The sequence below is a fragment of the Paenibacillus elgii NBRC 100335 genome (assembly GCF_004000865.1).
GTDB lineage: Bacteria > Bacillota > Bacilli > Paenibacillales > NBRC-103111 > Paenibacillus_G > Paenibacillus_G elgii.
In genome coordinates, this window is sequence record NZ_BIMB01000026.1 from 1 (window position 1) to 96056 (window position 96056).

At 54.4% G+C, this 96056-nt stretch carries 96 protein-coding genes and 1 other annotated feature; of the genes, 57 read left to right on the forward strand and 39 right to left on the reverse strand.

Features of this window, described 5'->3' with window-relative positions:
* Positions 1-411: 411 nt before the first annotated feature.
* The 3 genes from PEL01S_RS19140 to PEL01S_RS19150 all read right to left on the reverse strand — a co-directional run bounded on the left by PEL01S_RS19140 (position 412) and on the right by PEL01S_RS19150 (position 3037).
* Positions 412-651: a glutaredoxin family protein gene (locus PEL01S_RS19140; RefSeq protein ID WP_036693043.1), complete on the reverse strand. Its 240-nt coding sequence runs from the start codon at positions 649-651 to the stop codon at positions 412-414.
* Positions 652-777: 126 nt separating this feature from the next.
* Positions 778-1398, reverse strand: a complete 621-nt coding sequence (locus PEL01S_RS19145; RefSeq protein ID WP_127461437.1) for an NAD(P)/FAD-dependent oxidoreductase — start codon at positions 1396-1398, stop codon at positions 778-780.
* 100 nt (positions 1399-1498) lie between these two features.
* The gene (locus PEL01S_RS19150) at positions 1499-3037 is read right to left on the reverse strand and encodes a multicopper oxidase family protein (RefSeq protein WP_127461438.1); all 1539 of its coding nucleotides are present in this window, start codon (positions 3035-3037) and stop codon (positions 1499-1501) included.
* 131 nt (positions 3038-3168) lie between these two features.
* Between PEL01S_RS19150 and PEL01S_RS19155 the strand changes: the two genes are divergently transcribed.
* The gene (locus PEL01S_RS19155; protein ID WP_108532102.1) at positions 3169-3306 is read left to right on the forward strand and encodes an ATP-binding protein; all 138 of its coding nucleotides are present in this window, start codon (positions 3169-3171) and stop codon (positions 3304-3306) included.
* A 293-nt stretch (positions 3307-3599) separates the two neighbouring features.
* Positions 3600-3899 (forward strand): LysR family transcriptional regulator substrate-binding protein, encoded by a 300-nt coding sequence (locus PEL01S_RS19160; protein WP_127461439.1) that lies wholly within the window; start codon positions 3600-3602, stop codon positions 3897-3899.
* A 252-nt stretch (positions 3900-4151) separates the two neighbouring features.
* Here the strand turns inward: PEL01S_RS19160 and PEL01S_RS19165 are convergent, their stop codons facing one another.
* Positions 4152-4595 carry a DedA family protein gene (locus tag PEL01S_RS19165; protein ID WP_239551503.1) on the reverse strand — a complete coding sequence of 148 codons (444 nt, stop codon included), beginning with the start codon at positions 4593-4595 and terminating at the stop codon, positions 4152-4154.
* Between the two features lie 163 nt (positions 4596-4758).
* Here PEL01S_RS19165 and PEL01S_RS19170 point away from each other — a divergent pair, with 163 nt between their 5' ends.
* From PEL01S_RS19170 to PEL01S_RS19250, 17 genes are all read left to right on the forward strand, one after another.
* Entirely contained in the window at positions 4759-5613 is an 855-nt protein-coding gene (locus PEL01S_RS19170) for an ABC transporter ATP-binding protein (RefSeq protein ID WP_127461440.1), read from the forward strand.
* Positions 5606-6262, forward strand: a complete 657-nt coding sequence (locus tag PEL01S_RS19175) for an ABC-2 transporter permease (RefSeq protein WP_127461441.1) — start codon at positions 5606-5608, stop codon at positions 6260-6262. The genes PEL01S_RS19170 and PEL01S_RS19175 overlap by 8 nt, the downstream gene beginning before the upstream one ends.
* Positions 6259-6624: a GntR family transcriptional regulator gene (locus PEL01S_RS19180; protein ID WP_127461442.1), complete on the forward strand. Its 366-nt coding sequence runs from the start codon at positions 6259-6261 to the stop codon at positions 6622-6624. The genes PEL01S_RS19175 and PEL01S_RS19180 overlap by 4 nt, the downstream gene beginning before the upstream one ends.
* Before the next feature lie 18 nt (positions 6625-6642).
* Positions 6643-7011: a hypothetical protein gene (locus tag PEL01S_RS19185; protein ID WP_127461443.1), complete on the forward strand. Its 369-nt coding sequence runs from the start codon at positions 6643-6645 to the stop codon at positions 7009-7011.
* Positions 7012-7300: 289 nt separating this feature from the next.
* On the forward strand, positions 7301-8122 hold the full coding sequence (locus tag PEL01S_RS19190) for an alpha/beta fold hydrolase (RefSeq protein ID WP_127461444.1): 822 nt from the start codon (positions 7301-7303) through the stop codon (positions 8120-8122).
* A 207-nt stretch (positions 8123-8329) separates the two neighbouring features.
* On the forward strand, positions 8330-9229 hold the full coding sequence (locus tag PEL01S_RS19195; RefSeq protein ID WP_127461445.1) for a DMT family transporter: 900 nt from the start codon (positions 8330-8332) through the stop codon (positions 9227-9229).
* Positions 9230-9419: 190 nt separating this feature from the next.
* Entirely contained in the window at positions 9420-9722 is a 303-nt protein-coding gene (locus PEL01S_RS19200; protein ID WP_063184084.1) for a hypothetical protein, read from the forward strand.
* Positions 9723-10132: 410 nt separating this feature from the next.
* Positions 10133-11020 carry a Vgb family protein gene (locus PEL01S_RS19205; RefSeq protein ID WP_127461446.1) on the forward strand — a complete coding sequence of 296 codons (888 nt, stop codon included), beginning with the start codon at positions 10133-10135 and terminating at the stop codon, positions 11018-11020.
* Between the two features lie 307 nt (positions 11021-11327).
* Positions 11328-12152 (forward strand): ABC transporter permease, encoded by an 825-nt coding sequence (locus tag PEL01S_RS19210; protein ID WP_063184020.1) that lies wholly within the window; start codon positions 11328-11330, stop codon positions 12150-12152.
* Between the two features lie 15 nt (positions 12153-12167).
* The gene (locus PEL01S_RS19215; protein WP_127461447.1) at positions 12168-13208 is read left to right on the forward strand and encodes an ABC transporter ATP-binding protein; all 1041 of its coding nucleotides are present in this window, start codon (positions 12168-12170) and stop codon (positions 13206-13208) included.
* Between the two features lie 32 nt (positions 13209-13240).
* Entirely contained in the window at positions 13241-14437 is a 1197-nt protein-coding gene (locus PEL01S_RS19220; RefSeq protein ID WP_127461448.1) for an extracellular solute-binding protein, read from the forward strand.
* The gene (locus PEL01S_RS19225) at positions 14434-15315 is read left to right on the forward strand and encodes an ABC transporter permease (protein ID WP_174806974.1); all 882 of its coding nucleotides are present in this window, start codon (positions 14434-14436) and stop codon (positions 15313-15315) included. The genes PEL01S_RS19220 and PEL01S_RS19225 overlap by 4 nt, the downstream gene beginning before the upstream one ends.
* Positions 15316-15326: 11 nt before the next feature.
* Positions 15327-15809 (forward strand): hypothetical protein, encoded by a 483-nt coding sequence (locus tag PEL01S_RS19230; RefSeq protein ID WP_127461449.1) that lies wholly within the window; start codon positions 15327-15329, stop codon positions 15807-15809.
* Complete coding sequence (locus PEL01S_RS19235; RefSeq protein ID WP_127461450.1) at positions 15790-16785, forward strand: CehA/McbA family metallohydrolase; 996 nt, start codon at positions 15790-15792, stop codon at positions 16783-16785. The genes PEL01S_RS19230 and PEL01S_RS19235 overlap by 20 nt, the downstream gene beginning before the upstream one ends.
* 46 nt (positions 16786-16831) lie before the next feature.
* Positions 16832-17545, forward strand: a complete 714-nt coding sequence (locus tag PEL01S_RS19240; protein ID WP_163768426.1) for a glycerophosphodiester phosphodiesterase — start codon at positions 16832-16834, stop codon at positions 17543-17545.
* A 30-nt stretch (positions 17546-17575) separates the two neighbouring features.
* Positions 17576-18598 (forward strand): LacI family DNA-binding transcriptional regulator, encoded by a 1023-nt coding sequence (locus PEL01S_RS19245; protein ID WP_127461452.1) that lies wholly within the window; start codon positions 17576-17578, stop codon positions 18596-18598.
* Between the two features lie 33 nt (positions 18599-18631).
* Entirely contained in the window at positions 18632-19993 is a 1362-nt protein-coding gene (locus PEL01S_RS19250) for an MATE family efflux transporter (protein ID WP_127461453.1), read from the forward strand.
* Positions 19994-20068: 75 nt separating this feature from the next.
* Here the strand turns inward: PEL01S_RS19250 and PEL01S_RS19255 are convergent, their stop codons facing one another.
* Positions 20069-20440: a helix-turn-helix domain-containing protein gene (locus tag PEL01S_RS19255; RefSeq protein ID WP_127461454.1), complete on the reverse strand. Its 372-nt coding sequence runs from the start codon at positions 20438-20440 to the stop codon at positions 20069-20071.
* 183 nt (positions 20441-20623) lie between these two features.
* On the opposite strand from PEL01S_RS19255, the gene PEL01S_RS19260 reads away from it, so the two are divergent.
* A complete protein-coding gene (locus tag PEL01S_RS19260; RefSeq protein WP_063184029.1) occupies positions 20624-21610 on the forward strand; it encodes an asparaginase in 987 nt (328 codons plus the stop codon).
* 245 nt (positions 21611-21855) lie between these two features.
* Here PEL01S_RS19260 and mmuM read toward each other — a convergent pair whose 3' ends face one another.
* Together mmuM and PEL01S_RS19270 are read right to left on the reverse strand one after the other, a co-directional pair.
* Positions 21856-22797 carry a homocysteine S-methyltransferase gene (gene mmuM, locus PEL01S_RS19265; protein ID WP_127461455.1) on the reverse strand — a complete coding sequence of 314 codons (942 nt, stop codon included), beginning with the start codon at positions 22795-22797 and terminating at the stop codon, positions 21856-21858.
* 53 nt (positions 22798-22850) lie between these two features.
* Positions 22851-23474, reverse strand: a complete 624-nt coding sequence (locus PEL01S_RS19270; RefSeq protein ID WP_010496392.1) for a GntR family transcriptional regulator — start codon at positions 23472-23474, stop codon at positions 22851-22853.
* 275 nt (positions 23475-23749) lie between these two features.
* Between PEL01S_RS19270 and PEL01S_RS19275 the strand changes: the two genes are divergently transcribed.
* The 5 genes from PEL01S_RS19275 to PEL01S_RS19295 all read left to right on the forward strand — a co-directional run bounded on the left by PEL01S_RS19275 (position 23750) and on the right by PEL01S_RS19295 (position 29981).
* Positions 23750-24955 (forward strand): cystathionine gamma-synthase family protein, encoded by a 1206-nt coding sequence (locus tag PEL01S_RS19275; protein ID WP_127461456.1) that lies wholly within the window; start codon positions 23750-23752, stop codon positions 24953-24955.
* 13 nt (positions 24956-24968) lie between these two features.
* Positions 24969-26009, forward strand: coding sequence for a homoserine dehydrogenase (locus tag PEL01S_RS19280; protein ID WP_010496396.1), 1041 nt, complete (start codon positions 24969-24971; stop codon positions 26007-26009).
* Between the two features lie 51 nt (positions 26010-26060).
* The gene (locus tag PEL01S_RS19285; protein ID WP_082867035.1) at positions 26061-27506 is read left to right on the forward strand and encodes an aldehyde dehydrogenase family protein; all 1446 of its coding nucleotides are present in this window, start codon (positions 26061-26063) and stop codon (positions 27504-27506) included.
* Between the two features lie 217 nt (positions 27507-27723).
* Positions 27724-29142 carry an amino acid permease gene (locus PEL01S_RS19290; RefSeq protein WP_127461457.1) on the forward strand — a complete coding sequence of 473 codons (1419 nt, stop codon included), beginning with the start codon at positions 27724-27726 and terminating at the stop codon, positions 29140-29142.
* The gene (locus tag PEL01S_RS19295) at positions 29139-29981 is read left to right on the forward strand and encodes a YitT family protein (protein ID WP_127461458.1); all 843 of its coding nucleotides are present in this window, start codon (positions 29139-29141) and stop codon (positions 29979-29981) included. Before PEL01S_RS19290 ends, PEL01S_RS19295 begins: the two co-directional genes overlap by 4 nt.
* A 58-nt stretch (positions 29982-30039) precedes the next feature.
* Here PEL01S_RS19295 and PEL01S_RS19300 read toward each other — a convergent pair whose 3' ends face one another.
* A complete protein-coding gene (locus PEL01S_RS19300; protein ID WP_127461459.1) occupies positions 30040-31215 on the reverse strand; it encodes an MFS transporter in 1176 nt (391 codons plus the stop codon).
* 198 nt (positions 31216-31413) lie between these two features.
* Between PEL01S_RS19300 and PEL01S_RS19305 the strand changes: the two genes are divergently transcribed.
* Entirely contained in the window at positions 31414-31878 is a 465-nt protein-coding gene (locus PEL01S_RS19305; protein WP_127461460.1) for an Lrp/AsnC family transcriptional regulator, read from the forward strand.
* Positions 31879-31987: 109 nt separating this feature from the next.
* Here the strand turns inward: PEL01S_RS19305 and PEL01S_RS19310 are convergent, their stop codons facing one another.
* Positions 31988-32788 (reverse strand): ABC transporter ATP-binding protein, encoded by an 801-nt coding sequence (locus PEL01S_RS19310; RefSeq protein WP_010496402.1) that lies wholly within the window; start codon positions 32786-32788, stop codon positions 31988-31990.
* Between the two features lie 225 nt (positions 32789-33013).
* On the opposite strand from PEL01S_RS19310, the gene PEL01S_RS19315 reads away from it, so the two are divergent.
* The 3 genes from PEL01S_RS19315 (at position 33014) to PEL01S_RS19320 (ending at position 35753) form a co-directional block, all read left to right on the forward strand.
* Positions 33014-34237 carry a tetratricopeptide repeat protein gene (locus tag PEL01S_RS19315; protein ID WP_108531282.1) on the forward strand — a complete coding sequence of 408 codons (1224 nt, stop codon included), beginning with the start codon at positions 33014-33016 and terminating at the stop codon, positions 34235-34237.
* Positions 34237-34365: a hypothetical protein gene (locus PEL01S_RS35315; protein WP_255320131.1), complete on the forward strand. Its 129-nt coding sequence runs from the start codon at positions 34237-34239 to the stop codon at positions 34363-34365. Before PEL01S_RS19315 ends, PEL01S_RS35315 begins: the two co-directional genes overlap by 1 nt.
* Before the next feature lie 152 nt (positions 34366-34517).
* The gene (locus tag PEL01S_RS19320) at positions 34518-35753 is read left to right on the forward strand and encodes an aminopeptidase (protein WP_127461461.1); all 1236 of its coding nucleotides are present in this window, start codon (positions 34518-34520) and stop codon (positions 35751-35753) included.
* 70 nt (positions 35754-35823) lie between these two features.
* On the opposite strand, the gene PEL01S_RS19325 is transcribed toward PEL01S_RS19320, so the two are convergent.
* Positions 35824-36717 carry a LysR family transcriptional regulator gene (locus PEL01S_RS19325; protein ID WP_127461462.1) on the reverse strand — a complete coding sequence of 298 codons (894 nt, stop codon included), beginning with the start codon at positions 36715-36717 and terminating at the stop codon, positions 35824-35826.
* A gap of 124 nt (positions 36718-36841) precedes the next feature.
* On the opposite strand from PEL01S_RS19325, the gene dat reads away from it, so the two are divergent.
* The 4 genes from dat to PEL01S_RS19345 are packed head-to-tail and all read left to right on the forward strand — an operon-like array spanning position 36842 to position 41098.
* Positions 36842-37684 (forward strand): D-amino-acid transaminase, encoded by an 843-nt coding sequence (gene dat, locus PEL01S_RS19330; protein ID WP_127461463.1) that lies wholly within the window; start codon positions 36842-36844, stop codon positions 37682-37684.
* Positions 37685-37702: 18 nt separating this feature from the next.
* Positions 37703-38641, forward strand: a complete 939-nt coding sequence (locus PEL01S_RS19335) for a dipeptidase (RefSeq protein ID WP_503826321.1) — start codon at positions 37703-37705, stop codon at positions 38639-38641.
* A 30-nt stretch (positions 38642-38671) separates the two neighbouring features.
* Positions 38672-40000 (forward strand): serine hydrolase domain-containing protein, encoded by a 1329-nt coding sequence (locus PEL01S_RS19340; protein ID WP_127461465.1) that lies wholly within the window; start codon positions 38672-38674, stop codon positions 39998-40000.
* A gap of 15 nt (positions 40001-40015) precedes the next feature.
* Positions 40016-41098, forward strand: coding sequence for a DmpA family aminopeptidase (locus PEL01S_RS19345; RefSeq protein WP_127461466.1), 1083 nt, complete (start codon positions 40016-40018; stop codon positions 41096-41098).
* Positions 41099-41104: 6 nt separating this feature from the next.
* On the opposite strand, the gene PEL01S_RS19350 is transcribed toward PEL01S_RS19345, so the two are convergent.
* Positions 41105-42295 (reverse strand): FAD-dependent monooxygenase, encoded by a 1191-nt coding sequence (locus PEL01S_RS19350; RefSeq protein ID WP_127461467.1) that lies wholly within the window; start codon positions 42293-42295, stop codon positions 41105-41107.
* A gap of 171 nt (positions 42296-42466) precedes the next feature.
* A complete protein-coding gene (locus tag PEL01S_RS19355; RefSeq protein ID WP_063184045.1) occupies positions 42467-44134 on the reverse strand; it encodes a peptide ABC transporter substrate-binding protein in 1668 nt (555 codons plus the stop codon).
* Between the two features lie 651 nt (positions 44135-44785).
* Between PEL01S_RS19355 and PEL01S_RS19360 the strand changes: the two genes are divergently transcribed.
* The 3 genes from PEL01S_RS19360 to PEL01S_RS19365 all read left to right on the forward strand — a co-directional run bounded on the left by PEL01S_RS19360 (position 44786) and on the right by PEL01S_RS19365 (position 47775).
* Positions 44786-46852, forward strand: a complete 2067-nt coding sequence (locus PEL01S_RS19360) for a sigma-70 family RNA polymerase sigma factor (protein WP_127461468.1) — start codon at positions 44786-44788, stop codon at positions 46850-46852.
* Positions 46853-46869: 17 nt separating this feature from the next.
* Positions 46870-47007 (forward strand): hypothetical protein, encoded by a 138-nt coding sequence (locus PEL01S_RS34575; RefSeq protein ID WP_163768424.1) that lies wholly within the window; start codon positions 46870-46872, stop codon positions 47005-47007.
* Between the two features lie 72 nt (positions 47008-47079).
* Entirely contained in the window at positions 47080-47775 is a 696-nt protein-coding gene (locus PEL01S_RS19365; RefSeq protein ID WP_127461469.1) for a DUF421 domain-containing protein, read from the forward strand.
* On the opposite strand, the gene PEL01S_RS19370 is transcribed toward PEL01S_RS19365, so the two are convergent.
* The 6 genes from PEL01S_RS19370 to PEL01S_RS19395 form a co-directional block, all read right to left on the reverse strand.
* Positions 47769-49397: a catalase gene (locus tag PEL01S_RS19370; protein ID WP_127461470.1), complete on the reverse strand. Its 1629-nt coding sequence runs from the start codon at positions 49395-49397 to the stop codon at positions 47769-47771. The genes PEL01S_RS19365 and PEL01S_RS19370 overlap by 7 nt on opposite strands.
* Before the next feature lie 157 nt (positions 49398-49554).
* A complete protein-coding gene (locus PEL01S_RS19375; RefSeq protein ID WP_127461471.1) occupies positions 49555-50127 on the reverse strand; it encodes an HXXEE domain-containing protein in 573 nt (190 codons plus the stop codon).
* A 92-nt stretch (positions 50128-50219) separates the two neighbouring features.
* Positions 50220-50834, reverse strand: coding sequence for a TetR/AcrR family transcriptional regulator (locus PEL01S_RS19380; RefSeq protein WP_127461472.1), 615 nt, complete (start codon positions 50832-50834; stop codon positions 50220-50222).
* A 192-nt stretch (positions 50835-51026) separates the two neighbouring features.
* Entirely contained in the window at positions 51027-52142 is a 1116-nt protein-coding gene (locus tag PEL01S_RS19385) for a DUF1648 domain-containing protein (protein ID WP_127461473.1), read from the reverse strand.
* A gap of 12 nt (positions 52143-52154) precedes the next feature.
* Entirely contained in the window at positions 52155-52538 is a 384-nt protein-coding gene (locus PEL01S_RS19390) for a GntR family transcriptional regulator (protein WP_108531272.1), read from the reverse strand.
* Positions 52539-52593: 55 nt separating this feature from the next.
* On the reverse strand, positions 52594-54312 hold the full coding sequence (locus PEL01S_RS19395; RefSeq protein WP_163768421.1) for an alpha/beta fold hydrolase: 1719 nt from the start codon (positions 54310-54312) through the stop codon (positions 52594-52596).
* 205 nt (positions 54313-54517) lie between these two features.
* Here PEL01S_RS19395 and PEL01S_RS19400 point away from each other — a divergent pair, with 205 nt between their 5' ends.
* The 3 genes from PEL01S_RS19400 (at position 54518) to yunB (ending at position 58483) form a co-directional block, all read left to right on the forward strand.
* Complete coding sequence (locus PEL01S_RS19400; RefSeq protein ID WP_010496431.1) at positions 54518-54880, forward strand: ArsR/SmtB family transcription factor; 363 nt, start codon at positions 54518-54520, stop codon at positions 54878-54880.
* Between the two features lie 173 nt (positions 54881-55053).
* Positions 55054-57537: a heavy metal translocating P-type ATPase gene (locus PEL01S_RS19405; RefSeq protein WP_255320135.1), complete on the forward strand. Its 2484-nt coding sequence runs from the start codon at positions 55054-55056 to the stop codon at positions 57535-57537.
* Between the two features lie 163 nt (positions 57538-57700).
* The gene (gene yunB, locus PEL01S_RS19410; protein WP_108531270.1) at positions 57701-58483 is read left to right on the forward strand and encodes a sporulation protein YunB; all 783 of its coding nucleotides are present in this window, start codon (positions 57701-57703) and stop codon (positions 58481-58483) included.
* A gap of 87 nt (positions 58484-58570) precedes the next feature.
* On the opposite strand, the gene PEL01S_RS19415 is transcribed toward yunB, so the two are convergent.
* Positions 58571-59647 carry a M23 family metallopeptidase gene (locus tag PEL01S_RS19415; RefSeq protein WP_127461475.1) on the reverse strand — a complete coding sequence of 359 codons (1077 nt, stop codon included), beginning with the start codon at positions 59645-59647 and terminating at the stop codon, positions 58571-58573.
* Between the two features lie 125 nt (positions 59648-59772).
* Between PEL01S_RS19415 and larC2 the strand changes: the two genes are divergently transcribed.
* The gene (larC2, locus tag PEL01S_RS19420) at positions 59773-60249 is read left to right on the forward strand and encodes a nickel pincer cofactor biosynthesis protein LarC2 (protein WP_127461476.1); all 477 of its coding nucleotides are present in this window, start codon (positions 59773-59775) and stop codon (positions 60247-60249) included.
* 135 nt (positions 60250-60384) lie between these two features.
* On the opposite strand, the gene larC is transcribed toward larC2, so the two are convergent.
* Both larC and larB read right to left on the reverse strand, forming a co-directional pair.
* Positions 60385-61461 carry a nickel pincer cofactor biosynthesis protein LarC gene (gene larC / locus PEL01S_RS19425; protein WP_127461477.1) on the reverse strand — a complete coding sequence of 359 codons (1077 nt, stop codon included), beginning with the start codon at positions 61459-61461 and terminating at the stop codon, positions 60385-60387.
* Complete coding sequence (gene larB / locus PEL01S_RS19430) at positions 61458-62384, reverse strand: nickel pincer cofactor biosynthesis protein LarB (protein ID WP_063184059.1); 927 nt, start codon at positions 62382-62384, stop codon at positions 61458-61460. The genes larC and larB overlap by 4 nt, the downstream gene beginning before the upstream one ends.
* Before the next feature lie 157 nt (positions 62385-62541).
* On the opposite strand from larB, the gene lipA reads away from it, so the two are divergent.
* Both lipA and PEL01S_RS35320 read left to right on the forward strand, forming a co-directional pair.
* Positions 62542-63417, forward strand: coding sequence for a lipoyl synthase (gene lipA, locus PEL01S_RS19435; RefSeq protein WP_054974066.1), 876 nt, complete (start codon positions 62542-62544; stop codon positions 63415-63417).
* Positions 63418-63435: 18 nt separating this feature from the next.
* Positions 63436-64122, forward strand: a complete 687-nt coding sequence (locus tag PEL01S_RS35320; protein WP_063184060.1) for a YutD family protein — start codon at positions 63436-63438, stop codon at positions 64120-64122.
* Between the two features lie 91 nt (positions 64123-64213).
* Here the strand turns inward: PEL01S_RS35320 and PEL01S_RS19445 are convergent, their stop codons facing one another.
* Complete coding sequence (locus PEL01S_RS19445) at positions 64214-65026, reverse strand: NAD kinase (RefSeq protein ID WP_010496445.1); 813 nt, start codon at positions 65024-65026, stop codon at positions 64214-64216.
* A 31-nt stretch (positions 65027-65057) separates the two neighbouring features.
* A complete protein-coding gene (locus PEL01S_RS19450; protein WP_063184061.1) occupies positions 65058-65741 on the reverse strand; it encodes a flagellar brake protein in 684 nt (227 codons plus the stop codon).
* Positions 65742-65967: 226 nt separating this feature from the next.
* Here PEL01S_RS19450 and PEL01S_RS19455 point away from each other — a divergent pair, with 226 nt between their 5' ends.
* Genes PEL01S_RS19455 through PEL01S_RS19470 form a run of 4 tightly spaced genes read left to right on the forward strand, consistent with a single transcriptional unit; the run spans position 65968 to position 69383 of the window.
* On the forward strand, positions 65968-66864 hold the full coding sequence (locus PEL01S_RS19455; RefSeq protein ID WP_127461478.1) for an ABC transporter ATP-binding protein: 897 nt from the start codon (positions 65968-65970) through the stop codon (positions 66862-66864).
* Positions 66865-66894: 30 nt separating this feature from the next.
* Entirely contained in the window at positions 66895-67635 is a 741-nt protein-coding gene (locus tag PEL01S_RS19460) for an ABC transporter permease (protein ID WP_127461479.1), read from the forward strand.
* Complete coding sequence (locus tag PEL01S_RS19465; protein ID WP_127461480.1) at positions 67636-68778, forward strand: sensor histidine kinase; 1143 nt, start codon at positions 67636-67638, stop codon at positions 68776-68778.
* Entirely contained in the window at positions 68775-69383 is a 609-nt protein-coding gene (locus PEL01S_RS19470) for a response regulator transcription factor (RefSeq protein WP_127461481.1), read from the forward strand. The genes PEL01S_RS19465 and PEL01S_RS19470 overlap by 4 nt, the downstream gene beginning before the upstream one ends.
* Positions 69384-69395: 12 nt before the next feature.
* Here the strand turns inward: PEL01S_RS19470 and glgP are convergent, their stop codons facing one another.
* Together glgP and spoVV are read right to left on the reverse strand one after the other, a co-directional pair.
* Complete coding sequence (gene glgP / locus PEL01S_RS19475; protein WP_127461482.1) at positions 69396-71966, reverse strand: alpha-glucan family phosphorylase; 2571 nt, start codon at positions 71964-71966, stop codon at positions 69396-69398.
* A gap of 84 nt (positions 71967-72050) precedes the next feature.
* Complete coding sequence (gene spoVV, locus PEL01S_RS19480) at positions 72051-73307, reverse strand: dipicolinic acid transporter SpoVV (protein WP_127461483.1); 1257 nt, start codon at positions 73305-73307, stop codon at positions 72051-72053.
* Positions 73308-73648: 341 nt separating this feature from the next.
* Here spoVV and PEL01S_RS19485 point away from each other — a divergent pair, with 341 nt between their 5' ends.
* Together PEL01S_RS19485 and PEL01S_RS19490 are read left to right on the forward strand one after the other, a co-directional pair.
* A complete protein-coding gene (locus PEL01S_RS19485) occupies positions 73649-74044 on the forward strand; it encodes a globin domain-containing protein (RefSeq protein WP_063184068.1) in 396 nt (131 codons plus the stop codon).
* Between the two features lie 50 nt (positions 74045-74094).
* Positions 74095-74796, forward strand: a complete 702-nt coding sequence (locus PEL01S_RS19490; RefSeq protein WP_010496458.1) for a DUF2225 domain-containing protein — start codon at positions 74095-74097, stop codon at positions 74794-74796.
* A 51-nt stretch (positions 74797-74847) separates the two neighbouring features.
* Here the strand turns inward: PEL01S_RS19490 and PEL01S_RS19495 are convergent, their stop codons facing one another.
* From PEL01S_RS19495 to PEL01S_RS19505, 3 genes are read right to left on the reverse strand one after another with little or no spacing between them, the layout of a single operon-like run.
* On the reverse strand, positions 74848-75936 hold the full coding sequence (locus PEL01S_RS19495) for a GGDEF domain-containing protein (RefSeq protein ID WP_108531259.1): 1089 nt from the start codon (positions 75934-75936) through the stop codon (positions 74848-74850).
* A gap of 29 nt (positions 75937-75965) precedes the next feature.
* On the reverse strand, positions 75966-76211 hold the full coding sequence (locus PEL01S_RS19500; RefSeq protein ID WP_063184070.1) for a hypothetical protein: 246 nt from the start codon (positions 76209-76211) through the stop codon (positions 75966-75968).
* Positions 76212-76215: 4 nt separating this feature from the next.
* Entirely contained in the window at positions 76216-76407 is a 192-nt protein-coding gene (locus PEL01S_RS19505; protein WP_010496464.1) for a YycC family protein, read from the reverse strand.
* Positions 76408-76565: 158 nt separating this feature from the next.
* Here PEL01S_RS19505 and PEL01S_RS19510 point away from each other — a divergent pair, with 158 nt between their 5' ends.
* The gene (locus tag PEL01S_RS19510; RefSeq protein ID WP_127461484.1) at positions 76566-78356 is read left to right on the forward strand and encodes a M3 family oligoendopeptidase; all 1791 of its coding nucleotides are present in this window, start codon (positions 76566-76568) and stop codon (positions 78354-78356) included.
* A gap of 459 nt (positions 78357-78815) precedes the next feature.
* On the opposite strand, the gene PEL01S_RS19515 is transcribed toward PEL01S_RS19510, so the two are convergent.
* Positions 78816-80075, reverse strand: coding sequence for a methyl-accepting chemotaxis protein (locus PEL01S_RS19515; protein ID WP_108531257.1), 1260 nt, complete (start codon positions 80073-80075; stop codon positions 78816-78818).
* 297 nt (positions 80076-80372) lie between these two features.
* Here PEL01S_RS19515 and PEL01S_RS19520 point away from each other — a divergent pair, with 297 nt between their 5' ends.
* Positions 80373-80756, forward strand: coding sequence for a hypothetical protein (locus PEL01S_RS19520; protein ID WP_063184073.1), 384 nt, complete (start codon positions 80373-80375; stop codon positions 80754-80756).
* Positions 80757-81312: 556 nt separating this feature from the next.
* Positions 81313-81822, forward strand: a complete 510-nt coding sequence (locus PEL01S_RS19525) for a GNAT family N-acetyltransferase (protein WP_127461485.1) — start codon at positions 81313-81315, stop codon at positions 81820-81822.
* A gap of 70 nt (positions 81823-81892) precedes the next feature.
* Here the strand turns inward: PEL01S_RS19525 and PEL01S_RS35750 are convergent, their stop codons facing one another.
* From PEL01S_RS35750 to PEL01S_RS19540, 3 genes are all read right to left on the reverse strand, one after another.
* Positions 81893-82102: an aspartyl-phosphate phosphatase Spo0E family protein gene (locus PEL01S_RS35750; RefSeq protein ID WP_371860717.1), complete on the reverse strand. Its 210-nt coding sequence runs from the start codon at positions 82100-82102 to the stop codon at positions 81893-81895.
* A 65-nt stretch (positions 82103-82167) separates the two neighbouring features.
* Positions 82168-82365 (reverse strand): helix-turn-helix transcriptional regulator, encoded by a 198-nt coding sequence (locus PEL01S_RS19535; protein ID WP_157999732.1) that lies wholly within the window; start codon positions 82363-82365, stop codon positions 82168-82170.
* Between the two features lie 181 nt (positions 82366-82546).
* Complete coding sequence (locus PEL01S_RS19540; protein WP_036693306.1) at positions 82547-82774, reverse strand: alpha/beta-type small acid-soluble spore protein; 228 nt, start codon at positions 82772-82774, stop codon at positions 82547-82549.
* A 100-nt stretch (positions 82775-82874) separates the two neighbouring features.
* On the opposite strand from PEL01S_RS19540, the gene PEL01S_RS19545 reads away from it, so the two are divergent.
* Complete coding sequence (locus tag PEL01S_RS19545) at positions 82875-83354, forward strand: hypothetical protein (protein WP_127461486.1); 480 nt, start codon at positions 82875-82877, stop codon at positions 83352-83354.
* Here PEL01S_RS19545 and PEL01S_RS34580 read toward each other — a convergent pair.
* From PEL01S_RS34580 to PEL01S_RS19565, 5 genes are all read right to left on the reverse strand, one after another.
* Positions 83351-83512: a hypothetical protein gene (locus tag PEL01S_RS34580; RefSeq protein WP_157244139.1), complete on the reverse strand. Its 162-nt coding sequence runs from the start codon at positions 83510-83512 to the stop codon at positions 83351-83353. The genes PEL01S_RS19545 and PEL01S_RS34580 overlap by 4 nt on opposite strands.
* 129 nt (positions 83513-83641) lie before the next feature.
* Positions 83642-84853, reverse strand: coding sequence for a CapA family protein (locus PEL01S_RS19550; protein ID WP_127461487.1), 1212 nt, complete (start codon positions 84851-84853; stop codon positions 83642-83644).
* 195 nt (positions 84854-85048) lie between these two features.
* Entirely contained in the window at positions 85049-86002 is a 954-nt protein-coding gene (locus PEL01S_RS19555) for an aldose 1-epimerase (RefSeq protein WP_174806976.1), read from the reverse strand.
* Positions 86003-86100: 98 nt separating this feature from the next.
* A complete protein-coding gene (locus tag PEL01S_RS19560) occupies positions 86101-87069 on the reverse strand; it encodes a TIGR03943 family putative permease subunit (RefSeq protein ID WP_127461488.1) in 969 nt (322 codons plus the stop codon).
* 35 nt (positions 87070-87104) lie between these two features.
* Positions 87105-88262 (reverse strand): permease, encoded by a 1158-nt coding sequence (locus tag PEL01S_RS19565; RefSeq protein WP_127461489.1) that lies wholly within the window; start codon positions 88260-88262, stop codon positions 87105-87107.
* A 176-nt stretch (positions 88263-88438) separates the two neighbouring features.
* Positions 88439-88716 (forward strand) — a binding site (T-box leader).
* A 69-nt stretch (positions 88717-88785) separates the two neighbouring features.
* Between PEL01S_RS19565 and trpS the strand changes: the two genes are divergently transcribed.
* Positions 88786-89775, forward strand: a complete 990-nt coding sequence (gene trpS, locus PEL01S_RS19575) for a tryptophan--tRNA ligase (protein ID WP_127461490.1) — start codon at positions 88786-88788, stop codon at positions 89773-89775.
* 53 nt (positions 89776-89828) lie between these two features.
* Here the strand turns inward: trpS and PEL01S_RS34585 are convergent, their stop codons facing one another.
* On the reverse strand, positions 89829-90005 hold the full coding sequence (locus tag PEL01S_RS34585; RefSeq protein WP_157999733.1) for a DUF5325 family protein: 177 nt from the start codon (positions 90003-90005) through the stop codon (positions 89829-89831).
* Positions 90006-90153: 148 nt separating this feature from the next.
* Here PEL01S_RS34585 and PEL01S_RS19580 point away from each other — a divergent pair, with 148 nt between their 5' ends.
* Entirely contained in the window at positions 90154-90381 is a 228-nt protein-coding gene (locus tag PEL01S_RS19580; protein WP_010496482.1) for an alpha/beta-type small acid-soluble spore protein, read from the forward strand.
* 98 nt (positions 90382-90479) lie between these two features.
* Here the strand turns inward: PEL01S_RS19580 and PEL01S_RS19585 are convergent, their stop codons facing one another.
* Positions 90480-91463 (reverse strand): metal-dependent hydrolase, encoded by a 984-nt coding sequence (locus tag PEL01S_RS19585; protein WP_127461491.1) that lies wholly within the window; start codon positions 91461-91463, stop codon positions 90480-90482.
* A 102-nt stretch (positions 91464-91565) separates the two neighbouring features.
* On the opposite strand from PEL01S_RS19585, the gene PEL01S_RS19590 reads away from it, so the two are divergent.
* From PEL01S_RS19590 to PEL01S_RS19600, 3 genes are all read left to right on the forward strand, one after another.
* A complete protein-coding gene (locus PEL01S_RS19590) occupies positions 91566-91889 on the forward strand; it encodes a hypothetical protein (protein ID WP_127461492.1) in 324 nt (107 codons plus the stop codon).
* 89 nt (positions 91890-91978) lie between these two features.
* Complete coding sequence (locus PEL01S_RS19595) at positions 91979-93787, forward strand: ABC transporter ATP-binding protein (protein WP_127461493.1); 1809 nt, start codon at positions 91979-91981, stop codon at positions 93785-93787.
* Positions 93784-95901: an ABC transporter ATP-binding protein gene (locus tag PEL01S_RS19600; protein WP_127461494.1), complete on the forward strand. Its 2118-nt coding sequence runs from the start codon at positions 93784-93786 to the stop codon at positions 95899-95901. Before PEL01S_RS19595 ends, PEL01S_RS19600 begins: the two co-directional genes overlap by 4 nt.
* Positions 95902-96056 lie beyond the last annotated feature (155 nt).

A 96056-nucleotide genomic window follows, 5' to 3' on the forward strand; every position in this document is an offset into this window, starting at 1 on the left:
AGCAACCCCATTCGGGGTTATTTTTTTTATAAACTTCAGAATTTATCCGATGTCTCATATTCTCCCCCAAAAATCTGATGAGCAGCTTGCCTAAGGCAACTGCTCCTTTTTTTTACTGAATTCTTGTGGGATTAAGAAATCCTTATTATAGCGGGGAGAGCTGAACAGACTATTATTCCGGGCCATCGTTTATCTTGCTGTCACAACCTCCATCGATGAGGAACAATGATCTAAAGATCGGAGCTGATTCACCGCCTAAAAAAGCTTCGAATCACGAAACATTGAAAAAAGAAAGCAGCTTCGGACATGTTGCCCGGAGCTGCTTAACCTATGCTTTCGGAGCATAGCCGAATGCGCGAAACACTGTCTATATATTCGTTACAGTTTAATTGCTCTAGGCGTACGCATATGTTAACTTAACAATTCTCTTATCTCACTTAAATTTTCTGCAAATCCAACAAACACCTTATCGCCAATTACGATCGTCGGAACAATTTGTTTTCCCGTCAAGTTCCAGACTTCCTCTGCATACTTGACGTTTTCTTCGCAGTTATAATCTGTATAGGCAATCTCGTGCTCTTTGAAGTAACGCTTGGCATAATTGCAGTCACTGCAAGTGGGGATCGAATAAATTTTTACGGGTTCCTTCATTCCAGAATCACTCCTTGCTACTATCGAATAACAAGTGCCCCTTCAATCGCTCGGACAAGAGCGGCAAGACATGCCTTGTACTTTAACAGTTGCTTCTTACATGGTTCACCTCCTCTCAGAAATCCATTAACCAGCAATTTGCTGGAGCTGTTCGAGTGAGATCCGGTCCACAAATTTGTTGAATTTTTCTTTACCCTTCGCGTGTGCCTTATAGAAATGGATAATGGCCGTTACGACTGGAACGAGGCGGTCTTCGGTTAATCCTGATACAAGCAGTTTGGCAAAGGAGGTTTTAAGCCCCTTCGGTTCACCGCCAACGTAGATGTCAAATCTATCTCGCATTTTAACAACGCCGATATCTTTAAGTAACGGCTCGCTTGTACCTAAAGCACAACCTGCATACCCGATCTTAAGGGGTGTGGGCGTTTCAATACCTGCTATTGCTTTATTTAAGGTTCGGGCCGTATCCAAACCAGTCTCTTCAGCCCCTTTACAGAAATTACAGGCGATCAGACTTTTGGTCGCAAACCCTGCCGGATACACTTCAAGGCCATAACGCTCAAGATCTTCTTTTATGGCATCACGCCGTTCGAGGGGTACTTCTGCATAAAGCTGTTTGAATGTTGTCATCTCAATTTTTGCATCCGCCCCTACGGCGGCACTGATTTTGGCAAGCTGCTCCGGTGTAAACAGGCTGCCTCCAGCTTGAATCGCTGCGCTAATTGCGATTTTGGTTGTTTCTCCCATGACCATCCCACCTATCTTCGAAATTTATCGAATCATTTCACATCATTGGGCTTTCGGGCCGGTTTATTGGCTTCAGCACTGGCGAGCGCTCATTTTTGTATTACTCCGGTTTATTTCCTGCATTCGGGTCTGCAACAAAATCAGTCTTATAGTCTGTATATTTTAATTCCGTTACCATGCCGGCTGAAGCATGATGAAGATCGTGACAATGGAACATCCAGTTCCCTTCATTAGCTGCTTCGAATGCAACAACATATTCATCGCCCGGCTTCAAATTCAACGTATCCTTCATCATTGGTGATCCTTCAAGCGGTTTCCCGTTCTTGCTTAGTACTTGAAAGAAGTGACCGTGTAGGTGCATCGGATGATCGTCGGTTTTCGAATTATTGACGAGGCGAACCTTGACGGTATCTCTTTTTTTGACGTTTATCGGTTCGGTGTCCGGAAACGTTTTTCCGTTTATGGTGTAGACCATTTCCCCGTTTTTCATTTCGGTGTTCAAATTCATCGTGTATTCCAACGTGTACTTCTGATCTAACGTAAAGTTAGCTTTGCCCGCTTCGCCGTATCGACTCATATCGACAGCCGCCAGCTTCTCCGATTCATTCGCTTTGTCGGAACCCGCGGCAGCTCCTTCATAAGCGATCGTCGCTTTCATCCCTTTAATAGCAGCGTTGTTGCCATGGTCCTCGATCAACCATTTGCCTGGATTGTTCGCGACAAATTCAATATCGTAACGTTCTCCTGGAGCAATACTTATCACATTATCTTTCAAGATATCCGGATTGTTTATCGGCTGCCCATCGGTAGCAATAACTTTGAATTCATGTCCGTGCAAATGAATTTGATGAGACAAATAGCCTGCATTGATCAAACGGATTCGGACTCTATCTCCCTGCTTGACAGGGAGCTGATCCACCAGCGAGCCGGATTTTCCATTTATGGTGTACAGATCGTACATGCTCATATCATGTCCCATATTCATCGTACTGTGATTCATGCCGGACATATTGCCGCCAGACATGTTCATGCCGGACATTTCCCCGGAGATCATCCATTCATCCAGCATCAGTGTGTAATCGCGCTCCACTTTTTCCTCGTTTTTACCTTCTACAACGAAAGAACCGTATAATCCACGATCTAACTGATTTACACTATCCTGATGTGAATGGTACCAGTAGGTGCCGGGGACATCCGCTTTAAACTCGTACGTAAACGATTGGCCCGGTTGAACCGCATTTTGCGTTACGCCTGGTATGCCGTCCATCGCGTTTGGTACGGGAACGCCGTGCCAATGAATGGTGACTGGCTCAGGCAACTGGTTCTTCAAGTTAATCTTAACCGTATCTCCTTGCTTAACCCGTATTTGCGGACCGGGAACCGAATTATTAAACGTCCAGACAGGCAAAGTTTTGCCGGGGGCTATTTCCTGATTGCTTACGGAAGCCGTCAAATTAATTTCTTTGCCCGTTAGAACAGTTGGCTTCACCGTCTGCCCATTTGTCGTCTTTGAGGATGCTTGTGTCTCCTCCATATTCATTTTAGAATGATCCATTCCGCTCATTGAACCGGAACACCCTGCTAATACAACGGATAAGGCCCCGATTGCAATTATGCTTTTAAACTTCCAACTAGCCATGAGTTATCAATCCTTTCTGTATCAAAAAATCCGATAGATCCATCATAGCCGGTTCATATGTAGAACTTTTGAAGAAAAGGAAAATGGAAGTCTTGCACACAATTTGTTAAATGGGGATAAGCTGATAAAAAATATATGATCGGCGGACCGGCGGCAGCGGCCTTGGTCTGACCATTGTAAAGGAATTGGTTTCAGCTCACGGCGGGGAAATATCGGCAGAAAGTGGGCAAGGCACTACGTTTACAATACGGCTTCCCAAGGGAAAGTAGACGATCTCACACAGGATCTTCAAAATCAGTGCAAAGATAATGAATCCAGAGATTAGTACCGGTCGACGACCAATGCGGTCAGACAACATGCCTAAAGGCATCGAGAAGATACTGCTGATCATAATAAACGTGAAAAAAGCGAGCGGGATTAAGGCTGGGAGCATCCCAGCGTCTTGCAAACGCAAAACCAGAAACGTATCAGAGAAATTGGCGACCGAAAATAGTGTCGAAATTATGGAAAGCCATATAAAGCGCCGATTTAAGTTTCTAAACCCGATTTTGGGAAGTTTCACTTGGTTTCCGCTAAAAAGCCGATGGGGTGGGCGGAGTTAAGTTCCTATCCTGTTATCATGTTGGAAAGAGGAAGCAGTTCCCGTGCCTTCGTAGATTATTTTGTAGAGAGCCAAGGAATCGTTCTTCGTCCTGAAATTGAATTGGGCAGCCTTGATTTATTGCTTCAATTCGCGCAAGCGGGGCTCGGTGTGGCATGCATCATTCGCGATTTTGCCAGGAATGAGCTGGGGCAAGGGCAAGTTGTGGAGCTTTTGCAGAAAAGTCCAATTCCTCCTCGCAAGGTAGGTTTGATTCATTAAATGCTGTTCCCGTTTCCGCAGCAGCCCGTCGTCTTCTAGATATGCTGCCGTAACGCTTATACGACTCCATTAAATCAACTCTTTGGCTTATTTCGCTTTTATTTGTTCACTCTTCGCTCTTCTTACGAACCAAATTATTAAAGCGGATGCAATTAGAAGAGCTAGCCCAATCACTAAATATCGATGTATCGTTTCGGTAACGGCACGCCAATGCTCTCCTAAATACGTACCTGAAGTGATAAATGTAAAAGCCTAGATCATGGCTCCAGGCGCTGCATACAGACTAAAGACTCGATAAGACCATTTGCTTATTCCGGCGCTGTAAGCTGTTAAATGACGGACTCCCGGAATGAAGTATCCAATCGTGAGCGCAAACTTACCAAACCTATTAAACCAATGCTGTGTGCTGTCCAACTTCTCTTTTGTGATATGAATTTTTAGCCCATATTTTTCTAAAAGCGGATACCCGAATTTATGTCCAATAAAATAGCTGGCGGACATACCGATAAAGCTTCCTAATACCGAAACAATCAATGTGGGAAAATAATGAAGTTCGCCTTTTGAAATTAAGTACCCTGAGAAAGTCATCAAAATCTCGTCTGGAACCGGCAAGCCTATAATACCAAGGACTAAGGCACCGAAAATGCCTATATAGCCATAGTGAGCAATGAACCAAAAAAGCTTATGCTGAACCATGGGAAGTTGCATCTCCTTCTAGGTTGTGGTTTTTCTCTTTAGTTTTTCCAAAACCCGCAATGTCATGACCCCAGTAGAAAATACCATTATTCCATTGACTTAACAAACCACCCGTGTTATATTGTGCATACACGACATACACAATTTAAAGAGGAGGTACTTTATGCTGGCATTAGACATTAAAAATTTAAATAAGAAATATCAAAATTTCCAGTTAAAAGATGTATCGTTTCAATTGGAAAAGGGTTATATTATGGGATTTATCGGTGCCAATGGCGCAGGAAAAACAACCACAATAAAATCGATCCTGAATATGATTCATATTGATAGCGGCGAGGTACGTATTTTGGGCAAAAACATTGCCGAACACGAAATCGAATTGAAACAAGAAATCGGATACGCATTCGGCGGCATCGATTTTTATACTCGAAGCAAGATGAAAACGTTGACCGATGTAATTAAGAAGTTCTATACGAATTGGGATGATGAAATTTATTATCACTATCTGAGAAAATTTAAATTGGATGAAAATAAAAAAATCGTCGAATTGTCGACGGGAATGAAAGTAAAGTACAGCTTGGCTCTTGCCTTGTCTCACGGTGCGAAGCTTCTCATCCTTGATGAACCAACAAGCGGACTCGATCCGGTCGCAAGAGATGAACTGTTGGAAATTTTTCAAGAGCTCGTCGTAGATGGCGAAATCAGCATTCTTTTCTCTACTCATATTACATCTGACTTGGAGAAATGCGCCGATTTTATTACTTTTATCGATAACGGACAAATTATCAACAGTTCTGAGAAAGATGAATTTATTGCGTCATATCGCCTGCTGAATGGTAACGAAAGGCAGCTAAACCAGGTGAAAGAAAAGTTGATTTCCTACAAAATAAATTCATTCGGCTTTACAGGACTGATCCACTCCAGAGACTTGGATCCCTCTTCCGACATTAAAGCAGCCACACCGAGTCTTGAGGAAATCATGATTTATTTCGCGAAAAAGGAGGATATGTATGTATAACTTAGTAATGAAGGATTTGAAATTAGGCGTAAGTCCAATGTTGTTTATAATGCCTCTTCTTATGGGCGCCTTAATGCTCGTGCCTGGCTGGATCTATTTTATTGTCATTTTGTATTTTTGCTGGATCACGATACCGAATATGTTTGCCGGATATAGAACTCAGAACGATTTGATATTTACCACGATGATGCCTGTAACCAGAAAAGACATGGTGAAAGCAAGGGTGTTCGTTATTGTCATTCTGGAATTATTGCATATTGTTAATGCAATGATCTTTGGTATGATAAATATTCGCTTATACCCGAATCTGACCAATCATTTCTTCGCGCCTCACATGGGTTTTTGGGGATTATGTTTTGTCATGCTTGCGATTTTCAACATTATCTTTATTCCCATGTATTACAAGACAGCGTATAAATATGGCGGGGCAATGTTCGCATCCGTTTCAGCTGCTATGCTTTTTGCCGGAGTTGCACAGTGGATCGGAATCCAAAATTCTTTTGTGTCCGACATTTTCAATGGTACCGGCGCCCACAATACGGCGCTTCAAACCTCCATCCTGATCGCGGGAATCGTGATATTTGTTGTATTCACCATGATTGCTTATCAGATTGGGTTTAAACGATTCCTAAAAGTGGAAATCCAATGAATATAGCTATTTCGAACACATCCGAAAAACCGATTTATCAGCAACTTTTCGAACAAATCAGCGCCCAAATTCTAAAAGGCGAGTTAGAAAGCGGCTATTGTTTGCCGCCAATTCGACAAGCCGCCCTAGAGCTTCGTGTTAGTGTCATCACCGTAAAGAAAGCTTGGGAAGAACTCGAACGATGTGGTTTGATCAATACAGTAACAGGTAAAGGGTGTTTTGTAGCCGAATTCTCGTCCGATGAAATGCTTCAAATACGCAATGAAATGATTTTGAAGCAAATGGTTAACGACACTTCATACTACAAATCCTTCGGCCTCACCCTAGATGAAGTTATTAAATTATTGAAGAAGATTTATTAACAAAGGAGTTAAGTAGTTATGAAAGTGTTAGATAGAACATTTTCCATCGGAGCGATGCTGCTTGTTATCGGAGTCGTATGGGCGTTTACGATGGATGGCATTGGAACGAAAGAGTGGATTTTGCTACTGTTAGTAACTGTATTGGGCATTATAGCGGGGGTGGTTCAAGGACGGCTACTATTTCTAAATAAACGAGGGCAAATCGGATCGGGCAAGATGAAACTCTGGATAGTTGGAATACTCATCGTGTTTGTTGCTCTGAAAGTCGCAATGAATATTTTGATTCCTTCGTATTTAGCTACGAGTGGGAATGGAATCTGGCTGTCGATTGTTTTTGTCATTGGAGGCCTTCTACTCGGGCGCTCATTTTACTTCCGACTCTGGTGAATGGAACGGAAAGTTCTCTTGAAGGAAGCCAGGATTATCGGGAGCTTAATCTTCTCGTCATAATAGGTATGGCAACTGTTTATAACTAAAATGATACAACCAAATGGCTGTGAATCCTTGGATTACAAGGGTTTGCAGCCATTTGGTTGTATTAGCTGAAACTTGGCTCTCTCATAACTGTACCGATACAGATGTGCTTTTTATTGATTGTAGTGCTTGGTACTCACCATTAAAATGAAATGGGCAAGGGTATTATATATGTAATCGATACGAGGAGGTAGATGAAAACATGGCTTACTATATCAACGGCGACCGCCGGAATTATTTCATCGAATTTGGATCTGGACGTCCGGTCGTCCTGCTGCACGGCATCAGCAATTCCGGTCGCGCCTGGGCGCCTCAGATAGCGCCGCTGGTCGAGGCGGGATTTCGGGTGATTGTGCCGGACCATGCCGGGCACGGTGCCTCGGCAAGGCTCGACCGACCGTTCAGCGTGTCCGACATCGCCGCGGACGTGCTCGCGCTCCTCGATCATCTTTCCATCGAAGCCGCCGACATCATCGGCCTATCGTTGGGCGGGATGGTGGCGCTCGAGATTGCGCTCACACAGCCTCGGCGCGTCGGGAAACTCATCGTCGCCAACAGCTTCGATACGACGGCAACGGAGGAGTTCCGGATCATGGCTGAAGGATGGGCTAGAACATTCCGCGGGGAAGATGGTCCGGTCAAGCGCTTTGAAGGCATCTGGCCAATGAATGTCAACGAAGCCTTCCGGGCCAGCGAGGAAGGGATGAAGACCTATCAGGTGTGGCACGGCCTGGCGGCGACGGCCGACGGACAATCGCTCGCTCATGTCGCGGAGGGGATTGTCGGCTTCGATGCGACCGCGCGCCTGGATTCCCTTTCCATGCCCGTCCTGTTCATCGCAGGCGAGCAGGACCGCATGTCACCGCCAGCTGTTTCTCGGCGTATGGCCGATCGCGTTCCAGATGCCGGCTATGTCGAGATTCAGGGCGCCGCACATATTTCCAATGCGGATTCGGCTGAAGTATTCAACGAGGCCGTCATTAGCTTTCTGGGGGCAGCGCGGACGAGCACCATGTCAGTTTAAGATCAATGACGAGTTGGGAAGGCACCAAGACTAGGGAATTAAAACCGGTGAGCGAGGCGGTCACGGTCGAGGTGCCGCCGCTCCTCAAGTCTGAGACATTAAGGCAGTACAGACCGAATCCAAATCTCTAAAATGGTTATGGCAAGCGTGCGGGGTACGAATAAGGAAACCATTTCAGCTCAAGACGTTGCAGAGGGGATATATGATGTGAAAATAAAAAGCATCTTATTTTTAACAGGAATCAGCTTAATATGGGGTTCGCAATTTTTCTTTGTTGATCTTATTATCTCTAAAGTGCCTCCAGTTACACTTGCAGCAGTAAAGGCGCTTGTTGGAGCTATTACATTAGCCTTGATTCATTTTTTCTTATTTACCAAGAAAGAGCAAAGTCAGCCTTCTTCCACTTATCAAATTAAGAAGGTGAGAGTACTTTATGCTGCCATTGCTTTATTTGAAGCGATTATTCCTTTTTTCTTAATCGGGTGGGGGCAGCAACGGGTATCCAGCAGCATTGCTTCCATTATTATGGGGACGGTTCCCATTTTTACGCTGCTTATTTTGTTTATCTTTAGAATTAGCCGATTGCGTTTGTTGCATTTCTTAAGTATTGGCGTTGGCTTCATTGGTATTCTTCTAATGATCTTGCCATCCCTAACCGTTGACTTTACGAATCAGAGTTTATGGGGAATGCCTGCTCTGATCATTGCTTCACTAAGCTTTGCGGTATCTTTGGTCCTCATTGAAAAGTTGCCGCCAATGTCCTCCGTACTGGCGATGAGAAATGTTCTAATTATTGCATCTATTGTTCTGATTCCAGCAAGCTTTCTGTTGGAAAATCCGCTAAGCATGAGTCTGACTTTCATTGAAATGCTTTCTCTACTTATTCTCGGAGTTTTCCATGCAGGAATCGTCTACATGATGTTTAATCAGCTCATTAAGCAATCCGGATCTGCTTTTGCATCGCTAACTAATTATTTTGTTCCAGTGATTGGAGTTATTCTCGGTACAATTTTATTAGGAGATCAGATCGATGCAAAGACGTGGTTTGCTTTAATGATTATATTGATTTCCTTGCTTATGGGGAGTGCAGCGTCTAAAAGTAAATAACGTTGACCGACAGGGCGCATCAGGACCTGGCCCCATAACTGAAAAAATCTTCGAGCCGTTAATGGATCGGGGATTTTTTGATTTTCCAAAGGTTTACGAATAAATATACCCCTTTATAGGTATGGAAACAAGGAGGCAATGATTTTATGATGATGCAGGAATGAGACATTATGAAAAGGTGTGTTGCGGCATGAAGATTAATTTACGCAATCAGGTTGGTATTGTGAAAGAACGTAAAGTCGGATTTTCTTGGACTACTTTATTTTTTGGGTTCTTTCCGGCACTTTTTAGAGGAGACTGGAAATGGGCTATTATTCAATTCATTGCAGCAGGTTGCACTTTCGGAATATCGGTTTTGGTCTTTTGCTTTATTTATAACAAATTGCATATAAACGATTTGTTGAAAAACGGTTATGAGCCTTCTGATGAGAATTCAAGGACGGTGCTTGTAGCGAAAGGGTTTATTACAGGTAACCATACTTTCACGGCATAAGCCACTTTAACGAATAAAGAATTTATATTCGTAATGGTCGGTTTTCACGACTTTTTATTTGTGGTAAAGTTACTGTAAGCCATAACGAAAGGATGACCTAAAAGCCAATGATCTACTAATCCTATCTTTCTAAGAAAATATCGTTGTATACGATGCTTTCAGGATAGGAGTAGCATGGGCTTTTTTGCATATATAAAGAAGAACGACTCTTCGTGTAAAGGATGAGTTCGTCTTTTTTGGACCGTATGCCTGCCTCCTATCCGAACATCGGAATAGGAGGTTTTTTGCGTTTTCCTTCTTATTTTTAGCACCAAAGAGATAGCCGGTATATTGACGCCATCGTAAGCGGAGATATGGACACACTGAAAAAATGAAACAGCATCCTTGATGCTTGATGGGGGGGCAATTGTATGAGGATCATGATACATGAGTATGCGGTCAACGGGTATGATTCGGGGCCCTACGGAATAACCGCCGGAAAAGACGGGACGATGTGGTTTACGGAACAGAAGGGGAATCGGATCGGACGAATCCATGCCGATGGCGGAATACGTTCATTTCCTGTTCCGACAGCGAATGCAGGAGTGATGTCCATCGTTTCGGACCGGACCGGCGACTTATGGTTTACAGAATATCGGGCAAACAAGATCGGGAGAATGTCGATGGACGGTCATTTTACCGAATATGACCTTCCTGTCGCGGACTCCGCACCTTTTGGCATAACGGAAGGTCCCGACGGCGCCATGTGGTTTACCGAAATGAATACCGGCAGAATCGGCAGCATAACAAAATCAGGGGAAATCACGGAATTCGAATTGCCTCATCCCAAAGCATCCCCTTCTTTTATTACTCCGGGACCGGACGGGGCATTATGGTTTACACAGAATCAGAACAATACCATCGGGAGAATCACCGCCGGAGGCGAGGTGAAGGAATATTCGATTCCAACGCCTAATTCCGGGCCTGTGGGCATTACGGCCGGACCTGACGGAGCATTATGGTTTGTGCAAATCATGGGGAATAAAATCGGTAGAATGACGTCCTTGGGCGAGGTGAGCGAATTTGTTATACCGACGCCGAACGCTCGTCCTCATGCGATCATTTGCGGGAAAAACGGGGATCTATGGTTTACGGAATGGGGCGGTAACCAAATCGGCCGAATTACAACGGAAGGGGTTATTACGGAATACGCGATACCTGCAAAGAATGCAGAGCCCCATGGTATCGCAATGAGTCCCAACGGCGACATTTGGTTTGCTGAAGAGTGTAACCAGATCGGACGTCTGACACTGAACTAAAACTTTTACAGCCAATCGCGGTAGTCTGGGCTTTTCAAAAGCTCTTGGCTGCCGTTTTTTTTGACCAATTGCCCCTTTACAAATCATTTAAAAGATCATGAACTCCCGTTAACAATTTTATCGATCGAATTTTACAATCGTCTTCTATTCTTAAAATAGAAATTGCGAAGCAGGGAGGCTGAAAAGTTAAGCATATGTTGTTCCGGTTAAAATTGGTATCGATACCAGAGTGCAGCTGTAAAGGTAGGCGCTTTTTATTTTTCGAAAATTGGTATCGATACCAATTTCGTGAGGAGGTGAAAATTCCATGAGTTGGTACTTCAAAAGCTTGGGAAAAAGAAAGATCGTCGAGTTTGTCATTTTCGCTTTGTTCGTCTTCTTTTTTCTGGGACCGCTAATCAATTTGGCGCTGCTTGCCTTTTCGGGGAAGTGGCAGTATCCGGCGGCGCTGCCGCAAAGCTGGTCTTTGACCTGGTGGAAATTCGTATTGTCCCAGCCTGAAATTTTAAAGTCGATTGGCTTGTCTTTTCTCATTGCTTCCGTCGTCACGGCGCTGTCGATTGTCATCTGCGTTCCCGCGGCCTATGCTTTCGCGCGCATTCAATTTCCGTTCAGCCGTTGGTTTCTGTTCTCGTTCCTGCTGACCAATGCGTTTCCGAAAATGGGCTTATATGTCGCCATCGCGGTGCTGTTTTTCAAGGTCGGCTTGATGAATACCTTTGTGGGCGTTGTTCTCATTCATGTGATTAACACTTTGATGTATATGACATGGATTCCGGCCGCTTCGTTCAAAAGCGTGCATCAGGCCCAGGAAGAAGCCGCAAGAGACGCCGGAGCGGGCCCGTTTCGCGTGTTCTGGAATATTACGCTTCCGATGGCGCTGCCGGGCATTATTGTAGCTTCGATCTTTACGTTCCTGTCCTCTTTGGACGAAGCGCAAGGAACGTTTATGGTAGGGATGCCCGACTTCAAAACGATGCCGCTGATCATGTACGGAGCGGTACAAGACTATCCGGCAACGGCCGGCGCCGTATTTTCCATTATCTTGACGCTGCCTACCATTATTTTGCTGATGGTATCACGGCGCTTCGTCAGCGCGGATGTGATGTCCAGCGGCTTCACCATGAAATAGCAAGGAGGCAGGACGATGACTGCTCCAGTTCAATTATCGATTCGAAATTTATCCAAACGTTACAAAACAGGCGAAGGCGTGACCGGGATATCGTTCGATATCCATCATGGGGAGCTCGTGACTTTGCTGGGCCCGTCGGGCTGCGGCAAAACGACGGTGCTCCGCTCGGTCGGCGGGTTTCTGGAACCGGACTCCGGCGATATTCTGATTGCGGGCAAGAGCGTGCTGCATCTGCCCCCGGAGAAGCGTCCGACCGCGATGGTTTTTCAAAGCTATAATTTATGGCCACATATGAATGTGTTCGAGAATCTGGCCTTTGGTCTGAAAATCCGCAAATTGAAGAAGGATCAAATTCAAGAAGCGGTGGACCGGGCACTCAAGCTCGTCCGGCTGCCCGGCGCGGAGAAGAAACGGCCGACCGAGCTGTCGGGCGGACAGCAGCAGCGCGTGGCCGTGGCGAGAGCTTTGCTGCTGGAACCGGAGGTTCTGCTGCTGGACGAGCCTTTCTCGGCGCTGGACGCGAAGCTGCGGGCAGAGCTCCGGGAGGAGCTTCGGGAAATCCAATCGTCGACGAAGCTGACGATGATGTTCGTCACGCACGATCAGGAAGAAGCGCTGTCGCTGTCCGACCGGATCATCGTCATGAACCGCGGTCATATTGAACAGTCCGATTCGCCGCAAGCCATCTATGACGCTCCGCAGACGCTATTTGTCGCGAATTTTATCGGACGCATGAACATGCTGGAGGGGGTGGCGCATAACGGAAGCATCACGCTGCAAAACCTGGAGCTTCCCGATTCCCGGCATCTGCACGGAGATGTCGTGGTTGCGATTCGGCCGGAGGATGTCCGATGGAAGGATGCGTCTTTCCCCGGTCTGGCGGCCACCGTGAAACAAGTGATGGTGCTCGGGCATTACGCTGAAATTACGCTGCTAACCGAAGCAGGCGTCCTGCGCATGTTCCTGCCCCGGGAAGAAGCCGTTGAACTGTCCGGCGGACAATCGGTCTCGCTTACGTTTTCCAAGCACGCTGCTTATCTTAAAATTTCGGCATAGCTGCCGGCCCAACTTCGAGGAGGATGTCAACCATGAGTATCCATTTCGGCGGTTTCAAGCACAAGGGTAAAAGTTTCGTTCTTGCTTCTCTCTCGGCATTTACGCTTCTGGCGGGTTGTTCGGCGGGAGCGGGAGGCGGGGCTAACTCCGCGGCTCCTGCCAAGAATGAAACGGCTGCTGCGCCAAGCGGCGGTACGACGGAAATTTCGTTTTATTTCAGCGGATCGCAAAACGTGCAGGAATTATGGAAACATCTGAAAGAGTTGTATGAGAAAAAACAGGATAAAGTGAAGGTCAAGCTCGTCTACATTCCGTCCGGACAAGGCGAACAGGCGACCATGAACCGGATTGTTGCCGCCAAGAAAGCGGGGAACAACACGATCGACGTGGATCTGTACGAAGCCAACGGAGGGTCTGATTTGGCCGCCGACAAAAAGGACAACGTCTTCGAGCAGCTGGACGAGAAAAAAATCCCGAATCTCAACTTGATGAACCCGGCGAATATGAAGGATGCGGGCTACAAAGTGGTGCCTTACCGGTCTTCCTCGGTCCTTCTTGCTTATAACAGCGCGAAAGTGCCGACGCCGCCGAAAACGCTCGATGAGCTGTACGACTGGATTCACAAGCATCCGGGCCGATTCGCCTACAATGATCCGGCTACCGGCGGTTCCGGCGCTTCGTTCGTAATTACCGCCTTGTACAAGTCTCTGCCGGAAGAGGCGATCCATAATGAAGATAAAGGCATTGAACAGGAATGGGGCCCGGGCTTCGAGCTGCTCAAATCGTTGTCCAAAGACATGTACCAGCAGGGCGTATATCCGAAGAAAAACCAAGGGACGCTCGACTTGCTCGCCAACGGAGAGGTGGACATGATTCCGGCTTGGTCCGATATGGCGCTGGAGCAGATCAACAAAAAGCTGCTGCCCGAAACGACGAAGCTTGCGCAAATCGAGCCGGCATTTACCGGCGGACCGGGAAGACTGGCCGTACCGAGCATGTCCCAGCATAAAGAAGCGGCCTACGACTTCATCAATTTTGTGCTGAGTCCGGAAGCGCAGGCCGAGGTTGTCAATAAAATTTACGGCTTCCCCGGTATCGAATGGTCGCATATGCCCGCCGATCTGAAGAAAAAGTTCGAAGGCGTGTCCGTCAACTACCGCTCCTTTAATCTCGGGGATCTGGAAGCCGATGCGATGAAACGCTGGCAGAAGGAAGTCGCCGGTCAATGAGCACCCAGTCGCTGGTCACCGGCAAAACATTAAGACCAGCCTTGTTCGGACGCGGAGCGGGACGTTCCGCGCTCGGACTGGTCATGGTGCTGCCTTCCTTTTTGCTGCTGCTCTTGATGATTGTGGTGCCGATCTTCACGTCTGTTCAGGAAAGCTTGAGCGGACGTGACGGCCGGTTTACGTTGGAGCATTACCGCTTTCTGTTTACCGATCCTGCCATGCTGGCGAATATCAAATATACGCTTTATTTAACGCTGGTCTCGTCGGTGCTGGTGCTGCTTATTGCTTATGTGCTTGCCGTGTTTTTACGGTTTAGTACAGGCATTCTCGCGAAGTGTATTGAACGTCTCTATTATATTCCGATGTTCATTCCGTCGGTCATCGCCACATACGGAATTATGAATATGTACGGCAATCACGGCTGGCTGGCCCGCATCCTGCTGCTGTTTACCAATGAGCCGATGATGAAAGTGCTCTTCGATTTCAAAGGACTGCTGCTCGCTAACTTATGGTTTCATATTCCGTTCGCCACCATGCTGCTCAGCTCCGCGTTGTCGGGTATTCCGAACGCCGTCATTGAAAGCGCGAAGGACGTAGGAGCGGGGAAAATCCAAGTGTTCACCCGCATTATCGTTCCTTTATCGTTCAAATCGCTGCTGGTGGCTGCCACGTTCGTCGTGATGGGCATCGTCGGAAGCTTTACGGCTCCGTTTCTGATCGGCCCGAATGCGCCGCAAGTGCTCGGGGTGGCGATGCAGCAGCAGTTTTCTGTCTATTTTGAAACCGGCATTTCGAGCGCGTGCGCCGTATTTATGTTTGTTCTCTGCTCCCTCGTCGGCTATTTCTATATTCGCAGCATGATGAATGAAGAAAAGTAAGGGGATGTTGTATGAAAGATCTGCTGATCGTCGAAGGGAAGCTGACTCCGCTCAGTTCGAAAACGCATATTACCTATCAGTTTTATATGCCTGAGCCTGCGGAATGTCTGGTTATCGATTTTAGCTATAGCCCTAAAACATTGGACGACCCAAGCGCCTCCCGCGAGCTGATTGAAGACGCGATCGATCGGTATGTGAACCCGTCTTTGCGACCCGTCTACAAGGAGCAATGGGAAAAGTTCGCTCCGCTGCAAAATCTGCTCACGCTATCGATCGACGACCCGGATGGATTCCGGGGATCGGCGCATCGCCATCCGAACGAGCAGCATCATGTCTTGTCGCCGAAGGAAAGCTCTCCGGGCTTTAGTGCGGGTCCGATTCAAGAGGGGATCTGGCGGGTCACCCTAAGCGTTCATTGCGTCGTGACCGAAGCGTGCCATTATACATTAAGCATCCGGGGAGGAGCGTCGGCGCATGAACTGGCTTCCGTTTGAACTGCATACCCATACGCCTCACAGCGACGGCATTCATACGCTGCACGACATGTGCAGGAAAGCGGCAGAACTTGGTCTCCGCGGCATCGCCTTGACGGATCACAACACCACATCGGGGCTGGCCGATGCGGCCCGGGTGACGGACGAGACCGGAATATGCATCGTCCCGGGGATGGAGTGGACGACCTTCTACGGGCACATGCTGACGCTTGGCGTCCCTTATTGCGAATGGCGCGATCTGGGCCCGAAGGATATTTTGAAGGGCATTGACCGGGTTCACCGACAAGGGGGCGTGGTCGGCATCGCGCATCCGTTCAGTATGGGCAGCCCGATTTGTACGGGGTGCCATTGGGAGTATGACATCCGGGACTGGCATCAAATCGACTATATGGAAGTATGGCACGAAACGCTGCCTCCGCTGCGCAACCATAACGCCCCGGCTTTCGAGCAATGGACGAATTTGTTAAATCAGGGAGTGCGCATCGCTGCCACAGCCGGCCGGGACTGGCACCATTCCTCCGAGAATAGCGATCCTCCGGCTTTTACGTATCTGGGCATCGCCGGAGATGATCGCGCTGTCACGACGGAAGCCGTAGTGGAGGCGATTCGTTCAGGGCGCATTTGCGTGAGCATAGGGCCGCTCGTAACGCTGGAACTGAGGGCAGGCGGACAGACGTATGGCATTGGCGATGTCGTTCCACAAGCAGCGGGAGAATCCGCCGAGCTTTCGATTCAAGTGCATACCCCATTTCGGACAAGCGGACATCAGTTGCTGCAAGGACCAAGCTATACGTTGATTGTCGAATCGAATCTGGGAGAGCTGTGCCGTGGCACCGTAACGGAGCGTGAATCGGCGTTCTTCCAGACCATTTCCAGCGAAGGGCTGACTTGGCTGCGGGTTCGCCTGCATGGCTTGCTAGGCATGGCTTTAGCGGATGTCGCTTTTACGAATCCGCTTTATTTTGAAGCGCGGTAACGGCAGCGAAGCGATCACACAAAACAACGCAGGAGGCGTGCATTCTATGAATATGCCCCTAATTATCGCGCATACCGGCTGTGAAGGCACGCCGGACAATACTCTGGAGTCGGCTACCGTCGGACGGAGGGCAGGCGCGGAAGTGCTGGAAGTCGATGTCAGAGCGACCAAGGATGGCGTATGCGTGCTTTATCATGACGATAATCCTTGGATCTCCGAGCTTACTTATGCCGAATTGCAGGAAAGGAATCCCTTCATGCTTCCGGCAGGACAGGAGCTGGAACGGCTGGAGACGGTGCTGCTGGCTTTTAAGGGGCAGCCGGTCTTGTTTAATCTTGATATCAAGACCGATGCTGCAGCGTTTCCGACCATCGGGCTACTAAACACGCTGAAGATGTGGGAGCAGATTTATTTTACAGGCGAAACAAAAACGATTACAAATCTTCCCTATCGTGATAGAGTAATGTGGAATACGCCGGAAGCGCTAAAAGAGATGAACGGTGCCGTCTATGAAGCCGCCGTACGGGATTTGTGCAGCATGGCCAAGCAAAAAGGATTCGCCGGAATCAACGTGGACTATCCTTCGTGCCGCGAAGCTCTGGTGCAGTGCGCCCACGAACACGGACTGCTTGTCTGGGTATATACTTTGCCCGAAAGCGGGATGTTTCCGGCTTATGCCGAGATGAAGCTGGACGCGGTCTCCACGCTGGACGTCGGCGCCACTGCGGCTTTGCGGGAGCGGATGCGAGCGGCGCTCTGAATTATTGTTTTGAAATGAGGACAGCAACGTATGGGTGTGAAAATCAAGGATGTGGCACGTGTGGCAGGCGTTTCGGTCACGAGCGTGTCCAGAGTTTTGAACAAAGGCGAGCACGTAAGCGAAAAGCTTGAAAAAAAAGTGCGTCAAGCGATCGAGCAGCTTAATTATTCGCCCAGTTTGATTGCCAAGAGTCTGAAACGAAATAAAACCAATCTGATCGGGGTCATTATCCCCGATATTACGTCCAACTTCCAGGCGACGATTCTGAGCAACATCGAGGAGACCTTGGGGCGCAGAGGCTATAACCTGCTCGTTTCCAACATTGTCGAAGATACGGATAAGGTCGTCAAATATTTGAATGTGTTTCAGGAGATGCGTGTGGACGGCATAGTGCTCATGCATGAAAAGCTGAACGATCATATCCGGCTTTTTTTGCAAAAAAATCAAATTCCGCTGGTGGTCCATGCTGAATTGGGCATGAATCTGCCGACGGTGATGATAGACGATTTCAAGGCCGCTTACGACGCCACAGCGTATCTCATCCGCAAGGGTCATCGGCGGATCGCGATGATTGCGGGGGACATGCGGGACTTATGTGCGGGAAGAAAGCGCTACGAAGGGTATCTCGCCGCTTGCAAGGACTACGGCATTACAGTAGACGAATCGATTATCCGCTTCGGCGATTACAAGCTGGCCAGCGGCTATCGGTTAATGGGCGAGCTTCTGGCCGAAGCCGGCGGTTCGTTTACATCCGTATTTGCGGCGAGCGACGATATGGCGGTTGGCGCCATCAACTGTATGGCGGATCATCAATTGCGCGTGCCGGATGATATATCCGTGATAGGCTTCGACGGCAACCAAATGTCCGACGTGATCCGGCCAAGGCTCACGACCATCCAACAGCCGATGGACAAAATAGGACAAGCGACTGTCGAGCTGCTCATGGAGCTTATCGAGCAAAACGATCATGCACAGCGGTCGCACCCGGCAAGAACGATCGTGCTGGAGCACGAACTGGTGGAGAAAGCCAGCTGCCGTGACATTCATGAATGAGGTGGCTTCCTGAAGAGCTAGAAGGCGGATGGTATGGAAAAACAGCAAGATAAACGGTTTACCTTATTTCGGTTAATGGGTCCCATTTTCGTGGAACAACTGCTTCAAACCATTATATTGAATATAGACACGCTGATGCTCAGCAACTATTCGGATCGTTCGGTGGCCGCCGTGGGCGTGGCCGCTCAAGTGTTAACCGTGGCCCAATTGATGTTCGGATTTGTTACCGTAGGGCTCAGCGTGCTGATTTCGCAATTGCTTGGCGCGGGAAAAGAACGGGAAGCCGCCAGAATGGCTTCGATTGCGCTGGGGATGAACCTTGTGCTAGGGCTCGTCGTCAGTCTGGCTTTATTTATTTTTGCCAGGCCGTTATTGGGCTTGATGAAGCTGCCGCCGGAGCTGATGGGGGACGGATATACGTTTTTGTCAACGGTGGGGATGCTTTCTTTCACCGTAGCGATCATTAGTACGGCAGATGCGGTGCTGCGGATGCACGGTTTTCTGAAGCCGATGCTTCTGCTGTCTTTCTCTGTTATTTTGATCAATATTGCCGGGAACTTTTTGTTCTTATACGGCCCTTTTGGTATTCCGGTTCTAGGTGTGGAGGGGGTTGCTCTGGCGACCAACGCCAGCCGGGTATTCGGGGTAGGCCTTGCGCTATTTCTGCTGATCCGCTATTTGCCGTATCCCCTTTCCTGGAAGGACATGTTTCGGCTGCCGGTCAACGAAGTGAAGGAAATGACCAGAATTGGCATTCCATCGGCGGGGGAAAACATTTCTTATAACGCTTCGCAAGTTTTTATTACGTATTTTGTTACGATGCTGGGCACTTCGGCGCTGACGACCAAAATTTATACCCAGAACATAACTACATTCGTCTTTTTGGTTTCGGTCTCGATCGGACAGGCGACGTCGATGATGATCGGCCGTTTGATTGGAGCAGGTCAGCATGATACGGCTTATCGTGTGTGCTATCGGAATTTGCGCATCGGATGGGCGATTAATTTTGGCATAGGCTGCTTGCTCGTCATGTGTTCCCGCCCGCTGCTCGGCCTGTTTACGAACGACCCAGAAGTGATCCGTCTCGGGCAAACCCTGATGCTGCTGTCGCTGCTGCTTGAAGCGGGGCGCGCATGCAATGTGATTGTCATCGGAGCGCTGAATGCTGCCGGCGATGTTAGATTTCCAGTAGTCATGGGCCTTATTTCCATGTGGGGGCTTAGCATTCCGTTGGCTTATCTTTTTGGGATCGTATGTAAGCTTGGCATCCCCGGAATATGGCTTGCTTTTATCGTCGACGAATTTCTGCGCGGCGCGAGCATGCTGCTGCGCTGGCGTTCCCGAAAATGGCAGCATATCCGGTTCGCGTTGGTTAGCGGATCGGCGAAGATGTAATGGAGCTGCGGGCTTAAACTCATCAAGCTTAGCCGTATTCCCTAGAGGGGGCGGCTAAGCTTTTTGTCGTTCGCGTTAAGCGTTCGTGTCCAGCTTGCGCTTCGTGCGGACAAACGCAATGCACTGCTTGATTTCTTCCTCGTTGAGCGGCGCTCCGTCCAGAATGAGCTCCACATCGAACCGCGTGCGCGCCTCGGTCAATTTCAGTTTATCGTGCAGCTCGACCTTCCACGCTTTCGGATAAAACGCCGGGTTATCGATCCGGCCGAGCAAGTAGTCCACAGACGTTTCCAGCAGATCGGCAAGCTTCTTTAACGTTTCCAGCGGCGGTTCCCGATACCCCGATTCGTAGCCTGCGTAGGTGCTTTTTGCAATGCCGAGCCGGTCGGCTGTATATTGTAACGACCATTTTTTGCTTTTTCTTAGTCGGGATAATCGTGTCAGCATGGAAAATACCTCCTCATACCCATCCATTATAACACGTACTGTTCGCGTAACGCATAAGAATATTGTTGTTTTTCGCAAGTCTATTCACTATAATAAAAATATGGTCGCGTTACGCGTACTTTTTCGGATGGATTATACTTAGGTCAGTATAGTCCGATCAGATGAAAGGGTGCTTGGATAGATATGAAAAAAATACTGCTGCTATCGACCGGCGGAACCATTGCTTCCGTCCCGGGCGAAAACGGGCTGGCTCCCAAAATGAGTGCGGACGAGCTTCTGCATTATTTGCCGGAACAGAACCGGTCCTATCAGGTGGAAACCAAGATTATCATGACGATCGACAGCACGAACATGCAGCCCGAATATTGGGTCACGATCGCTAAAGCCGTCTACGAGCATTACGATCAGTACGACGGTTTTGTCATTACCCACGGGACTGATACGATGGCGTATACCTCCGCTGCGCTTTCGTACATGCTGCAGAATCTGGGGAAGCCCGTCGTCATCACCGGCTCCCAAGTGCCAATCATGTACAAAAGAACCGATGCGAAAAAAAATATTATCGATGCGATCCGTTTTGCCTGCGAGCCTGTGGGCGGGGTCTACGTTGTGTTTGACGGGCGCGTTATCATCGGTACAAGAGCGGTGAAGATGAGGACCAAAAGCTACGACGCGTTTGAAAGCATTAATCATCCTTATATCGCTTATATCGAGGAAAGCATTACGTATCATCATCCGGTCCGGACGGTGCGGAGCAAGGAGCCGCGTCTGGATTGCTCGCTTTGCCCCGACGTCTTTTTGTTAAAGCTGCTTCCGGGGACGAAGCCGGAGCTCTTCGATTACCTGAAGGGGCTGTACAAAGGCATTGTGATCGAAACGTTCGGGAGCGGAGGATTGCCGTTTCAGGAAAGAAATCTGATTCCGAAAATCAACGAGCTGATCGATGCGGGGATCGCGGTAGCTCTCACGACGCAATGTCTGGAAGAAGGGGGAGACCTGGGCCTGTATGAAGTCGGGCGGAAGGTGAATCAGGACCTGATTATTAATTCCAGAGATATGAACACGGAGGCAATTGTTCCTAAATTCATGTGGGCGCTGGGGAAAACAACCGATCTCACAGAGGTTAAGAAAATCATGGAAACGGTGATTGCCGGCGATACGACGCCCTGACACGGGATGGAGTTCAACGTTTCACAGGTTAATCGCTGCCGTTGGCGAGTGGGGAAAATAGGGCCGCGGCCATATGGTTAGTATCTTCTGTAGGCAGGAGTTCGGTATTTGTACTGAGCTCATGCCTTTTTTTTGTCTTTTATTCGAAGCGCGCTGCGGCCTTTGATCATAAAAAATGCACCTCCAATTGTTAGGGGGGCTAACAATCGGGGTGCAATCTGGCTGATCCGGCTCCCGGCGTAACGTCAGCCGGTATTTCTTGCCCAGGAGAAGATGGAGCGGATATCGTCGGGAGTGGTGCGGCAGCAACCGCCTATTAATCGGGCTCCTTGACCGTACCAGGCTTTGGCACTGCAGCCAAGGCTTTCTTCGGACGCCGCTCCATGCCAGGTGCGCGTGCCGGCTGCATACTGCTCGCCGGAATTCGGGTAAACCAGAATAGGTTTCTGTGTTTTCTTTCCGATTTCATGGATGAGCGAAGGGATATACTTAGGCGGGGTGCAGTTAACGCCCAGGGCCGCAATCTGGCGCTGCTTGTCCAGCCACTCTGCGCATTCGTCCATACGCTCCCCGCTGCTTATACGCTCTCCGTCTTTGGCGCTGAAGCTCATCCACGCACACACTTGCGGAAACTCTTGCAATAACGCAACGATCGCTTTCGCCTCCAGAAGGCTGGGGATCGTCTCGCAAGCGAGCAAATCGGCTCCGGCTTCGACCAGCGCTTTAACCCGCGGCCGATGAAATTCAATGAGCTCCCGTTCCGTCAGCCTATAATCGCCCCGATATTCTGACCCGTCCGCCAGATAGGCTCCGTAAGGGCCGACGGAAGCGGCAACGAGGGGCCTGGGCCTAGCCGATTTGTCCTTCCATGTATCCCAGAAAGCATCCCGCGCCCGTACCGCAATACGTACGGAATTTTGAATCAAATCGGTCGCCTGGGCTTCGCTGAGGCCCTGTTTGACAAAGCCGTCAATGCTGGCCTGGTAGCTTGAAGTGATGGCGCAATCCGCTCCGGCCTCAAAATAATCGGTGTGTACTTTTCCTATTAATCCAGGATTCTCCATCAAGATTTTGGCCGACCACAAAGGATCGTCGATATTGCAGCCATGGCGTTCAAGCTCGGTTGATAAGGCCCCATCCAGGATGATGACAGGAAAGTCCTTGAGGATGCGCTCTATTGGGTTCAATTTCTTGCACCTCGCCCGGGGGATTTGTTGTACAGGTCTGCTGTGTTTAGCAGCTAGATCATATCCGTATAATTGATTTTCCAATGAACATTCTTGATGAACGCTTCGACCCCTTGGGCATCCTTGGCTTTAAAGTATTGGATAATTTGCCGGTGCTCCTCATTCATTTGAGCCAAGACGGCAAACAATTTTTCCTTGTCGTCGCTTAAATAAATTTGCCTGACGAAGCTGTGCTGTAAAGAATTCAGCAGGTCGATCAACGAACTGTTGTTGCATTTCAATAAATATACTTGATGAAACTCGTTTTGATGCGTCTGGTAATCCGAAAAATTGTGCTGCTGTATGGCGATGTCGATCTGATCGGCCAATCGAGTCATTCTGGCGATATCTTCATCCGTGAGATAGTCGACCGACAAGGAAGCGGCCAACGCATCAAGCACGCCGACGATCTGGAACACATCCAATTTTTTTTTCGTATCGATTTCTTTGACAATAAAGCCTCTGCGTGGAATATTCTCCAGAAGATTGTCCGATGCCAGCTGAATAAGCGCTTCCCGTACCGGGGTCCGGCTTACGCCCAGCTTTTCGCAAATGGAGGCTTCATTCACTTTCTGATTGGGCAGCAGAGAACCGTTCTGGATTTCCTCGGCTATATAATTGTAAACGTGATCTTTCAACGATTGATATCTGTGAACCGTGATACCCGAACACCCCTTCCGCCGTAAGTTTTTATACAATATACAATATTTTTTCAATTCGTAATCATAGTAGCATTGTAAGAAATTTTAATCAAGAAGCAGGCGTCCAAGGTGAAAGCGCTTTATTTTTTTGTTGATTTTTAAAAAAAGCCGTGTTATGATCTGAATCATAATGTATAAAGTATATTGTATACAAAAACTATTGTAAAAATAGTAATTAGGCCGGAATGAATCGGATGCAGGAGGGGATCAAGATGAACGCGCATATAGGTACCAAATCAGTATGGGCAGGGGAAAAAGAATTCAGGGTTTTCGGAGGGACGCAAGTTCCTGTCGTTATGAGCGTGGCTTACGATTATCAGGATGTGGATGAATGGTACGATGTGGCGCTGGGTCTCAAACCGGGTTACACGTACAACCGCATGTCCAATCCAACCGTGAAAGCATTTGAAGAGAAGATAAGAATGCTGGAAGGGGCCGAAGCGGCCATTGCTTTTTCCTCGGGAATGGCGGCCATCAGCGCCTCTTTGCATACCTTTCTCAAGCCTGGAGACCGGGTTGTATCCGTGAAGGACACGTACGGCGGCACTAATAAAATATTTACGGAGTTTCTGCCCCGCATGCATGTTCAGTCTGTGCTCTGCAATACGGAGGACTATGCGGAGCTTGAAGCCGAAATCGCCAAGGGCTGTCAGGTAGTTTACCTGGAATCCCCGACGAACCCGACGTTGAAAATTACGGACATTGAGCGGCTGGCGAAGGCCGCCAAGGCGGTGGGGGCTCTGGTTATGGTGGATAATACGTTCGCCACGCCGATTAACCAGAATCCGCTGAAGCTTGGGGCCGATCTCGTCATTCATAGCGCAACCAAATATTTAAGCGGCCATGCCGATGCGATGGGCGGCGTGGTGTGCGGTGCGGCCGGGCTAATGGAGAAGGTCTACCACTACCGGGAAATCAATGGAGCGGCATTGGACCCATGGGCGGCTTACCTGATTATCCGAGGGATCAAAACACTACATCTGCGCGTACGGCAGCAGACGCAAAGCGCGATGGCGATCGCCCGGTATTTGCAGCAGCAGCCGCTGATCGGGGCCGTGAACTACCCGGGGCTCGAGACGCATCCCCATCATGACGTAGCCAAGCGGCAAATGAACGGCTACGGGGGCATTTTAAGCGTTGTATTAAAGGGAGGCATGGAAGCCATCAAGCTTCTGCTGCACAAATTGCAATATGCGAATCGGGCAGGCAATCTGGGCGCTGTTGAAACGATCTACGGGCCAGCGAGAACGACAAGCCATGTAGAATGCACCCTGGAAGAACGCCAAGCGCTTGGCATTTCGGAAGGCCTGCTTCGCATCTCGGTCGGCATTGAGGATACCGAGGATTTGATCGCCGATTTGGCTCAAGCGCTCGCACATGTGGAAGCCAATTTGCCGGTAAGCACTCATAACAAGTAAGGAGGAACGAGAAATGACACTGAATATCGCACTGCTTGGCTTCGGCGTGGTAGGACAAGGCTTGGCGGAAATTTTGGAGGATAGGCGGAAAGAGCTGGCTGACCATCTGGGATTCGAGGCAAACGTCGTGGCGATTTCCGATAAGATGAAGGGCTCAATCTACCATCCCGGCGGTTTGAAAGCAGCGGAAGCTCTTCGGGCGGTCAAAGAAACGGGGAGTCTGGACGCCTACCCGGAGGAGCCGGGCCTGATCAGGGGCTGGGACAGCTTCAGGACGATCCGGGAAACGAATGCGGACGTCATTGTTGAGCTTACATTTACGGATGTGAAGACCGGCCAGCCCGCGATTGACCACTGCCGCGCCGCCTTCGAATGCAAGAAGCACGTCGTTATGAGCAATAAGGGGCCCGTCGCGCTCGCCTACAAGGAATTGTCGGAGCTCGCCCGCCGGCATGGAGTGCGCTGGGGCTACGAGGGAACGGTGATGAGCGGCACGCCTGCGCTTCGCATGCCTGTCGTTGCATTGGCGGGCAACCGCATCGATGAAATCAAGGGTATTCTCAACGGAACAACCAATTATATGCTAACCCGGATGGAAGCGGGAATGAGTTATGCGGAGGCATTGGTCGAAGCCCAGACATTGGGCTACGCGGAGGCCGATCCGACGAACGATGTGGAGGGCTACGACGCCCAATATAAAATTACCATTCTGGGCAATATCGTCATGAAGGCCCCGCTGAGACGGGAGGACGTGGCCGTTCAAGGCATCAGCAAGCTGACCCCGGCCGATATTCAGCGGGCCAAAGACGAAGGAAAGCGTTGGAAGCTGATTGCCAGATGCTCCCGGGACGGCGATCGGATTACGGCCAAGGTAGGCCCGGAAATGCTGCCGCTTGAAGACCCGCTGGCCGGCGTCGGGGGCGCGGTTAACGCCGTCACGTACGATTGCGATTTGGCCGGCCCCATCACGCTGATGGGAGCGGGAGCCGGACGCAAGGAGACTGGCTTTTCCATCCTGATCGATTTAATTAATATTCACCGTAACCAATTGTAAGCAGCCGATCCGGCAGTCCTCGAAAACCAAACAAAGGATGAGGTGCAGAGCATGATCATGGAAACGATGACGAAGAAGAACAAGATGTATTTGGCCGGCGAGTGGGTTCATCGGGAGAAGACGCTGCCTGTAAACGATCCGCAGGACAACCGCTTGATTGCGACCGTGCCCGCGGCTTCCGCAGCGGATATGATATATGCCATCGAACAGGCGAAGGAAGGATTCCGCATATGTTCGGAGATGCCGGTTCATGAACGGATCGCCGTTCTGCACCGGGCTGCCGATTGGATCAATGAAAAACGCGAAGCCTACGCGATTACCATCGCCTCCGAAGGCAGCAAGACCATCAAGGAGGCGCGCAAGGAAGTAAGAAGATGCGTGGAAACGCTGCGAATCAGCGCCGAGGAAGCAAGACGCTTGAATGGGGAAACGATTTCGTTTGATCAAATGCCCGGCAGCGAAAACCGGCTGGGCTATTATTACCGTTTTCCTATCGGCATCATCGGCGCCATCACTCCGTTTAACGATCCGCTGAATCTCGTTGCTCATAAAGTTGGTCCCGCTATAGCGGCAGGCAACGCCATCATCGTGAAACCGGCGACGGTTACGCCGTTAAGCGCCCTTATGTTGGCCGAAGCGTTCGACCATGCCGGACTGCCGGCAAAAATATTGTCTGTGATTACGGGAAATGCGGGTGAAATAGGGGATGTGTTGGTAACGCACCCGGATGTTAGAATGATTTCCTTCACAGGTGGTTTGGCCACTGGGAAGGCGATCATGCAAAAGGCTGGGTTGAAAAAAATGAGCATGGAGCTGGGGTCCAATTCGCCGGTTATCGTACTGAATGACGCGAATTTCGACGATGCCGTGGAATCCAACGTCTCCGGAGCTTTCTGGGCGGCGGGACAAAATTGCCTGGGCGTGCAGCGGATATATGTCCAAGACGGCGTATACGACGCCTTTGTTTCGAAGTTTGTGGAAAGAACCAAGAAGTACAAGACCGGTGCCAAGCAGTCCGAGCAGACGGATATGGGGCCCATGATCAGCGAAAAAGAGGCGAAGCGTGTGGAGCAGTGGGTACGGGAGGCGGTCGAACGCGGAGCCAGACTGCTCTGCGGGGGGAATCGAAACGGTGCTTTTTACGAGCCGACTGTGATGACGGACGTTCCGGAAGATTGCAGGATCGTGAAGGAAGAGGTATTCGGTCCGGTTGTCTCCATCTTCAAGGTGACCGGTCTGGAAGAGGCGATTGAAAAATCGAACCGTGTGGATTACGGACTGCAGGCCGGGATTTTCAGCCGGGATATCGATAAGGTGTTCCGCGCCGTACGCAAGCTGGATGTCGGCGGGGTGATGGTCAACGACAGCTCGGATTACAGAATCGATGCGATGCCGTTCGGCGGAGTAAAGGGATCCGGCATCGGAAGAGAAGGCGTCAAATTCGCCCTGCAGGAAATGACCGAGCCTAAGGTTGTTTGCTTCCGGTTGACACCTTAAGAAAGCATTCTTACGGTGCACCTCTTTATCGATAAATGCCATGTCAGAATGAAAGCGATTTCTTTATTCTGGTATGCTAGTAAAATGCTTTAATTTCTGTTATCTATAAGATGGAATCAAGATCATGCCCAAAGGTGAAAATACGGTATTACTTGCGAGGAAGAGGATAAGCTACGATCCCGGAAACAGCCTAACTTGGACAAGGGAGAGAAGAAGGATGAGCGGCATGGACGATAGCAGACAAAATCGTTTGAAACGAACGATGAAAAGCAGACACTTATTTATGATTTCTCTTGGCGGGGTTATAGGAACGGGGCTATTCTTAAGCACGGGTTACACGCTGAATCAAGCGGGCCCCGGAGGAGCCATTCTTGCTTATTTGGTCGGCGGACTTATTATGTACCTGGTTATGCTTTGTCTTGGCGAGTTAAGTGTAGCGATGCCCGTCACAGGCTCCTTCCCCGCTTATGCCGCCAAATTTATCGGCCCTGCTACCGGGTTTGCCGTAGGCTGGCTTTATTGGCTGACTTGGGTGGTAACGGTGGGGTCCGAATTCACGGCAGCCGGGCTTCTGATGCAGCGATGGTTTCCCGGGGTATCCGTTTGGATATGGAGCGCTCTGTTTGCCGTATTACTGTTTGCGTTAAACGCTTTTTCAGTCAAATTTTTTGCAGAGTCCGAATTTTGGGTGGCCGGATTTAAAGTTGTCGTTATTGTTTTGTTTATTCTGCTGGGCGGCGCGGCTATGTTTGGGATTATCCCTATGAAAGATCAGGCAGCCCCGATGGTGGGCAATCTTTTTGACCAAGGCGGTTTGTTCCCGAATGGGTTTCTTCCAGTGCTGTTCACCATGATTTCCGTGAATTTTGCCTTTTCCGGGACGGAGCTGATCGGAGTTACGGCTGGGGAGACGGAAAATCCGGACAAGGTGATCCCGAGATCCATTCGTACCGTCGTGTGGCGGACTATGTTCTTCTTTATCCTTGCCATCTTCGTATTGGCCGGGCTTGTCCCCTGGCAGGAAGCAGGCGTTGTTGAAAGCCCTTTTGTTCTCGTGTTCGACAAAATTGGTATTCCTTATGCCGCTGATTTTATGAATTTTGTTATTTTGACGGCGCTTTTATCGGTCGGTAATTCGGGGTTGTATGCTTCGACGCGTATGCTCTGGGCCTTGGCGGAAGAAAACATGATCAGCCCATGGCTCGGAAAAACGACAAAAAGCGGCGTACCGCTGAACGCGCTGATCATCAGCATGCTGGTGGCCTGCCTGTCGCTTGTCTCCAGCGTCATCGCTGCGGATACCGTCTATGTTGTGCTTATCGCCATTTCAGGCTTTGCCGTCGTCGCCGTTTGGATGGGCATCGTTGCTTCACAGTTTATGTTCCGCAGGCAATTCCTGAGGAACGGGGGGGATATCCGTAACCTCAAGTACCGTACTCCCTTGTACCCGTTCGTTCCGATTTTGGCTTTTGTCTTGTGCTCTGCTTCCTGCATCGGATTGTACTTCGACCCGGAGCAGCGAGTCGCCTTGTATTACGGTATTCCTTTTGTGGTGCTGTGCTATTTGATCTACTATTTGAAAAACAGAAAGAAAAAAGGTGCTGCGCTGCGGTCATCTGGCGGTGGGCCAGAATGAAGGAGCATTTCAAGAACGGTGCTGCGATATGCATCGGCTCGGCAGTCATGGGCTTCGGCATCAATTATTTTAATACGGCAAACGGGCTGGCCGAGGGCGGCATTACCGGAGCCAGCCTCTTGCTGAAATACATGTTCGGCTGGGAGACGGGTTTTACGAATTTTGCGATGAACCTGCCTTTGTTTCTTGTCGGCTGGAAAGTACTGGGGCGAAAATCATTTGTATACACGGTCTTTGCCACGCTTATGTTTTCACTGTTTGTCTACATCTTCCGATGGTTCCGGTTTCCGATGAACGACTTGCTCCTAGCTTCCTTATATGCCGGCGCTACGGTGGGAGTGGGGTTAGGTATTGTTTTCCGTTATGGAGGAACGAGCGGAGGAACTGATATTCTTGCCCAGATGTTCAAAAAGTTTTGGGGATGGCCTATAGGAAGAAGCGTGTTTCTATTCGACAGCCTGACGATCCTTCTTTCCCTGATCTATTTGGACCGGGAAAGGGCTATGTATACGATTGTTGCCGTATTCATAGGCTCCCGTGTGATCGATTATGTAGTTGAAGGGACGGCGAAAGGGAAAGCGGCGTTTGTTGTGAGCCGGTATCCGGAGCTGATATCGGAGCGGATCCATCAGGAACTGGAAAGAGGAACCACCTTTTTTTACGGCAAAGGCGGCTATAGCGATTCGGATAAGAAAATTGTTTACTGCGTCGTCAGCCGCTCCGAAGTTAGCCGTTTAAAGAAGCTTGTTTTGGAAACAGATCGGCAAGCCTTTGTCATCGTGAACGAGGTGTTCGAAGTGATCGGGGAAGGCTTCACCCCCGTGCAGGAGAAGCTGTAAGCGGCGAAGGCAGTCCTCCATGTTGGAGAACTGCCACAAAAGTGCCGGTTCGTTTGCTTTACTTCGACAGCACGGCCTTCGACGAGGTGGTTCTGTCCAACGAGAACGACAGCCATGCGAAGAAAAGACCAAGCAGCACGGTCGCTCCACCGACCCAGCCGAGAGGAGCGGCCGTATAGCGGTCCACGATCAGTCCGCCTACGCCTGCTCCGACAGCCAGCCCGAGCTGAAAGACGGAAGTATTGACGCTCAGGGCAATTTCGGACGAGTGCGGGGACAAGGTGATCAGGTAATACTGCTGGGCAGGCACCGTCGTCTGCACGGCGCCGATCCACACCATGGTCGCCAGCATCGCACCGACAACAAGCTGGGCCGCGAAGGGAAAAGCGATCAGAATCGCGGCATGCAGAAGCAGGCTCACATACAGCGTGGGCCGAATCCCCCATTTATCGGTAGCAAATCCCCCTATGCGCGAGCCCGCGGCACTGGCGAGCCCTGCGAGCAACAGCGTCGTGCTGACAAGTGCCGTGGACATCCCGGCTGCGGATTGCAGGAGAGGCGTAATGTACGTATAGACGGTCGAGTATCCCGTCACGAACAGGAACGAAATCAGCAAAGCCGTGACGACCCGGCTGTTCTTAAGAGCGGCCAATTGGGTACGCAGCGGGACGGTTTCTTGCTTCGGCAGCTTGGGAAGGTACGCCATAATCGCCCATGCGGCAATGATGCTAAACACGGCAATGATCAGAAATACCGAACGCCATCCCCACAAGCCCCCGGCCATGGTGCCTGCGGGGACCCCCAGAACGAGCGAGACGCTAAAGCCCATAAGAATCGTACCGATCGCGCTTCCCTTTTTCTCGGGCGGAGCCAGATTGGCCGCAGCGGCGAGCGCCAGCACCGTATAGACGCCTCCGCTTAACCCGAGCAGAATTCGGGAGGCCATTAGAACCGCAAAGCCCGTGCTGAAAAAAGCAAGCAGATTGCCGACAATAAAGAACAGAAGAGCTGCCGCGAGCAGCTTCTTTCGTTCCATCCGGGCGGTGAAGGCGATCAACAGCGGCGAGCCGAAGGCAAATGCAAGAGAGAAGCCCGTGACCAACTGTCCGGCGAGGGAGAGGGGGACCTGCGTATCCTTGGCAATCATGCCGATAATGCCGGTGACAATCGACTCCGCCGTGCCCACCATGAATTCCCCTAGAGCAAGCAAATAAATTCCGATATAGCGAGTCAAACGCTTCACTCCTTTCATGAAAATACTGGTTTGTTCGTTTGCCGATTCCCGCGCGGATGCGACAAGCGATGTGCTAATGACATTTTACAAAAATGATTTTATAATTTACATACATGAACCAAGGTATTTGATCCCCATCAATTTAAGGATTGAAGTTAATTTGCGATTTTTACTTATACATTTGAAAGGGTGACTTGGATGGATCAAGTGGACTACAAAATATTAAGCCTGCTGCATGAAAATTCCCGCATTCCGATGGCGGAGCTGGGGAGGATCATCGGGATGACGCAGCCGGCCGTGAAGGAGAGAGTGCGGAAGCTGGAGGAGCAAGGCGTGATTACGGGATACCGCGCGGCGATCTCCATGCCGAAGCTGGGTAAGAACACGACGGCCTTTGTCATGTTCCGGACGAAGAAATGCGCTGCTTTTGTTGAATTTTGCAGGCAATCACCCGAGGTGACGGACATGTACCGGATTAGCGGGGAGTACAACTACATGCTGAAAGTCGTTACCGCAACGACCGAGGAACTGGTGGATTTTTCGGAAAGATGTGGAGATTTCGGCTACTCCTATACCTTGATGATGCTCACGGCTCCGTTCGAGCAAAAGATGATGATCGGGGAACCGCCAATCGCCGAAATGGCGGAGCCTTATTCAAACTAACGAGGCGCGGCAGGAACGCTTCTTCAGCCGAACAAAAAAGCTTAGCCGTTTCCCTTTGCAGGCAAACCGGCTAAGCTTTTTGGGTGTACCTCCTAAGCCACTACGCAATTTACGCAAGCGGGTTCTCGCCGTGGGCCGCCCGCACGTACACGCGCTGACGGTGCTTTTCGACCTCAACGGGAGCCTCGAAAAACTCGGTCAAGATGTCCGCTTCCAGGATGCTTTCGGTTGCTCCGCTGCGGACTACTTCGCCTCTGCGCAGCAGCAGCGTATGGCTGAAGGCGGGAACGATTTCTTCCGTATGGTGGGTGACGTAAATGAGCGTCGGCGACTGCTCCTGACAGCTCAGCTCCTGGATGCTGTCCAGCAGCTTTTCGCGCGAGAACAGATCCAGCCCGTTGCAGGGCTCGTCCAGAATCAACAGGTGCGGGTCGGCCATCAGCGCCCGGGCGATCAACACCTTCTGCTTCTCTCCTTGGGAGCAGGTCCGGAATTCCCGGTCCCACAGATGCGTGCAGCCCAGCGTGCGCATCAGCGCCTGCGCCCGGTCCAGATCTTCATCGGACAGCCGCTCGTACAAGCCGATGGTCGCGTATTTGCCGCTGATGACCACATACTGGGCTTTGTCGGTGGCGTACAGCTTCTCCTGCAGCGAGGAGCTTACCCAGCCGATGGAACGGCGCAGCTCGCGCAAATCGACTTCCCCGAACCGGTGGCCGAGCACGGACACCGACCCTGTCGTCGGCCAGAGATAGCCGTTAATCATGTTCAGCAGCGTTGTTTTTCCCGATCCGTTTAGGCCCAGCAGCGCCCAATGCTCTTTGGGACGCACGGTCCAGCTGACATTGTGCAGCAAATAGTTGTGTCCGTTTTTCCAAGTTACATCCTGAATGTCAATGACGTGTTCCATAAGCTGACCTCTTTCCTTTGTTCACGATTGTCTATTTCCTCATCATAAAACATGGACGAAGCCGTGTCGATGCGAAAAGTGCTCATCCCGAAGAGCAATTTTTGCTACATTTCATTTTTTATGTGATAGCGGTTACAAACCAGTAATATACATATGAAGTAGGTTATTTACACTTCCCTTTGACCGATGTACTATTATGGATATAGGCAGGGAGGAGAATTTTATATGGTAACGACCATTCAAAGTATGAGAACGGTAGTTGAGAATGAGTTGCAGCACCACGGGTACACTCCTTCGCAATTCAGCGAACTTGCAGGAATCCGTATTGAGCAGCTGGATTACCCCCGGTCCGTCACCATAGACCAGCTCGACAAGATAGCATCCGTACTGGGCCACGGCCCCGGTTGGCTTTACGAATTGTACTTAGGCCAATGTTTCTTGAACGATAAGCTAACCTGTTCGCAGCAATTTTCCTTAGCGGAGAGCTTGTTTGAGCAAGGAAAGAAAAAAGAAGCTATTCCGCTTTACCGCCAAATTGTCGATAAAGGAAATACAGAGGATCCGCAGTATGTCATGAGTCAATTCCGGTTGTTTCAATCGCTCATCGGAACCGGGGTGGAAGAAAACAGAGAAGCCGTGTTTCGTTTTGAAACCCATTACAAACATCTGCCGGAGGATGTCCGCCTGGATGCACTTTTGCAGATGGCCAACGTTTATTACACCTTCGAAAGATGGGACAAAGTCGGACAGTATGCCGACGAACTCAGAGAGCTGGCAACTGCGATCTACGAAAAGCTGATACATAATGAGCTATATAGGCCGCTGCAGACGGAACGGCATTTAGTCGTGTACTACGGTCAAGGCTGTCTGATGAAAGGGGTGGCTCTAACCAAACTGGAACAATACGAAGAGGCCAAGCGCTGCGTACAGGAGTATTCCGATCTTTCATGGTTCCACGGTCTTGACGAGGTCGGTAAAAAGGAGGTTGAGAAATTCCGGATATGGGGGAAAGGAAACAGGCTCATTCTCGAATTGAATACGGGAAATCTCAAAGTGCTGCCCGAATTATCCGCCTATCTGGACGAATACCCGAATCAAATCCTTCCCAGTTTATCGGTCGTCATGAAAGCCGCAAACCGGTACCATTTTTCCGTTGACGCGGTCCTTGCCAAATTCGAAAAGAGAATCCCGACCGTCGGGACGATCTGCGATCACATCAATGGCACGCAGCTTTTCCACTTTTGGTATGAGAAGGTCATTTACAGCTTCAAAAGGGGAGGGAAGCACCAAGCGTTAAATGAATTGATTCACGCCTTGGGTCTGGCCCAAAAATTGCGTTATTATTCGGGGTTCGAGAAATGCGTTTCTTTGTTCTGGAAGTACGTTGACCATGCGACAGAACAGCAGAAGAAGGAATATGAGAAAATTTTGGAGGGAGTGTCCGCTTGATGAAAAAAATGATGGTGCTTCTGACTTTGGGCTTCATTTTCTTGAACGGCCTGTCCGTATCGTATCAACCGCCGGCTAACGATCCGGTAAAAATGGAGTACTTTCACGATAACGGTGTAGGAGGTTAACATCGGATCTCAAGGAGTCCCGGCCGGTTCATGGAACCGGTCAGGGGCTCTTTTGGTTTGACCGGATCTGAGCCTGGGAGTACGCTTGGTTCGCCTCCCGACTTCTAGTATAATGGTACGGGTAACCAATCGATAGGACAGGAGACAGGGACATGGAAGCTTTTGACCGAAGTCTGGAAAAATACGCGGAGCTTGTCGTCCGGGTCGGAGCGAACGTTCAGCCCGGACAAGTGCTTCACATCGAATCGCCGCTGGAAGCTGCGCCGTTCACCCGTAAAGTCGTGCAAAAGGCATACGAAGCGGGAGCGAAATACGTGCAGGTTCAATGGGATGACGAGGAAGTGACGAGAAACCGGTTCTTATATGCGCCTGACGAGTCGTTCGACTACTACCCGCAGTGGATGCCGGCGATGATGGAGCAGCTGGCGGAGAACGGCGGGGCGTTGATCAACATCAAAGTGCCTGACCCGGAGTTGTACAAGGGCATCGATTCGGACAAAGTAACGCGGGCAACCAAAGCGGCAGCCGTGGCGAGAGAGACATTCCAAAGCTACGTGCGCAACAAAAAGTTCAGCTGGTGTCTCGTGAAAGCGCCGACGCGCGCCTGGGCGGCCAAGGTGTTCCCCGAGCTTCCGGAGGAAGAGCGCGTCCGGGTGATGTGGGATACGATCTTCAAAATGAACCGGGTCGACGCGGATGATCCCGTGGCGGCTTGGAAAGAGCACATCGGCCAGTTGAAGCAGGTCAAGGAGAGGCTCAACGAGAAAAAGTACAAGAAGCTGCATTACCGGGCTCCCGGTACCGACTTGTCGGTCGAACTGCCCGAAGGGCATATTTGGCACGGCGGCGGGACGACGGATGATCAAGGCGTTTATTTCGTAGCCAACATGCCGACGGAGGAAGTGTACACGATGCCGCTGCGGACGGGCGTGAACGGAACGGTGACGAGCACGAAGCCGTTAAACTTGAACGGCCGGCTGGTCGACAAGTTCTCGCTCACGTTCGAAGGCGGCAAAGTGGTCAGCTATACGGCCGAGGTTGGGCTGGAATATTTGGACGCCCTGCTGAAGACGGACGAAGGGGCGAAATATTTGGGGGAAGTGGCGCTCGTGCCGCACCATTCTCCGATTTCGAACCTGAACCGCGTGTTTTACAATACCGGTATTGACGAGAACGCATCCTGCCATTTCGCGGTCGGCAGCGCCTACCCGTTTACGATCGAAAATGGAACGAAGATGTCCAAGGAGGAGCTGCTGGCCAAGGGCGCGAACGTCAGCCTGACGCACGTCGACTTTATGGTCGGCTCGGCGGAGCTGGATATCGACGGCGAGCTGCCGGACGGTACCCGCGAGCCGGTGTTCCGCCAAGGCAACTGGGCGATCGGGTAATACCGCTCACCCCTTGCTCGTTTGAACAAAGGACCGCCCGACTTGCCCGAGTCGGGCGGTTTTTTATTCGTTACTCCGGTTGCGCATGGTGCTGGCATAAAAATCCGATAAACTGCTCCATGATCTGGTTCAGCGACATATCCTTCAAATAAATCAGCTCGAAATTGCGATTCAATTGCGGCAGTCCGGCGACTTCCACCTCACGGAACTCGTCCCGCTCCAGATCGTGGAGGATCGAGAAGCGCGGCAGAAACGCGATGCCCAGCCTTTGCTTGACCATCCGCTTGACCACCTCGATGTTATCCGCCTCCATGACCACGTGCCGGTCCAGCCGGTAGTGGCTGAACGCTCCATTAATCAGCGTCCAATCGAGCGAGCCGCGATTGAACAAAATGAGCCGCTCCTTGGCGACATCCTCGATCGTCACCTGCTTGCGGTCGTGAAACGGATGACCCGGGTAAACCGCCAGCAGCATATCGTCCTTCAGGATCGGAATACGCCGGATCTGTGGATGATTGACGGCGCGGGCGATCCCGAAGGATACTTCATGATTCAACACCATATCGAGCACCTGATGCGAATGCCCGGTCAAAAGCGTCAGCTTCACCTTCGGGTAAAGCGTCTGGAATTGCTCCACGAGCTGAGGCAGCAGATAAAAGGCCGCTCCGAATACGGAAGCGACGGACAGCTCGCCTTCCAACTTCCCATGAATCCGCTGGATCGCCTGCTGCCCGTCCTGAAGCGATTGCAGCATGTTTTTCGCGTAGGGAAGGAAGCTTTCGCCTTCCTCCGTCAAGGCGATGGCATGGCCGGTCCGTTGAAACAGCCTGCAGTTCAAGTCGGCTTCGAGCGCTTTGATCCTCTGGCTGACTGTAGGCTGGGACAAATACAGCAGGTTGGCCGCTTTGCTGAAGCTTCCACTCAGAGCCACCATGACAAAACATTCAACATGATCCGTATTCATAAAATGCCTCCCATCCTCGTATTATATTTTCTTATACCCGTTATGTCATTATCCTATTGGACCGGCCTGCGGAAATCGATTAGTTTGTTAATAACATGGGAAATGAACAGGGAGGGGCTGCATCATGGCTTTGGCTTATTTTAACGGGAGCTTTATCCAGTCGGACGAACCGGCCGTTCCGATCGACGAACGGGGACATCAATTCGGGGACGGCGTATATGAGGTGATCCGGATTTATAAGGGGCGGCCTTTTATGCTCGACGAGCATTTGGACCGGTTGTTCAAGAGCGCCGCAGCGATCCGTTTGGAGATTGGGCACGACAGCGAGTCGCTGAAGCGGGTGATCGGCGAATTGACGCAAAAAAGCGGGCTGTCGGATCTCGATCTGTATGTGCAGGCGACCCGCGGCATCGCTCCCCGCAATCATTTGTTTCCGGCCTGCCCGGCGTCCGTATCGATGACGGCGAAGCCGTTTCGGGAAATACCGGCCGAGGCAAGGGCAATCGGTGTCAGCGTTATGCTGCATCCGGACGAGCGCTGGCTGAACTGCTGGATCAAGTCGCTCAACCTGTTGCCTAACATTTTAGCCAAGCAAGCCGCGTCCGAACGCGGATGTCTGGAAGCGATTCTCGTACGGGACGGGGTTGTGACGGAAGGAACAAGCTCCAACGTATACCTGGTCAAAGATGGAGCGATCCGGACGGCGCCGCTGTCCAATCAGATTTTGGCGGGCATTACGAGAATGGCGGTGCAGCGGATCGCGCACGAGCTGCGCATCCCGTTCGTCGAACAATCGTTTACGCCGGAGGAGCTGCGGCAGGCGGATGAAGCGTTCATCACCAGTACGACGACGGAAGTGATGCCGGTCGTCCGTTTCGAGGACGGAAGCCTGATCCGGGACAGTAAGCCCGGACCGGTCGCGCGGGCGCTGTACGAACGGTTCCGTACGATAACGGGACAGGACTAGGAAAGGTTGGAGCAAAAAATGGGGAAAAACATGGAAATCATCGACTTTCATTGCGATGTGCTGTATAAGTTCTGGAAAAGCGGCGGGGAGCTGTCGTACGGCAGCTCGGAGGAGCTGGCGACGAATAAAACAAGGCTTCAGCAAGGCGGCGTGAAGGCCCAGTGCTTTGCCGTCTTCGTTCCGCCTCACCTCAAGGCGGAACAGAAGTTTCAAGCGGCGCTGGATCAGATTCATTATTTTTACGACGAGGTGCTCGGGAAGCATCCGGAAATGAAGCAGATTCGAGACTGGGCCGATTTCGACGCGCTCGAACCGGGGCAGATTGGAGCCATGCTGACGCTGGAAGGCGTCGATCCTATCGGCAACGACCTGCGCCAGCTGAACATTTTATACCAGCTTGGCGTGCGTGCGGTCGGCTTGACCTGGAACTACGCGAACCTCGCGGCCGATGGCGTGCTGGAGCCACGCGGCGCGGGGTTGACCTCGTTCGGCCGGGACATTGTGCGCTTCAATAACGAGCACCGGCTGCTTACCGATGTCGCTCATCTATGCGAGCGGGCGTTCTGGGATGTGGTTGAGCTGGCAGATTATCCGATGGCGAGCCACGCCAACGCGCGGGCGGTTTGCGATCACCCGCGCAATTTAACGGACGAACAGGCCAAGGCGCTGTTTGCCAAGGGCGGGACGCTTCACGTCATTTATTGCCCTGCCTTTGTGAAGCGGGTAAGGCATGTAACGATCGCCGATTTATTAAAGCATATCGATCATTTGTGCGCGCTCGGCGGCGTGCGGCATATCGGGCTCGGTTCGGATTTTGACGGCATTTCCGAGTTTGTCGCAGACTTGGAGCACGCGGGCAAAAGCCAGAACTTGATCAACGAGCTGCTAAAATATTATAAGGAAGAAGAAGTGCGCGGATTTGCCGCCGAGAACTTTTTGCGCAACCGTCCGAAGTAAGCGGACCGTGCAGTCTATGGAGGTGCTATCATGACCGGCAACTGGTCCGAATTCGAAGCCTATGTGAAGGCGATGATGGAGAAAGAAGCGATCCCCGGGGCGGCCGTGGCCGTCTCGCTGCGCGGGAAGACCGTCTATCAGCAGGGGTTCGGCGTAAGAAATATGGAAACGGGTGAGCCGGTTACCCCGGATACGGTGTTCGGCATCGCGTCGGTTACCAAATCGTTCACGGCCTTAGCCATCATGCAGCTTACGGAGGAAGGAAAGCTTGCGTTGGATGATCCCGTTACGAAGCACCTTCCCGAGTTCAAGCTGCGCACTTCCGGCGGAGTGCGGAGCGACGGTATCAAAGTGCGGCACTTGCTTTCCCACACGGCGGGCGTCCCGCCCATGCGCCGCCGGGAGGAGCTTCGGCGGTTCGCCGAACACCTCGACTATTTGGCGTGCGAAGAGATTGAGCTTTTGGGAGCGCCGGGGGACTATTTCAGCTACTGCAACGACACGTTTCTGCTGCTCGGGGCAATCATCGAACGGCTGACGGGCCGCCCGTTCCGAACGGCGATCACGGAGCGGATTTTGGAGCCGCTGCAGATGCGGCGGTCGACGTTCAGCTTGGATGAGCTGGCTGCTTGGGATAATGTCTCCGTGCCGTATGTGAAGCGGGGCGGTACACAGACGCTGGACGTGGTACCGTGGCCTAAGCTGGGGAACTACGAAGCGGGCGGCGGCATCCGGTCGACGGTGCGCGATCTGCTGAAGTACGGGCAAATGTATGTGGGTGATGCCCCGACTTCGAACGGCGGCCCCGTGGTGCGAAGCGAGAGCTTGAGGCAGATGTGGGAACCGATTCACCGGATCGGAAGAAATGTGTTCTACGGCTGCGCGCTGCGGGTGATCCCCGATTACTCTGGCGTTACGCTTGTCGAGCACGGAGGTGGTCAGCCCGGGGTGTCGTCGTATTTTGGCTTCGTGCCCGAACGCGGGCTTGTAGCCGCCGTCTTGACGAACGTGGCGAACGTGCCCGCAAACGAGCTGTGGTTGGCGGCGGTCAATACGGCGCTCGGCTTCCCCTTGGAGCAAAAGAGCAATGTGGAGCCGACGTACGAGGCCTCCCCGGAGGAACTGCGGCGTCTGACCGGCGCTTACCGGTCCGCCGAGGGTGGCAGCGTCGACATCGTCCTCGACGGGAACTTGCCCGTCGCTGAAATTGACGGCAAAGCCTTCGCGCTGCGGGCTAGCGACGACCGTACGCTTGTCATCGCAGACAGCGGGTATCCGATCCGGTTCTTCTTCAAGGATGAGCCGCAGGCTTGGGCGGCCTTCTACGGCTCCCGCATGCTGCGTCGCGTAAACGAATAGAGGGAGAATAGTTTAATGAGCAGAAAACGATTGCGCGATTACGGATTTACCGTCGGAAAGCTTCCGACTGGACGGTTTAACAGCATCACGGATGTCCCCGGAGTATTCGTAGGGCATGTGACGTTACACGAGGACGGCCCCGATGCTTGCGTCCGGACGGGGGTTACGGCGATTTTGCCGCACCCGGGCGATTGGTTTCGCGAGAAAACGGTTGCCGCGGCGCATGTGATCAACGGCTTCGGCAAAACGGCCGGTCTGGTTCAAGTTGACGAGCTGGGCGTCATCGAATCGCCGATTATGCTGACGAATACGTTCGGCGTACCGGCGGTGACCGAAGGGACGCTTCGTTACATGCTGGCGCAGGATGACGGGATCGGAGACCGCGACGGCTCGCTGAACGTCGTCACCGGGGAGTGCAACGACTCGTTGCTCAACGACATGAGAGGACTTCACGTCCGTCCGGAGCACGCGATGGAAGCGATCCGGCAGGGATGGGCAGCCACGGACCGCCGCGTCTTGGAAGGGGCGGTCGGAGCCGGAACCGGGATGGTCTGCTTTGGCTACAAGGGAGGAATCGGGACATCGTCCAGACAGGTGGAAGTGGACGGGCAAATTTACCATTTCGGGGTGTTGGTGCTGACGAACTTCGGCCTTGGGGAAGACTTGACCATACTTGGGAAGCCTGTGGGCGAATCCCTTCGGGCGAAACCAGAGGAAACGCGGGACAACGACGGCTCGATCATCATCGTGATTGGCACCGACTTGCCGATGGACGCCCGTCAACTGAAGCGGATTGCCAAGCGGGCGGGCTTCGGCTTGGCGCGTACCGGCTCGATCGCCCATCACGGAAGCGGCGATATCGCGATCGCCTTCAGCAACGGCAACCGCATTCCGCATACGCCGGCTTCCGGTGTGCTGGAGCTCCGCGTCGTTCGCGAAGACGGCCGCTTGATGTCCGACTGCTTCCGCGCCGTCGTGGAGGCGACCGAGGAAGCGATCTATAACTCCTTGTTTATGGCGGAGACGACCACGGGGCGCCAAGGTAGAACGATTGCTGCTCTACCGATTGAGGAAGTGCTGGCCGTACTAGAAGGCTGATCGGGATCAAGGCTCATACCCGATCAGCCAATCCAGGCGGCGGATTTGCATCCGGGCGGGGAGCAGGCGAAGCAGCCGGTTCCGGACGGCAATGGCGGCGGGGTTCGCGAGCTGCACCATCCGGCCCATCGCGCGTGACCTGCGGACGACCAGCGCGGTCCGTCCGAACCGCTCCCGCTCATATTGCTGCAGAGCGGCGGCGACATCGGACGTGCCCGGCATGCCACATGCCTGCCGCAAGCAGCGGGCTAACGCAAGGGCGTCCTCCATCGCCTGCGCCCCGCCTTGCCCAAGGTTGGGCAGCATCGGATGCGCGGCGTCGCCGAGCAAGGTCACGCGCCCCCGGCTCCAGCCGGCGAGCGGCTGGCGGTCGAAAATATCGTGCGAAAGGATGGAGGTCTCATCGGTCGCGGCGATCAGCGCCTCAATCGGCTCCATCCAGCCGCGAAACCGGCATAGTGCGGCCGCCTTTCTCTCGGAGGGTGGGAGCTCTTGGCCTTGTGGCGCGCTGGCGGTGGTGAACCAGAAGATGCGTCCTTGTCCGATCCCCGACACGCCGAACCGCTTGCCCGGTCCCCAGGCTTCGAAGCCGCCACCCTGATCGAACGGGTACCGTTCGTCGTGCCAATGCGCAATGCCCCGCAGCGCGGTATATCCCGCATAACGAAGCGGGGCGCTCTCGCCGAAGAGCTGCGCCCGAACGGTGGAGTGCAGGCCGTCGGCACCGATCAGCACGTCCCCTTCGGCGGTCGTGCCGTCCTCGAAGACGGCCTTGACGCTTCGCTCGTTTTGCTCCCAGCGGCGCAATTTCTTATCTGTCCGTACCGTTCCGGGCTCCAGACGGCCAAGCAGAACGGAATGCAGATCGGCCCGGTGGATCAGGTAGCTTTGCGCCCCGTAGCGCCGGGCCTGCTCTTCTGTCGGAAGCGATACTAGCAGCCGTCCGTCCGATGTATAAATCTCCGCTTGCCGCAGAGGAGCCCCGAGACGGTTTACCTGCTCGTCCGCTCCAAGCTGCCGCAGCGCTTTCATGGCATTGGCGGCGAGGACGATGCCTGCGCCGATTCCTGACAGGGAGCGGGACCTCTCGTAGACCGAAACTTCCCATCCTGTGGTTTGCAGCGCAATGGCTGCGCACAATCCGCCGATACCGGCGCCGATAATGACCGCTCTTGGGCGGGATGAAGCCGATGCCATGCGGGACTCTCCTTTCGGGCAGCTAACGTTGCCAGTTAAGACGATACCCTGATTATAAGGCCAAGCTCCCGTTCCAACAATGGTATCGTCCATCGGTACCATCATAGAAAAAGCCGTCCTCCGTTGGCAGTTCAACGGAAGGACGGCTTTCGCCTTTTTTAGCTCGGGGGCTTACTTCACATACGCCCACTTAAGCTCATATTCAAGCGCATACGGCGGGAAGACCACACCTTGCAGCTTCGGGTCTTTGAGCCAGCTCAGGGAGCGGAAGTAGTTCGGGATGAGCGGCATTTCCTCCATCAGTATTTTTTCGCCGTCGACCATTAACTGGGAACGTTTCGCTTTGTCCATCTCGACTTGCGCGCCTTTAATTAACTTGTCGTATTCGGCATTGGACCAACCGGCATCGTTGAATTCGTTGCCGGTCACGAACATTTCGAGGAACGTCATCGGATCGTTGTAATCGGCGCTCCAGCCGGAAAGAGACGCTTCGTATTTGTGGTTGTTCTCGTTATCTACGCGCAGCTTGTGCGGAACCGGCTCGCCGATGACATCGACGCCGAGATTTTGCTTCCATTGGGCGAGAATGAACTCGACGGATTTCGGTCCGACCCCGTTGTCGTCCGCTTGAAGCTTGAACTTCGGCAGCTGCGCCACGCCCAGTTCCTTCAAGCCTTCTTGCAGTAATTGCTTCGCTTTGGCCGGGTCGTATTTCGGCCGCAGATCGCCCGCTTTCTTGCGGAACTCTGTGCCGTTGCCGTCGCTCGTTCCGTTCGGTACGAAGCCGGTAGCCGGGACAGGGCCTTTGCCTGTAACCGTTTCAATAAACGCTTTGGAATCGATGGCAAGCGCCAGCGCTTGACGGACTTTTTTGTTTTTGAAGGCCGGGACGTTATCCTGGCTCAGCTTAATATACCAGGAAGACAGCTCGGGCTGGAGGACGAATTCCGGCTTTCCTTCCCATTGGTTGATGCTCTCGCGGGTAATGTTTTGCAACTGGGTCGCTCCGGTTTGGAACAGGTTCAGACCGGTGTTTTCGTCTTTGACGATGTTCAGCGTAATTTTTTCCAGTTTGACTTTATCTTTGTCCCAATATTTATCGTTTTTGACTAAGACGAGCTGCTGCTCATGGTCCCATTGGGCCAGCTTGAACGGACCCGGGCCGATGGCAGATTCTGCGTCTCCGCCGTTTTTGTCGCCGTATTTCTCTACGATGTCTTTGCGTTGCGGGAAAAATTGCAGGAAGGATAACTGCTCGGTGAAGAATGGAATCGGGCGTTCCAAAGTGATTTCAACGGTTTTATCGTCCAGCGCCTTAACGCCGAGCGCCTTCTTCGCCGCTTCGAGCTCTTCTGGGGTTTTCGCCTTTTGCACGTCCGCCCCGCCCTTCACCCAAGCTACCATGAACGCATATAGCGCCTTGGTCGAAGGGTCCAGCGTACGCTGGTACGAGTAGACGAAGTCTTGGGCTTTGACCGGCTGGCCGTCGGAGTAGACCAGGTTGTCTTTGAGCTGGATCGTGTACGTCTTACCGTCCTCCGAAATTTTCGGCATGTCTTTCGCCAGCCCCGGCTCGGCTTTGCCGTCCTTATTCAGACGGTACAGCCCTTCGCTAACGGCGTTCATGACGGTAAACGCTGCCACTTGCGTGGATTTGGAGACGTCCATCGCCCCCGGTTCCGTCCTGAAGTTAAGGGTAATCTCTTGCTTGGGGGCAGCGCTCTTCTCGCCGCCTTCGCTTCCGGGGGTCGTACTGGTGTTGCCGCCAGTACATCCGGCTGCCGTTGCGCCGACAACAGTCAGGATGACCGTTGTAGCCAGCCATTTGCGAATCTTCATAAGCTCGCTCCTTTTTCATTATTTTATATAATCAAGAACGACGATGAATCGTTCTGTGATCCCTTGGCAAAATTACGCAAGACGCATCGACTGCCGCGTTGGTTATGCAGGTTCTTATGAAGTAGGGAGTAGAGCAGCAGGACTAGCGGCTCGGGGACGGCGGGAGCATGGAGGAAGGCCCGGATGGAAGTGAATGCTCGTCCCAAATTCTAGGTGTGGTGAAATATTATTGGGTGATTTGTAATATTAAGATTGTAAAAATATATTACCAAGCTACCACAATATACCAGTGTTTTCAATACAATTTTAATAAAATGTATTCGTTTTCAAAAAGAAAATGACAGGAAGGCTGTTAATGAAATAACCATAGGTTAAAAGGGGGGAGGACGGCTGCAAAAATATCGGACGGCGTGTGCCCGGGGGAATGAAAGCGTAGGTCAAAAGAACGATGTGCCGAGGAGCGTTCGGGAGGAAGGTTGAAGCGCGAAAGGAAAACGATTTTTTTGGGATAAAATGTATAAAAATGACGAAAAAAGCGATATCCGCGGCCGGAGAAGATCAAGGCCAAGCTGAACGAGTATTTTTTTCGAAACCACTGAAACCTAAATGCGCTCTCGCCGGTCTAAAGGGTATACACGGGAGGGGAAGGACATGAACCGAAGCGACCGGGTGAGAGAAGCCCAAGCGGGAAATCACGCGGCCTTTCTGGCTCTGATCGAGGAACAGCAGGACCGCCTCCGCCGGATTGCCTATTATTACGTGCGGCAGGACATGGACGCGGAGGATGTGGTTCACGAGGCGATCTACAAGGCGCTTGTCGGACTGCCGAAGCTGAAGCAGCCGCAGTTTTTCGCCACTTGGCTGACCCGCATCGTCATCAACTGCGCGTTGACGGTATTGGACAAGCGGCAGCGGCTGGTGCCGGACGACAGCCGTTGGGCCGAACGTCAGCCGGCTCTTGCGGCCGATCCCGACGACCGTCTTGACTTGCGTACGGCGGTCCGGCAGCTGGAGCCGAAGCAGAGACAGGTGATCGCGTTCAAATATTGGCACGATATGACGATCGAGGAGATCGCCGTTTTGCTCCGCAAGCCGACAGGCACGGTGAAAACCATTTTGCACAGGGGGTTGAAGGAATTGCGCAAACGATACGATAACCCGGACGAATCGGCAGGCTCAAACCCGTCTCCAGCGGCCGGGGCATCCGAATTATCCGCCGAGGAAGCTTTGCAGCACAGGCTGGCCGAGTTGAAGCTGCGGTCGGAGGAGCTCTTCGACATCCCGGAAGCGTACGTGCTTACGATTGCGGATTACCACGAAGACAAGCGCGAAGGCGGACGGGCGATGTTCGTCTGGACCAAAGCGGGCGAGGACCCCGTATGGAGCAAGCCCGGCAAGGATAGGGGCTTGTCCGTGGAGCTTAACGATCAGGGGGATCTGATCGAGTATACGATCGATGTGGAGGAGGCGGCCGGCGATTTGCCGGAGCTGTCCATAGAACAATTGCGGCTCCGGGCGGAGAAGTTCGCGCTCGACCATTATCCGGGCGTACTGAAGCCGTTTTCCCTGACGCGCACCAAGTCCGCGGATTCCGGGACGCTTTTTTTCTACGAGCAGGAGGTCATGGGGCTGCCGCTGCCGATGTCGGGCTTCCGGGTCAAGATTCACCGCAGCGGCATCGTCAGCGACTTCCGGTATTTTGGCCGGCAGACGAAGCCGAAAGTCCCGGAGTCGATTGTTCCGAAGGAGCAACTGCTGTGCCAGATTGCGGATACCGCCAAGCTGGACCTGCGGCTGGACTTCCTTCACAAGTCCGTCGACGACACGGAAAAGGAGGAGCTGAGACTGGTCTACGAACCGAGCAGCCGCTGGATGCACTTCCGGGCGGACGGGACGGAAGAAGTCCGCGAAGCGGCCGACGAAGACACGGAAACCGAGGAGCCGGCCGTATGGCTGCCCGTGCCCGAGCTGCCTGCGGTCGAGGCTCCGGCTGTCCGGACGGCGCAGGACGTTCAAGAGCTTCTTGGCATCGATCCGGAGCGGTACGAGCTGCTGAGGGAAGTAGAAATGGACGACTGCATGACCGGTATGGTCTGGCGGCGGCGCGATTGGCAGCCGGTTGAGACAGAAGACCGTTCGCTGGACGCCTTTTTCCGGCAGCGGACGGAGGAGACGCTGAAAGCGAAGATCGATCCGGTCAGCGGAAAGCTGGTGTCGTTTATTCGTTTTGAAGAGGAGATTCCGGGGGAGCAGCGGCTGACACGGGACGCGTGCTTGGACATCGCGCTCGGATTTTTGGCCCGCATGCAGCCCGGGCTGGCGCCATTTTTACAGCTGCGGCAGCAGGAGGAAGCGTCCGATTCCGACAGGGAGCATTTCGATTTCCGCATCGGGAAGCAGGGCGTCTGGCTGGAGCTGAAGCACATCCGGTTGTCCGTCAACAAGACGTCGGGACGGATCGGACACGTGATGGCTCAATCCGTCGATCCTGCCCAATTGCAGGCCGTCGAGGTAACACCGCTCATAAACGAGTCGGAAGCGCGCCGGATTTATGCGGAAGCTCTCGACCTGAAGCTGGGGTGGGAGATCGATTACTCGGGCAACGGCAAAAGGCGCCGTTACGCTTTGAAGTACCGTTTGGTGCACAAGGAAAAAGGCCGGGAAATCCGTTGGATCGATGCCCGGACGGGCGAGCTGATTTGTTCGAGGCTGGAGTAAAGGGGAGGGTACGGTGGATGAACAACCAAACAGGGAGCGGGAACAACATGCGCTTACTGAAGCTGTGGATTCGGACGCCCCGGAAGCTTCGTTACCTTGCGATTATCGGGTCTCTGGTCTTTTTGCATTGGTTCTTTAGGTGGCTTAACGGATGATTCTGCGGGTTCAAACGATGCCCTCCCCGGGTAAGGAAGGACACAACTTCCTTTTTCGGAGGAGGGCTTTTGATGACGGACTTCGCCTATATTACCGTCAAGCTCGCGTCGGGACTTGCGGGGCTGTGGATCATCACGAGATTGCTCGGCAAAAAGGAAATTTCCCAGCTGACCGCTTTCGATTTCGTCTCCTCGTTAATGCTCAGCGAAATTGTCGGCAATACGCTGTATGACCGTGACGTCGGGCTGGAGCAGCTGCTTTATGCGCTCGCGCTGTGGACCGTGATGTCGTTGGCGCTGGAGAAGCTCGTGCAGTACGTTCCGTGGCTGTCCAAGCCGCTGAACGGGACGGCCGATCTCATTATTGACAACGGCCGAATCGATTGGCAGGCGATGAAGCGCAACAATCTCGATTTCGACCAATTGCTCACAATGCTCCGGGAGCAAAGCGTATTTTCCATACGGGAGGTCGCTTTCGCCGTGTTCGAGACGAACGGGAGCATCAGTGTGATGAAACGGACGGAAGCGGACAGCGTAACGCGAAAGGACTTGCGTCTGCCCGACGTTCCGATGTCCCTGCCGGTTGTGCTGATCGAGAACGGGCACATTCGGCGGCAAAGGCTCGAAGCTCTCGGCCGGGACGAGGCGTGGCTGTTCGGCGAGCTTCAAGCCGCAGGAATCGGACGGCCGCAGGATGTGCTATACGCGGAATGGACGGACCATGACGGGCTGTACTGCCAGCAGAAGCCGGAGACGGCCGGTCAGTAGCCGTCCGTTCTGCGCCCCATCCGCTCCGCCAAGTCTGCGCCTTGCTGCGCGGAAACGGAGCCGAGATGCGGCGAACCGGCATCGGCCTGGGCCAGACCTTCAGCGACGCGCCGCCCGTACTCGGGATCGGCTTGCGTAAAATAGTCAATCATCCGCTGACGGATCGGAGGCCGGCATACTTGAAGCGCAGCGACTAGGTTACCGATCAATTCGTCACGTTCCCACTTCTCGAATTTCCGGTACGTTTCTCCCGCCTGCTTGAAATCGTTCGTCCGGTAGATCTTGTGGTGCACGAGCTTCGCCTGATAAGCGGGTTCATGGTCTTTGCCCTGTGGCTTCGCTTCGGTCAGCCCGTCCAGCAGCGAGGGCTCATAGTTGACATGCGGACTTTGCCCCTCGGCGCGGTCCACGTAGTAGGTCATTTGCCCGTCGCGCTGATTGGTGGCGACGTGCTTCTTGGGCGCATTGATCGGGAGCTGGAGATAGTTGGTGCCGACCCGGTGCCGCTGCGTATCCGAGTAGGAAAACGTCCGTCCTTGCAGCAGCTTGTCGTCGGAGAAATCGAGGCCGTCTACCAAGACGCCCGTCCCGAAGGCCGCCTGTTCGACCTCTGCGAAATAGTTCTCGGGATTCCGGTCCAGCACCATTTTTCCGACCGGCAAAAAGGGAAAGCGCTCCTGATCCCACAGCTTGGTCGGGTCCAGCGGATCGAAGTCGAGTTCGGGATGCTCGTCGTCGCTTAAGATTTGAACGCAGAGCTCCCATTCCGGAAATTCGCCGCGCTCGATCGCCTCGTACAGGTCCTGGGTCGCATGGCTGTAATTTTTGGCTTGAATCCCCTCGGCTTCGTGTTGGGTTAAATTTTTGATACCCTGCTTCAGCGGCTCCCAGTGGTATTTAACCAAGACCGCCTCGCCGTTGGCGTTGACCCACTTGTACGTATTGACGCCGGACCCCTGCATCTGTCTGTAATTCGCCGGAATTCCCCAAGGAGAGAAGACGAAGGTCACCATATGCGTCGCTTCCGGCGTGCCCGCGAGAAAATCGAACATGCGCTCCGGGTCGTTAAGATTCGTCACAGGGTCCGGACGGAACGAATGGACCATGTCGGGAAACTTGAGAGGATCGCGGATGAAAAAGATTTTCAGATTGTTCCCGACCAAATCCCAGTTCCCATCCTCCGTATAAAACTTGGTCGCGAAGCCGCGGGGATCGCGGAGCGTCTCGGGCGAATGTCCGCCGTGAACGACGGTGGAGAAGCGGGCGAAGACGGGAGTCCGTTTCCCGGCTTCCTGAAACAGCTTCGCCCGCGTGTACCGCGCGACCGGCTCGTCTCCGACTTTGCCGTAGGCCTCGAAGTAGCCGTGAGCCCCCGCTCCGCGGGCATGGACGACCCTCTCGGGAATGCGTTCCCGGTCGAAATGCGAGATTTTCTCGATAAAATGGTAGTTTTCAAGTGTGGACGGCCCCCGATTGCCCACGGTCCGGATGTTCTGGTTGTCCGCAATGGGATGGCCCTGCCGATCCGTCAGCGTCGTATCGGTTTCGCCCGGCGAACGCCGCTCGTCGGGCGATCCTCCGACACCCTCAACCGAAGTTCCGTTTGAATGGTTATCTTTCATTTCACTTTTGCCTCCCAGTAGTGAAAGCTCTTCATGACATATCCATTATTTGACTAGCCTGCCGAAAATATGCGCATGAATCTGCCGGAAGGTGCGGGGGATCGCTGTGGAGCGGTCGCGTCGAATAGAGCGTTCCGCGGGCTTATAGCAGAGGCTCCTACAAACGGCGGCCCGGCCCCGCTACGGGTCTGCGATAGGGGGAGATCCACCGGCCGAGCGTAAACCCGATTCCGATAAGAAGGAACACAAGCGGGAGCACGATGCCCATGCCGAGCCATAAGGCGGCTGACTCTACCAAGTCCGCCTCATAAAAGCGGTAAAGGGCGTACGAGGCATACGGGATTTCCACCAGCGCGGCGGTTACGGCTCCGACGGTATAGCTCCGCTTCCCCAGCGATAAGCCTACATGTTTGATGCCGTCCAGCAGCATGACCGCGACCATGCCGACGAAGACGGGGCCGAGCTTCCCGCCGTCCTCCACTGCTGTTGCGGCAATGTTTGCGCCAAGGCAGATCAGCGATCCGATCAGCGCGACGGCTGTCGCGAACTGAACGGTAATGCTTTTGTCCCAATTCAGCGCCCGCTGCATCAACGGGGGCAAGGTGTGCTTGCGCGGCCGTATCCAGCGTTCCACGACGACGATTTCCTCGCCGTCATGAAGGAAGAAGGCGACCGGCAGGAGCCAGATCAACGTGTGCAGGGAAATCCAATCGTTCAGTAATGTGAGCATGTTCGATTCCTCCTTGGTTTGTTTATTATTGAGTTGAATTTGAGTGTGCACTCAAAAATTCTGCAAAAAAATTGGTCTTTCAGCGGAACGCATTACGCATCACCCCTGTAAAGACCGTGGAGCATCAGGCCGACCAGTTGGCGAATATAAGCTTCTTCGTCGCCCAGCACGGCCATCTCGCTGCTGAAGCGGGAATGCAGCGCGAAATAAAGCAGAATTGACGCGTTAAGCATCGTTGCGGCAACGTGATAGGTTTGCTCGCTTATTTGCCCAACGGGGGCCGACTGCTTCAAAATGCCGCTTCCGGAAGCGCCGATGCTTCCGATAAGCCGGAGCACTTCCTGAGAAACGGCCTCATCCCGCATCATCTCCGGGGACCAGATCAGCAGCAGGTACTCCCGGTTCTCCTTCAAAAATTGCAGATACTGGCATCCGTACTGTACCAGCGCTTCGTCCAGCGGCAGCCGTTTCCACCGGTCCGCGCCGTCCTGCGCCAGCAGCGCGAAGGAGAAGCTGTTAACGATATGCATGAGCAGCTTGCGCTTGCCGCCGAAGTAGTAGAAGATTAAGCCTTCCGTTACGCCGCCTTCCTCGGCAATTTCCTTGGTCGTGGTCGCATGATAGCCTTTCCCGGAAAAAAGGCGGAGGGCCGTGGCGACGATTTTTTGTTTTTTCAGCTCGGGATCGTTCTTTTCGCCTCTCGCCATCATTCGTCCTTCTTTCAAAAGAAATTGAGTATGTACTCAAATTATAGTCGGACCTCTCCAATTGTCAAGCCGTGCACGCACAGGGCTATGAACAGCAAACGGCAGCAAGCCCGCCTTCAGGGGACGGATTGCTGCCGTGCTATCTAATTCGAAGTCCGATTCAACGTCTGACCGGTATCCTGAAGCCCGCGCTCAGCCTTTGATGGCCGCGATGACCAGGATCGCCCCGATCAGCACAAGCGGCGCCAGCATAATGACCCACGCCATCGGCCGGGCTGCGTTGATCGTCCAGCCGATGCCGACCCGCTTCTCGATAAACAGCGAAGGATCGTTGGGATTATAGTAGATCGATCCCAGCTTCCAATACTTGTCGTCATCGGCCACCCCGTGCACCAGCTTCCCGTCCGTTGCGGTCGATCCGCCGAGCCGGCTCCCGCCTTGCCCGGTAATGAACGAGACCACGAGAACCAAGATTAATATCAGAGCGGGAATCGTGATCGCCACGGTGACGAGTACCGAGCCATCAAAGGGAAATAGCAAGAAAAACTGGATGAACGAGAACAGCACGAGCATCAAGAAGCCCATGACCATCAACACGAGGGACCAGATCCGGCGGAATCGGATGTTCTGCTCGCGCGACTGCTCAGGCGCATTCGCGTCGATCTGCTGTTTGCTATTGCGAATCACCGTATTGATGGACGCGAAGATGAAGATCAGGACCAACTGCATCACGTTCGGGAAAAAGACGTTCCAATACGTTTTAGGCTCGGTGGCTGTCGGGTTACCCTGCATATCGTACCGCGATACGAGAATATCTGGAAGCTTGTCGTAATTCAACAAAGCAATGACGGCGCACAGAGCGACGAAGGCCAGATGAACCAGATACCACCAGTCGGAATACGTCGTTTTCCGGTTCCGGAACGAGGTGTCGACGGCAATGAACCGGGCGCTGGCGTCCTGTGTGGGACGCGCGGCCTTCCACAGCTTCATTTTGTTGTAATAGACGAGGAAGCTGACCGTCGCCGCCGCCAAAAGCGCCAAGGTAAAGCCGATGATGAACAGTCCCTGCTGCGTCTCGTTCGTTCGCTGGATGCCAAAAATCAAGACGATGAGGAGCACGGCTCCGATCGCCCCGTTCCACCAGGCATAGCGGCGGCGCATCGATTGCAGCTCGGGATCGTGATAATGCCGCGAATCGATCGATACGCCAAAATGATTTGTCGTTCTCGTAAAATACGGCAAACCGGCCAGCATCACAAGGACCGGCACAAAAATGGCGGCGACCAGCAACGCGATTCCAATATGCATGTAATCCCCTCCTTAGTTCCCTTTGATTTCGCGGAAAATGCCCTGGATAAACCCGAGCAGCTCCTCCTCGCGCATCCCGCGGCAGATGGCCTCGGCTGCGATCGGCGTCAGCTGCTCACGCAATTTATGTTTATACGCCTCGGTTACCTGCGGCATGCCGTCCGGTTGGACGACAACCCCTTTTTGGCGATGAACTTGAATGAAGCCTTCCTGCTTCAGGAGCGTGTAGGCTTTATTCACGGTATGCAGATTGATGCCGATATCCGAAGCGAGACTGCGCACGGAGGGAAGCGCCTCGCCGGGCTTCAAGGCGCCGCTTGCGATGCCTTCGAGAATTTGATTCATCAACTGGGTGTAAATTGGAGTCTCCGACTGTAAATCCAATTTAATAATCATGAAATCCCCTCGTACCTTGGGCTTCCGGGGTTATCCCCGTGGTCCGGCCTCAAAATTAGTTTTTGCCTTTCAGCCACCCGGCGATATCGTCAATCACGTAGGACGGCACGTTGCCGGGAAGGGCGTATTCCTTGCCGGTGGAAGGCTGATCGGACTCGACGAACCCGTGGTTCAGCTTCGGATAAAGCTTGTATACGACGTCCTGGCGCGCAGACAGGGCGGACTTCCAGCCGTCCAGATTGCTTGCGGTCACTTGAAAATCGTTGTCGCCCTGCAGGATGAGGAGCGGCGTCGATTGACGCTTGGCGATTTCCCCGCCCCGATAGTTCCGGAAGTCGAACCACCAGACCGGATTGCCCAGCGCAAAATCTTTCGGTATGTTCGCGGCGGAATATTGCGGGTCCTTCAAAAGAGCGACTTGATGCTCCATCGCTTTCACCTGCTGCTCCAGCCCTTCAGTCGGCTGCCCCGCTTCCTTCGCCCATGCGAGCGCTTGTTTATTTTGCTCCAGAACGAGATCCTCTAACGGTTGGGAAGGGCCGGCCATCACAATCGCTCCGGCAATGCTTTTCTGCTTGTCGGATTCGATGATGGACGGGACCAGCATCCCGCCCTGGCTGTGGCCGAGGACGATGATGCGCTTCGCATCGATGCGGCGGTCCTTTTGCAGCGTATGTACCGCGGCGATCGCATCGTCAACCGTTTCTTCCTTGACGGTAAAGGCCGGATGGAGCGCGCTCTTGAGCGTGTGCACCCGCGTCCGCTTCTCGTAGCGCAGCACGGCGATGTTGTTGGCGGCCAGACCGACGGCCAGATCGCGGAACGTCTTGTAGCTGCCGAGCGTTTCGTCGCGGTCGTTCGGCCCGGAGCCGTGGACGAGCACGATGGCGGGGAACGGCCCTTCGCCCTTCGGCAGCGTCAGCGTGCCGGGGAGCGGCGCTTCGCCTTCGCCGACCGTCACTTCCTCCTCCGAATAGAGCTCCCACTTGTCGTACTCCGGCTCGCGGTAATTGCCAGCGGGAGAAAGAGGCATGAAAATATCGTCGATTTTGCCGTTCGCGTCGAACCGGACGGCGATGCCCAGCGGCGTCGATTTTTCCGTCATATAGCCGAGCAGGGCGTTGCGTTGGACCGCCGAAATTTCCCGCTTGAGCGAGATGAGCCGTTTCGGCGCCCCTAGGATGCCGGTATTGCTGGTCCAGTACCCCGCAAGCTTCGCTTCCGGCAGCCCGGCCCGCAGCTTGTCGCTCAGCATCAGACTTGCCGCTTGAAATTGACCGTTTTGCAGCAGGTAAATGAAGTGGCTCCCCGCTGTGGTCACATCGGAAGGATCGATGGTCAGCCCGTTTGCGTCGTCCCACTCGATGGAGACTTGAAAGGCTTGCCGGATCGTATCCAGCGGAATTATCGTCGTATCGTTAACGATTGCAGCTTCCCGCGTCATGGAGATCGTTGTGGATTCATTGACTTTTGCGCTCCGTTCGCCGATGTTTACGGCGAGTTTGGCCGCGCCCCGGGTGACGGTAACCAGCCTGTTCTCCGTCTCCCATTCGACTCCCGCACCGATGGCTTCGGCGACGGCCCGCAGCGGGACCATCCGTGCGAGTGTGCTGGAAGAGCCGGTATCGGCTTCTTTGGCTGCTGCCGCTTCTTGAGCGCTCATCTGCTCCGCCGGTGTGCTTTCTGCCAGGGCGTGTGCCGGTTGGACGATCGCCGCCGCAAGCAGCGAACCGACGGCCAATTGTTGCATGCTGTGATTCCATCGTTTGCTCATATGCTGTTCCCCCAAGCTTGTAGTTATAACTGTTATACTATAAATATAACAGTTATACATAGAGAGTCAAGGGACGATTGCAAATTGCAGATGCTAAATTATAATTATTACTAATAAGCTGAAGGAGATCCGGCAACCCATTCGGTTTTCTGTTATAATGGGAGCAACGGATAAGCTTGATTTAGGATGAAGGCGGTGTGATGTCTTGGAAAAAGTGCTGCAAGAACAATGCGATGAGACCTGTGAAGGCACCTCTCAGATTGATGATTTGAAGGAAAGTTTGATCCCGGAAGCGACGGCGGCCGGACTGGCGGACGTATTCAAAGCGCTGGGCGACCCGACGCGGGTGAAGATTATATATACGCTGCTGCAAAAAGAGCTCTGCGTGCATGACCTGACCTTGGTTCTGGAAATGGGGCAGTCGGCGATTTCGCATCAGCTTCGCTACTTGCGCAATTTACGTATCGTAAAGCGGCGCAAAGTAGGGAAGACGGTATTCTACTCGCTCGACGACGAGCATATCGAGCAAATTTTCGTGCAGATGCTGCAGCACGTCAAGCACGTCTAGCGGTAAGTGAGCATACTAAAGCAGGGGGAGATCCTCCTGCTTTTTTTATATTTCTTTTTCATCGCTGGTTCAAAAGAAGGGCGAACGACGGTTGACAGATCTGCGCTGGATGACATAAGATGGTAATAAACGTATGAACAATTAATCATGTATTGCATAGAGGAGATGGAGATATGTCCGGCAAACCATCCTGCTGCGGGGCTGGAGCGCCGCACGGCAGCAAGCCTGACGTTCATGGAAACGGCGATCCCCGGCACGGCCAAGAACTAGAGCATACGCATGATGCCGGGTGCGGACACGACCACGAGCATGGTCATGATCACAAGCATGGTCATGATCGCAGTCACAATCACGGTGACGCTCACGATCACAGCCACAGCCATGACGCTTGCGGCTGCGGGGATCATCATGATCATGACCACAGCCACGACCACGGTCATAGCCACGATCACGGCGCCTGCGGCTGCGGAAGCAGCCACGAGGAGGATGCGGCCAATGCCGCCCTGGCGGCGGCGGCTGCGGAAGCTGCTGCGGCCGGAGCGATATCCAGCGTGTACCGCATCGAAGGAATGGACTGCGCGGATTGCGCGCGGAAGCTGGAGAAACGGGTCGGGGCGCTGGCGACCGTCCGGATCGCTTCGGTCAATTACGGGGCCGCCAAAATGACCGTCATTCATGACGGGACGGCCGGGGAAGCCGTCATGCAGACGGTAAGGCAGGCGGGCTACACGGCCATCGCCGACAACGGCACGCTGCCCGGGACCCACGGAGAGCAGCCGTTCTGGAAACGCAACAAAAAAGCGGTGCCGACGGCGGTATCTGGAGCGGTGTTTTTGGTTGCTTGGCTGCTTGCCTCAATCAAAGTCGCGCCGGAGTCGGTCGTCACGCTGCTGTATGTAGCGGCCATGGTGATCGGCGGATTCCGCATCGCGCGTACCGGCATCTACGGGCTCAAGTCGGGGACGATCGGCATGGATCTGCTTATGACCGTAGCCGCGATCGGCGCCGGCTGCATCGGGCAGTGGGAGGAAGGGGCCGCCGTTGTGGTGCTTTTCTCGCTCGGCGAGACGCTTGAAGCCTACACGATGGACCGGACCCGCAGGTCGATCCGCGGATTGATGGATTTGTCGCCCAAGGAGGCGCTGGTCCGCAGGCAAGGCAGCGAGATGAAGCTGCCGACGGGGCAGATCGAAGTCGGGGACATTCTGCTCGTGAAGCCCGGCGAAAAAATCGCCATGGACGGGATGGTCGTTCAAGGAACTTCGTCGGTGAATCAAGCTCCGATTACGGGCGAATCCGTTCCGGTGCTCAAAGAAACGGGCAGCGAAGCGTTCGCCGGTACGATCAACGGGGAAGGGGCGCTGGAAATCCGGGTAACCCGGCGCGTGGAAGACAACACGCTGTCCCGCATCATTCGTATGGTCGAGGACGCTCAGGTGCAGAAAGCGCCGTCGCAGCGGTTCATCGACGCCTTTGCAAAGTACTATACCCCTGCCGTGCTTCTTATTGCGCTTGGGATTGCGGTGATTCCCACGCTGGCGTTCGGCCAGCCGTTCGAGCCGTGGTTTTACCGCGCGTTGATGATGCTCGTCGTGTCTTGCCCTTGCGCCTTGGTCATTTCTACGCCCGTCAGCATCGTATCGGCGATCGGCAACGCGGCGAGACACGGCGTATTGATCAAGGGCGGCGCGTATTTGGAACGGCTCGGCGCCGTAGAGGCCGTCGCCTTCGACAAGACCGGCACGTTGACGGCCGGCGTGCCCGAGGTGACGGAATGCATTCCGCTGGGAGGAAGAACTGCGGAAGAGGTGCTCACGATCGCAGGAGGGATCGAGGCCCGGTCAGGGCATCCTGTCGGCGAGGCGATCGTTAGAAAAGCAAAGCGGGAGGGCGTGCCGCTTGCGGACATCACGGAGTTTGCCGCCGTGCCCGGACGCGGGGCTAAAGCGCAAGTCGGCGGCAGCTTATTCTTTATCGGGAGCCCCCGGTGGTTCGTCCAAGAGCTGGGCGTTTCCCTGGAATCGCTGCAGGGAGAGCTGGAGCGGCTGGAAGGCCAAGGAAACACCGTCATGGTGCTGGGTACGGCGGAGGAGCCGTGGGCTGTCTTCGCGGCCTCCGACGAGCTTCGTCCGAACAGCCGTACGGCATTGGAGCAGCTTCGCGCCGCAGGCATCCGTCAAGCGGTGATGCTGACCGGCGACAACCGGGGAACGGCCGAGGCGACCGCCTCCAAGCTGGGCGGGATCGCCTACCGCGCCGAGCTGCTGCCGCAGGATAAAGTAACCGCCGTCCGCGAGCTGATGAACGAGCACGGGCATGTCGCGATGGTGGGGGACGGCGTCAACGATGCGCCTGCGCTGGCCACGGCTACCGTAGGCATCGCAATGGGGGCAGCCGGCACCGACACGGCGCTTGAAACGGCCGATGTCGCCCTGATGGCGGACGATCTGTCCAAACTGGCGTACACGGTGCGGCTAAGCCGCCGTGCGCTGAGGATTATTAAGCAAAATATCGCCTTTTCCCTGCTTGTGAAGGCAGTCTTTCTCGCTCTCATCTTCTTCGGAGCTTCGACGCTCTGGCTGGCGGTGCTGGCCGACACGGGCAGCTCGCTTATCGTCATTGCCAACGGTATGCGGCTGCTCCGCATCAAGCCGTAAAGCCGCGAGGCTCCATGCCCAACCGCCTTTCCTTGCGAAAGGCGGTTTTTTTGCTTCAGCCTGAAAGCCGCGCCGTTCGTTTCCATCCGCGCCGTCTTTTTCCCGGTCGGTCCGCATAGGCTGTAACAGACGGGCCGTACAGGCCGGGGAAGGGGGAGCCGCGGTGCTGAGGCGCAGATGGAGAAGCAGTCCCTCGGGCAAAAGCAAGCTGAAGCGCACGCTGTTGATCGTGCTGGTCGTTCTGCTGCTTCTCTGCATGCAGGCTTATTTGTATGTCGAGCGAAATTTAAAGGAGCCGCTGGTGCATTTGGCCCGGGTGCGCGTGAAGCAGATCGCGACGGAGGCGATCAATTCGGCGATCGCGGACCGGATGGCGCAGAGCACCAATTTCGAGAAGCTGATCGATTGGCGTACCGACAACAGCGGCAAAATTACGGGCTTCATGTTAAATTATGCGGAGCATAGCCGGATTACCGCCGATACGGTCAATATTGTCACCAAGCAGCTCGAAGCCGTAGGCTCCGTACCGGAGCATATCCCGCTCGGTCAGGCGATGCATTCGCCGCTTCTCGCTTCGTTCGGGCCGAATATTCCGATCCGGCTCGTACCTGCGGGCACGGCCAAGGTGGAGCTGAACACGCGCTATCAGAGTGCAGGTATCAATATGATTTTGGTGGAGGTATACGTTCATGTGACGGTCGAAATGACGGTCATTATTCCATTCGATTCCGCGCCCGAAGTGATGGAAACGGAGCTGCCCGTATCCTATTCGCTGGTAGTCGGAGATGTGCCTACCTATTATTTTGACGGCCGGGGCAATCCGGTCGGCCAGTCGGGGCCGCTGCCCCCGGGAATCTCGCTCCCGAATGTCAATGTTCCGGCGGCGAAGCCCGACGCTTCGGAGGCGCGAAGCAAGGAGTCGTCCGTCGAGCCGAAAGCAAAATAAATCCGGTACGGGATTCACGGAAGCCTCCGCGTTTACGCACCGGATCATTTGCAAATGTATACTTATCTTAGGCGAAAGGAAGCTCCGTCACGGTGTGGTCGTCTTGCGCCGCATGCGCTCTTCCCGCTCCCATTTGCGCAAATGGGGGTACGGATCGAAGGACCATTCCGTCAGCCCGTTGTCCCGGTACAATCCGTAATGCAGATGGGGCGGAAACTTCCCGGACGTACCGGGCTTCCCATAGCCGGAGCTGCCTACCCAACCGACCACTTGGCCGGGCTTTACGATACTGCCCTGCTGCACTTCTTTTTTGTTAAAGCCAGACAAATGCGCGTAATAATGATACACGTTGTTTAAATCGCGGATCCCGATGCGCCAGCCGCCGTACGGATTCCAGCCCATCACTTCGATGACGCCGTACGTAGCGCTGCGCACCGGAACGCCGTAGCCGGCGAAGATGTCGGTTCCTTCGTGGATGCGGTATCCGCCCCAGCCGCGGCTGGCGCCCCATGTGCTGCGATAGGAATAATCGGCGCTAAGCGGCATAACGAAGCAGTGCTCGTACAGGTCGAGCGTATCGAAATGGGCGTAGATCCGGGCGAATTGCTGAATCCGTTCGACGCTCCGGGTATTTTGGTAATAATCCCAAAGTCCGATGCGGAGGTCTTCCTCGGCGCTTCCTTTTTTGAGCATATTGACAGCCATCGAATACAGCCGGTCAAGATCGTTCATCCGGTCTGCCAAGCCATCCCCTGAGCCGTCCCTGCCGATTCCTCCGAACCATTGAATGCTGTTCGCATTTTTGTCTTCGTGGTCGGGGTTGAGTATGCCACCCCACTGCAGATCGGTAAAATAGATGGCGATTAGTCCGTCAGGGGCCGGGCGTTTTTTCGCGAGATTGATCGTCCGTTCGTATTGATCGACGGCTGCCAAATAATGCCAGGGAATGCCGGTAATCGCACTGACTTTGTCGAACAGATCCTTACGCTCGGCGAACACGGCTTTCATTCCATTCACCGCCTTGCTTGCTTTCGGTAATGCAGGAGTTTTGGCTGCGGGAGCGTAGGCGAACCCCCGGTTTTCCAATCCCCCTGCTGCCGGGCCAACGAGCAGCGCGGCGCACAAAGCCGCTGCGGTTAACAATCGTGCATGGGCTGCCGCCATACGATATAGCTGCCTCCTTCGTTCGGGTATCGATACGCTGGTTTCATTTAACTGTAGCATGTGCGGGCCGCTGCCTTTTTATCCCTTGTCCGGTTTGATATGATGGAGGCGTGGGGGGATGCCGGATGCCGTTTGATCACCGGGAAGAGCATATAGATGACCGCATGCTCATTTTGCAGGCCAATATCGACGACATGAATCCGGAATATTGTTCGTACGTGACCGACCTGCTGCTGGAGCAGGGGGCCAACGACGTATACTGGATTCCGATTATTATGAAAAAAGGGCGCCCCGGCGTCATGCTGAACGTACTGACCGACGATGAGGGCGTGAAGCGAATGGAGGAAGTCATTTTCCGGGAAACGACGACGCTTGGCTTGCGTTATTTGCGGGCCTCTTGCCATCGTCTGGGAAGAGAGTTTCACAGGGTTGATACGCCCTGGGGGCCCATTCAGGTAAAAGCGGGGTTCCATCAGGGTGAGCTCGTCCAGTTCGCCCCGGAGTTTAAGGAATGCGAGCAGGCGGCCAAAACGTACGGCGTGCCGCTCAAGCAAGTGTACGACGAGGTGCGGCGGCGGTTTATGGAGCGCAGCCGCGCTTAAACGGGCAAACGGACGGTTCTTCCGAAGCAGACCTTGCGTTTCTGCCGGCGGAAGCCGTCCGTTGGCCGTTCGATCGTAGTAAAGCAGAGAACGAAAAAGCGGCCTTTTCCCGGAGGAAAAGGCCGCTCGGTTTACCTATTGCCGTATGCAAGTATCATCCGGACCGTCATTGTCATGCTTGTGGTGTACGTGAGGGTGCTCCTCATCGTGTGAATGCTCGTCATGGCTATGTTTTTCGTGCCCATGCTCATGGCCGTGCTCGTGCGAATGCCCGCGATGATGGTGCCCGTGCTCATGCTCGTGCTCGTGCGAGTGCTCGTGATGATGGTGCTCATGGCCGTGCTCGTGCGAGTGTTCGTGATGATGGTGCCCATGGCCGTGCTCATGCGAGTGCTCGTGATGATGGTGCTCTGGCTGATGATGTCCGTGAACGTGTTCGTGTGAAAACTCTTCATGGTGCACCTGCCACTTGCTCAAATAGGGATCGGCCTGACCGACGACGACGCGCAGCACGTTAGGCTGGTTCGGCAAATCGCGTGTTCCGGCCCCGTAGCCGATCGACTCCACGATCATCGGCGGAAGACCCTTGGCGAATTCGTCGACGAGTCCGGAGACGATGCCTGCGCCTGTCGGTGTTGTCATCTCCAGCGAGTACGAGGTCGGCGCGATGGGCAGCCCTTTCATCATTTCCAGCGTAGCCGGGGCCGGCACCGGATAAATGCCATGATCGCAATGCACCGTGCCGGAGCCGAGAGGTACGGCGGAGGACAAAATTTTCTCGATTTCCAGCGAATCGATGGCCAACGCTACCCCGATCACATCGACGATCGAATCGATCGCGCCGACTTCGTGAAAATGAACGCGCTCGATCGGGATGTTATGTATTTTCGCTTCCGCTACCCCGATCTTCTCGAAAATCGCGAGGCTCAGCTTGACGACGCGCTCGTTGAAGCCGGCACGATGAATCAGCTCCACGATTTCCGAGTAATGGCGATGGTGCGCCGGCGGCGTATGCGGATCAAGGACGACATCGAGCTTGAGCGCGGATATGCCGCGCTTGTTCACGCGTCTCCATTCCAGCGTGAACGGCTCGATCTGAATTTTGCGAAGCTCTTCTTCGATATAGTGACGGTCCGCGCCGGCGTCGACAAGCGCGCCGAGCGTCATATCGCCGCTGATTCCAGAGAAGCAGTCCAAATACAAGATTTTCACGTTTCATCCCTCTTTGTCCCGTTTTGATGGATTAATGCAGCGTTATAGCCGGCGCCGAACCCGTTGTCGATGTTGACGACGGAAATGCCGGGCGCACAGGCGTTGAGCATGGATAGCAGCGCGGCGACGCCTTGAAAGCTGGCTCCGTAGCCGACGCTCGTCGGCACCGCAATGACCGGCACGGCCACCAGGCCGCCCAAGACGCTGGCGAGCGCCCCTTCCATCCCGGCGACGACCACGACTGCGCTCGCTCCGCGGATGACCGGCAGCCGGCGGAACAGCCGGTGAATACCGGCCACGCCGACGTCGTAGACGCGCTCCACGCGGGAGCCCAGGCACTCGGCCGTCACGGCGGCTTCCTCCGCCACAGGCACGTCCGACGTGCCTGCGCAGACGACGGCGATGTAGCTGCCGCCGTCCGGCACGGCTTCGCCGCTCCGCAGCCAAGTCAGCGCCCGCGCCTCGGGGTGATGCTTCACCCCCGGGATGCGCTGCATGACATAGGCGGCTTTATCCGCGTCGACGCGCGTCGCCAGCACGCGGTCCGTATGGGCGGCCAGCCGCTCGAAGATCGCGGCGATTTGCTCCGCCGATTTGCTTTCCCCGTAGATGACCTCGGGGAAGCCGGTCCGCGCCGGACGGCTCAGATCGAGCTGCGCATAGCCTAGGCTGTCGTCGACGGCGTCCTCCGAAAGCGATAGGAAGGACGCCTTGCGGCGCATCGGCGTTTCCCCGGAGGCGTCTATTATCGTTTTATCGATTGCCGGCTGCTCCGGCGTTTTAACGGCCTGAACGGCCGTTTCCGGGCGGCCGGCCGGGGCGGTATGCGCCCCGGACAGCCCTTCCTCCAGCAGTCGTTTGGCTTCGGCGATGTCCAGATCACCGGATTGTACCAGCTTAAGTATGTTGTCGATGTTCATCATCGTAAATGTTCGAACCTCCCGCTCCCAAACCCTTTCCTCAGTGTACCATATTTCAACTCCCAAAGTAATTTCGAAAGTGGATTGTTGGCCTATTCGTGATATAATAGCTTCAAATCCAAGCACAAGAAAAAGCTTGCTGCGGAACAGGAGTGCATCCATGGCGACTCATCAAATAGAACGCAAGCCCGAATGGCTGAAAATCAAGCTGACGACGGGAGACAATTACAAAGAGCTGAAAAACATGATGCGCGGCAAAACGCTGCACACCGTATGCGAGGAAGCAAAGTGCCCGAACATCCATGAGTGCTGGGCGGCCCGGACCGCCACCTTTATGATTCTGGGCGACATCTGTACGCGGGCGTGCCGATTCTGCGCCGTCAATACCGGGATGCCGACGGAGCTGGATCTGCAGGAGCCGGAGCGCGTCGCAGAGGCGTCGGAGCAGATGGGTCTGCGCCATGTCGTCGTGACATCCGTTGCGCGTGACGACCTGAAGGACGGCGGGGCTTCGGTGTTCGCCGCAACGATCCGGGCGATCCGGGGGCGTCTGCCGCTGGCCGGGGTCGAAGTGCTCATTCCCGATTTTCAGGGGGACGAGGAGGCGCTTCGCACCGTGCTGGAAGCGAAGCCCGATATTTTGAACCACAACGTGGAGACGGTGGAGCGGCTGTCCGACAAGGTGCGGGCCAAGGCCAAATACCGCCGTTCGTTGGAGCTGCTTGAGCGCTCCAAGCGGATTGCCCCTTCGATCCCGACGAAATCGAGCATCATGCTCGGCGTCGGAGAGACATGGGACGAAATTTTACAGACGATGGACGACTTGCGCGCCGTCGATTGCTCCATTATGACGATCGGCCAATACTTGCAGCCTTCGCTCAAGCATTTGCCGGTATCCAAGTACTACACGCCGGAGCAATTCGCAGAGCTGAAGCAGGAGGGCTTGAAACGCGGGTTCAGCCACGTGGAGTCCGGTCCGCTCGTTCGCAGCTCGTATCATGCGCATGAACAGGTCCAATCGGCGAAGCAGTCGTAAAACTGGGGAGGTGAAACGGTGATTCATATTGCGGGCAAAACGTACGAAGTAGTCGTTGACCATAAGAACGGCTGGCGTTTCGAGGCGTTCCGCGACCGGTACAGCGAGGTGCTGGAGCGGTACGATTATATTGTAGGCGACTGGGGCTACAGCCAGCTCCGGCTGCGCGGATTTTTTAAGGACAACCATCCGAAAGCGACGAAGGACAGCATGATCTCCACGCTTCAGGATTATTTGAACGAATACTGCAATTTTGGCTGCGCCTATTTCATCATTGAGAAGGTGCCGAACAAGAGCGGAGTGGAACCGACCGGGTCGCCGGGGGACTTCTATGAGGATAGTCCGGCAGCCGAGGCAGGCGCAGGGACGGAACAAGGCGCGCAGCCCGCTGTAACGGCTGAAGCCTCCGTACACCGGCATGAGGACACGGCCGCTGCTGCGGCCCCTCGCACGCCACAGCATCAACGGTACAACCCGTCCGGCAAGACGTATGGCTCCCGCCACGGGCAAGGCCAGCAATCCGGCGGCCAAAACCAGTCCAAATCGCAGCACGGTTCTGGGCGGCAGGGCGAGGGAAGATCCGGGGGCCGGCATCAAGGCCAGGGCCAGAACAGGCAGCAGGGGCACACATCCAAGCCGAAAGGCGGACAGCCCTCCCAAAATCCGCCGAAGCCCAAGACGGAATCGTCCCGCGTGGAGGCGTAACGACAAAGAAAGACCCGATGCTCCGGCTCCCTGCGAACGTGCGGGGAGGACGGGGCAGCGGGTCTTTTTGCGTCAGCCTATTGCAGCGTAATCAGACCATGTCATAGCCGATGAAAGCTTCGCGTACGCGGCTCCAGAACGGAAACGGGCGGAAGCGGGCGAATTTGACCTTTTTGCCGGCGGCGACCAGACTGCGGATAGAAATGATATCGTTGCGCTGCATGTACAAGTGATCGAGCGATAGCAAAATATTTTGGTTCGCGCGCGGGTAGATGTCGCAGTGGTGGTGCTTCGGCAGCAAGATCGGCGAACCGAGCGTACGGAATACGCGGTTGTTGATCGATGCGATCTCTGCAATCTGAATGGCGTCGAGCGACGGGTGCACGATGGCGCCGCCCAAGCTTTTGTTGTAGGCGGTGCTTCCCGACGGTGTGGAGATACAGATGCCGTCGCCGCGGAACGTCTCGAGCAGCTCGTCGTTAATATGCAACTGGGCAACCAGCGTGGCGTCGACGCCTTTCAGCGTAAATTCGTTCAGCGCAAGCTCCGTTTCGATTCCTTGGGGAGTCGTGATCTGGATCTCGACCAAAGGATATTTGACGGCGCGCAGGTCGTTTTGGTTGGCGCTCTCGCCCATCAGTTGGGCAAGCAGCTCGACTTCATCCGGCTTCCAGTCGGCATAAAAACCGAGTCTTCCGGTGTGAATACCGGTAAATGCAATGTGATCGAGCTGGTCCTTATATTGATGAAACGCATGAAGCAGCGTCCCGTCGCCGCCAATGGACAGTACGATATCGGGGGACGCCTCTTCGTGAATGAGCCCGTACTGACGGATCAATTCGTGAAACCTGTGCATCAATTGAATGGAGATGTCATCGCCGCGGTGTATCACATTGTATTTCAACCGGTTATCCTCCTATAACTATCCGCTTTCGTCAGCTGTCGGCTCCCGAAGCGGAGCAATACTCCTCCATAAGCGCGGCAGTGCTGTCCGGAACACGATGGAACCGTACGGCTACCCGGTAAGCATCGCTGCTGAAATGGGCCACGCGCACGATTTCCCCATAGACCGTAATCTTCTGGGCAATGCCGGGAAGAACAAAAGATAATTCCAATTCGAGCGGGCAAAACACGCGGGTCGACGTCATAAACGCCATTCCTCCGCTGGACAAATCCAGGATTTGTCCCGTAAACGCCACGTTCTGATGCGATATTTGCTCCCGTACCCCGACGATCCGGGAAGTAACCGGCGTGCGGGTAGGCAGGGCAATACGCGGATAGCGCCTTTTTTGCGACTGCTTCAGCTCCAGCGGCGCGGTTAAGGTCAACGTGCACACATTGCGCTTCGTTTCCAAATGCAGCAGATCAACCAAAGCATAATACAGAATGCCCTGCTCGCGGAAAGAAAATTCAATAAAGCATACATGATGCAGCTTCTCCAGCGGATGGATCGACGCGGCGTCGAGCGTGACCGTCAGTTCCTCCGCTGAACCCTTGAGAAGCGTAAAATTGTCCTCGTAGCAAAAGGGCGAGCCCTCTTTGGTTTCGCCTACCACGATGAGACTGCAGCTTCTCGGGAAAACAACCGTTTCGTTTGCCAAGGCCAAGGTCCAGTTCATCAGTTATCACCACACGGTATGATTTTCTGAAACTTTCATTACCGTTTACATCCATAATAATCAATAATGTAAAATAACACAATGCCGGAAGCGAAGAGTTCGAGTTCGCGCGCACGAGATGATATTTATCACCCGAAAGAGATGATACGAATAACTACAGCGCCAAACCGCGGCATTATATGATTCAAACAAGAAAGTTAACCCGAACAGCAAAGGTGATGAAATCATGAAGCACGCGATCGAACTTGAACATGTAACCAAGCAATACCGCGAGAAAAAAGCCGTGGACGACATGACGCTGCATATTGAGCAAGGTAGCATCGTGGCGCTGCTTGGCCCCAACGGCGCAGGCAAATCGACGACCGTTAACATGGTATTGGGGCTGACTTCCCCCACGGCAGGCACCGTGCGGTTGATGGGCGGCAGTCCGCGGGATCGGGCCGTTCGCAACCGGATCGGCGCGATGCTGCAGGAGGTAAGCGTGATCGACAGCCTGAAGGTGGAGGAGACGATCAATCTGTTCCGCAGTTACTATACAAACCCGTTATCGATCGGAGAGCTGCTGCGAATTTCCGGGCTCGAAGACGAACGGGGCAAGTACGCCACCTCGCTGTCTGGGGGACAGATGCGTCGTCTGGGCTTCGCATTGGCGATGGCTGGCGACCCGGAATTGATATTTCTGGACGAACCGACGGTGGGGATGGACGTGACGTCGCGGCAGCTGTTTTGGCGGACGATCCGCTCCTTTGCCGGCAGCGGACGGACGATTATTTTGACGACCCACTATTTGGAGGAAGCCGACAGCATCGCCGACCGGGTCGTCGTCGTCAACCAGGGCAAAATCATCGCCGACGGAACGTTGGACGAGATTAAGGAAAGCGCCGGCAACCGGCACGTGTCTTTCACTGCCGGATCGAATGTGAAGACCCACCAGCTGCTGGACCTGCCCGGCGTGGCCGACGTGCAGTGGGCCGGCCATCGCGTGAAGGTGTACGGCAGTGATACGGACGGCCTGCTCTACGCGCTGATCCGCAGCGATCTGGACATTCACGATATCGAGACACACAAAGGCGGGCTGGAAGATGCTTTCCAATCGCTGGTCGGCTCGCCGGAAGCGGTCTAACCCACTCGAAAGCACAGGAGGATGACGAAAATGAATATGTTTATTGCCCAATGCAAGGCAGAGCTTTTGCGCTCGCTTCGCAACAAAAAGGTCGTTATATTTTCCATCGGCGTTCCGATGCTGTTTTATCTTATTTTTACGAATTCCGCCGGGGGCGATGCCGGTATGGGTGGTACCGTCTGGAAAACGTATTATCTCATGTCGATGACCGCCTTCGGGCTGCTGTCCATCAGCATTAATACGCTCGGAGTCCGCATGTCCCAGGAGCGGGCGCAAGGTTGGGTGCGCTGTCTGCATGTGACGCCGCTGCCTTCCGGCGCATACGTCGGCGCCAAAATCGTTTCCATGTCGGTGGTGAATGCGGCGATTATCGCCGTCATGTTTTTGGCGGGCGGCTTGATTAAAGGGGTTCAGCTCAGCATGGCGCAATGGGTCGGCTGCGGCTTATGGCTTTTGATCGGTTCGCTTACGTTCCTTGCGCTCGGCACACTCGTCGGCATGGTCAAAAAGGCGGAATTCGCCCAAGTGATCGCCAGTCTGCTGCAAATCGGGCTGTCGCTGATCGGTGGCCTATGGATGCCCGTCGATGCGATGCCGCCGATGATGAAGGCCATCGCCGTTTGGACGCCGTCTTACAATTTCGGAAACGGGACCTGGTCGCTCATTGCCGGCCATCTGCCCGAATGGACCAGCTTGACGGTTTTGGCTGCGTATTTGATCGTTTTTGTGCTACTATCTTCTTATCTCGCCAAAAAACAGGAAGCGGTGTAAATGAAGATAAGGTTGCCATTCCGGTTTTTTCCGGAAAATTTCAAGCCTTTCGGCTTCATTTGGATCATCAATTTGATGATCCCTTTATATTACTTGCTGCAACTGCCTTTCCGTGCAGCGTGGATCGGGTACACGAGCGTCGCTATCCTGGCACTTGCTTTCCGGCAGGCGTTGTGGGATAGGGAGAGACGTTTCGTTTATGCGCTGATCCAGATTACTTCCGTCGCCGTTTTGGGGTATGTGTATACCCCCTCTTTTTTATATTTCGGCTTTTACTGCATCATGGCTATCGGCATGCTCCCTACCGTCCGCAAAGTGGCGTTTTCCGTCGCATATATGGTGGCTGCCTTCGTCTTGACGATGTATTTGTTTTACGAAAAAGTGGGCGAGGCGGTGCAATTCGATTTTATTCCCAGCCTGATCATTCTTGCCGTGCTGCCCTTTGCCATGAAATCGCACCGTAAGGCGGAAGAGCTGCGCAAGCAGCTGCGGCATGCGAACGACGAGATCGAGCGGCTGATCAAAAATGAGGAGCGCCAGCGGATCGCCAGAGACCTACACGATACACTCGGTCATACGTTGTCTCTGATCACGCTGAAGGGCGAGTTGGTCGAGCGGCTCATCCCGCACGATCCCGAACGGGCGGTGCAGGAAGCGAGGGATATCCAGACAACGTCGAGAACTGTGCTGAAGCAGGTCCGGGAGCTGATCTCCGATATGCGCGCGGTGCATCTCTCGGACGAGCTTCGGCAGGCCGGGCAAATTTTGAGCTCCGCCGGGATCGGTTTCGAAACGGCGGGGGATGCGGAGCGGATTCGGATGACTCCCGTCGTGATGAATATCTTAAGCATGTGCTTGCGGGAAGCTGTAACCAATGTGGTCAAGCACAGCAAGGCGAAGCATTGCAAGGTGGAGCTGATGGAGAAATCAGGTTCCTATGTACTTAAGGTACACGACGACGGCGTCGGGATCGACGGCGAGGGAAGCAAGCTTGGACAGGCGGGAAGCGGCCTGCTGGGGATGAAGGAAAGGCTGACGCTCATTGAAGGGACGCTGGAGTTCTCCAAGCGGGAGGAGACGGGAACGACATTGACCATTACGGTTCCGAACGTTGTTAAACGGCAGCAAACGGAGGGGAAATGATGAAAATCGTCATTGCGGAAGACCAGGGTATGCTGCGTGGCGCGATGAGCACGCTGCTTTCGATGGAAGAAGATATCGAGGTCGTCGGCCAGGCCGGGGACGGGGAAGAAGCGCTGCGGCTTATCCTGAGCCTGGACCCCGATCTTTGCGTGATGGACATTGAAATGCCGGTGCTGAGCGGACTTGACGTGGCCGAGCGCTTGAAGGCGGAGGGAAGCCGGTGTCGGGTCGTCATCGTGACGACATTTGCCCGGACCGGCTATTTTCAACGCGCGATCCGGGCGGGGGTACAGGGGTATCTGTTGAAGGATGCCCCCGTATCCGATCTGGCCGGCGCGCTGCGCACCATTCATGCGGGCGGCCGGGTCATCAGTCCCGAGCTCGCCTACTCGATGTGGGAACAAGAAAACCCGCTCACGGAGCGGGAGCAGGATATTTTACGGCATTTGGCTCAAGGATCGACGGTGGGCGAAATTTCCGGCACCTTGTTTTTATCTCCGGGTACAGTGCGCAACTATATCTCCGAAATCATGCAGAAGCTCGAAGCCAAAAACCGGATCGACGCCGTGGCGATCGCCCAAAACAAAGGCTGGATCGAGATTTGACCCGTCGTTCCGTTAGAATGTCGTAACCAGCGGCAGCTCGAAGCGGCGGGCGAAGTTCGCGCTCACCGGATATACGCGCACACTGTAATGGGGGCCATGCTGGAGATGGGGCGGAAGAACCGCCCGGTACAGCACCGTGTTGTCTCCGAGCTCGCGCACGGGCTCCATCGTCACGATCACCGGGTCCCAGCGGCCCGCTTTTTCCTCGTAATAGACGATCTCGACCGCTGTATCTTTATACCAGACCGGTCCGAATTTCACCGTGGCCGTGATCTCCTTAGGGGAAGTCGCATTCGTGTGGGCCAGAGGATCGTTCAGCTCGGCAACGCGGACGTGATGCCAGTTTTTCCGGATAAACCTCTTGTAATCGGCAACTTTGGTCGCTTCGTCATAGCGGTTGGCTACAAAATGCTGCGTCCGCTTCAAGGCGGGGACGTAAAATTCGTTCACATACTCCATGACCATCCGGTCCGAATTGTAGACCGGCGCAAGCGTGCGGATCGAACGCTTCATCCGGGTGACCCATTGGGCCGGGAGCGGGCGTTGATTGTAATAGAGCGGCACGATCTCCGTTTCGAGCAGGCGGTAGATCGCTTCGGTGTTCTCGCGCTCCTGCGTACCGGCATCCGCTCCTTCGCTCGATTCGATGCTCCAGCCGTTGGCGCCGTCGTAGCCTTCCTCCCACCAGCCGTCCAGCACGCTGAAGTTGATGACGCCGTTCATCGCGGCTTTTTGGCCGCTGGTGCCGCTCGCCTCGTACGGCCGCCGCGGGTTGTTGAGCCACACGTCCACTCCTTGCACCAGATGGCGCGCCATGTTCATGTCGTAATTTTCAAGCATCACGATTTTGCCGCGGAACCGGTCCAGCTCGGACACTCTGTAGATCTCGCGGATCAGCTCTTGTCCGGGACGGTCGGCCGGGTGCGCCTTGCCCGCGAAGACGAACTGCACCGGCCGGTTCGGATCGTTCACCAAGCGGTCCAGCCGCTCCAAATCGTTGAAGATGAGATTGGCCCGCTTGTAGGTTGCGAACCGCCGGGCGAAGCCGATGGTCAGCGCGTCCGGGGACAAATAGTTCCGGACCTCCTCGATCCGGTCCGCCGGCAGGCTGTTGCGGCGCCGCTGCTCGCGCAGGTTGGCGCGGGCGAGCCGGATCATCCGCTGCTTCAGCTCCAGATGAATGGACCAGAGCGATTCGCTTGGCACCAGATCGACGGTTTTCCATGAGTCTTTACTGGCTTGATGGCTCAGCCAAGTCCCCGGCAAAAAGCGGCCGAACAGCTCCTTGAGCTCGGGGGCGAGCCACGTGCTCAGGTGGACGCCGTTGGTCACGTGCCCGATCGGCACCTCCGGGATACCGATGCCGCCGTGGAAGGCCCGGAACATCTCGCGCGACACGTGGCCGTGCAGCTTGCTGACCCCGTTGCGCAGCGCGGAGGTGTTCAAGGCAAGGTGGGTCATGTTGAACAACTGCTTCGCTTCGTCGAGCCCAAGCTGGGTCCATTCCCGCCGGGCGGACGGATAATCGGCGAACAGGCGGCTGAAATAATATTCGAACATCGGGAGCGGGAACGCATCGTGCCCGGCCGGTACCGGCGTATGCGTCGTAAATACGGTGCTGGCGCGGATGACCTCCAGCGCGACGTGAAACGGCAGGCCTTTGTCGAGCTGCTCGCGGATGCGCTCGAACGACAGAAACGCCGCATGCCCTTCGTTGATATGGAACGTGCCGGTCGGAATCCCGAGCGCCCGCAGCGCTTTGACGCCGCCGACGCCGAGCAGCACCTCCTGCGCAATCCGGATATCCTGATTCCCCCCGTACAATTGAGCTGTCAGCTCGCGGTCCCAGGGGCTGTTTTCCTCCAAGTCGGCATCTAGCAAATAGACCGGTACGCGGCCGACCTGCACCTGCCATACCTTCAAGCGGACGGTCCGGTCGGCCAGCGTCACGTCAACGGCCAACTCCCGCAGCGGAGGCGCGGCATCCCCTTGACCTGCGGCCGGCGATTCGGCTTCCAGCACCGGAACATAGGCGGGGACGATCGGCAGCTTGTTGAAGTCGTAGGCGATATTTTCGGCCAGCTGCCCTCCCTCCGTATCCAGCTTTTGATCGAAGTAGCCCTTCTTGTAAAGCAATCCTATGCCCACGAGCGGTACGCCCAAGTCGCTGGCCGATTTGCAGTGGTCCCCGGCCAGAACGCCAAGTCCTCCCGAATAGATCGGAAGCGATTCATGAAAGCCGAATTCCGCCGAGAAGTAAGCGATCGCCTGTCGGGCGTGCTGCGGGTATTCCTTCTGAAACCACGTTTCCGCCTCGCGGTACGCGTCCCACTCGGCCATGACGTCAAGGTATCGCTGCAGGAAGGCTTCGTCCTCCGACCGTTCCTTCAGGACGGCGGCATCTGTTTCCGTCAACAAGCGCACGGGATTGTGCCGGAACTGGTCCCACAGCTTCGGCTCGATCGCCGCGAACAGCGCCTTGGCTCCGTCGTTCCAACTGAACCACAGGTTGAAAGCAAGCTCGGTCAATCGTCCGATCGCAGGCGGCAGCGCCAAATCTCTTCGATGGAACATCGTATACATCGTTTCACCTCGACCCTGAATTTGGTTCTTCGACTGCGGAAGCAGAAGGAACCGGTTACGCTTCTGTTGGCTCCTAGTAGTATCTTATGATCGAATCCGCTTCATACATCTTTTCCCTATAAGAAAACAGAAGGATAGGAGCAGCGATGCGCCTAGCACCGCAGCAAACGTAAGCCCGGCCGCCGGAAGCGTATGCTGCGCCAGCGTCTCCAGCGGGCGGGTCATATCCGGCTTAGGAAAAAAGGCGGCAAGCTCGGCATGATAAGGGGCAAGCGGTTGCCATAGAACCATGACAAGCCCGGCCGCAAGCAGGCCGTGGACGAATCGGGCCGCGACGAACGGCGCGTAGCGCAGGTTCGTATGGTGCAGCAGGCTGATGATCTGCGCATGCACCGAAAGGCCCCCCCAGGATAGCACCCAGGCGGCGATCGCCACCTGATACACGAGCGGGACGCCGGCTGCCGCCCCTGCGGCTTTGGCCCCGAGCGTCACCTCGAAGAAGCCGCTCGCTACCGCTTCGGCGAGCGGGAGCGGCAGTCCGAAGACGCCCAGCACCGATTCAATGGCCGCGTAGAACAAGCTCATTACCTTCGCGGAAGCCATCACTTCCATGACGACGGAGAAAAAGACGACGAGTCCGCCGATCACGAAAATCATCGACAGCCCCGAGGCGAGCGCCTGCTGCAGCATCGTGCCCAGCGTCCGGCCGTCGTTCATCCGGGCATGATGCATCGTTTCGAAAGCGCGGCGCCACAGCGGCTGGCCGGGGGAGGCTTCCAGCAGAGACGCGAACGCTGGCTGGCGGTATTCGTCGGCGTGCTTCCCCGGTTTGCCGTGAAACCGCATCAGGAAACCGATCAGCAGAGCCGAGCCGTAATGCGCTGCAGCGAGCACGCCCGCAAGCGCGGCATCGTGGAAAAAACCGACGGCTACGGCGCCGATCAGAAAGATCGGGTCGGACGATGTCGTAAAAGCGACCAGTCGCTCGCCCTCCTCCCGGTTGACGAGCCGCTGCGTCCACAGCTGCGACGTCAGGCGAGCGCCGATCGGATAGCCGGAGGCGAAACCCATAGCCATGACGAAGCCCCCGATGCCGGGAATGCGAAATATCGGACGCATCATCGGATCAAGCAGCATGCCGAAAAAATGCACGATGCCCAGCCCGAGCATGATTTCGGCGATGACGAAGAACGGGAACAGCGCCGGAAACAGCACGTCCCACCAGATGGACAATCCTTTTAGCGAGGCTTGAAACGCCTCGGCGGGGAAAGCGAGCATCAAGCAGGCCAGCAGGACGGCGAGCGATGCGGCGACATGGACGGATATTCGTTTGCCAAGCAAAGGTACCACTTCCTTTCGAGAAAGGCCTGTCATTCTGATATATGAGCCGCTGCGGGGAGACATGCCTCCCGGACGCGCAGGCATCGGGGACGAAAAAGTTGCCGGGCCGTCAGAAAAAGGCTGAATTTTCGAGCTATGTATGGTACAATAGTACCAATATGAGAATGGGAGTGATTTCAGATGATGGGTATCATTGCTGGAATTCTCGTATGCGCTTTTGTGTATGTCATTAGGGAGACGTTGATGACGTCGGGCGAAGAGGATGTATAAAGCGTTTTACAAAATAACGATGCTAAGTCGCAAGGCAGCTTAGCATCTTTTTTCGTTGGGAGATGAACCGCATGACCCGGGAAGAACGGGAGTTGACGTTTTACGAAGCGATCGGCGGGGAGGCGGCCATCCGCAGCATTGTGGAGGCCTTCTACCCGAAGGTGCAGGCGCATCCGCTGTTGGGGCCTCTGTTCCCGGAAGACATTATGCCGGTCATGGAGAAGCAGTACTTGTTCCTGACGCAATTTTTCGGCGGGCCGCCGCTGTATTCCGGGCAGTACGGGCACCCGATGATGCGTGCGCGGCATTTGCCGTTTCCGATCACGCCGGAGCGTGCGGACGCCTGGCTCGGCTGTATGGCGGAGGCGCTGGAAGAAACGGGGATGGAACGGGAGCTTCGGCTTGCCGTACTGGAGCGGCTGAAGGGCCCGGCGTATCATTTTGTCAACACCCATAGCAACAGCTAACGAAGCTTATTGAAACCAGAAAACGAAGCTGATCGAAGGAAGTGTGTTCCGTGGTCGAACCTTTATTTCAAGTCAGCGTCAGATGTCATCACTGCGACGCCGTATTTCAAACGTCCCGCGTCCGCCCGAGCTTCAAGAAGGCTTCCGGGACCGACACCGATTTCTGCGTTCATTATAAGGACATCAACCCCGACTTTTATGTCGTACGCATCTGCCCCCACTGCGGGTTTGCGGGGACGGAGAATTCCAAGGACCGGCTGACGCCGGCGCAAAAAACGGCATTTCGCGAAAAAATCGCCGACCATTGGACGTACAAGGACTACGGAGGCGAACGGACGTGGGAGGATGCGCTCTACGCTTATAAGCTTGCGCTTGTTACCGCCCAGACGGTCAACGATAAAGGGCGCATTACCGCCGGGATGCTGCACCATATCGCCTGGCTTTACCGCTACCGGAACGACAAGGAGCAGGAAGCCCGGTTTTTGCAGCATGCGCTGGATGAGTATACGCGGGCGTTCGAGACGGAAGCGGCGGAGATGAACAATGCCCGTCTGATGTACCTGATGGGGGAGCTCAGCCGCCGGCTGAAGCAGTATAACCAAGCGGTCAAATGGTTCTCGCGCGTCATTAACGACAAGCGCATCATGGATGCCGGCATGATTCGGGCATGCCGCGAGCAATGGGCCGTGACCCGTGAGGATATGCTTGCGGATTCGGTCGTTCTCGAACCCGAGGCCCAGGAATTGACCTAAGCCCTCAACTCAAAAACGCTTCAAGCTTCCCGGCATCGATCCGAGAACGCTTCAAGCGTTTTTTTGCTGCGTTTGGTCTGCCCGATAGAACGTATAGCGGTTTTTGCCTGCTTGCTTGGAGACGTACAGCGCCTCGTCCGCTTCGGCAATGAGCCGACGGAGCTCGTCACCCGGCATGCGGGAGATGGAGATGCCGATCGAAATCGTCGTTCCGGCCACCGAATCCCCGTAAAAGCGGTGATCTTCGATGTTATGGCGCAGCCAATCCGCATAATGCGACAGCTGGGTTTCATCTGTCATGTGGCTTAAAATAATGAATTCCTCTCCGCCGTACCTGGCGATGTAGTCCTGCTCATGGACGGCCGTTTTCAGCAGCTGCCCGGCCTCCCGAAGAAGCTGATCTCCGTGCAGGTGTCCGAACGTATCGTTGTACCGTTTGAAATTGTCGATATCGATCATCATGATGGCGATGCGCCGGCTGCGGACGGTCCGCTTGGCGATATCCATAAAGCCGCGCAGATTCGGCAGCCGGGTCAGGTTGTCCTGCTTCGCTTCCAGCTCCAGCTTTCGCTGCACGATCCAGATTTTGTTCTCGTCGTTGAACATATAGATCAAGGCCATGATTGCCAGCCCCGAGAAGACGAGCATCAGCAGCTGCGACAGCCAGAACAGCGAGGTTTGGGCCGTCTCCAGCTGGACATGCGAAACGACGCGCACCACGGTGAGAATCGCGCAGACGCTCCAGCCGTCGATTAGCCGGATGAAAGCATAACCGGAATCATATTCTTTACGGTGAAACAACGAGCTGATAATGGCGGGCAGCAGAAGCGACTGAACAGCTTCGATGCCCCAGTCCGGCTTGTGCTCCAGCAGCATGTACCCCGCAGGAAGCAAGGTGGACAGCAGGGAGGAGAGCCAGCCGAACCGCAGGCCGGCCATGACGATCGGCGCGAATTTCAAGTCGCTGAACAGGGAGTCCCCCGACAAGGGCAAGAGCATCATAACGATGCTGGCGGCTCCCGTCAGCAAAGGCACGGCTAATGCTTGTAAACGTTCGATAACCAGCAGATTACGTATCTTAAGTGCCATATAACTGAGCGCTATCAAGGTACAAGCATGCGTAAGCGCAGTGAAATCCATGAAGATGTCTCCTGGGAAGGCGGGAACGCTTACTCTTTGCCGTATCGGCGCAGCGGACGGCCCGCAAGCAAATAATCTTGGTCGGCATCGACCAGAGTCTCTTTATTTCGGCAGCAGGGGAAGACGAGCAGCTTTTTGACGCCTTCGCGAAGTTCCGAGAGGTCTTTAAGTTTGAGCGGCAGCAAAACATTGGCAGCGTGGCAAAAGGGGCAGCTGGTCACATACACGTCTTGTCCGATCCGTTCATAGGGCCATGTATTCTCAAAAGGTATCATACGTCTACTCCCGGCCGGAATTGCCGGAATCTTGATCCGGTGCCGGAGCCGTGGAATTGTCCTTCGTCTGTCCGGCAAGCTCGGCCAGCTTCTGCAAAAGAATATGCTGAGGCATATGCATCAGGTGTTCGATCGGAACCTTCAATTCCTTGGCGAGTTTCTGCGCCGTCTCAGGTGAAATCTGCAAAGGTCTCATTGGCAGTCCCTCCAGTCTATAGATCTACAGTCTCCATTTAATCATATCCGAGACCTAAAATTCAACCAAAAAATGGGGCCGCCGCATTTTGGTTTTGCGCCAAATTGTGGTTTAATGGAAAGAGATACATAATGTATAAATAAGGAAGGTGTTTATCCATGCGTAATCCTTTGCCGCAAACTTGGAATTTGGAGCGCTTTTTTCCCGGAGGCAGCGGGTCTGATGCTTTTACTCAATTTTTGAAAGAGCTGCAATCGAACATCGTCGAACTGGACGAGACGTTAAGCGGGCTGGCCGTACCGGAAAGGGCCGAGCAATCGGCATCGCTGCTTCCCGTGATCGTGCTGGTGCAAACGGCCTTTTTAAAAATACGTGAAGCGGAGTCGTTCACCGGCTGCCTGACAGCGGAAAATCAAAACGACAAGCGCGCGGTCCAGCTCACCGGGCAGGTGAAGTCGATTCAAGCCGCTTTCGCTTCCGCTTTGACGCGTTTCGACGATTTCCTGCGCCGCATTCCCGAGTCGGCCTGGCAAGGCTTGCTTGCTCACGCGGAGTTGATTGAAATCGCTTACCCGCTTGAAGAGCGGCGCCGGCTTGCTTCGGAGAAGCTGCCGCCGGAGCAGGAGGCGCTCATTCACGACCTTGCCGTAGACGGGTACCACGGTTGGGGCGAGCTGTACAACACGACCGTGAGCAAGTTCAGCATCCCGTTCGAAGAGAACGGGAGCGTTACGGAGCTTTCGGCGGGACAAGCCGCCAACAAAATGTACAGCCCGGACCGCAGCGTACGGCAGCGGGTATTCGAGCTGTGGGAGCGGGAATGGGCGAAGCATGCCGATTACTGCGCCGACGCGCTCAATCATCTGGGCGGCTTCCGGCTTAAGCTGTATGAGCGTCGGGGCTGGGATGAGATTCATCGGGAGCCGCTGACCATCAACCGGATGTCGAAGGAAACGCTGGATGCGATGTGGGGCGTGATCGAGCAAAGCAAAGACATGTTCGTCCGTTACCTAGAGCGGAAAGCGAAGCTGCTGGGCGTGGAGAAACTGGCATGGCACGATGTCGACGCACCGGTCGGCCAAGGCAGTACGACGTTCAGCTACGATCAGGGTGCGCAGCTCATCGTCGAGCAGTTCCGCCGCTTCAGTCCGAAGATGGCCGAATTCGCCGAGATGGCGTTCGAGAACAGCTGGATCGAAGCGGAGGACCGCGCAGGCAAGCGTCCCGGCGGATTTTGTACGTCGTTCCCCATCTCCGAGGAAACCCGTATTTTTATGACCTATGCGGGCACCGCATCGAATGTATCGACGCTTGCGCACGAGCTCGGACATGCGTATCATCAGCACGTGATGAACGATCTGCCGGCGTTGGCTCAGGACTATGCGATGAACGTCGCCGAGACGGCTTCCACGTTCGCCGAGATGGTCGTCTCCGACGCGGCGGTAAAAGGGGCGGCCACAGACGAAGAACGCTTAACACTGCTTGAAGATAAAATTCAGCGTTCGGTCGCTTTCTATATGAACATTCATGCGCGGTTCTTGTTCGAGACGGACTTTTACGAGGAGCGCCGCCAAGGGCTCGTGAGCATCGAGCGCTTGAACGAACTGATGGAAGCTGCTCAGAAGAAGGCGTACCGGGATGCGCTTGCCGAGTATCATCCGCACTTCTGGGCATCGAAAATGCATTTTTACTTGACGGACGTGCCGTTCTACAATTTCCCGTACACCTTCGGCTACATGTTCAGCACTGGTCTGTACGCCGAAGCGCTTCGCCGGGGCGCGGCGTTCGAAGACCAGTACATCGCGCTGCTGCGCGATACCGGACGGATGACGGTCGAAGAGCTGGCGAGCAAGCATCTCGGCGTCGACCTGCGCAAGCCGGACTTCTGGCAGCAGGCGATGGACGTCACCATCGCCGACGTCAACGAGTTCCTGCGCTTAACGGAGTAATCTTTAGCCCTGCCTATTTTTTTAGGCGGGGCTTGTTTAGTGAGAAACCCGCTTCGCGTAGAAATTCTCTGCATATGCCGGTGGGGTATATCCCTCCAGCCGCTCTTGAGACCCGTGAACTTGATTAGAATTTGTGGTATTTTCACGGGTCTCAAAGGCGGACGTAAACTCTTACGGGATATACCCCACCTCTATTGGTCTGAGATTTTCTCCATTCTGGGTTTCTTAAAACAACCTGGGCCCCGCCTATTTAGGCGGGGTTTGTTATCTAAAGGGTTCCTAGAGCTGAAAAATTGGATAAACGGGTCCGTCGGAGAGTTTACGTGCCGCCTTTGATATCGGGTCAATACCTTTCAGTTATAATTCAAATGACCCGATATCAAGAGCGGCCGGAGGCGGACCTGTTTATCCCTCATTTCCAGCGTAAGATATGCCCTTCCGACAAAGCCCCGCCTAACGCTACAGCTTAAAGATGCTCATCGTCTGCTGAAGCTTCGTCACCAGCTTCGTCATTTCCTCCGATTGGGCCACGATGGCCTGTACGGCCGAGATCTGGTCGATCATCGAGGCGGACACCTCCTCGGTCCCGGCGGCGGATTGCTGCGTAATGGCCGAAATATTTTCCATCGTAGCCGAAATGTGCTTGGCTCCGGCCAGCATTTGTTCGGTCCCATCGGCGAAAGCGGCGATTTGCTCGGAAATGAACCGGACGCTGCTGACGATTTCCGCGAAAACCCGTTCCGTTTCGCCAATAAGCTTCGTCTGCTCCGCGACGATCTGCTCGTTCTCGGCCATGGACGCAAGCGCATGCTGAATCCCTTGTTCGATACTGCGAACAAGACCGAACACCTCTTTGGTCGAGGCGGTGGCTTCCTCCGCCAGCTTGCGGACTTCTTGGGCGACGACGGCGAAGCCTTTGCCGTGCTCACCTGCCCGTGCCGCTTCGATGGAAGCGTTCAACGACAACAGATTCGTTTGTTCGGCAATATCCGAGATGGTTCGAGTCATTTGCGAGATGCTGCCAGTCTGCCGGGCGAGCGAATCGATCGTTTGAGACACGTTAGCCGTCGCGTCGACATTTTTGCGCATGCCTCCGCTCTGGCTTTCCACCGATTGAAGCCCCTTGTTCACCAGCGCCATCATTTGTCTGGCCCGCGAGTTCATCTCTCGGGTCGATTCCGTATATACGGTTACCCGCTGCTCGATATCCTTCGTAGCCGAGGAGACGCCGCTGATCTCTTCCGAAATCTGATTGGCTCCGGCTGCAAGCTCTCCGGCGGCGACGGACGCTTCCTCAAGCACCGTTTTCATCTTCTCATTCTTAAAATAAATATCTCTGCTGGAGTCGAACACATGCTTCGAGGCCCGTCCGGTTTCCTGCAGAAGCTCGCGCAGCTTCTCCGTCATGCGGTTAAAGGCCGTTCCCAGCTCGCCAAGTGCGTCGTCGGAGCGAATGTGGATCTTTTGCGAGAAATCGCCTTTGGAGATGCTCAGGGCGGCACGGGAGATGTCGCTAATCGGTTCTGTAAGCGCTCTCTCCAACCAGCGTACAAAAGGATAGCTGAGTCCTGCCATCACAGCCAGAAACACGAACCCGAGAATGGGACTTAAGGAGGACGCGGAAATAAGCAGAAGCATGGCGGCGGAATAGACGACAACGAGGGTGTAGCAGCCGATTTGCAGCTTCTTCTTGAACGAAAGGCCCAGAAACCAGTTCATAAGTTAACGACTCCTTTGAGGTATAGGATAAAATGCTTACGTCATCGCCCTGGCTGTATGGGTCATTATACCACCCCCAAGAATGCCCGGTCCATAGTTTTCCAACGAGAGCAGCCATTCAGTCACTTCAATGAAAGCGGTCCCATATGTGCGGTGTCTCGTGATGTAAAATTTTGTTGAATTATCGTGAATTTTATGAAAAAACTTGTTGTCAACGTGGTTATATTGTCCTATAATGGGTCTAGAGCCTCAGATATACATAATATTCCAATTATACTACTTGAAAGGAGGAACTCTGTGATTTTAGAACAGTTGCCTTTAGCCAGACAGTTGGATTTGGTGTTTCGGGAATTGAGAGAGGAGCTGGCTCAGCTTACCTCGGGGACGGTTTTTGTCCAGATTCGAAATAACATGGTCGGGAAGTTCGGCATCCGGCATTTTCCTCTGGAGAGCAAGGGTACGGAGATCAAGGTGGCACAGCGCGGCCTGTCCGAAAGCCATCAGCATTCGTTCCGCCAGACCGCTCTGGAATCGTTGAAGCTGAAACGTTGGACGCACGGTGAGATTCAATTTGAATTCGCGATGCGCCAAGACTTGCTTTGCACCAGCGTGACCTTTGAATCAAATTACAACATGGCGAATTTGGTTAGCGAGTCCAATAAAAACAAGCGCGATTTTTGAACGATATAGAATTTATAAGTTTTCAGCGAAGCTGAACAAATTCTATATCCCAAGAAAAACTTCCGCTAAACCGCGGTCGCTCATCCATGAATAGACTTCGATAGAAATTTTTCTTATTGACTAAGCTTACTGCACTCATACCAAGTCTTTCTTTTATCCCATTATAATTATTTTAAAATTGATTTATGTTTTCAACTAAATTCAATCCTTCTGACGCTCTAATTGTTCGATATAACTTACAGCCTCCCTTGATGGGGAGGTTTTTTTGATTTTAATAGGGGATTATAGTATGGAACTTTTTGGAACAGCAGGCGTATAATCAATTCGGAGGTGATTAACATAGAGTTTTTTGCTATTGGGAGTATGCTGATTTATGTCATTTTAATCGGTCTTTCCATTTACTGTTTAATTTTATTTATTCAGCTTGCGCGCAGAGGGATTGAAGCGCTCGATCTGTACATCCATGACAAGAAAAATAACAAGCATAATCCACCGAATGACACACCTCATTAAGCACCACAGGGGTGTGTTTTTGCGAATGAAAGGGGCAACGACGATGATCGTACTAGAAACCGACCGGCTGATTCTTCGCCACCAAACCGTAGAGGACGCGGCGTTTATTCTGGAGCTTATGAACGATCCTCCCTGGATCCGCTACATCGGCGATAAAGGCTTGAGGACGCTCGATGACGCGCGAAGCTTTATTATAAAAGGGCCGCTGGACTCCTATGCCCGCAAGGGGTTCGGATTTTATTTGACGGAACTAAAGGATGGGGGCACGCCGATCGGCATCTGTGGATTTGCAAAACGGGATTACTTGGAGGATGTCGATGTCGGTTATGCTTTTCTTCCCGATTTCCGGGGGAAAGGGTACGCCTTCGAGGCTGCTTCCGCCGCGATGGCTTATGCCAAATCCGAACTGGGGCTAAAACGCGTTGCCGCGATCACCACCAAAGATAATGATTCTTCGGCCAAGCTGCTGGAAAGGCTAGGTTTAAGTTTTGAGGGTATGATCCCGAAAGCGGGTTCGGATGAGGAGCTCCGGCTCTATGCGATCAACCTCTAACACGCGAGGTCGTCCGGCAATTACTGCGCGGACGAATTGCCGGAAGAAGCCATAGAAAACAGTCCCCCCACTAATCTTGGCCGGTGGGGGGGTCTTGCCATTTGCTGGACAGGCGGGCGTATTCGTTCAAAGCGTCATCCAATTTTTTACTAGCCCTGATCACTTCAGGGTCTACCAAGGAATTCTTGTTTTGGGATAGGGCATTGAGCCCTATTCTAAGCTGTTCTATTTCTTTTAGCATGTCTGCAAGCAGCATATTGATCTCGGACATCGTTACCATTTTTGGCTCGACTTAAGCTATAACTTAAGTTTATGGCCGGAGAACGAGCAAACCAAATTTGCTCTTTACCGTTTACCTGTCTCCCATTCCCATTCAAAAAGATCATCCATATAACAATTAAGGTAATCCGCCGCCATCTTCATTTTGAGAACGGATAGCTTGCTTTTCCCTTTGATGATTTGTGAAATGTAAGATTCAGTAACTCCCAAATGCTTTGCTAGATCTGCCTGTGTCCTGTTTGTCTGAGCCAGCAATTCAGGCAAACGGCTTCTCCCGAACCGGAGAGCCAAAAGCAATCCTCCTTTTGAGGGACTATGTTTCCAATTATACTTAAGTCATAGCTAAAGTGGCAAATAGAAAGCAAATGATAGTTTTGCTATAATGAATGGCAACGGAAAAAGGCGGTCCCTAAGGAGCCGCCCGGTTAAGTATTGAGGTCGTGCATTATCTTGTGAACTTGCCTGCCAGCTGCTGCTCGGCGATTTGAACCAGACGACGAGTGATGTGACCCCCGATTGCCCCAGTATCACGGGTTGCCATAAAGCCATAGTAACCATCTTGAGGAATCTGAATGCCCAGCTCTTGAGCAACTTCATACTTCAGCTGATCCAAAGCCTGATTAGCTTGAGGTACGACCAATTGGTTGCTGCTGCGGGATTGTCCTGCGCCCATCGATATCACCTCCGTTCACTAGGTAGTATGTTCCACGAGAACGATTATACACGGACTGGAAATTGGTAAATACGACCATCGGATCGAGGAGGGATTGAACTTGGGATTTTTGCTGACGTGCAGTAATTGGTCCTTCGATGCGGACCTGCAAATCGTGCATGCCGACGTTAAACTGGAGATTGACGGCGAAACGCTGATCGACGAACCGCTATGCATCGACGTAGGGCTTCCGGCGCTGCTGCTCAGCGTTCATGAAGATGTGGAGCCGTTTCGGTGGGCGCCGGCGGACGAATGGCAGCGGATACCGTTCTTCTGCTGCGGCTGCGGCGATCCGGAATGCCGGGCGTTCTCGTTTATCGTACGGCATAAGGCCGACCGCCGGTTGGAATTGACGGAAGTGGAGGAACGGGAGGGAAGATCCCCACGCGAATTGGGCACGTATGATATCGATTGGTCGGATTACGCCAAGCAGGTAAGGGAGATCGGAGAGACGTTTTTGCGTTTTGTCGAACCTTTGGATTACCGGCCGTATTTCAAGGATACCGTCGAAACGGTAAAGCGGCAGCTTGCCCGGGGCTAGTTGCTATTTTTCGGCTTCTTGAGCGCCTCCATTTGCTTTATTAGGGCGGTCATCTCTTTTTCCAGTCTTTCCATTTCCTTGAACATGGTCTTCATCTGTTTGTCCTCGGTCAACAATTTGGTAATTCCGTCGAACCAATCGGATTTGCTGATGCTCATCTGTCCAGCCTGCCTTTCCGCATTCTTTTTCTATATCGTACGAAAAAAAGCGGGGCAGGTGTGTGTTCCGGACTCGAAAAGGAGAAAAAGGCTGATGCCATACGGCTCAGCTTTTTGTCATTCCACCAGTTAATCGACAAGCAGCTCGGGGAGCCACCGCCGCATATGGTTTGCGATCTCCTCCCGTATGCTGCGCACGCCGGGAAGCTCCGCTTCCGAGGCCTGGCTTAACGGAATGACCAGGTATCCCCGCCAAGCCTGAAACCGGACATAGGTCGGCAGAAACCGAACTCCGCCGATCACGACGGCCGCTTTGCCGCCAGACGCTCCGATAGGCTTCCTCAGCTCCGCCTTCAAAATTCCGCCAATCCGCACGTGCGGACCGGGCTTTTTTTGCGCGGCTAGGAAATTGCCGAGGGAGTAAGCGACGAGCGTTCTCCCGCCGTTTCCGTTATCGATCCATTCCAGCGGCTGGAGCACGTGCGGATGATGGCCGAGGATCACATCGGCTCCGGCGGCTGCGGCCAAACGGGCCCATTTTCGCTGCTGCTCCGACGGAAGCCGGATATATTCGGTTCCGAAATGAAGGCTCGCCACGACAGCGTCGGCTTGTTTCTTGGCCTCGGCGATTTCCTGCTGGAATGCGCGCTCCTGTTCGAGCAAATGCACCAAATAAGGCTTGCCCGGAGGTCGGGGAATTCCATTCGTCCCGTAAGTCCAAGCGACGAAAGCAAGCTTCAAGCCGTTGCGCTCCACGATCCGGAGACGCTGGCGGTCCGCTTCGGTCTCGCTTGCGCCCGCATATTCGACTCCAAGCCGTTTCCAATGCCGAATCGCCTGACGCACCGCCTGTTCTCCGCGATCAAGCGTATGATTGTTCGCCATCGAGACGATATCGACTCCCGCGTCACGAAGAGCATCGGCTGCCTCGAACGGACTGTTGAAGGCCGGATAATCGGACAACCCAAGCGCGGTTCCGCCGGTAATGCTCTCCTGATTGGCGAACGTGACGTCGGCCCCCTCCAAATGCGGCCGTACCGCCTCGAAGACGGGGTTGAAATCGTAGCTGCGCTGTGTCCGTGCGTCCTCGTAGATCGTACGGTGAATGAGTACGTCGCCGACGGCGGCCAAAGTGACCCGGCGTTCCGCAGGGGCAGCCGGTTCGGAAGAAGACAGTGGGCGAGGTGCAGGCGCGGGTGTGGGAGTTGCCTTCGTGGCGTTCCCCGTCCGGGGTTCGCTTGGAGACGGTGCTGGAGGCGCGGTACGCTCGGCCGCGGGAGAGCACGCGCCCGAGAGCAGCAGGATCAGAAGAACGGAATAACGGCAATATCGTTTGGTCATCGCGCGGCCCTCCAGATCGCTTAATTCCAAGCTACTAGCTAATATTTGCGTACGGACTTGGAATTATAGACCCGTGTAGAAAAAGGAAAAGAACGGTGGGGCAACGAGGCGAGGGGGAAAATAATGCGAAAAGGCCCGCGCCGCCCGGTTTCGTTCCGGTCAGTTTGCGAGCCTTTTTAACGTTTGATCATCTAGTTATTTGTAAGTAACCTCAAGCTTTACTTCCAGCTCCAGCGAGCCTCCCGGTTCGATGGCGCGGAAGCCGGTCACCTCGGCCGGTTGATCGATATTCGGCGCGTTGGTGACCCAAGTGTACGGCTCCAGGCAGATGAAATCCCGGGCTTCGCCCTTCGTATAAATGACCCATTGCTTGAACAGATCGGAACCGCTGTAGCGGATATCCGCCTTCGGGCCGGACAGCACGGCAAGGCAAGGGTAGTCCCCGATCTGGAACACGGTGTCCATATCATGGCCTTCCAGCACGTCGCCTTCGGGCAACTTCGCGTACCTGCCGCTAAGCGGCGCGATATGGCCGAGAGGCACGTTTGTTTCGTCCAGCTCCCAGAAGCCGCTCGTCGGCAGCTGCAGCGTCCAGTTCTCCGGCTCGCCGTCCAGCAAAAACCACGTATGGAGCCCGTAGCCGAACGGAGCGGACATTGGGCCGCGGTTGGTCGCTTTCAGCAGGTGACGGAGCGTGCTGCCCCGCAGCTCGTAAGCCACCTCAAGCTCCAACTCGTGCGGGAATTGATGCTGCACGTGTGCATCGTCGGTCAGACGAAAGACGGACGTGATGTAGAGGGCCCCGTCCTTTTCGCCGGTGGCAAGCACGGTCCAGGGCTGGCTCTTGATCACGCCGTGAATATGATTGCCCTGCGCATTGTTGATCTCGAATTGGTAGCTGCGCCCTTCGAACGTGAAGCGGCCATCGCGGATGCGGTTCGGCGGCATCAGAATCGGCGTGCCGTACTGAACCGGCTCGGCGGCCATCTCGGCCGGCGAGGCCGGGACGCGCAGCATTTCCCGCTCCAGCGTTTTGTCCCAAATGCTGTATACGTTGTTGCCGACGGACGGACAAATGCTGACGATCAGGTTGTCGTTTTCGAGTGTATAGGCGGGGGTTCCCTGCCAGTCGATCTGCTTAATTATCATTCCGAAAGCTCTCCTTTGTCCGGTAAAATAGTCCGATCGTAAATCGCTTCCATTGTACCAGAGGAGCCGGGGACTGTCACCCGGGAAAATGGTTTGGATCAGGCGCCGAAATCGAAATTCGGGTAGACGTACGGCACTTTGGCCGGCTCGGCTTTGGCGATTTTCTCGACCTTCAGCACCATGATGTCGGCATCGTTCAGCTTCGTCTTTTGAATCGTACCGGTGACCGTGACCCAGCTGTCGTCCGACAGCGTATTGGCGCGGTCGTATTCGGCCAGTACCCCGAACGGGGCGGCGTCCGCGGAGCAGCATTGGATGGAGAAGCGCGCCACGACGAACTGGTTGCTCTTCATCTCCTCCTGCCGGTAGACGAAGCCGGTGAGCTGCAGCTTTTTGCCGACGAACCGGTCGAGATACAGATCGACGGACGTCAGCGTTTCGATGAACAAATCTTCTTTCACCGTAATCAAATCGGATTTGTAGAGCTGCTTCGCATATTTGGCGTATTGCTGGGTAAATTTATCCGCAGGAAAAAGCTCCCCATCCGCAGGCGTCGCCGCCTGGGTTCCGGGTGCTTGAACGCCTGGAGCAGCGGGGGCGGTATCCGTACCTGCGGCAGTCCCTGCCGGGGCGCTCGTGGTTCCGGTCTCCGCACCGGCGGCTTCGCTGTCTTTTTTCACCGAGCTGGAACTGCTGAGGTTCATCCCTTTTTTGGCGGCAAGACTGCTGCCCATCGTGCTGTCGGGAAGCAGAAAGCCCAGCAGCAGCGGGAAGAAAAACAATCCGTACACGACGATGTTTTTGAACAGCGACCGCGATGGGGTGTGATCATGGTCGCAATCGCAGACGGCGGATGCCCGGCCGCGCCAGGTGCGAAGAGCCAAGTAGAGCTGGTAGGCGGCGACGGCATACAGGGCGACGGCCGACCATTTGACGTAGTCGACCATACGGGGAGCTATGTACAGAAGGATGCCGTCGGTTTTGACCAAATAGGCGATGTAGACGGCGAAGCCGAGCAAAATAACGGTTTTCAAAGCATGATGCAGGCCCAATACCCGAGAATTCACGGCACACACTCCTTTTTGCCTTGTTGGATGTCAAATCACATGAAGAAAAGCCGTTCGTACAGCAGCGATGCGGCGAGCACGACTATAACGACCAGTGCGGACAGCAGAAGCACGAAGCGGGCGCGGAAGGCCGACAGCAGCATCAGCGTGCTTTTGATATCGAGCATCGGACCGAAGACGAGAAACGTCAGCAGCGAGCCGGTCGAGAAGGTTGCGGAAAACGACGAAGCGACAAAAGCGTCCGAGGTGGAGCAGAGCGACAAAACGTACCCGAGCCCCATCATGAACAGATGGGAGGTAAAGTCGCCTTGGCCGATGGACACGAGGCTTTCGCGCGCGACGAACGTTTGAATGAGTGCGGTCAGAAACGCGCCGAAAATCAAATATTTCCCCATGTCGAAAAACTCGTCCGAGGCGTGTCCGAGGACGCCGAGCAAACGGCTGCCTCGGCTGCGCCCATGCCCGTGGTCGTGCGCGTGGCTGTGAGCATGCGTATGCTCGTGATGGTGGGCATGGTCATGATGATGCTCATGGGAATGGCCATGCTCATGTGTATGCTCGTGCTCATGCGCGCTATGCTGGGCGCCGTGGCGCTCATGCAGGGTCTGGGGAGCGCCGTACCCGTTGGCGCTAAGCTCCGGCGCCGCCCCGCGGATCGGGTTACGCTTCACGAACCGGTATACGATGAGGCCGATCGCCGCCGCAACGACGAAGGCGAGCGCCATCCGGGAGTAAGCGATCTCCGGCCGCGTGCGGAATGCCATGAAGGTCGCCGCGTACACAACGGGATTGATAATCGGACCGGCGAGAATGAAGACGACGGCCACATAGACCGGCATTCCCTTCAGCACCAGCCGACGGATGACCGGTACCATGCCGCATTCGCACAGCGGAAAAATAATGCCGACGACGCAGGCGAACAGAATGCCGAGCACCGGATTTTTCGGCATCAGCCGGCGGATCGTCTGCTCGGACACGAACATCTGCAGCAGTGCGGACACAAGCACGCCGAGCAGGACGAACGGCAGCGCTTCGAGGATAATACTGATGAATAGCGTCTTGAAATTTTGCATGCTGGCACTGCTTAAAAAGGACAAGTCCGGCGGCTGCTTTTGCGTATAAATGAGAACCAGCATCAGGATGCACAGCACGGCGAGAATGTTCGTAACCCACCGTTGGACGATTGTTTGCAAGGGGCATGTCTCCTTATTATTCGTAATTATTATTATATAGTATGCTTTCCGATTCGTACATAGGACAAGTTTTTAGAGTTTATGAACGCTGAAAAAGCGTGTGGCCACGGCGTTTAACGCTCCTGTTTCGATTCCGAGGTTGACAAGGGGATGGTGTTTGGGTACAATGACGTCTAATAAGAGCGATGACGGGAATAAGTAGTCGGCAGGCAAGCTCTGCAGAGAGCCGGTGGGTGGTGCGAACCGGCGGGCGGCAGCCGAACGAATGGGTCCCTGAGCTGAAGGTTGAACGTGCGCAGACGTACCCGGGCCCGGGAAAGCTTCGATTAGCGTTGCGCGTCAGTAGGCCGGTCCGGTTTCCTCCCCGTTACAGGAGGCTGAAGACCCGCGGGATCTGTCTGGGACAGTACGTTGTGGGTAAATTAGGGTGGCACCACGGTCTCTCGTCCCTTGCGGCGGGAGACCTTTTTGTTTTTCTCGGGAAGCTTACAGGCGAGATAAGATAAAGGAGGCGGACTTGAAAATGTCCAAATTGAGAGTATTGTCCGGCATGCAGCCCAGCGGTCAGCTGACGCTCGGCAACTATATCGGCGCATTGAAAAATTACGTGAAGCTTCAACATACGCACGATTGTTATTTTATGGTGGTAGACCTGCACGCCGTCACGGTGCCACAGGAGCCGGAAAAGCTGAAGGATCAATCGGAGGCCGTCACTGCGCTCTACCTGGCGGCAGGCATTGATCCGAACGTGGCGACCGTGTTCCTGCAATCAACCGTCTCTGCGCATGCCGAGCTCGGCTGGCTGATGACGACGCTCACGTATATGGGCGAGCTGGAACGCATGACGCAGTTCAAAGACAAAGCTGCGGGCAAGGAATCTGTCGGAGCGGGCCTGTTTACTTATCCGTCGCTGATGGCCGCCGACATTTTGCTGTACGATACGGCTCTCGTCCCGGTCGGCGACGACCAGACGCAGCACTTGGAGCTGACGCGCGATCTGGCGCACCGCTTCAACCAGCGCTACGGGGACACGTTTGCGATTCCAAAAGGCTACTTCCCTGAAGTGGGCGCACGGATTATGTCGCTGGACGACGCGTCCAAGAAGATGAGCAAGAGCAGCCCGAACGCCGGCAGCTACATTGCGATGCTGGACGCCCCGGACGTCATCCGCAAAAAAATAAGCCGGGCCGTGACCGACTCGGGGCGGGAAGTCAAATTCGACCCGCAAAACAAGCCGGAGGTCAGCAACTTGATCAGCATTTACGCCCAGTGTGCGGACAAAACGATTGCGGAGATCGAAGCGCAGTACGAAGGGCAAGGCTACGGGCCGTTCAAGAAGGATTTGGCCGAAGCGGTCGTAGCTGCCTTGGAGCCAATCCAGCAGCGGTATGCGGAGATCCGCAGCTCGGGCGAGCTCTACGATATTTTGCGTCAAGGCAAAGTGCGCGCGGAAGCGCAAGCGGAGCAAATGCTGAAGCGGGTTAAAGAAAAAATGGGCTACGTTGTTCTGTAGCCCATCCCCAGGGCTTGTCTGGACGAAACTTTCTTCGTCCCGGACAAGCTCTTTTATTCGTTTCGTTTTCTCATTTTGGCTTTCACGATAAAGCCGGCTCCGATAAACAGCACCGACACCAAGCCGGACAGCGCCGCCAGCCAAGGCTTGCCCGTGGCCATGAAGAAGCTGATGCATGCGAGGAGCGCGGTGCCCCCGAAGGCAAAAAACAACCCTAATCCTTTCGTCATGACGAGTTCGCACCTGCCTTTCCGATAAAATTTGAAACTCCGATTGATTTTTTCAAAAGGGAGTATAAGTTCAGGCATACGACACATAATAAGCTTGCAAGCTTGCAAATACATCAAAGACATCATCCCGTTGAAAGGAGTGCTGAACATGGGTGCAGGACAATCCCGCAGCAGCAATCAATTAGTTGTACCTCAAGCAAACCAAGCTTTGGAGCAATTGAAGTACGAGGTTGCTCAAGAGCTGGGCATTCAAATTCCGCAAGACGGCTACTACGGTTACATGGCTTCCCGCGACACAGGCGCAATCGGTGGTCACATTACCCGCCGCTTGGTCCAAATCGCCGAGCAAGCCATCTCCGGCGGCGCAGTCCGCTAACCGGGGGCTTGGGAACCAAGCTTCACGAATATAAGCTCAAGGAGAAATCCTTGAGCTTTTTTCCATGGCAGCAAAAAAGAGGAGGATGAGCCCGCTTGTTAAGCGCCGCCCATCCGCAGCTTCTTTTCGAGCCGGGAATCGCTGACCCAGCCTACGTACGAATCGATCGGATTCAGCTTTTTGTCGAGCAGCAGCACCGCGACGAACGGATACTGCTTGCGGTGCCGGTAGCGCACGTCGGCCCAGCGCACCTCGTACCCCCAGGCATGCTCCTTCAGCTCGGCGCACGCATAGGAGCTAAAGTACAGGAAGCAAGCGACGTTCGGGTGAGCTTTAGAGGCCTCCACGGCAGGGTGGACGGCACAGGAAACCCGGTCGATCCAATTGATTTTGCGGTTCCTGAGCTCCCCGAGCTGGAACGAACCGTCCTGCTTCCGCTTCACGATCTGCCACTGGTGCAGATGGACCGTCGGGATCAGCGTGTACCGGTCGCCAGGCTCGTAAGTCGGATCCTGCGGGCGCAGCCCCGACTCCAGCCGGTAATGGGTCCATGAACGCCATATATAATAGAGGGCGAGGAATGCGTATAATATAGGAAACAGAATTTCCGGACGCATCAGATGCACCGACCATATAAAAATAGCGAGCACGTGAGACGAGAAAATGACCGGGTCGAAAATGTGAATGATATTCCACGAGACCCATCGCTCTGAAATCGGGCGAAGCGCCTGGGTTCCATACGCATTAAACAAATCGGTGAATACGTGAAACGCAACCGCGATAAACACCCACATCGTTATATGCCACATCGGCAAAGCGGGAAAAACAAGCCAGAGAATCCCGGAGATGAGCGCCGTCCAAAGCACCAAAGCAGGCAGCGAGTGGGATAAGCCACGGTGATTTTTAATGTAAGCGGCGTTACCTTTCAGCCGCAGCAGCGTATCGGCATCGGGTGCCTGTGAGCCGGCTACCGTTCCGATCAGTACGGCTGTCGAAACCATCGGATCTGCTGCCACAACCGGATCGATATATGCCAAGCCTGCCAGGCCGAGCCCGATCACCAGGTGTGTACCGGTGTCCATGGACTAACCTCCTGAACGTCTAATTTTTCAATAGTCTACTCTAGCCCATTACTATTAGTGTATCATTTTCTTGTCCAAAATAAAGCAAAGGCTGTGAAAAAAATGTGTATCGTTTTTGTCGAATACCGAATTGATGCGTCATATCGCCTCCCGTACTTAGAATGGTCTCAGCGGCTGCGCGATGATTTTCCCCAGGTGGAGCTGTACGAGGGAACGGATCAGCCGGGGCTGTTCGTGGAGCTGTGGAACGGGCTTAGCGACAAGCAATACCGGTTCATGCGGGCCGTCCGTACCCGGAAGGACGAATACGCCGCAGAGCCGGGAGCGTGGGACGGAATCGATCCCGAACGTTGGGCGTCTCTCGGACAATGGGTGCCGGGCGGGTGCGCCAAAATTCATATTTGGCAGTTCCAAAAAGTCAAATAGTCCATTCTATAAGGTAAACATATCCATGGCTTCTTCCTCCCGATCGCGGTACCCTTACAATAGTCTTCAATTGTGACGGAGGAAAATGGATGGAGAATAACAATATATTCTGGTCTCATATCAAGCGGAACCGTTTGCCCTACCTAATGGGCTTTGCATTATTGTCCATATCGTCCATCCTGCAGCTGATCATTCCCTGGCTGCTCGGACGGTTTACGGACAGCCTCCAGACAGGCGCGCTGACCTACGATCAGGCGGTCCGGTTCGGCGTCTGGATGATTGCCGCAGGGCTTGGGATCGCTTTCTTCCGGTCCGTTTCCCGTATTTATTTGTTCCGGCTGTCGCGGCAGCTGGAGATGCGGGTGCGCGGTGAGCTGTTCGTCCACTGGGAGAAGCTGTCGGCGCAATATTTCAACAATCAGCGGATCGGGGACTTGATGTCGCACGCGATCAGCGACGTCGGGGTCATCCGCGAGGTGACGATGCAGGGTTACTTCAACGTGATGGAAGCGGTGTTTCTGATCGTCGTTTCCGTGGTGGCCATGACGAGCTCGGTCAATCTTTGGCTTACGCTGTTGACGATGCTGCCTCTGCCGCTGCTCAGTCTGCTCGCTTACCGGTTCAACAAGCGGATCATGCAGCAATCGAAGGATATGCAGTCCGCGATCTCCGATTTGACGAGCCGTGTGCAGGAGTTTACCGCGGGCATCCGGGTCGTCAAAGCATTCGTACAGGAAAAAGCGGAGCGGGAGCTGTTCACCCAGGATAACCGGCGGGCCGTCGAAATGAACCGGCGGTACGTGCGCTCGAACTCGTTATTCGGAGCGCTCAGCGCGGGGATTGTCGGATTCAGCTTTCTCGTCTCGGTCGTGCTCGGCGGCATCATGGTCCTGAAAGACATCATTACGCTCGGCGAATTCGTCGCGTTCAATACGTATTTGTCGCTGCTTATGGGGCCGATCGAAAGCTTGGGAAGGGTCGTCAATCTGCTTCAGCGCGGAAAGGCGTCGGAGCTGCGGCTGCTGGAAATCTTCAATACGCAGCCGGACGTGGTGGACGACGTCATCGCGAAGCCGGAGATTCAAACGATCGGCGGTGAGATCGAGATCCGCGACTTGACGTTCTCTTACCCCGAAGCGAAGCGGCCCTCCCTCCGGAACGTCTCGCTCAAGGTGTCGAAGGGCTCCAGCCTCGCCATCGTGGGCCGGGTCGGCAGCGGCAAAAGCACGCTGGTGCATCTGCTCGTGCGGCTGTACAACCCGCCGAAAGGGACGGTGTTTATCGACGGGCACGACATCCACGAAATTCCGCTGCGGACGCTGCGCGGCCAGATCGGAATCGTGCCGCAGGACCAATTCCTGTTCTCGTCCACGATTCGGGACAACATCGGGTTCGATCCGAAGCCTTACAGCGACGACCAGGTCGTGGAAGCGGCCAAGATCGCCCAAGTGTACGAAAATATCGTCGAGTTTCCGAATCAGTTCGATACGGCGCTCGGCGAGCGCGGCATCTCGCTGTCGGGCGGCCAGCGCCAGCGGGTCAGCATCGCGAGGGCCGTGATCAAGAAGCCGTCGGTGCTGATCTTCGACGACAGTTTGTCCGCGGTCGATACGATCACGGAGGATCTGATCCTCGAAGGGCTCAAATCCGTGATGAACAGGCGGACGACGATCATTATCGGGCACCGGATCTCGTCGGTGCAGAGCGCCGACCAAATCGTCGTCATGGACGAAGGACGCATCGTCGAGCGCGGCAATCATGAGCAATTGCTGGCCAGGGGCGGCATTTACGCCGACATGTATCATAAGCAGCTGCTGGATCAGGAAGCCGAGCGGGAAGACGGACAGGAGCAGGACGCCGCTGCTTCGCAGCTGATGCGGGGAGGGGCGGGCGCATGAATATACACGCTGAGAAAACCGTCAAGACGATGAAGGACACGCAGCTGCTGACGAAGCTGCTGTCCTACGCCAAGCCTTATTGGCGAATGATCGTGCTGTGCATCGCGCTGGCTTTTTTGATCGTCGTTGCCGATCTGGCGCGCCCTTATCTCATTAAGGTGGCGATCGACGGCCATATTAACGGGCTGCATAAGCCGATGCTGTCGGCGGAAGCGTCCCAGGCCGACCGTCTGCGGAGCTACGGAGCCGTGACGGCGTGGAACGGCAGAGCCTACGTCCGGCTCGAACCGGAGGATGCAGCCGAGCGGGCGGCCCGCCAGCCGGAGTTTGGAGCGCAGCAGGCTCAGATCGTCCGCATCGACGGCAAAGACTGGCTCATCGCCGGCTGGATCGCCAAGCAGCCGGAGCAGGCGACCATAGCGGAAGTGGGCGGCAAGGCGGAAGTAAGCGCCGGAGGGCAGACGTTCGCCGCCGAGCCGCTGGACGCCACCGCGTTGGAGGCGTTCCGCAAGCAGGATTACACCGGCTTCCTCTGGCTGGGCGTCGCTTTTCTTAGCGCGGTCGTCATCGGGGCACTAGTCAGTTACCTGCAAAGCAATCTGCTGCAGTATACGGGGCAGACGATCATTTTCAACATCCGGCAGCAGCTCTTTCAGCATTTAAGCCGCATGTCGATGTCGTATTTCGACCGCAATCCCGTCGGGAGGCTCGTCGTCCGCGTCACGCAGGATACGGAGGCGCTTAACCAGCTATATTCGCAGGTGGTCGTCAACCTGATCAAAGACGTCATCGTGCTGATCGGCATCGTCGCCGTCATGCTGCAGCTCAGCGTCAAGCTGGCGCTGCTGTCGTTTGCGGTGCTGCCGTTTCTGGCCGTGCTGACGTTCTGGTACCGGTCGGTTATCCGGGACGCCCAGCGAAAATCGCGGATGATCCTGTCACGGCTCAATTCGTTTCTGGCGGAAAATTTGTCCGGCATCCGGATCACGCAATTGTTTATCCGCGAAGAGCGGCAGTGGGAGCAGTTCGATCATCACAATACGGAATATTACCGGGCGGGGATGCGGGGAACGGTCATCAACTCAATCTTCCAGCCGGCGATCGGCTTCCTCGGCAATCTGGCGATCGCGCTGCTTCTCTGGTACGGCGGCGCCAGCGTCATCGACGGCGGCTTAACCTTCGGGATCGTGTATGCCTTCACGCATTACGTGCGGCAATTTTTCCAGCCGCTGCAGAGCTTGGCGGAGAAATACAACCAGATTCAGACGGCGATGGTCGGCGCGGAGCGCATCTTCGAGACGCTCGGCGAGAAGCCCGCGATCGTCGACCCGGAGCAGCCGAAGCGGCTGCCGAAGGAAATCCGCGGCGAAATCGCGTTCGAGAACGTATGGTTCGCCTATATCGGCGAAGATTGGGTGCTGAAGGATGTCAGCTTCACGATCCAGCCCGGACAGACGGTGGCGTTCGTCGGCGCGACAGGGGCGGGCAAAAGCTCGATCATCCAATTGATCAACCGGTTCTACGACATTCAAAAAGGCAGTATCAAGCTAGACGGCGTCGATATCCGTGACATTCCGCTGGACGACCTGCGCCGTTACATCGGCATCGTGCAGCAGGACGTGTTCCTGTTCACCGGAGATATCGCCTCGAATATCCGGTTGAACCACCCGGAAATTACCGACGAGCAGGTCGTCGCGGCGGCCCGGATGGTGCATATGGACGAATTTGTCCGCAGCCTGTCCGGCGGGTACAAGACGCTGCTCGGCGAGCGCGGCATCAATCTGTCGCTCGGCCAGCGGCAGCTGCTGTCGTTCGCGCGCGCGATCGCGTTCCGTCCGCAGATTCTCATCCTTGACGAGGCGACGTCGAATATCGATACGGAGACGGAGCTGATCGTGCAGGACGCGCTGATGAACATCTCGAAAGGCCGGACGACGCTGATCGTGGCGCACCGCTTGTCGACGATCCAGCATGCCGACCAGATTATCGTCATGCATAAGGGCAAGGTTCGCGAGACCGGAAACCATTACCAGCTTCTCGCGCAGCGCGGGTACTATTACCGTTTGTTCGAGCTTCAGTACAAGGAGCAGAAGCCGGTGCCGAAGGCAAGGTAGGGGATCGAAGATGCGCTTCGGTAAATGGGTGTGTGCATGATGATTGAGAAAAATTCTCTTTATCGTTAAGGCTGAGAAGACTCCCTCTTCGATAAGGGGGAGATGAATCAGCATCTCTTGTATATGAACACGAACATTTGTGCTATAATTGTAAT

What these genes read in the sequence shown, in the direction of transcription:
- PEL01S_RS19395 (WP_163768421.1), bottom strand. Translation starts at nt 54,312, where the DNA reads ATGAGCAAACGATGGAATCACAGCATGCAACAATTGGCCGTCGGTTCG.
- PEL01S_RS19240 (WP_163768426.1), top strand. Translation starts at nt 16,832, where the DNA reads ATGAATATGCCCCTAATTATCGCGCATACCGGCTGTGAAGGCACGCCG.
- PEL01S_RS19340 (WP_127461465.1), top strand. Translation starts at nt 38,672, where the DNA reads ATGACCGGCAACTGGTCCGAATTCGAAGCCTATGTGAAGGCGATGATG.
- PEL01S_RS19325 (WP_127461462.1), bottom strand. Translation starts at nt 36,717, where the DNA reads ATGAATACGGATCATGTTGAATGTTTTGTCATGGTGGCTCTGAGTGGA.
- PEL01S_RS19245 (WP_127461452.1), top strand. Translation starts at nt 17,576, where the DNA reads ATGGGTGTGAAAATCAAGGATGTGGCACGTGTGGCAGGCGTTTCGGTC.
- PEL01S_RS19405 (WP_255320135.1), top strand. Translation starts at nt 55,054, where the DNA reads ATGTCCGGCAAACCATCCTGCTGCGGGGCTGGAGCGCCGCACGGCAGC.
- PEL01S_RS19140 (WP_036693043.1), bottom strand. Translation starts at nt 651, where the DNA reads ATGAAGGAACCCGTAAAAATTTATTCGATCCCCACTTGCAGTGACTGC.
- PEL01S_RS19385 (WP_127461473.1), bottom strand. Translation starts at nt 52,142, where the DNA reads ATGCATATTGGAATCGCGTTGCTGGTCGCCGCCATTTTTGTGCCGGTC.
- PEL01S_RS19145 (WP_127461437.1), bottom strand. Translation starts at nt 1,398, where the DNA reads ATGGGAGAAACAACCAAAATCGCAATTAGCGCAGCGATTCAAGCTGGA.
- PEL01S_RS19275 (WP_127461456.1), top strand. Translation starts at nt 23,750, where the DNA reads ATGAACGCGCATATAGGTACCAAATCAGTATGGGCAGGGGAAAAAGAA.
- PEL01S_RS19370 (WP_127461470.1), bottom strand. Translation starts at nt 49,397, where the DNA reads ATGAAAGATAACCATTCAAACGGAACTTCGGTTGAGGGTGTCGGAGGA.
- PEL01S_RS19580 (WP_010496482.1), top strand. Translation starts at nt 90,154, where the DNA reads ATGGGTGCAGGACAATCCCGCAGCAGCAATCAATTAGTTGTACCTCAA.
- PEL01S_RS19390 (WP_108531272.1), bottom strand. Translation starts at nt 52,538, where the DNA reads ATGATTATTAAATTGGATTTACAGTCGGAGACTCCAATTTACACCCAG.
- PEL01S_RS19280 (WP_010496396.1), top strand. Translation starts at nt 24,969, where the DNA reads ATGACACTGAATATCGCACTGCTTGGCTTCGGCGTGGTAGGACAAGGC.
- PEL01S_RS19515 (WP_108531257.1), bottom strand. Translation starts at nt 80,075, where the DNA reads ATGAACTGGTTTCTGGGCCTTTCGTTCAAGAAGAAGCTGCAAATCGGC.
- PEL01S_RS19170 (WP_127461440.1), top strand. Translation starts at nt 4,759, where the DNA reads ATGCTGGCATTAGACATTAAAAATTTAAATAAGAAATATCAAAATTTC.
- PEL01S_RS34580 (WP_157244139.1), bottom strand. Translation starts at nt 83,512, where the DNA reads ATGAGCATCAGCAAATCCGATTGGTTCGACGGAATTACCAAATTGTTG.
- PEL01S_RS19205 (WP_127461446.1), top strand. Translation starts at nt 10,133, where the DNA reads ATGAGGATCATGATACATGAGTATGCGGTCAACGGGTATGATTCGGGG.
- PEL01S_RS19505 (WP_010496464.1), bottom strand. Translation starts at nt 76,407, where the DNA reads ATGAGACCTTTGCAGATTTCACCTGAGACGGCGCAGAAACTCGCCAAG.
- PEL01S_RS19185 (WP_127461443.1), top strand. Translation starts at nt 6,643, where the DNA reads ATGAAAGTGTTAGATAGAACATTTTCCATCGGAGCGATGCTGCTTGTT.
- PEL01S_RS34575 (WP_163768424.1), top strand. Translation starts at nt 46,870, where the DNA reads ATGAACAACCAAACAGGGAGCGGGAACAACATGCGCTTACTGAAGCTG.
- PEL01S_RS19345 (WP_127461466.1), top strand. Translation starts at nt 40,016, where the DNA reads ATGAGCAGAAAACGATTGCGCGATTACGGATTTACCGTCGGAAAGCTT.
- PEL01S_RS19450 (WP_063184061.1), bottom strand. Translation starts at nt 65,741, where the DNA reads ATGAACTGGACCTTGGCCTTGGCAAACGAAACGGTTGTTTTCCCGAGA.
- PEL01S_RS19315 (WP_108531282.1), top strand. Translation starts at nt 33,014, where the DNA reads ATGGTAACGACCATTCAAAGTATGAGAACGGTAGTTGAGAATGAGTTG.
- PEL01S_RS35315 (WP_255320131.1), top strand. Translation starts at nt 34,237, where the DNA reads ATGAAAAAAATGATGGTGCTTCTGACTTTGGGCTTCATTTTCTTGAAC.
- PEL01S_RS19375 (WP_127461471.1), bottom strand. Translation starts at nt 50,127, where the DNA reads ATGCTCACATTACTGAACGATTGGATTTCCCTGCACACGTTGATCTGG.
- PEL01S_RS19225 (WP_174806974.1), top strand. Translation starts at nt 14,434, where the DNA reads ATGAGCACCCAGTCGCTGGTCACCGGCAAAACATTAAGACCAGCCTTG.
- PEL01S_RS19235 (WP_127461450.1), top strand. Translation starts at nt 15,790, where the DNA reads ATGAACTGGCTTCCGTTTGAACTGCATACCCATACGCCTCACAGCGAC.
- PEL01S_RS19510 (WP_127461484.1), top strand. Translation starts at nt 76,566, where the DNA reads ATGCGTAATCCTTTGCCGCAAACTTGGAATTTGGAGCGCTTTTTTCCC.
- PEL01S_RS19540 (WP_036693306.1), bottom strand. Translation starts at nt 82,774, where the DNA reads ATGGGCGCAGGACAATCCCGCAGCAGCAACCAATTGGTCGTACCTCAA.
- PEL01S_RS19500 (WP_063184070.1), bottom strand. Translation starts at nt 76,211, where the DNA reads ATGATACCTTTTGAGAATACATGGCCCTATGAACGGATCGGACAAGAC.
- larB (WP_063184059.1), bottom strand. Translation starts at nt 62,384, where the DNA reads ATGATGAACATCGACAACATACTTAAGCTGGTACAATCCGGTGATCTG.
- PEL01S_RS19555 (WP_174806976.1), bottom strand. Translation starts at nt 86,002, where the DNA reads ATGATAATTAAGCAGATCGACTGGCAGGGAACCCCCGCCTATACACTC.
- glgP (WP_127461482.1), bottom strand. Translation starts at nt 71,966, where the DNA reads ATGTATACGATGTTCCATCGAAGAGATTTGGCGCTGCCGCCTGCGATC.
- PEL01S_RS19550 (WP_127461487.1), bottom strand. Translation starts at nt 84,853, where the DNA reads ATGACCAAACGATATTGCCGTTATTCCGTTCTTCTGATCCTGCTGCTC.
- PEL01S_RS19260 (WP_063184029.1), top strand. Translation starts at nt 20,624, where the DNA reads ATGAAAAAAATACTGCTGCTATCGACCGGCGGAACCATTGCTTCCGTC.
- PEL01S_RS19485 (WP_063184068.1), top strand. Translation starts at nt 73,649, where the DNA reads ATGACCCGGGAAGAACGGGAGTTGACGTTTTACGAAGCGATCGGCGGG.
- PEL01S_RS19250 (WP_127461453.1), top strand. Translation starts at nt 18,632, where the DNA reads ATGGAAAAACAGCAAGATAAACGGTTTACCTTATTTCGGTTAATGGGT.
- PEL01S_RS19470 (WP_127461481.1), top strand. Translation starts at nt 68,775, where the DNA reads ATGATGAAAATCGTCATTGCGGAAGACCAGGGTATGCTGCGTGGCGCG.
- PEL01S_RS19220 (WP_127461448.1), top strand. Translation starts at nt 13,241, where the DNA reads ATGAGTATCCATTTCGGCGGTTTCAAGCACAAGGGTAAAAGTTTCGTT.
- PEL01S_RS19285 (WP_082867035.1), top strand. Translation starts at nt 26,061, where the DNA reads ATGATCATGGAAACGATGACGAAGAAGAACAAGATGTATTTGGCCGGC.
- PEL01S_RS19460 (WP_127461479.1), top strand. Translation starts at nt 66,895, where the DNA reads ATGAATATGTTTATTGCCCAATGCAAGGCAGAGCTTTTGCGCTCGCTT.
- PEL01S_RS19290 (WP_127461457.1), top strand. Translation starts at nt 27,724, where the DNA reads ATGAGCGGCATGGACGATAGCAGACAAAATCGTTTGAAACGAACGATG.
- dat (WP_127461463.1), top strand. Translation starts at nt 36,842, where the DNA reads ATGGCTTTGGCTTATTTTAACGGGAGCTTTATCCAGTCGGACGAACCG.
- PEL01S_RS19230 (WP_127461449.1), top strand. Translation starts at nt 15,327, where the DNA reads ATGAAAGATCTGCTGATCGTCGAAGGGAAGCTGACTCCGCTCAGTTCG.
- PEL01S_RS19150 (WP_127461438.1), bottom strand. Translation starts at nt 3,037, where the DNA reads ATGGCTAGTTGGAAGTTTAAAAGCATAATTGCAATCGGGGCCTTATCC.
- PEL01S_RS19320 (WP_127461461.1), top strand. Translation starts at nt 34,518, where the DNA reads ATGGAAGCTTTTGACCGAAGTCTGGAAAAATACGCGGAGCTTGTCGTC.
- PEL01S_RS19360 (WP_127461468.1), top strand. Translation starts at nt 44,786, where the DNA reads ATGAACCGAAGCGACCGGGTGAGAGAAGCCCAAGCGGGAAATCACGCG.
- PEL01S_RS19305 (WP_127461460.1), top strand. Translation starts at nt 31,414, where the DNA reads ATGGATCAAGTGGACTACAAAATATTAAGCCTGCTGCATGAAAATTCC.
- PEL01S_RS19455 (WP_127461478.1), top strand. Translation starts at nt 65,968, where the DNA reads ATGAAGCACGCGATCGAACTTGAACATGTAACCAAGCAATACCGCGAG.
- PEL01S_RS19210 (WP_063184020.1), top strand. Translation starts at nt 11,328, where the DNA reads ATGAGTTGGTACTTCAAAAGCTTGGGAAAAAGAAAGATCGTCGAGTTT.
- PEL01S_RS19585 (WP_127461491.1), bottom strand. Translation starts at nt 91,463, where the DNA reads ATGGACACCGGTACACACCTGGTGATCGGGCTCGGCCTGGCAGGCTTG.
- PEL01S_RS19525 (WP_127461485.1), top strand. Translation starts at nt 81,313, where the DNA reads ATGATCGTACTAGAAACCGACCGGCTGATTCTTCGCCACCAAACCGTA.
- PEL01S_RS19600 (WP_127461494.1), top strand. Translation starts at nt 93,784, where the DNA reads ATGAATATACACGCTGAGAAAACCGTCAAGACGATGAAGGACACGCAG.
- PEL01S_RS19380 (WP_127461472.1), bottom strand. Translation starts at nt 50,834, where the DNA reads ATGGCGAGAGGCGAAAAGAACGATCCCGAGCTGAAAAAACAAAAAATC.
- PEL01S_RS34585 (WP_157999733.1), bottom strand. Translation starts at nt 90,005, where the DNA reads ATGACGAAAGGATTAGGGTTGTTTTTTGCCTTCGGGGGCACCGCGCTC.
- PEL01S_RS19310 (WP_010496402.1), bottom strand. Translation starts at nt 32,788, where the DNA reads ATGGAACACGTCATTGACATTCAGGATGTAACTTGGAAAAACGGACAC.
- PEL01S_RS19595 (WP_127461493.1), top strand. Translation starts at nt 91,979, where the DNA reads ATGGAGAATAACAATATATTCTGGTCTCATATCAAGCGGAACCGTTTG.
- PEL01S_RS19590 (WP_127461492.1), top strand. Translation starts at nt 91,566, where the DNA reads ATGTGTATCGTTTTTGTCGAATACCGAATTGATGCGTCATATCGCCTC.
- PEL01S_RS19295 (WP_127461458.1), top strand. Translation starts at nt 29,139, where the DNA reads ATGAAGGAGCATTTCAAGAACGGTGCTGCGATATGCATCGGCTCGGCA.
- PEL01S_RS19365 (WP_127461469.1), top strand. Translation starts at nt 47,080, where the DNA reads ATGACGGACTTCGCCTATATTACCGTCAAGCTCGCGTCGGGACTTGCG.
- PEL01S_RS19200 (WP_063184084.1), top strand. Translation starts at nt 9,420, where the DNA reads ATGAAGATTAATTTACGCAATCAGGTTGGTATTGTGAAAGAACGTAAA.
- PEL01S_RS19355 (WP_063184045.1), bottom strand. Translation starts at nt 44,134, where the DNA reads ATGAAGATTCGCAAATGGCTGGCTACAACGGTCATCCTGACTGTTGTC.
- trpS (WP_127461490.1), top strand. Translation starts at nt 88,786, where the DNA reads ATGTCCAAATTGAGAGTATTGTCCGGCATGCAGCCCAGCGGTCAGCTG.
- PEL01S_RS19180 (WP_127461442.1), top strand. Translation starts at nt 6,259, where the DNA reads ATGAATATAGCTATTTCGAACACATCCGAAAAACCGATTTATCAGCAA.
- PEL01S_RS19255 (WP_127461454.1), bottom strand. Translation starts at nt 20,440, where the DNA reads ATGCTGACACGATTATCCCGACTAAGAAAAAGCAAAAAATGGTCGTTA.
- PEL01S_RS19350 (WP_127461467.1), bottom strand. Translation starts at nt 42,295, where the DNA reads ATGGCATCGGCTTCATCCCGCCCAAGAGCGGTCATTATCGGCGCCGGT.
- PEL01S_RS19175 (WP_127461441.1), top strand. Translation starts at nt 5,606, where the DNA reads ATGTATAACTTAGTAATGAAGGATTTGAAATTAGGCGTAAGTCCAATG.
- PEL01S_RS19495 (WP_108531259.1), bottom strand. Translation starts at nt 75,936, where the DNA reads ATGGATTTCACTGCGCTTACGCATGCTTGTACCTTGATAGCGCTCAGT.
- lipA (WP_054974066.1), top strand. Translation starts at nt 62,542, where the DNA reads ATGGCGACTCATCAAATAGAACGCAAGCCCGAATGGCTGAAAATCAAG.
- PEL01S_RS19465 (WP_127461480.1), top strand. Translation starts at nt 67,636, where the DNA reads ATGAAGATAAGGTTGCCATTCCGGTTTTTTCCGGAAAATTTCAAGCCT.
- PEL01S_RS35750 (WP_371860717.1), bottom strand. Translation starts at nt 82,102, where the DNA reads ATGGTAACGATGTCCGAGATCAATATGCTGCTTGCAGACATGCTAAAA.
- PEL01S_RS19165 (WP_239551503.1), bottom strand. Translation starts at nt 4,595, where the DNA reads ATGGTTCAGCATAAGCTTTTTTGGTTCATTGCTCACTATGGCTATATA.
- PEL01S_RS19415 (WP_127461475.1), bottom strand. Translation starts at nt 59,647, where the DNA reads ATGGCGGCAGCCCATGCACGATTGTTAACCGCAGCGGCTTTGTGCGCC.
- PEL01S_RS19190 (WP_127461444.1), top strand. Translation starts at nt 7,301, where the DNA reads ATGGCTTACTATATCAACGGCGACCGCCGGAATTATTTCATCGAATTT.
- PEL01S_RS19335 (WP_503826321.1), top strand. Translation starts at nt 37,703, where the DNA reads ATGGGGAAAAACATGGAAATCATCGACTTTCATTGCGATGTGCTGTAT.
- PEL01S_RS19215 (WP_127461447.1), top strand. Translation starts at nt 12,168, where the DNA reads ATGACTGCTCCAGTTCAATTATCGATTCGAAATTTATCCAAACGTTAC.
- larC2 (WP_127461476.1), top strand. Translation starts at nt 59,773, where the DNA reads ATGCCGTTTGATCACCGGGAAGAGCATATAGATGACCGCATGCTCATT.